This is a genomic window from Mucilaginibacter sp. GW821-FHT07H05 (assembly GCF_059418485.1).
In genome coordinates, this window is sequence record NZ_JBWKPY010000008.1 from 57672 (window position 1) to 173014 (window position 115343).

The window sequence follows — 115343 nt, forward strand, 5'->3', positions numbered from 1 at the left end:
ACTTTTTCTTGAAAAAAAGTAGCAAAATTCAAGACAGCAAAAATGCTTCCTTTGCCGCACATGGCTTTTGCGCTGCAAACCGGGCAGAACCACGGCTACGCTTATTTGCCCCGCTTCGCCCGCACCTATCCCTCCTTCTGCAAAACGCTGATGCCCTCCTACCGCACAGGCCACCATTGTTCTGCCCGCTTTCACCCGGAAGCTCCTTTGCTGTCGGAAAACTAAAAAATGCGCCAGGGGTAGCTTGTCGAACCATGGCGGGCAAACCCGCGCACGCAATCAGCATAACAAGCTATTAAAGCAATTTGATTTTACATAAAAGCCCCGCAGCAAATAGCTGCGGGGCTTTTTATTATCGGGTTACAGTGTATTAGAAGCTGTAGCGTACACCAAACTGCATTTGGTAACGCGATGCAAACTGATCTACCGCGTAAGGTACACCCGGGTTAACAAATTTATAAGTTGGATACGTTGTTGCCGCGTTAGCAAACGATGGCGTTACGTTTTTGGTTAAACCGATGCTTGATGTTGAGTTGAAGGTGTTTGGCGAATAGTAATAATGTCCCCAGGCCCTGTTCAATAAGTTAGTCAGGTTAATAATATCAAACGTAAAGGTTAGCATTTGCTTGTGCTTATCGGTACCCACGTTAATATCCTGCGTAAAGCGGAAATCGGCGTTGGTATTCCATGGGGTACGGGCACCGTTACGCTCGGTAAATTTACCGCGACGGGTGCTCAGGTACTGATCGGCATTGATGTACTGGTCGAAAGCGTTTGCCTGCGCCTGTTCGGCCGCTGTTGGGGTGCTTGGCGTTGTGCTAAAGAACTTAATGGTTTCACCAACAGCCGGTATATAGGCCAAACTAACCTGTTGCCCGGTTCCGTCGATTGAGCTTGGCAGGAAGCCGAAGCTGTAAGGCGTACCCGAAGTAGCGCTAAAGAAGATAGCGAAGTTAGATGAATACTTTTTACCCGGCCCGTAAGACAGTTTATAGTTCAGGTTGGTGATAATACGGTGGCGCACATCAAAGTTTGAATACGCTACCGTTGGCGTGTTAGGGTTTAAAGCCTGGTTTAACTGCCAGTTTGATTCCATCGAGTTGCGGATACCGTTGGTTACGTCTTTAGATTCGCCATAGGTATAAGCAGCATCAACATTTAAACCAAATGGCAGGGTTTTACCAATCTGGCCGGTAATGCTGTAACGATGACCGCCGCTGGTGTTTGATAGCAGGTAAGCATTAGTGAAATTGGCCGATGGCTTGGTGTTCACAAATATGGGCTGCTGGCGCTGGGTATCGTACGGATAATAGGTAACGTTATCGGTAGTGTTGGTTTGCTGGAATTTTAAATCGTGGATAACCTTGGTGTAAATCCCTTCTAAAGTAAACCTCCATTGGTTTTGGGTTTTCCAGTCTATCGCTAAACTGCTGCGCCATACCTGCGGCATTTTAAAGTTGTTATCAATCATATCAACCTGTGTAGGGCCGCTTGCGCTGGTATTTGGCACTGGGTTATTTTGCTGATTAACAAAACCTAAACCACCGTTAACAGGGGCTTGTGTTGGGTTGGTACCAGGGGTAATAGCGTTTGTAGTAGTGTTAATGTTGTTTTTATCGTAAGCGCCATAAGTATCGCCATTATTATAAAACGCGTAACCAAACCACGCAAATGGAACGCGGCCGGTAAAGGTACCGCTACCACCGCGTAATACCACGCTTTGGTCGCCGTTAAAATCGTAGTTAAAAGATACCCTTGGGTTAATCTCGATATTATTTAAATAATGGTTTTGGATATCCTTTGGCTGGGTATAAGTAAAGGTTGAACCGTAGTACGGATCGACAACTGCTCCGCTTGTTTTAGTGCTTAATGGCTGTTTGTTAGGTACACCGGCATAATCTAAACGCACACCGTAGGTTAGTTTAAAATTATCGGCCGCCTGCAATTCGTCCTGTGCATAAGCGCTTAGCAAATTAACTTTAAACTTTGCCGATGGGTTAGCCAAAATATAATCGCGGGTGTTATTGGTATAGTTAAAGTTGGCCCTTACACGCGATGGTGTAAACGTTACCGGGGTTGAAGTGGTGTTATAAGTACCGGTAAAAGCATCGATACTGCTGTATGCATCGCGGCCGTTCCATGCGTTCACAAAATTATAAGTGATATTATAAAGCTCGTTATGGGTACCAAAAGTAAACGTGTGCTTACCTGTATTTAAGGTAAAGTTATCGGTTATCTCGGTAGTTTTTTGGTGCATATCAAATATAGCGGTCTCGCGGTCGGTACCTAAAAATATGGTGGTACCCGGGGTGCGGCCGGTTATTTCAATTTGCGGCAGGGCCGGGTTCGAGTTAGGATCGCGGTAATCGTGCACGTTAGAATAGCCTATTAAAAAGCTGTTACTGGCCGAATTACTGAACCTTGATTTTAACTCGGCAACGGTTGATGTTGAGTTATTATGCGATGTATAATCGATACCGCTGAAACGGAAGTTCTGCTGATCGCGCTCCAGGTTGGTAGCGGTAGAACTGATGGTATTATTACGCAAGGTCAGCTGGTTTTTTTCGTTGATGTTCCAGTCTAAACGGTTAAAGTATTTGTTTGAGTTAGAGAAGATAGTGGCATCGCCTGCTGTACCCGGACTTAAACCACCGGTATAAGCGGTAAATGCTTTGGTAATATCTGCAGCATCTTGTGCAGAAAGGATAGGGTTAGCGCCCGCGCTGCCTGCCGGGAAGATCACCGGATCTTTACGGCGGGCAATCTCTTCGTTAGTAAAGAAGAATAATTTATCCTTAATAATAGGCAAACCTAAACGGCCGCCAAATTGAAAATCGTGAAAAGCAGATGGTTCCTTAGCATTATCGCCACCCACGTTGGCCGGGATACGGTTGGGGCCGATCAGGAAAGCGCCGCGGCCAAACCCGTAAACCGAGCCTGATACCGTGTTGGTACCGCTGCGGGTAACCGCGTTGATACTACCGCCTAATACGTTACCGATTTTAATATCGTAAGGAGCTACATAAACTTGTATATCCTGTATAGCATCAAGCGATACGGGGCTGGTACGTGTGCTGGCGCCCACCTGGCCCGATACGTTGTTTTGCCCGCCTAATGATGGACTAAAGCCTATCGCGTCGTTATTAATAGCGCCATCCAGCGTTACGTTGTTGTAACGGTAGTTAGTCCCCTGGAACGAGTTATTGCTGCTTTGCGGGGTAAGCCTGGTCAGGTCCTGCAAACTACGGCTAAGCGTAGGCATGGTTTTGATCAGGTTTTGACCGATACGGGTACCGGCGCCTGTTTTTGTACCACCGGCGGTTGATTTAACCACTACTTCCTTTAAGTTAGTCGTTTCATCTTCCATCCTGAAGTTGTAGGTAACGTTACCCAGGTTTACGGTAACGCCAGTCAGTTCCTGTTTTTTATAACCAATAAAGCTGGCAGTAATAATATAAGGGCCGCCCGGGTTAACGTTGGCAATAGTAAAGCGGCCATCGTTATTGGTTTGGTTGCCGTAGCGGGTGCCGGTGCTGGTATTAACCACGCTGATGGTTACGCCCGGCAAAGTAATGCCTTTGGTGTCGGTCACTTTACCGCTGATAATGCCGGTAGTGATCTGCGCGCTGGCCACATTGGCCATGCCCGTAATGAGTACAGAAAGGATGATAAAGTATAGCTTCTTCATTTGTGTTTTTCTTTATTGCACAAAAGTTCAGCTATAATGTTAACCGAATGTTAACACTGGATTATCTTATTAAATGATTATTTAACAATAATTACACTTTAGTTTTCAAGTGCTTGCCATCGCTTATTTTTTATTTGTTTAGGATTTCGGAGAGTTTCGTTTTAAAATACGAGGGAAATTGCAATCCTAATTACTTATATAGTCAGAAGGGTAACCCCTGCCGGGGCATTTAGGAATGCTATAACTTTTTCTACAAACATGTAGTCCCCGCTGGGGACATAGAACTAAGTCAATACCTGCATTTTTAAATTATACTTATCATACTGGTATAGCTTTACACTAATACTTTATCTTAAACCGCAGCAATATAAAATGCAGCAGCCATATAGGGCCGATGAGCAGGAACTTGATATCATCCAGAAATGAAGGCTTTTTCCCTTCTATTTTATGGCCGATGAACTGGCCTACCCACGATAGCACAAATATCACCAGGCAGGATTGCCATAACATCGGTCCGCCGGCGGTATGCCACTGAGCCAGCAAAGTGATGAGGTAACAAAAGCCCATCACTATGATCAGCATAAAGTACGACAGGACAGGCGACAGCTTATAATAATAGTAAATAGAAAAAGCGATGAGGAACGACGCCCAGTTGAACATGCCATTATAGCTGCCCAAAAACTTGATATAGGGGAATGGAATAGCCCAAACCAACCCCACCAAACTAAACACAATCAGCGGCACGCAAATCCAGTGGATCAACTCATTGGTCGGGTTCTGATGGCTTTCGGCGTATTTGTCGAAAAGGATATCTACTTGTTTTTTATTGGGGGCGGTGGTGGATGTTTTCACGGTGCTATTCATTAGTTAGCAAATATAACAAACTTGTCATTGCGAGCGATAGCGTGGCAATCACATAGGACAAGCAACGAGGATTCGCCTATGAGATTGCCGCGTCGCCCCACCGGACATTGCCTGGCCGCTCCTCGCAATGACAAACTGCAATAAAAAACCCCGATGTTTTACAACATCGGGGTTCTAAAGCCTTCCCCTTCGGGGAGGGTATGGGAGGGGTCTACTTCGCAAACGCTACCGAGCGGGTTTCCCTGATCACGGTAACTTTGATCTGGCCCGGATAGGTCATTTCGGTTTGGATGCGGTTAGATATATCGGCAGCCAGTACTTCCGACTGGGCATCGCTGATCTTTTCGCTCTCTACCACTACACGCAGCTCGCGGCCGGCCTGTATGGCAAACGTTTTCTCTACACCGGGGTAGCTCATGGCCAGTTCTTCCAGTTCCTTCAAGCGCTTAATATAGCTCTCTACCACCTCGCGGCGTGCACCAGGGCGCGCGCCAGAAATAGCATCACAAGCCTGGATGATGGGCGATATCATGCTGGTCATCTCAATCTCGTCGTGGTGGGCGCCAATAGCGTTGCAAACTTCGGGATGTTCCTTATATTTTTCGGCTAATTGCATACCTAAAATTGCGTGTGGCAATTCCGGGTTATCATCAGGCACTTTACCAATATCATGCAGTAAGCCGGCGCGTTTGGCCATCTTCACGTTCAGACCTAATTCGGCTGCCATGGTGGCGCAGAAGTTGGCTACCTCGCGCGAGTGCTGCAGCAGGTTTTGCCCGTATGATGAGCGGTAACGCATACGCCCCACCATCCTGATCAGTTCGGGGTGCAGGCCGTGGATCCCTAAGTCGATCACGGTACGCTCGCCTATTTCAACAATTTCTTCCTCAATCTGCTTTTTGGTTTTGGCAACAATCTCTTCGATACGTGCCGGGTGGATGCGGCCGTCGGTTACCAAACGGTGCATGGCCAGGCGGGCAATCTCGCGCCTAACCGGGTCAAATCCCGAAAGGATGATGGCCTCGGGGGTATCATCCACAATAATTTCGATACCGGTAGCCGCTTCCAGCGCGCGGATATTACGGCCTTCGCGACCGATGATACGGCCTTTAATTTCGTCGTTCTCAATATTGAAGATCGATACCGTATTCTCAATAGCGCTTTCGGTAGCGGTACGCTGGATGGTTTGAATAACGATCTTTTTAGCTTCCTTGGTGGCCGTTAGCTTGGCTTCGTCTACAATGTCCTTGATCTGCATCATGGCTTTGGTACGGGCCTCTTCGCGCAGGTTATCTACCAATTGGTTTTTAGCCTCTTCGGCCGACAGGCCGGCGATGGTTTCCAGTTGCTGCACATGCTGGTTTTTAAGCGCGTCAACTTCTTCCTGCTTTTTTAACGCTATTTCGGTTTGTTTTTCCAGATTTTTGCGCACATTATCCAGTTCGGTTTCTTTGCGGTTAAAGTTTTCCATGCGCTGGTTTACGGATTGCTCCTTTTGCTTCATGGCATTCTCGCGCTGGTTGATGTTGTTGTTTTTAGCATTGATCTCCTGCTCGTGGTCGGCCTTCATTTGCAGGAATTTCTCTTTAGCTTCCAGCAGGCGGTTCTTTTTTAGGATCTCGGCATCGTTCTCGGCTTCTTTCAGGATCTTTTTTACCTTATTCTGGGCCGATACTTCCTGGTCTTTAAATAACTTCCTGAGCAGGAAGCGCCCGATGACGATCCCCGTAGGGATACCTGCCAGCAGGCCAATTATAATATATAGTACAGTAGTCATAAATTGGTTTGGTATATATAATGGTATGGTTATGTTAAATAAAAAAACCGCAACTAAATTTTAAGCATCATTATTGAAAAACCTCTTTCTCAGATTTATTGGACCCGGGTTATCATCAGATCCTTGGAAATGACGTATACCCTTTTTCTTGTCCGCTGATATTGAAGCGTTAAGTTTTTAATAGTGAAACCTAAAAATTTAACTGCGGTTAAATCTTTATTGCTCTTGGCAGCTGAAAGCGGAAAGACTAAAGCAGAAAGCTTTCTCAGGGCTTTTTGCTTTCAGCTTTACGCTTTTAGCTTATTTTAAAGAACGATTATACTACTTTGAGAAAAACTCGGTCAGCAAATTATCCAACTGGTAAACTTTTTCGGTTACGGCCGAATCCTCAACCGTTACACGTTTCTCGGCCTTGATGGTTGATGTTGCATAATGCAGCACACACATCGATAGCAGATCCTGTTTATCCCTTACCGCGTAATTTTCCTGGTATTCTTTTATGCGGTCGTTTATTAATTTAGCTGCCCTGCGTATTATTTCTTCCTCTTCCATGTTCACCTTTAAAGGGTAAACTCTGTCAGCAATATTTATTTTTATAGAGATTTCTCCCATTTGAGCTTGTTCACTTATGCGTTATTTTTTCAATAACACAATGCACTTATCTATTTCCCGGACAAATTCGTTAATTTTTTGCTTTATGTCAAGGTTTTTTTCATTTGTTTCTGAAAATGATTTAGCCAGCTTCAATACACGAAGCTTTTCTTCCAGCTCTTTACTCTTATCCTTACTGGCATTAAGGGCTGCCATCAGCGACTGGTTCTCCAGTTTCAGCAAGTCACTCTCCTCCTGCAAAGCGTTGCAGATCTGTATCAAACGCTCTGTTTTATCGATAACCTGGTTGAGTTGCTCTGCTGTAGTCATGGGTAGTGATTAGTGATTAGTTAATTAGTGATTAGTTAATTTGAAGCTGGCGAATTAGCCTTTGCGGCTACTGCCTGATTTCGTAAATAACTAATATACCCGTTTATCATTTTTAAACATTCTTCGCAATCTGCTTTAAACTTTTGGAAAACTTCATCATTTATATAGCGTTCATCTAAAGCAATAATTAAGTGATCTATGGTTTCAGCTGCCGAGCCTCTTGCATTAAGAAAAAACTTTGCCTCATCCGCGTAATGAAATCTACCGTGTCCCTCTGCAATATTATTTCCTATAGATCTTGATGAGCGTAGTATTTGGTCTGTCAATCTATATCGTTCTTCAGGCGGGAAAGATTTTGTTAGTGTAGAAATACTATTCCGTAACAAACGCGATTTCTTCCAAACATCTAAATCTGTAAATGACCTCATTGCTAAGACTAATCTCTAATCACTAATTAACTAATCACTATTTCCTTATCTCCGCTCCGGTTTCTTTCCCTAAGTTATAAATTAATTTTTGCATAATACTATCAATGGCTTTATCGGTCAGGGTTTTCTCGTCGTCCTGGATGATGAAGCTCAGGGCGTACGATTTTTTGCCGGCCGGTAATTTGTCGCCTTCATACACGTCAAAAACATTTACTTCTTTGATCAACTTACGCTCGGTTTTTTGCGAGATCTGTTTCAGTTGGTTAAAGGTAACGGCTTTATCTACCAGCATCGACAAATCGCGCCGAACGGACGGAAACTTCGGGATCTCCTGATTAACCACCACATTCTTTTTCACCAGTTGCAATATCAGATCGAAATTAAAATCGGCATGAAACACTGCCTGGTCTACCCCTGCCTTTTTCAAAGCATCTCCTTTTACCGCGCCAAATTTTACAATGCGTTTTGGGCCGCGGTTATATTGCAGACCGTAGGCCAATTTACCGCAGGTAGGCTCATCTACCGTAAAATCCTTAATGCTCAATCGCTCCAGCAAACCATCAACAGCGGCTTTCAAGTTGTAGAATGATACCGGTTTTACCTGGTGGTTCCACTGCTCGCCCAAATTGTTACCGGTTAGGTACAACGTGAAGTGCTGGTCTTCCTTGTACTTATCCTCGGCAACATGATAGGTTTTACCAAACTCGTATAGCTTTAAATTACCATTACGGCGGTTAGCGTTATAAGCAATCGCTTCCAATCCCGAATACAGCATGGTTGCCCGCATTACGTCCAGGTCGCTGCTTAAGGGGTTCAGTATTTTCACTACGTTATCCAAATTATCATAGTACGATGATTTGGTGAGCGAGTTGCACATGATCTCGTTAAAACCATTGGCCGACAACCAATCGGATATGGCATTTTGTACCGTATCCTTTTCGGGGCGCGAAGCGTTGTTTAATGACGCGCGAATCTGCGTTGGGATTTCGATATTGTTATAGCCGTAAATGCGCAGGATCTCTTCAATCACATCTACATCGCGGGTTACATCCACACGGTAGGGCGGCACTTTCAGCGACAGGCCTTCTTCGGTTTCGTTTACGATCTGGATATCCAGCGCGGTGATGATATTCCTGATCTCATCATGCGGAATAGCTTTTCCAATCAGACGGTGGATATTATAATAGGTCACCTCCACATCAAACGGTGCGACAGGTGCAGGATAGTTATCAAAAATTTCGGACGATACCGTTCCGCCGGCTACCTGCTGAATTAACAGGGCGGCACGCTTTAAAGCAAACACCGTCATATCCGGATCGGTACCCCGCTCAAACCTGAACGAAGCATCGGTTTTCAGCCCGAACCGTTTGGAGGTTTTGCGTACCGCAACCGAATTGAAATAGGCGCTCTCTAAAAATATTTTGGTGGTAGATGCCTTTACGCCCGATTTTGTCCCGCCGAAAACGCCGGCAATACACATCGGCTCGTCGGCATTACAGATCATCAGATCATCGGCACTCAGTTTGCGCTCTATCTCATCCAGTGTGGTGAATGAGGTACCCTCGGGGCAATTCTTCACCACTACTTTATTACCGGCAATAGCATCGGCATCAAAGGCATGCAGGGGCTGGCCCAATTCGTGCAGCACATAGTTGGTTACGTCAACCACGTTATTAATGCTGCGCACTCCTATCACCGCCAGGCGCTCTTTAAGCCATTGTGGCGACTCTTTCACCTCAAGCCCTGCCATGGTCAGGCCCGAGTATCTTGGAGCAGCAGCGGTGTTCTCTACCACTACAGCTATGTCCAGGTTGTGGTTATCCACCTTAAAGGCCGATACATCCGGTTTGTTAATGGCGATCTTCAGGAACGCGGCCACATCACGGGCGGTGCCCAGATGCGATGCGGCATCGGCACGGTTAGGCGTAAGGCCTATCTCGTACATGTAATCGTCGTTCAGCTTAAAATAGTCTTTGGCTAAGGTACCTACGGGAGTGTCCGCATCCAATACCATAATGCCGTCGTGGTCGGTACCCAGACCTATCTCGTCCTCGGCGCAGATCATCCCTTCGGATACCTCGCCACGTATTTTTGATTTGTTGATCTTAAACGGTTCACCGCTGATGGGGTGCACGGTTGTACCTACAGTAGCCACCACCACCTTTTGCCCGGCAGCCACATTATGCGCGCCGCAAACAATCGACAGATCTTCGGTACCGCCAACATCCACCTTGGTCAGATGCAAATGACCGGAGTTTGGATGATCGATACATTCCTTCACGTAGCCAATTACCAGGCCTTCCAGTCCGCCGGGAACGGCCTGCACTTTCTCCAGGCTTTCCACCTCTAAACCGGTGCCTGTTAGTATAGTAGATATCTCGGCCGGGGTTTTATCGGTATCAATAAATTCTTTAAGCCAGTTATATGATATTTTCATTTAACTGCAAAGATACAATTTAGGGTGAAAGGTTAAAGGCGAAAGGTAAAAGGTGATTTGATATTAAATTCACTATTTAGTGGGGGACTCCGTATATAGCTTCTTATTTCACAACATTTTCTTTTTTACTAAAGAAATCGCGATTGATATCATGCGCAATTTCGATCGCTAAATTTTCATGCTGATCTACATGCAAAATCCAATTTAGTCCGCCTAATCCAAAAAACACGATGAGCGCAACCCACCAGGTTTGAAATATAATAGCTATAGCAATAGATACAATTAACATTATAAGAAAGAATTGACTCATTCTAAATTCATAAACCAAATACGATCCACCATCGCTATCAATTAAACTGAATTTGCCGCCATCTAAGCCCCTGAACAGGGAGCCTCTTAAATTTGAAGTAGACCCTTTGTAACTAACTGTGTTGCTTTCGACAATGATGTTACCGGCTTTTTTCTTCTCGATGGTTGTACGGATATACTGCAGGATAGCTTCTTGATTTTGGGGAGTAATAAGGCTATTTAGCTTTTCTTTATATGTTTGAGCGAACGGGAAGACCATAATACTTTTAATTAGAATCTTAATCTAAATATAAAGATAATGAGGCATTGCATAATTTGCATATTTGCACATCCCCGCATTTGCACATTTACAAAAGCCCTTCATCCGCAAAGCTCAAATACCCATCATCGGTGATAATCAAATGATCTACCACATTTATGTCCAGGATCTTCCCGGCGTTATACAGCTTTTTTGTCAGGTCGATATCCTGCTGACTGGGTTTACGGTTGTTTGATGGATGGTTATGCGCCAGTATCACGCTTGAGGCCTGATGCTGCAGGGCAATATGGAAAATGATCTTTGGGTCGGCAATGGTGCCGGATAACCCGCCTTTACTGATCAGTTCTTTTGCGATGAGTTTACTGGAGCGGCTCAGCAACAGCAGCCAAAATTCCTCGTGCGGCAGGTCAACTAAATGCCTGCGTAGTATTTGATACGCGCTTTTGCTCCCTTGTATCGTTTCAGGCGTTTTGGTTTCGGTATCGCCACGGCGGCGGCCCAGTTCAAGCGCGGCGATGATGGAAATAGCTTTGGCTTCGCCGATGCCTTTAAATTTAGATAATTCGGCAATGCTGGCTTTACCTAATTTGTTCAGATCGTTATCGTAATGGTGCAGAATGCGTTTGCTCAGCTCAACCGCGCTTTCGTTACGGCTGCCTGAACCGATGAGGATGGCGATCAGTTCGGCATCGCTTAGCGCGCGGCGGCCCTGGGCGTTCAGCTTTTCGCGCGGACGGTCTTCCTCGGCCCAGGATTTGATGCTTAGGTTGTTTTCGTATGCTTCCACGATGTTAAAGTATCAATTTTTGCGGGAAACAAAAAGTGGGGGTGCAGATTTAACCACAAAGGGCACAAAGAAACAGCAAACTGATTAACACAAAGGGCACAAAGATTTTATTATTTATAAAGAAGATAAAAATCACCACTATGCCTTTGTGATCTTTGTGCAAAAACCTTCGCCCTTTGTGGTTAAATTTTTCAAACAAAAAAGGGATCGTGCAAACGCACAATCCCCTTTTAATATGATTGTAGAAAAAAACCTTATTTAAGGTTGTTTACAAACTTAGTCAGTTTTGATTTATTGTTTGAAGCTTTGTTTTTGTGGATAACATTCTTCTTAGCCAAACGGTCAATCATAGAAATAACCTTTGATAAAAGCGGTGTTGCTTCAGCTTTATCAGTAGTACCTCTTAACCTTTTGATCGCGTTCCTGGTGGTTTTAGCCTGATACCTGTTACGTAAGCGCTTCGCAGCGTTTGACCTGATCCTTTTTAATGATGATTTATGATTTGCCATTTTAGCTAATATTCTTTCTTATTTTTTCGGACTGCAAATATAAGGCGATATTATTTAATTAACAAATGCAAAATCAAAAAAAGTTAAGGCTAAATAAACTGGGTTTTAGATTATTGCATTAATCAGCTGCGCCAATCACCTTAACAGCCAGGGCGGTGGCACCTGTTGTACCGCTGATACCACTGGTGTAAACCGTATAGCTTTGGCCGGCTTGCAAAGCAATTGAAGTGCTGGTTGCCAGTATGCTTCCACTGGTTGCGTTGGTAACGGTGAACACATAAGTGCCCGCTGTTACCTCGCTGTAACTGCTTGCCCCTTTATAACCCTGCGCCGTAAACAGCGCAACGCCATTTCCTGATAAGTTGGCCGAGCTAAGACTTTGCGAAGCCTGTACAAACCTTACCTTAGCTTTCCCCGAAGATGCCACTGGCGTATTATCACTTAATGCAATTAATGAATAACTGCCTGTTGTGCCGGTTAAAAAGAAGGTATAAGTACCATTAGCATCAAGCGATGTATTGGTGGTGGCCAAAACAGTGCCGGCCGATGATTGAACAGACGCATCCGTTTGGCCGGTATAGGTTAAATTATAACCCGATGCGTTGCCATAGCTTACCGCGCTGGTGGTACGCAATACGTCGGATATGTATAGTTTAGAGGGGCCGGCATCGGTACTGGTATTAACCAGTTGTACTTTAGCGGTAACGGTTGCTGTAAAATCGTAGTCATCGTGCTTGCTGCAGGATGTAACCAAAATAGAGCTTATTAAAATTAACAGGAACAGCGAATTTTTTACAGAAGTTGTTTTTAAAATGTTTTTCATGGAAACGGATTAAGTGAAACAATAGGCCTGCCGGTTAATTCCGGCAAACAAAATATTTACGTAAACAATATTTTTTAATCTTTAGTTTACAAAAATTTCATTTTTATGATTTTCGCAATTGATTTGCCTTGTTTTTAATCACCGTAAATACTTAAAAAACAATTATTTTAGGCCCGCGCCAGTCACCCCAAAATGAAATTAATTTTTAGAACTTTTGCAGGCTTATTGCTATTATTCACCTGCTCTTCGTGGGGGTTTTTCGCGCATCATCGTATTAACCGGCTGGCCGTGTTTACCCTGCCTAAAGGGATGGCTAATTTTTACCAGGCCAATATAGATTACCTGACCGAACACGCCGTCGATCCGGATAAACGCCGTTATGTTGACTCGCTGGAAGCCCCCCGCCATTTTCTGGATGCCGACCAGTACGGCAAACAGCCTTTTGCCCGCATCCCAAAAAACTGGTACGATGCCGTGAAGAAATACTCGGCCGATACGCTGAATAAATACGGCACCGTGCCCTGGGTTATCCAGTACCATTACTATTGGCTGGTAAAGGCCTTTAAGGCGCATGATACCACCGCCATCCTTAAAACATCGGCCAACATTGGCCATTACATTGCCGACGCGCACGTGCCGCTACATCTCACTATTAATTATGATGGGCAGCTCACTCATCAGGAGGGCATCCACGCGCTGTGGGAAAGCCGGCTGCCCGAATTGTTCAGCAATAATTACAACCTGTATATGGGTAAAGCCCGGTATATTGATAACCCGCTTATAGAAGCTTTTAAAATATGCAATGCCTCCTACAAATGCGTGGATTCGGTGATTGTATTCGAGCGTAAACTGAACGCCAGCTTCCCGCCGGCTAAAAAGTACGAGATGACGCTGCGTGGTAAACGGAAAGTGAAAGATTACTCGGTAGCCTATAGCATGGCTTATCATAAAATGCTGAACGGCATGGTAAAGCGCAGGATGCGTTCGGCAATCATTGAAGTGGGCAGCTTTTGGTATTCGGCCTGGGTAGATGCCGGGCAGCCAGATCTGGGCAAGCTCATTGCCGCGCCACTAACAAACGCGCAAAAGCAAAAGCTGGCCCGGGAGGAGGCTTTGTATAAAGCGGGAAAAGTATTAGCTTTAAGCTACCAGTAATCACCGTATGAAATATGCTACAACTGCCTTAATGATGATATTTATTACTAAAGGCATTATAGCACAGGGCAATCCGAAACCATATCAAACAAAAAAAGAAAAACTTGAAACTATTGTTCTGGATAAGGTATATGCACTTTGGGAGGTAAAATCGTTTTTATTAAAAACACCAAAATCTTATAAACCCACATTAATGATTGCAGCTGAACCCAACCCGGCTTCTAAATATTACTGGGTAAAAGTTGGCATCAGCAATTTTGATATATTTCGTACCAATTACAACTTTTATGTTAATCCAAAAACATTTGAAATTTTTTATTGGGATCAATTATGTGATTCTGAAAATTGCAACATCACCCTGCAACAATGGCGTCATTGGCGCAACGCTCCCGGATTTAACAAAATGCATACTTACAAACACGGAAAATTAGTAGTTTTAACTAATCAATAAATATGGTTCGTAAACAACCTGCCCACAAAAAACATCAGATCGCCTGGCGCAGTCATGAACCATCGCGCCTGGAAACTTTTAGCGATGCCGCTTTTGCCTTTGCTATTACGCTCATCATCGTATCGCTTGAGGTGCCTAAATCGTTTGATGAATTGTATGAGACCATGAAGGGCGCGGTTAGTTTTGCAGTTTGCTTTGCGCTGATATTCCAAATATGGAACAGCCAAAACTTGTTTTTCAGAAAGTATGGGTTGAAGGACGGTTTAACCACTACGCTTAATGACATGCTGCTGTTTGTGGTGCTGATGTATGCATACCCACTAAAGTTCCTGTCCGTATTATTATTCGGAGCGGGTACCTATATGCACAATGGTGCAGTGCATCGTATGATAGAACCCGGACAAACAAGCACACTGATGGTGATCTACGGCGCCGGTTATACCATTATATACGGCTTGTTCTTTTTAATGCACCTGAATGCCCTTAAACATGCCGAACAAATTAAATTAACCCCACAGGAGCTGTTTCAAACTAAAACGGAAACCTATATTAACCTTTTTAGCATGTTGATAGGCTTGCTGGCCATCACTTTAGCGCTGGTTTTGCCTTCACCGCTTTCGGGCCTTTCGGGTTTTACTTATTGCCTGATAGCAATTGTTTATTCTATTTGGTATGGCCTGCGGGGTAAAAAAGCCCGGCAATTATTCCCTGCTTAAGCTACTTGTTTTTTAGCCTTGCTTTTAATTACCGCAATAATGGCCGGTATAACCGACACCAAAATAATGGCAATACCCACCAGCGAGAAATGCTCCTTAAAGAAAGGAATAGTACCCAGCCAGTAACCGGCAAACAAGAAGATAATGATCCATAAAGCGCCGCCAACAATATTATAAATACTGTAACGCAAAAATGGCATACGGCCTACACCCGCCACAAAAGGCGCAATGGTACGTATAATAGGTACAAACCTGCTAAAGATAACCGCCTTGCCACCGTGCTTATCAAAAAAAGCCTTGGTTTGCAGGTAATAATCCAGCTTTAATACTTTATTGTTCTCTTTAAAAACCTTTGGGCCCAGGTAACTGCCCAGCATATAGTTTACGGTATTACCCACAAACGCGGCTATAATTAATATCAGCGCAAGCAAATATATATTCAGGCCGGTATCGCCGGCGGCAATTAGGGCGCCCGCGGCAAACAGTAACGAATCGCCGGGAAGGAAGGGGGTAACCACAAAACCAGTCTCGGCAAAAATAATGACGAACAGGATGAGGTAGGTTAGGGTATGATATTGACTGATGATCTCTGCCAGGTGTTTATCAATGTGCAGGATAAAATCGATGATGTGTTTAATGATCTCCAATGGGGTGCGTTTTGGAACAAAAATAGAATAATAAGGCGAAAGCGGAAAGGCATTTTAAGGTTAAAGCTAAAAGGCCAAAACGTAAAGCTAAAGCCATATCAACACTGAATGATAACTATCGAAAAAAGCTTTTAGCGGCTACCTGTTCGTTATCATAGCGGCAGCAAAAGACGCGCTATCCGTGCGGCCTACTACGCCACGGGTATACAGGGTATACAAGCGGCCATCCTGTATGGTGGTGTTAGGCAGATCGTATAATACAGTAGTGGTATTGGCTGCATATACTTTCAGATCGTAGATGCCGGCGGGCAGTTCTAAAAACTTGGTAATGGCCTTAAAACCCTGGTTTTTAAAAGCAGCCGTTCCGTTAGCATAAACATCTACGTTTACACTGCGGGCGGCGGCATTAATAAACCTTACTTTGCCCCTGCCCAGGGTTGGCGCCGCATCGGTATCGGCAACAAAAATAGCGCTGCGCGTATTATCAGATAACAGGCCGGTAATAAATACCGAATACCGGGTATTAACGCTTAAGGCCGTATCTTTCTGCAGGATGATGATGTTTTCGCCAGCCGCGGTTTGGCGTGTAGCCCTGATCTGTAACGGCGTAGCCAGCGAACTCAGGTAAATATATCCCGAAGGTACCGCATATACATACGATTTGGCGTTCTGGATACGCTGGTTAATATACAGGTCTACCGGATATACGTCCGGGCCTATATTGATAATATTGAGCTGTGTATTTAAACCTGTTGCAGATGCCGCGCTTTCCTTACCGCATGACGAAAACAGAGGGGTTATAATTACCGCCGCTATCATCAAAAACAGCGCGGTTACCGTATGATTATTTATACCCTTATTGCTCATCTGCTTAAAATTACACTTATACCAAAAGCATTATTCCCCGATCCGTTTATTGCACCCTGTGTTAACAGGGTATAATAACTGCCGGCTTGCAGGGTTACCGAGCCCGTAAATATAGGCGTAGTAGTTCCTGCTGCCATTACTTTTACCGTTTTTTTACCTGCGCCCACGCCCTGGAAACCTGTAAAAGCCTTAAATGCCTTATTTTTAAAAGATAATGTATCGCCCACAAATACATCGTACGATTGCGTGCCTGGCGATGCCTGTACATAGCGCACCTGGGCGTTTGTAGTCGTGCTATTAGTTACAAAGTAATCGCTTAAAAATATGGTGGCCAGGTTACTTTTACCTTGCTGACCGGCCACAACCAATGTATAGCTGGAGTCTTTTTTAGCCGGGTTTAATTTAATATCGGCCAGCACGGTGCGGTCGGTATCGCTTTTAAACTGGTATTGCTGCTCGCCCGTAAGCACGCTCAGGTAGCCCGAGGCATTAAAAAGATAAATGGCCGAATTAATATTTTGCCGGGTGCCGTTCAGATAAAAATCAATAGCCCTGATATCGGTAACCGCGTTAATCACATTTAATTTTGATGTGGGGCTCACTACCGGGATATCATCCCCGCTTTTATTGCATGACCATACGGCCAAAGCAACAGCACAAATGATAATTGGGTAATAGTATCTTTTAATTTCCATTATATTTTGCCGGGACACCAGCATTATATGGCTTCCGGTGCAGGTAATAAACGCAAAAATAATTCTATTATTCCTATTTACTAATTACTTTTATCAGCTACACGATATTTTATGGCATTATACTTCCGAAAACTGTTGATCATAACCCTGTTAATTTCAGGCGCGCAAACCCTGGTTGCACAAGTCAGCTTAACAAAACCTGTAAACATTAGCAAGGCTTACCAAAAGGGCACACGGAACGATAACGGCAAGCCCGGGCCCAAATACTGGCAAAATACGGCTACTTATAGCATCAAAATTAACTTCGACCCTAAAACACGTTTAATAAAAGGCACTGTTGATATTGATTATGTGAACAACAGCCCCGATACACTTAACCAGCTGATATTTAAGCTCTATCCAAACCTTTATAAAAAAGGGGTGCCGCATGATAATAACATATCACCCGATGATCAGACCGACGGTGTTGAGATCAGTAAATTTCAAATCAACAATAAAACCATCGATGTAAAAAAGCTGCGTATTGCCGGTACTAATTTACCCGTCCGTACCGATTCTATTTTCCCGGGTAAAACAACGCATTGCAGCATCAGCTATAGCTATCCGCTTAATAAAACATCGCATACACGTACCGGACAGGTTGATGAAGGCTCGTATTTTGTTGCCTACTTTTTCCCGCGTATAGCCGTTTATGATGATATTGATGGCTGGAATAAATATCCTTACTTAGGTTCGCAGGAGTTTTATAACGATTTCTGCCATTTTAAAGCCGAGATTACCCTGCCGGCAGATTATGTGGTTTGGGCTACGGGCACCCTGCAAAACCCCGGTGATGTTTTAAACCGCAAGTTTGTAACGCTGATGGACGAGGCCGTCAGGCGCGACAGCGTAACAGATATTATTACCGAAGCCGATGTAAAGGCGGGTAACATTACCACCGCTGGCACTATCCACACCTGGAAGTTTGATGCCGACAGCGTAACTGATTTTGTTTTTGCTACCAGCAACCATTATATATGGAAAGCCGCCAGCCTGGTTGTAGACCCTAAAACCGGGCGCCGCACCCGTGTGGACGCGGTGTTTAACCCTAAACATAAAGACTATTTTGCCGTGGTAAACTACGCCCGCAAAACCGTGGAAGCCATGAGCTATAAATTTCCGAAATGGCCTTTCCCCTATCCGCACGAAACCGTTTTTGACGGCCTTGACCAAATGGAATACCCCATGATGGTGAATGATAACCCGGTAGAAAACAGCGCCGATGCCATTGAACTGACCGACCATGAGATATTCCATACCATGTTCCCTTTTTATATGGGCATAAACGAAACCAAATATGCCTGGATGGACGAAGGCTGGGCTACCATTGGCGAATGGCTGCTATCGCCCATGATAGACCCTAAAATTGTAGATCTTTACGGTATACAGGGTGTAGAAATGTCGGCCGGTACAGAAGAAGACCAGCCGGTGATTACCTTAACTACCCAGTTAAGCGGTGTATCGGGGTTTACAGATTCGTACCCTAAACCGGCTATGGGTTACCTGTTTGTAAAAGATATGCTGGGCGATGAACTGTTTACCAAAGCCCTGCATTATTATATAGCCAACTGGCATGGCAAACATCCCGGCCCTTTCGATTTTTTTAATGGTATGAATGCCGGCGCCGGCCGCAATATGAACTGGTTTTGGAAGCGCTGGTTTTTTGATGGCGGCGTGCCCGACCTGGCTATCGGCAAAGTAAATAATACAGGCGTTAAGTACGAAGTACAGATTAGGTCCATCGGCACCAAACCGGTACCTGTTGACCTGGCCGTTGAGTACACCGATGGCAGCAGTAAAACCATTCACCGCGATATTTCCTGCTGGGAAAAAGGCAACAGATCTATTATCTTAAGTTTTGATGCTGCCAAAACTGTTAAACAGTTAAAATTGGGCAGTACCTATACACCCGATGTAGATAAAGCAAATAATGTGTACCTGGTTAAGTAAACCATCGCCGTCGGATAAAGTCTAAATCATTATTATACGTTAACTATATTATCTCTTATTTTTAAAAATGAAATCTATCAACCTAACCCTCTTATTCTTTTTTGCTGCATTAACATCTGCGCTTGCGCAATCATCAGGCGGTGTTTCCCCATATGTTTTCCCCCAGTTTGTAAAGGCAAGCGTACTGCAAAAAGGCGGTGGCGTAACCGATGCCACCATGAACTACAATACGCTTACGCAGGAAATGCTTTTTATGCAGGATGGCGTAAAAACGGTACTGGATCAATCAAATGCAGATACCATATTTTTACAGGATAAGAAATTCATACCTGTAGGCACGGTCTATTATCAAAAGCTTACAAATACCAAAATAGCCTTGTATATTCAGCACGTTAATAAAATGCTGCTGCATGGCAGAAATCCTAATTTGGAAGATCAGGCCAATAACACCATCACCGCATCACAGGGAATTAAAAACGCCGCTACCTCATCATCCAAGTATGATGAAAAGCTTGGCGAAGGCTACACATTAGAGCCCCGCAGCGTATTTTGGTTGCAAAAAGGCAAAAGCTTTAACAAGGTTTCTGATTTAAAGAGTATTTTAAAAGTTTTTCCTCCTGATAAGGAACAGGCAGTAACGGCTTTTATCAAAGATAAAAACCTGGATATCACTAAAGCCGACGATCTGGCCCAACTGATCGTTTTCTGTAACTTACAATAAGCAGGACGAAGTATTTCTATATAGGGTGATCAATTCTCCTATATAGAACTTATTTTTTTAGTGCATCCTCAATTCGCTTTTCCATCACTTTTTTGTCCTGTTCATCCAGGCGGTATTGGTGCGCATCTCCATGCAGCACTTGGCGCACCATTTGCCCGATCAGGATACTTTGCTTTTGATATGTGCGGCATACCGAACAGCCAGCCAAATGTATACGCAGCTCCAGTTGTTCAAACAGGGTCAGCTTCTTCATACTGCGCTTTTCTATTAAAAAGGTGGCCTTGTGGCAGTTGTATTGTATCTTTTTAAACTTGTTCATGGCAGTGATGTTTAAATCCAGTTTTTTTGAAGGCAAGCCCGAAGATTTAGTTTAGCCCGGTGAATGATCACCCAAAAATTGTTCGGGCTTATTTTTAGTTCGGAACAGATATTTTCTGACGCAGCATCATCCATATGCTTCATGGTAAAAACGGACAGCCATAGAGCAGGCAGTTTTTGCATGCACAGTTGCAATACCTGGTTAAACTCCTTATTGTGCAGCGGGTCATACTCTTCTACACCAAAAGGCTGGGGCCAATGCTCCCTTTTCCAATGCCCGTCATCTGTATTAAAAAAATCTTCCTGCGGTGCGCTGCCGGTTATTTCCATCGGCTTTAAACCCGATGACTTTTTACGATAAACATCAATGATCTTGTTTTTCAGTATGGCTGTCAGCCAGGTACGCTCGGAGCTTTTGCCTTCAAAAGCGGCAGTACGCTGCAGTGCCGCCAAAAAGGTTTCCTGCACCAGGTCCTTAGCTAATTCCTCGTCGTTAACGCGTACAATGGCAAAAGCATACAGGTAATCGGCATAGGTTTTTACCCATTTATGCGGGTTTAAGGTGATAGACTGATCGTTCATTTGTTAAGGTAATATATAAAAGTAACAATTAGCTATCGCCTTAGTCGGTGGCCAGACAAATTCCTTACAAAAAGGATGTAATACCGGGTACATGGTTTTGGGACAACCGGCAAAATCCTATATTCACTTCCTGAATTTTTAAATAAAAAGCGACAGGCTTTTGACCTATCGCTGTACTATCATTATATTAAGTTATTAAGCACACCCTCTTTTTCGGGCAGGGTTTAGAAGGGGCTATTACTGTATCTTATACACCAGTACCGAAAAGGTACCCGGAATTGCTTTACGGGTACCTTTTTCCATATCAGCAACACTCAGGTATATTTTGTGGGTTTTGGCATCTAACGCTAATGTTTTAGCGCGCACCTGGGTATCCAGCGTTTGCACCACGGCATATTCATCAGCTGATTTTTGTTTGATAATGGTAGTGGTACCATCGCCGTTTGAGCAGAAGATGAGTTTGGTTTCAGCATCGTAGGCAACCGCGTCAACACCGGCACCAATGGCTACAGTGGTTACTACCTTACCGCTGGTAATATCCACAACACTCATGCCCTTATTTTCGCGGCAAACGCTAAAAGCGCGGTTGTTCTTTAAATCGAGCGCAACACCGGTCGGGCCGCCACAAGGGGCTAACGTAAAGTTTTTGATCACCTTCATCATTTTGGTATCGATGATGTTCATGCTGCTTTTATCTTCCAGGTTGTTATACATTTTGCCTTTACCATCGGGTACGGCAAATTCGGGCGCACCGCCTAAATCAACAGTGCCTATTTGCTTCATGGTTTTGGGGTCAACTACCGATGAGTTATTGCTCTCGCCGTTAAAGCTGAATACCCGATCGGAAAAGGGATCATAAATAATCGCGTCAGGCCCTTTGGCTTGCAGCGGAATCGTAGCCAATATCTTCAACGTTTTCAGGTCAAAAGCCACCATGGCATTGGCCTTACCATCGCTAATAAAGCCCTTATCCCATTTATTTACAATGGCAATACCATGCACGCCCTTCATACCTTCAATTACGCCTACTTGTTTTTCGGTAGCCAGGTCAACTACGTTAACCATAGTGCCGTGCGATACATACAGGCGATTGTTTACCTTATCTATCGATACATAATCGTATCCCCCATCGCCTGTAAGCGCTATTTTTTTATCCAATACATAGGTTTGTGCATGTAACAGCACAGGGGTGGCGCTTACTATCACAACTGCTAAAAGCCCTTTAATCATCTTTTTCATCAGAATGTTTTTGTTTTAAAATTCAGGATAAATTCTGTAGAAAAGCTGTATAAAAATATTTTTAGTTTTTATATACAAATACCGTGAAAACACGGTGCCATATAGGTGAAAACACGGGTGTATTTCCGGCAGGTTTTTAGGTTATTTGAATACACTAAACCTTGTCCCAAGAAATTTTCTGCCGGATGACAGATACAACAAAAAAACGCCACCGATAAATACCGGTGGCGTTTTTTTTAATTAAACTTTTTCGGGAGGAAACTACTTTTTCTCCGGGTACGATATCAGTTTAATCAGGTTTGCACCGCTTAAATATTTGTTAGCGGCATCTTTGGTGGTTTGCACGGTAATCTTATCCAGATCGGCAGTATGTTGCAGCACCAGGTCGGGGTTTTCACCGTTTTGTGCCGAGCGGATCAGCACACCGGCCCAATAACCATTCTCGCGCATTTGCACTTCGGTCGATCGTTTTTCTTCGGCCTGATACTTTTTAATGTCGGTTAATTCGGCACCGTTTTGTTTAATCTTGGCTATCTCTTCCATCGTAGCGTTGATCAGTTTATCTACATTGCCCGGGGCGCAGGTAAAATAAACGGTAATGCTGTAACGACTGGCCGGTATTTTAGAAAACCCTGCCCTTACGCCGGGCGAGTATACACCACCTTCTTTTTCGCGCAGGCGCTCCAGCAGTTTAATGTTCAGCACTTCTTCCAGTGCGTCCATTTGTAATTTGTTATCCTCGGTATAATCAAAATCGCCGCTGAATACAATTTGCACACTGCTTTTATCGCCAATGCCTTTGTAAACAGTTTTAGTCAGCTGACCGGCCGGGGCATGGATGCCCAGGTTTTTAAAGTTCTCTTTATGGCCTGCAGCAGGTAAACCACCCAGGTATTTCTCTAACAATGGTTTTATTTTCTCGATATCAAAGCTACCTACCAGGGTAAAGGTAAAACCGCTGGCGTCGGCAAAACGGGCTTTGTAAAACTCGTAGGCCTTATCCAGGCTGGCGGTGTTCAGCTTCTCTAAGGTAAGCGGCATGCGGCGGTAATGGTGGTTACCCAACACAGCCGATACCGTATCCTGAAAAACACTGGCAGGGTCCAGGCTGCGGTTAGGCAGCAGGGCCTTTGTTTGGGCGATGTTAGATTGCCAGATGTCGTTATCCTTACGCGGCTGGGTAAAATACAGGTAAACCAATTGCAAAGCCGTCTCAAAATCCTTTGGCGAGCTGCTGGCCGAAATTCCCTGCGTGGTTTCGCTGATGTATGGCGATACGGATACATTTTTACCGCTCATCATTTTACCTAATTGTATCTCGGTCATATCGGCAAGGCCGCTGCTGCCAATAATGCCGGCTGATAAGTTAGCCGATACATAATCAGCATCGCTGGCCAGTGATGTGCCGCCAAAGCTAAACGCGTTGATGAGGATCTGGTCGTTTTTAAAATCGGTTGGTTTTAATATTACCTTAACGCCGTTGGCTAAAGTAAGGGTAGTGGTACCAATGGCTGCATCCTTTGTTTCGGCAGTTATTTTGCTGCCAGCCGGTTCTTTATCCAGCAATGGTTTATTGCTTACATTATCTACATAGGCCGTAATATCCTTACCAGTGGCGTTTATCCAGCTTAACAGGGTTTGCTCGTTAGGCAATTTGGCTTTTTCCTTATCTGGCGCTTCTACAATTACAACGCGGTTTTGGTTGCTGATAAACTTACCGGCAAGGGCGTTTATTTCGGCAAGTGTAATATTACCGATGTTGTTCTTGTAAAAATTATATTCAAACTCGATACCGGGGATGGCTTCGTCCTGCAAAAAGTTTTGCTGGTATTCCTGCACATAAGCGGCCGATTTGGTTTTGTCTCGTTCTTTATAAACGTTTTCGTACTGCGTTAAGCTGTTTTGCTTGGCGCGATCCAGTTCGGTTTGGGTGAAACCGAATTTGCGGGCACGCTCAACCTCGTCCAGCGTGGCTTTAATGGCGCCCTGCAGCTGATCTGTCGACTTGGCTACCGCTACGGTAGTAAAGGCGTCCAGGTTGCCTAAAAAGCCTGCATAGCTGGCCTGCGCAAACAGGAACGGCGGGTTTGGCTTTTGCAGCAATTCGCTTAAACGGGCGCTCATCATTTGGTTAAACAAATTAACACGTACGCTTTGCAGGTAATCTGTTTCGGTACGAACAGTAGTTTGCGGGTGCTTTACTACAATCTGCGCCAGGGTGTAAGGGAATTCCTTATCGGTAACAATTTTTACAGCCGTGCCTGGTGTAGGCGGAACGGTGTATTTGGTACGCGGCTTTTCGTTAACCGGATTTTTTAGGCCCGAAAAGTTTTCTTTGATCAGTTGTTCCACACGTTTCGGGTCAAAATCGCCTACGGCAATAACCGCCTGCAAATCCGGGCGATACCAATCGTGGAAAAAGCTTTTGATGGTTTCGGGCTTAAAGTTCTTTAAGATCTCTTCTTTGCCGATAGGCAAACGCGAAGCGTATCTTGAATTATTTAACAGCACCGGGATAGTTTGCTGCTGCATCCGTTGCGACGCGTTTTTACCACGCAGGCGCTCTTCTTCCAGTATTACACCGCGTTCGCTGTCAATTTCTTTAGTATCGAAAGTAAGCTGGCTGGCCCAGTTAGACAGGATAGTGAAGCCTTTTTCAAACAGCTTAACGCTATCGGTAGGTAAAGGCAACTGGTAAACGGTTTCATCAAATGAGGTATAGGCATTTAAATCGGCGCCAAATTTTACGCCCGATTTTTGCAGATAGTTTACCAGCTCGTTCTTTGGGAAATCCTTAGTGCCGTTAAAAGCCATGTGCTCGGTAAAGTGTGCCAGTCCCTGCTGGGCATCGGTTTCCAGTATCGATCCGGCTTTGTTAACCAGGTAAAGTTCGGCCCGGTTTTTTGGCTCAACGTTTTTACGGATATAATAGGTTAAGCCGTTAGGCAGCTTGCCAATAATCACGTTCGGATCAACCGGCAGCAGATCGCCGCGCAACTGGTGGACCGGGTTCAGCGGCCTGTCGGGAGCCGGGGTTGGCTTGCGTTTAACCTGGGCAAAAACGCCGCTTGCCGCTATTAACAGGGTTAACGCGGCTACAGAAACTTTTCTGTTTAAATTCATATGTTTAGTTAAAGAGATTTATCACTAAGATGCAAAACTGACGTGTTAGTTACAACGACAGGAGGTAGATTATTATTTTGCTGGCAATGCCTCCGGCCCGCGCTTTACATTCCAAGTCCTCGCCAGGCCCCTCAGTACCCTGCCGGCTGTGGGCTTTCCATTACAATCGCTATCGCGGAGAATACATTTTATGTTACTTCATCACATCCGCTATCATTTGCTGTAATTCATCCTGATGGGCCATCACCGCTTGCTGGCCAATGTTCATACCGGTTTGCATTAGTATAGGTTGCTTTTCGTTTAGTTTGATACCGAGCGGGGTTTTATAGAATACCGTCAGCTGCTTTAACTCGGCTTCGGTAAACTCACGGGCATACATTACAAACAGGTCCTGCTTTAAAACATTCCAGCTACAGTATTTATTTAAAAACGTGGTCATCACCGTTACAAATTTCTCGCGTTTATCCGCCGGCATCTGCGCACTGTATTGGTTAATAATGGTACTGATATTTTTATCGAATAGCGTACTGGTACCCGATGCGATCAGCATTTCTTCAGCAGCTTTTAAAGCGCCGGCCGATGGTGGCGTACCCGTTTGCGCCTTAATATCCGTAAGGCAAAAGGTTAGGATCCCTGCAAGCAGGATGATGGTTGATTTGATTTTCATAAGTTTATTGTTTAAATGCCTCAGCAAGCTCTTGTTTATGTTCACCAATAGTTTGGCTGACTAAAATTACGATCTGTTGCCCCATTTCAATTTGATTATTAGCCATTTTTTGCCCTAATGGGGTTTTGTAAAAAACAGTCATTTGTTCCAATTCGTCAATTGTATAATTCTCGGCATACATTTGGATTATCTTGCCCTTAAAGGCATCCCATTTAGCATATTTTTCAATAAACGTTTTAGCAACATTAATATATTTATCTTTTTTATCAGCAGGTACACTCGCCCTGGCCATATTAAAAACCTGGTTAAAAATGGAAACAATTTGCATGTCCATATGCTGAGCTGCCAACATCCGTTCAGCCGCTTTTAAACTTTCAGGGGTTGTCGTCTGCGCAACTGATGGTGGATCACCTAACTGCCCATAGGACTTAATGAAAAAGCATGAAAATAAGATTATGGTAATGGTTAGTTTGATTTTCATAAGAGTAGCATTATACTTTAATATAGATTTTCTTTTTATACAGCCAGTACATAGGCAGCCAGGTTAAAAACACATAAATAACAGCCCGCACCAGCGATGCGTTAAACGGCGCGAAGTAAGGCTTAATGCCATGCGCATATAACCACGTTGCAGCCGGTGTGCCGCCAATATGTACAAAATTAATAATGCCCTGCAATATCCCGCTCAGCACGTAGCCGGTAATGGCATTCATGCCAAATACTACAAATATCCACATGCCTTTTTTGTGGCCCTGTATATCAACCAGCCAATAGGTAAAGGCCAGGGCAATGGTGGCCAGTCCGCCGGTATATAGCACAAAGCTGCTGGTCCATAAAGCCTTGTTAATGGGGAAAAACAAATCCCATATCAGTGCTACCACTACCGCCGCTATGCCGTAAACAAACAACCAGGTTACCTTTACGCTGCTTTCGCGATCGGGGCGTTTTAGCCAGGTACCCACCCGGATGCCGAACAGACCTGTACCAATGGCAGGCAGGGTACCCAGTATCCCCTCGGGGTCCCAGGTTTTTGATTCGCGCCATAGGTGGTTACTGCCAAATACCAGCCTGTCCAGCCAGGCGCCCATATTGGTTTCGGGGTTCAGGTTGGCCGCGTTGCCATCCGGAACAGGGATAAAACACATGATAACATAATAGCCAACCAGCGAAAACACCAGCAGCCAGTCGCGGGTTTTTTGCGAGCATTTAATGTATAGCACACTGCATATAAAAAACACCAGGCCAATGCGCGGCAGTACGCCCGGGAAGCGCAGGTTGGCAAAACCCCTATCGTAATGATAAAACAACTGGATGCCCCAACTGATCAAAATCAGCAAAGCCATACGTTTCAAGGCAATCAGGATCATTTTACCGTGATTACGCGGATCGGCCTTTTTGGTTTCCATGGCAAACACAATGGATACGCCTACCATAAACAGAAAGAACGGGAAGATCAGATCGGTTGGGGTACAGCCGTTCCATTCCGAATGTTCTAACGGGGCATAAATATGGCCCCAATCGCCGGGGTTGTTAACCAAAGTCATGGCGGCTACGGTAGCCCCGCGCATTACATCGAGCGAAAGCAGGCGTTGTTTAGCAGAAACGTCGTCCATTTATAAAGGGTTGTTTGATGATATGTTACGATGAAACAGGTAGCAATTTAGGAATTTTATTGGGATTTATATGGTGTGTTATGTATACCAAAATGTCATTTCTAAGCCGTTTCAAGCGTCCACGCTTGAAACTTATCCCGGGCAAGCGTCCACGCTTGCGAAACAAATTAAGCGTGGACGCTTAATTAGAATTGCAGTCAAGCGCGGACGCTTGACTGGGCGGAGATATTGAACAGTTCCCTCCCACGGGGAGGGGTGCGAAAGGCTTTGTGGTGGCAGGGAGGGGTTTAGGTAATTGCATCGTGGCTAAACCCCTCCCTACACCCTCCCCGTGGGAGGGAATCGCACAGGCCCTTTTGGCGCACCATGTCGATAATTCCAAGCCGCACATCCTGCTTTAAGCCTTGTTCATCGCTATTTTTATTTTGATATTTATTTATAACTATATTTATATCAGGGATTAAAACCTTTTCCTACCCCATTCTTTATTTATGCAGGTATGTTAAAAACCAATGCCATGAAAAAAGCCTTACTGCTCCTCACCATTACCCTGTCCGCAGGCAGTGTATTCGGACAAAGCAGTCCTCAGACTGCACGGAGGGCCCCGGTATCCATCACCTTAAAACAAGATACCATTGTTTATCGTATCGACCACAAAAAGGTTAATTATGGTCGGGTAGAACAATTACTGCGAACGATGCCGGCTTTTGAAATTAGCACAGATGGTTCGGTTAAACACGATGGTGAAATTGTAAAGAAAGTCACCATCAATGGGGAAACTTATGCGGGTTTAACAGCGCTAAAGATTATTCAGAGATTACCGATTGGTGCAGTGGATAATATTGAAATGATTGATGATTATGGAGATCGGCCGATTATTCACTACAAAACCCTCCCTGACAAACATCTGAACATCACCATCCGTACCGATGCCATAGCCGATATTAACTATTACTTATCCAACCGCCCATCAAGGCCAATTAATGGCCAACGCGGAAGATATGATGACCCGGCCTTATACGGCGATATCAACTATATTAACGAACGTAACCCTTTAGACCGTCAGGTGAACCGCGCAGTTCGCAATATGCTGGCCATAAGCGATCAAATGAACGAAGTTGACCAATACGGCGATCAGATACCGCATTTCCTGATCCCTACACCCTACCCGGTACGGGATGTTTATTTAAAAAGGGATAAAGCAGTCGTTAATAATCCCACCCCAAAAGCGCTTCAGGTAATTCCATAAAAAGCAGGCAATGAAAAAAAGCATTTTACTTTTAATGACCATCGTATTTGCTGGATCCGTGTTCGCGCAAAGGTCTATCGCTATAAACAAAGATCCAATCATTTATAAAGGGGATACTACAATATACCTGGCTGACAAATTTAAATTGGCTAAAAATAGCACTGTATATAAGCTATTAAAGGGATTAAATGATTTTAATTTTGGCAGCAACAATTTGCTTAGTTATAAAGGCCGACCTGTTAAAAGAATTGCCATAAACGGAGAAAGCTACAGCGACCTGGATATTGATAAGGTGATAAAAACATTACCTGTCGATATGGTAGAAACTATAGAGATAAGTGATGGGTACAATGGTTTATTACTTTGCGGTTTTATGCAAAATGATTTGGATAAACTCCTTAACATCACTGTAAAAAAAGATGCGATATACGTGGTTAATAACCTATTAGGCCTAAAACAGTCCAATAGTAAGACACGGACTTTAGATGACCTTCTTAAACAAATGGAGGGCATAGATGTGGATGCTGCGGGGAACCTTACCTATAAAGGCAAACCTGTAATTAAAATGCAACTCCACGATGGTGACTCTGATAGCGACACATCAAAATCAACAAAACACACCCTTACTATACCAAAGATCACAAAAATTGTGCTGAATTGCAGGGATATTATTGCCGAAGAAATAGCGCAACTACCGATAATTAAAGACATGGCATCCACTCCTGATATTGACGATTACGGCGACCAGGTACCGCATTTCATCATCAAACCCCTACCCGGAACCTGGATAAGCAAGGCTACCAGCTATTAAACTAATATAAAAGCAAAAGGCCCCGATAAAATCAGGGCCTTTACTTTTTATGTAGACTTAAGACTTTCGACTCAAGACTTAGTACTTATACAAGTAATCTAACCGGTTCTTCCAGCAACGCTTTCAGTGTTTGCAGGAAGGCAGCGGCCAGGGCGCCGTCAACCACACGGTGGTCGGCGCTTAGGGTTACCTTCATGATGTTACCCGGAACAACCGCGCCATTTTTAACAACCGGTACCGCTTGTATGCCGCTTACCGCAAGGATACAGGCGTTTGGTGTATTAATAATAGCGGTAAACTCGTCAACACCAAACATCCCTAAGTTTGATATGGTGAAAGTTGAGCCTTCCATTTCGGCAGGTTGTAATTTTTTAGATTTTGCTTTGCCGGCAAAGTCTTTCACCTCTAACGAGATATGGCTTAACGATTTGCCATCGGCAAATTTAATAACCGGTACCAGCAAACCTTCGTCAACCGCTACGGCTACGCCAATGTGCACATGCTCGTTGGTGCGGATCTTATCGCCCAGGAAAGATGAGTTAATGGCCGGGTGCGCTTTTAAAGCAACCGCGCAGGCTTTAACCACTAAATCGTTAAACGAAATTTTAACCGGCGCGTACTCATTCATTTTAACGCGTGCCGCCATGGCCGAATCCATATCGATAGACATGGTTACGTAGAAATGCGGGGCAGTGAATAAACTTTCGGACAAACGGCGACTGATCGCTTTACGCATTTGTGTAACCGGGCGCTCGCTGAATTTCTCTTCGCCGGTATAAGTTGGCAAAGTAACGGCAGGTTTTGCCGGTGCGCCTGCAGCAGGTGCTTCGGCAGCCTTAGCTTCCTGTACCTGCTGGGTTGAAGGTGTAAAGCCTTCAATATCTTTTTTAACAATACGGCCACCATCGGCAGTACCTTTAACATCGTTCAGGTTAATGCCTTTTTCCTTAGCTATTTTACGGGCTAACGGCGATGCTTTTACGCGGCTGTCATCAGCTGATGAGGCAGCAGCAGGAGCAGCTTCGGCAGTTGCAGTTGGTGCAGCTTCGGTTTTAGCTTCGGCAGCAGGTGCGGCTTCAGCAGCCGGCGCGTCGCCGGTATCTTGTAATAAAGGAGTGATATCAGTACCCTCTTTACCAACTATCGCAATAATAGAATTTACCTGGGCGGCTTCACCTTCTTTAACACCTATGTATAATAGTGTACCGGCTTCGTACCCTACCACTTCCATGGTAGCTTTATCGGTAGCCACATCGGCTAAAGAATCGTCCGCTTTTACTTTATCACCTACCTTAAAGTTCCACTTTTCAATGGTGCCTTCAGTCATGGTATCGCTCAGTAAAGGCATACGGATAACAGCGGCCGGGATGCTCGAAAGGTCAACTTTTGGTTTAGCTTCGGGGGCTGGGGTTGCAGCAGGTGCGGCAGCTGCCTGCGCGGCTGGTGCAGCCTCTTTCTTTTCTTCGGCAGGGGCAGCAGCCGGGGCGCTTGCGCTTTCTAAAAGGGCTTTGTAATCTTCGCCATCTTTACCCAGTATCGCTATAACAGCATCAACCGGCACAGATGAACCTTCCTGTACGCCTACATAAAGCAGGGTACCATCCTGGTACGATTCAAAATCCATAGTGGCTTTGTCAGTTTCAATCTCGGCCAATACATCGCCCGATTTTACTTTGTCGCCTACTTTTTTATGCCATTTAGCAATCACACCTTCGGTCATGGTGTCGCTCATTTTAGGCATTTTAACTACTTCAGCCATATATTTTTGATGAATAGTTGGTGTTTATATTGATAGATAAGATAAATGGTTAGTCGCGAATGTATGGGTAATCCTGTTGTACATACACATCGGTATACAGTTCGGATGCTTCAGGCCATGGCGATTCTTCAGAAAACTGTACTGCTTCGTCAACAATGCCTTTTATTTTTGCATCCATATCTTCAAACCATTTCTCATCTGCATAACCTTCTTTTTCAATGGTTTGTTTTACCGATTCGATAGGGTCTTTTGCTTTATAGCTTTCCAGCTCTTCTTTAGTACGGTACTTCTGCGGGTCGGACATCGAGTGGCCCTTGTAGCGGTAAGTACGCATTTCTAAAAAGGTTGGGCCTTCGCCGGCACGTGCGCGCTGGGCAGCTTCGTCCATGGCGTTGTGTACCGCAACAGGGTCCATACCGTCAACAGCCGATGATGGGATACCGTAAGGCAGGCCTAATTTATAAATATCGGTTTGCACGGTGGTACGCTCAACAGATGTACCCATGGCGTAACCATTATTTTCGCAAATAAATATGCAAGGCAGTTTCCATAGAGCGGCCATGTTAAAGGTTTCGGTCAGCGCGCCCTGGCGTACTGCACCGTCGCCCATATAAGCAACGCTCAAAAAGTCGGTACCTTTATATTTTTCGGCAAAAGCGATACCGGCACCCAGGGGAACTTGTCCGCCTACAATACCGTGGCCACCGTAAAAATGGTTTTCTTTATCAAACATGTGCATCGATCCGCCTTTGCCTTTAGAGCAACCGGTGGCTTTGCCATACATTTCGGCCATTACGGCCCTTGGGGCGGTACCCATTGCAATGGCATGCGCGTGATCGCGGTAAGCGGTGATCATACTGTCACCTTTTTTCAATACAGACATGGCGCCGGCCAAAACAGCTTCCTGGCCTATGTACAGGTGGCAAAAGCCCCTGATCTTCTGTTGTCCGTATAATTGTCCTGTCTTTTCTTCGAACTTCCGCATTAGCAGCATCTGTTCATACCACATCAGGTAGGTATCTTTTGTAATAGCTATTGAACCCATTTGTTAATCGACCAATCTTTATTGAGAAAGCGCAAATCTAATTATATCCCGCAATATATCGAAACTGCAACGGCCTTGTTATAAATATTTATTTAACGCCAATTTAACCTGCGTTTCGCTCCGAAACCGCATGTTTAAACAAATGCAAAATAAGATTCTGAATAGCAGGGCTTAGTGTGTTGAATACAGTGGTGGTTTGTTTAAATTGCGTAATAATCTTTTATTGTTAAAGCTGGTAATATATGTCATAATAACATTCATTTATGCCATTTTTTGTGGTATTAAACCATGCCTGGCCATAATTTCGCCCGCCTTTACCGGGTCGGGCGGTAAGCCGGGCTGCATCAGGGCGGCTATCTCCCTAAAATAATCCGGGCCTATTGATGCCGGGCTTAGTACGCATAATGTTTTAGTAGTTTGGCCAGAGATATCATTATGATGATAATGCACCGCACCGCGGGGGATAAAAAGCCTGTCGCCCGGATGGGTTGCTATCGTTTTGCCATCGACAATAGATGTAAGGGTGCCTTCCAGGCCGTACAGCATTTCATCTACCTCTAAATGATAGTGCGGCACTGGTACTTTCGCGCCAGGTTGTATCAGCATTTCAAACATTACCATTTGGTCGTTAGTATCGTCGCTATCCAGTAAAAAGCGGAGTTCTATGCCGCCAATTTTTATAATTTCTTTAGGTGTTTGCATGTAAGTATGTAATGGTTTCTTAAATATATGCAGCGCTTATCCAAATACATACGGGTAGGTTAAATTTATCCTTTTTGATTAAGTTTTGAGAAACTTTATTAACAATAGTGCAAAACTTTATCGCATTTAACTATGGAAAAAGTTTTTTTCAGGATTTGGTAATTTGAAATATTTGTATAGTTTTGTGCTCATCAAACAATGATGGTGTATGAATTAACACACACATTGCGTAATTAACCCGAACAAACTAAGGATTAATGAAGAAATTTACTCTTGTTATTGCACTATTTTTCAGCATCTTAGCTGCACAGGCGCAAACAAAAACTGTTCCAACTCCCACCCCTGATAAGTCTGACGATCAGGAGAGTTTAGCAAAAGATTACATGTCGCAAATTATGGGCGTAGCGTTAAATGCTACCTCAAATGTTAAATTATTCCAATTTGTTTACGATTGGATCGGCACTCCTTACCGTTTTGGCGGTTCATCAAAAAAAGGGATTGATTGCTCGGCATTTACAAAAGAACTTTACGAAAAGGTTTTCGATCTGGATATCAAACGTAACTCGCGCGATATTTTCAGCATGGTTACCCCGGTAGCCAAGGATGACCTGAAACAAGGCGACCTGGTATTTTTTAAGATCCACAGCCGCAGCATATCGCACGTGGGTATTTATTTAGGCGATGGCCGTTTTGCCCACGCTTCATCACGCGGGGTTGCTATCAACAATATCAGCGATTCGTATTACAGCCGTTACTTTTACCGCGGCGGCCGTATGCTGGCCTCCTTTAAAGAGGAGCTGACGTCGGGCGCGCTGGATAATAAAGACAGCCAATAAAGGAAAAAAACACTATATTAATCCCTCCGCTGATACGGGGGGATTTTTTTTGAAATGAACATTCGTTTAACTATTTCCGGGATGCTGCTGCTACAGGTGTTATCCTCCTGTTTTTTAAACCCTGCCAACAGCCCTGCTTTAAAAACCGGAAAAATTAAATCGGTTAAGGTTGGCCCCCACCTGGTTAACAAGCCACACGATACCCTTTGCATTGCCGCGGTTGGCGATATTATGCTGGGCACATCCTATCCAAATACCAACACCTTAGCGCCCGACAGCGCCAGGCACAGCTTTGATGCCGCCCTGCCCTATCTGCAGCAAGCCGATGTAACTATGGGTAACCTGGAAGGCACCCTGTTAGACGGTGGCAGCCCGGCACATTATAAAACACATTTAAAAAGCACGGCCTACCTGTTCCGCATGCCATCGTACTATAGTGGTGTTTTAAAACAGGCCGGTTTTAGTGTACTGAGCCTGGCCAATAACCACACCGGCGATTTTGGCGAGAACGGCCGAGCCAGCACCATGCACATCCTCGATTCGGTAGGGATTGCCTATGGCGGGCAGGTATCACACCCTACGGCTATTTTTACGGTTAAGGGTGTAAAGTATGGCTTCTGCTCATTTGCGCCTAACAGCCAAACACTGCCCATACTGGAACTGCAGACTGTAAAACAAATAGTGGCCGATTTAAAAAGCCAGTGCGATATTGTTATTGTATCCTTCCATGGCGGCGGTGAAGGCCCCGCGTTTGAGCATGTAACACGCAGGATGGAATCGTACATGGGCGCTTTGCGGGGCAATGTGCATGCCTTTGCACATACGGCTGTTGATGCAGGCGCGGATATGGTTTTAGGCAACGGCCCCCATGTAAGCCGGGCCATAGAACTTTACAAAAGCCGCTTGATAGCCTACAGTTTGGGCAACTTTTGCACCTATAAAAGTGTAAGCGTAGAAGGCGTAAGCGGCCTGGCGCCATTGCTTAAAATATACGTTAACAAAAAGGGCGAGTTTTTAAACGGCCGGTTGCTGGCCTTTAAACAAACCCATGCTGATGGATTGGTACGCGATAGCAGTAATAAAGTAATTGTACGGATAAAGTATTTAACCGATATAGATTTCCCACAGTCGGGGTTAAATATTGCTGAAGATGGCGTAATTACCCCTTTGCCGCAAAATGTGGTGGTAGCAGCCGGGATGCAGTAGCAATTACTCTTCCGGATACAAATTGCATCCGGAAGAGGTATATGTAGATTTATTTGGCGGTATCCGCAGTGTTGCGTACCAAACTAATGCCCTGGAAAAAAAACAGGATCGAAATAATGCCAACTACAACAAGCATGGTAACCTGTCCGCTATGCTGTACAACACCAACCCCTGTATAGATCAGTCCGGCAATACCTAATACAGTAAGTATTAATCCAAATGTGCGTTTTAAGTTCATATATGTGGTTTTTTTGTTTATGTGAATTTAATAACGCAAATTGTACACCAATTAATTACCCCTATATTTATTTATTAAAATCAACCTCATTATGGAACCATCGCATATTTTTCTGTATATCATTATTTTCATTGTTGCTATTACCTTTTTAACCTCGTTTGTAACCATTAAACAAGGCACCGTGGGTGTGGTAACCGTATTTGGCAAATACCGCCGGGTTTTAATGCCGGGCCTTAACTTTAAGCTGCCATTTATCGAGCAGATCTACGCCCGCATCTCTATCCAAAACCGTTCAGTTGAGCTGGAGTTTCAGGCGGTGACGGTTGATCAGGCTAACGTTTACTTTAAAGCCATGCTGCTTTACTCGGTACTGGACCAGCAGGAAGAGACCATTAAAAACGTAGCCTTTAAGTTTGTGGACGACCGCAACCTGATGCAGGCGCTCATCCGTACCGTTGAAGGCTCTATCCGCGCCTTTGTAGCCACCAAAAAACAAGCCGACGTACTGATACTGCGCCGCGATATTGTAGAACACGTAAAAGAACAGCTTGACCAGATCCTGGAAAGCTGGGGCTATCACCTGCAGGACTTGCAGCTGAACGATATTACGTTTGACGACGTGATTATGAAATCCATGAGCCAGGTGGTAGCATCGAACAACCTGAAAGCCGCTGCTGAAAACGAAGGCCAGGCCCTGCTGATCACCAAAACCAAAGGCGCCGAAGCTGAGGGCAACGCCATTAAAATTGCCGCCGAGGCCGAGCGCCAGGCCGCCCAGTTGCGCGGACAAGGTATTGCCTTATTCCGCGAGGAAGTGGCCAAGGGTATGACGGTTGCTGCCAAGGAAATGCAGGGCGCTAATATGGATACGTCAGTGATCCTGTTCACCATGTGGACTGAAGCTATCAAGCACTTCTCGGAAAACTCGCAGGGTAATGTGATCTTTTTAGATGGATCTACCGATAGTATGCAACGCACCATGAAGGAAATGATGAGTTTGGATCAATTGCATAAGGATACTTTGAAGAAGAAGTAGGATCCCCTCCTGTCAATTTTTGCGGCGACACCAATCGCTAATCATTCGTGGTTTTATTCCACAACCTGTGCCAGCCCAAATTAACAGCGATAATTAGGTGGTTAAACAACGTTGGCACAAGGCCGTAGTGCCGTTTCATAATGTCAAAACGTTCCTGTAAACTTTGGCGGTGTTTGGTTTTAGACATGCCCCCTACCAGGTACTTAGCCACATAGCCATCAACCTTAACTATTTTTTTAGCCTTTTTGGCCGCACGGATGATCCAGTCGATATCCGCGCTTAGCTGGTAGCGGCGATCGTAAGGTTCGGCTAAAGCGCGGCGGATATAAATGGCCTGGTGGCTTATGCTCATACCGTAATTAAAGCTGCGCCAGGTAAAGTTTTCGGGCGCTTTATGGCGGCGCCGGCCAAGGCTTTGCAGCTCATGGTTAAGCATTTCGGTTTCGCCGTAATAAATATCCGCATCGGGCGCGGTGGTAAATACTTTTGCAACGGTATTATTATCATAAAACTCATCGCCGCTGTTCATATAGATCACGTAATCGCCGGTAGCAACGGCAAGGCCCTTGTTCATGGCATCGTAAATACCCTCGTCCTTTTCGCTGATGAGTTTGCCGACACGATCTTTGTACTTCGCTATTACATCCAGCGTACCATCGGCAGACAGGCCATCCACCACAATATATTCGATATGGGGATAGGTTTGACCGGTAACCGAAAGTATAGTGCGCTCAATATCCCGCACATTATTGTACACAATGGTAATTACAGACAGGGTTGGGTTAAACTGCGCCATTGGTTAATAAAGATTGGTAAAGGGCGATGTATTTATCGGCTACAATTTGGTTGGTAAAATTTTGCAGCACCTTGTCGCGGGCATTTTGGGCTAATATTCCGGCAGCACTGTTATTCAGTACAAAGCTAATCCCCGCTGCAAAATCAACCGCCGATTTAAACTCGGCCAGGTACCCGTTTTGCAAATGGTCTATCATATCAGGTATCCCGCCGGTATTAAACGCTACCACAGGCGTGCCGCAGGCCAGGGCTTCCATTACCGTATTGGGCAAGTTATCTTCAATAGCCGGGGTTACAAAAACATCGGCCAGGCTATACAGTTCGGCCATACTTTCCTGCTGGGTAATAACATCCATTTCATACACCTTAAACGGCAGCATGGTCATATCAAAAGCTTTGTTCTTGCCAAAAACAACTATCTCTACCTCATCGGTATAGGTCTTTTTTAATTCTTCCAGCGCCTTTACCAGGTAAATAATCCCCTTACGGCGATCCATTACGTTAGCCGCGCCAAACAAAATGATCTTTTTATCAGGAGCTATCCCCCATTTTGCACGCCCGGCCAGCTTGTCACCAGGCAAAAAAATAGCGGTATCAATTGGATTAGGGATCGTTTCAATACGATAGCCCTGCAGCAGCGAACTTTGCCGGGCCACATCCGCCAGCCAGTTGCTACAGGTTACAAATACAATACTTTCAGGATCCGAAAACAAGTGCATTTTGCGCAGCCAGCCTTTGTTGGAGATATCTTTGGCATCGGGATCAATCAGCATCCAGCAATGGCCGCACTGGTGCATAAAGTGGTTACAATCGCCTGCATAATGGCAGCCGCCTGTAAAAGCCCACATATCGTGCAATGTCCACACCACGGGTTTACCCAGCCGGGTTAACCTGATGAGGTTGTTGATGGATAGAAAGCCCTGGTTAGTCCAGTGCAGGTGCAGCAGATCGGCCCCCCGGACGATAGGTTGCTCCGAAACATCGGCACCCGTAACGGCGGTTGAGAACGCGAACCGCAACGCTTTGGTATCCGAGTTAAAAATAATGAAAGGGATCCGCTCACGATAAAACCTGTACATGGCCCTCAATTTCCCCATCAAGCCCGATGCGATTGACCGTACCCGCTCATCACCTGTTTTTTTGTCCTGTACCAGCAAATGGGCATCGGTTTGCCTAAGTTGCAGCGCCTTTAACAGGCGCATACAAGCTGCAGGAGCCCCGCCGCCGGCATCAGAAGTATTAATGAGCGTAACTTTCATGCAGATAGGTGTATATTACGGACAATTATAATAATTATAAAAATGAAAATTTTACTTTTGATGCCAGGCATCATCAACTATCAAAATAATAACCACAACGAGTAAATGAATTTCTTCAGCTATTTGTTCCAGGACTGGAAGGCAAACCGCGGTAATCCTAAAGGTAAGCTGGTGTTGCTGATGTTTCGCCTGGTGCAGTATGTTAATCAATATACTATTCTGAAGATCATCTTTATCCCGTATTTAATATGGTACCGTTTTTTTGTAGAATGGGTGCTATGTATTGAATTGCCACGAAAACTAACTATAGGCAAAGGGTTGATATTATATCATGGCCAGGCATTGGTAGTAAATTTTAAGGTAGTGATGGGCGATAACTGCGTGCTGCGCAATTCGGTAACCATTGGCCACAAAAAACTGCCCGACGGTACCATGAGCGGCTGCCCGCGCATTGGTAATAATGTTGATATAGGCGCCAACGTGTGTATTATAGGCGATGTAACTATAGGCGATAATGTAGTGATAGGCGCGGGATCGGTGGTGGTGAAGGATATACCGGCCAATAGCGTGGCAGTGGGGAACCCGGCGAGGGTGTTGGGGTAAGGCCTTGTGGCGATTAACTCACCCAGTCTGCGCTGCGCTGGACCACCCTCTCTTCGCCTTTGGCGGAAAGAGGGGTATACGGTAATAGACTTAAGAGGTTTAAAAACCTCGTAAGTCTTAAAGTACTTCCGCCCTCTTTCCGCCAAAGGCGAAGAGAGGGTCGACGAGTGAAACGATGTCGGGGTGAGTGGATAGAGCGATAAGTATTAAAATTAATGGAGCAAAATTTAACAGACCGTAACTTCTGGAAGGCTTTTTGGGAATCGAAAAAAGACCTGATATTTCATATCAAACCCGATTATTATTTTGGCAGCATTATGGCCAAACTGATAGCCGATAAGGGCGTAAAAAACGCTGTAGAACTGGGCGGCTTTCCCGGCTATTATTCTACCTATTTGAAGAAATACCAGCATTTAGATACTACGCTGTTTGATTATTATATTGATGAGGATATCATTAACCGCCTGCTGGAAAAGAACGGCCTGAAGCCGGGCGATATCCATATCATTGAATCGGACCTGTTTACTTACCAGCCCGAAAAACTGTATGATATGGTATGCTCCTTTGGTTTAATAGAACACTTTAACGATACCAAGGATATCCTGAAGCGTCACCTGCAGTTTTTAAAACCCGGTGGTGTGCTGTTTGTCACCCTTCCTAATTTTAAAGGTGTTAACGGCTGGGTACAACGCCAGTTCGATCGCAGTAATTACGATAAGCACTATATTGAAAGCATGAACCTGCAATTGTTAGCCGATTGCTGCCGCGACCTGGGCTTAAAAGAAGTAGAATCTTATTACCACGGCAAATTCTCGGTATGGCTGGAAAACCGGGCCGAGCAGAACACAATTGTAAAATCGCTCGTAAAAGGGATTTGGCTGGCTGGTAAGATCTTCACAAAAATTGTCCCTATCGAAACAAAGGTGTTTTCGCCATATATTGTATTGAAGGCAATTAAGTAAATTGCAAGGGGCAGGTGCGGGCTGTGCAGGCGCAGTTCGCGGGGATTAGTCTGATGCGCGTATCGTCCCCATCCGTACATTATTATTATTTGAAATTATATACATCATATTTATTCAGCTTATGAGAAAATTGTACCCTTTCTTGTGCGCCTTGCTGTTGCCTGCCTTTATGCAGGCCCAAAGCCGCGAAGTTTACTTCACATCTAACCCAACCTTAACGCCCGACGGCAAAACGGTGATCTTCAGTTTTGAAGGCGACCTTTGGAAAGCCGACGTAAGCAACCCCGTAGCAACCCGTATTACCGGCATGCAGGGCGAAGAAACCAGTCCGCGGGTATCCCCCGACGGGCAGTGGCTGGCCTTTTCATCTAATCAGTACGGCAGTAACGATGTTTATGTAATGCCGATGGCCGGCGGCGATATCAAACAACTCACCTTTCACGATGCCAGCGACGAGGTAGATTCCTGGAGTTGGGACTCAAAATCCATTTACTTTACATCCGGTAGGTATAACAGCTTTTCGGAATATAAGGTAAGTCGCGACGGCGGTACGCCATCCCGGTTATTCGCCAATTATTTCAATACTATACACGGCGTTGTAGAGCACCCCCAAACCGGCGAACTGTTTTTTAGCGATACCTGGGAAAGCTATCGTTTCCCGCAGCGTAAATATTATAAAGGCGCTTATAATCCTGACATCAAATCGTACAATCCCAAAACCAAAGCTTATAAGCAATACACCGATTGGGCGGGTAAGGATTTCTGGACTACGGTAGATCAAAAAGGCAATGTTTATTTCGTATCCGACGAGGGCAATAAGGAGTATAACCTTTACACTTTTATCAATGGCAAAAAAACGGCTTTAACGGAGTTTAAAACATCTATTAAACGCCCCTTTGTAAGTGCTAACGGCGCAACGGTGGTATTTGAAAAGGATTACCAGCTATATACTTACGATGTAGCATCTAAAAAAACTCAAAAGTTAAGCTTTAATATCTTCCGCAATAATGTATTGCCTAAGGAACAGGAATTTGAGATAGCCGGGCATATTGAAGCAATGGATTTATCGCCCGATGGCAAAAAAATGGCTTTTGTATCGCGCGGGGAGTTATTTGTGAGCGATGCCGAAGGTAAATTCATCAAGCAGATCCAGCGTGGCAACAGCGAACGGGTAACCGAAGTAAAATGGATGCCCGATAACAAATCGCTGATCTACTGCCGCACTTTTGGCGGCTACCCTAACCTGTTCACCATAGCGGCTAACGGTTTAGGTACCGAAAAACAACTGACAACCGATAAAGGCAGCGACCGCCTGATGACCGTGAATAAGGACCATAGCCAGGTGGTTTACCTGAGCGGCCGTAACGAAGTGAGGCTGATCAACCTGAAAACACTGGAGAATAAAACCCTGGTAAAGGATGAGCTTTGGGGTTTTCAAAACTCGCAGCCGGGATTTTCTCCCAACGGCGAATACGTGATCTATACCGCCATCCGTAATTTTGAGCAGGATATTTTTGTGTATAAGATCAGCACCGGGAAAGCCATTAACCTAACCAATACCGGCGTAACAGAGAGCGAGCCGGTATGGTCGCCGGATGGCAAGTATATTTTCTTTGCTTCATCAATTACCCGTCCGCAATACCCTTATGGCGCAAGCGATTCACATATTTACCGGATGCCGCTGCAAAAGTTTGATGAATACTTCAGGCTGAATAAGTTTAACGATCTGTTTACCGAAGCTAAAAAAGACAGTACCCCGGTTGAAAAGAAACTGGCCGCTACTAAGCCCGAAGACAAAAAACCATCGATGCTGCCTACACCCAAGCCACCTGCAGATATTGTGATCGATACCGACGATCTGATGAAACGCATTGAGCGTATTAGTCCGGCGTTTGGCATGCAGCGCTCGCTGGATGTGATCCAGAAGGGCGAGAAAACCTTTGTGTACTACGGATCGAACCATTCGGAAGGGCGCGGCGCTATCTATCGTACTACTATCGAGCCTTTTGAAGCTAACAAAACCGAAAAGGTAATGGGCGCCGACTTTTTTGGGTATGATATTATCAGGGCCGCCGATAAGTATTATATGCTGGCTAACGGCACGGTTTATAAGCTAAACCTCGACCAGAATAAGGTGGATAAAATTGACATGAATATCCATTTTGACCGTAACCTTGCCGGCGAATTTAGCCAGATGTTTGATGAGGCCTGGGCCGGACTGGACGAGAATTATTACGATGGCGATTTCCACGGCGCCAACTGGGCTAAAGTGCACGATGATTATAAAACCTTTGTGCCTTATGTAAACAACCGTGCCGATCTGCGCCTGCTGCTGAACGATATGCTGGGCGAATTAAATTCATCGCACCAGGGCTTTAACTCGGGTGGCGCTGAGGAGCGGGCGTACCTGCGCTACCGCACCATGGAAACCGGGATAGTTTTTGAAAACGATGATCCGTACAAAGTGGCAGGCGTACTGAAACTAAGCAACGCCGATAAAAAAGGCATAGACGTACAGGCGGGCGACCGCCTGAAAGCGGTGAATGGTGTTAGCGTTAATGAAAAAATGGACCGTAACTACTACTTCACCAAACCATCGCTTGATCCTGAACTGGAACTAACCTTTGACCGGGCCGGCAAAAGCGTGAATGTAAAGATCCACCCCGAAGCATCCGGGCAGTTTAGGGGCGACCTGTATGATGACTGGATAGACCATAACAAAAAAGAGGTGGAGCAAAAAAGCAAGAACCGCATTGCCTACGTTTATATGAAAGATATGTCGGGCCAGTCGCTGGAGAAATTTATGCTGAATATGGTAGACGACGCGTACAAAAAAGACGCGCTGATATTGGACCTGCGCTATAATACCGGCGGTAACGTGCACGATGGTGTGCTGCAATTCCTGTCGCAGCGCCCTTACCTGCAATGGCAATACCGCGGCGGCGCTAAAACTTCGCAGCCAAACTTTGGCCCGGCCGCCAAGCCCATCATCCTGCTGGTGAACGAACAAACCCTAAGCGACGGCGAAATGACCGCGCAGGGCTTTAAAGCATTAGGCCTTGGGAAGATCATTGGTACCGAAACCTACCGCTGGATCATTTTCACCAGCGCCAAAGGATTGGTTGACGGTTCCAGCTACCGTGTACCCGCCTGGGGCTGCTTTACGCTGGACGGACAGGATATCGAGAAGAATGGCGTAAAACCCGATATCAACATCAAAACCGGCTTTACCGACAGGCTAACCGGGAACGACCCGCAACTGGATAAGGCGATCAGTGAAATTATGGGACAATTGAAATAAGTTAAACAAAGAAGGGGCGTTAAGCCCCTTCTTTGTTTTTCACCGCGCCGTTATTGCGAGTTATCAAATCCTGGCGGGACTTTAAGGGTGTGGATGACGTCAAAACCACGATGTCATTTCGATAGAGCAAGGGCAGGGCTTGCGGGGAGGGCGAAAGAGAAATCTTATACGAGCGATGACTACGCCGTATAAGATTTCTCCTCACTCACTTCACCACCCATCCCTTGTTCGTTCGAAATGACATTGGGTTTAAAAGAAATCTATCATGGGTAGCCCGTCGAAGGGTGCGCGCGGGCCTGCCCTCCATGGTTCTACAGGTCTGCCTGCAGGCAAAACAGGCCCACCAGGGCACCCTGCGCCTACCTGTAAAGGGGGTTAACACGACTTAACACAATTCAATTTTATAATTTATTAAGTAATTAATAATCAGTAACTTAACTACTTTTCGGGGTTAACATAAAATGACTTAAATGTCAGCATCTTGTAAACGAACGTTCAGCATTTCATGGCAGCCGGTAGCCCCGCTTTCTGTCCAAGTTTTGCCCCTCCGCGCCGGCTACCGCAAGCAAAAGCTTTCCCGTCAATCGGGTTTAGGGGTGTGGGGTTGGGTGTGTTAAGGGTACATGGCTGCAGGCGTGCGCCCCATTAGGGTTTCAATTTTTTTTTAATAAACGCTAACCCAATATCTTCGTTATATTGAATTGCAGACTCCACAGCTGTTTTCGCTATTTCTAATAATTGCTCACTTTCAATCTTCAATTTAAAACTTTCTTTTATTGATTGAGAAATTTCGTTTTGCGCTTGAATAGCTATAATGGGAACTGGTATTTTGATAAAATCGCTTTTGTTAACAGCCGTCAAAATAGTTCCTGAACTGTGCTGTTTAAGAATGTTTTGCATAGGTTCCGACTTAAATAAAACTAAAAGTGTTTCTGAGTTTATCTTATCGGATTTAATAACATAAAAGCCTGTTGAACATAATGCATTATCATAGTCAGATGTCACCAAAGCACAACTTGGCAAGGACCCTTCGATTGAAGATATGATTACATCGTTAATATTTACCTTTCGTCTTGCTCTTGTAGGTAAATTTTCGCCGAAAGCTACGGTACAACCGGTTACTTCGCCCATTATTCCAATATTTGATAGCTCGATATACTTGTACTCGACTTCCTTAACAGGTGAAAAGTTATTGTCTTTTAAATCACAAACTACCTTTAATAAATCGTATCCATTTATATACTCAGTAATCAAATCGGAATAGCTTTCGTATTTTTTTTGATAATATTCCGCATCTAAGCGCTCCGTATTTAAATAAGAATCCTTAAAAGATTTTATGTTTACAGCATCGTTGTTCAACTGTAAATTTTTTATGCCAATTTCATCTAATAATCTATTTTCTGCTTTAGTATAAAGTACAGTGGATTCTGATAAATACTGATATGCTCTATCAAATAGGGATTTGAGCATATTCTGGAAATCCATAGAGAATATAGGAATTTGAATCGCCTTTACCTCTTCTGGATTTACGTTAGTTTGATTGATTGAATGCCTGGCTCTTCTCTTAATATCCCAAATACCATATTTCGTATTTAGAAATGTAGTTAAATACTCAGGGAGTATTTGCGTTTCATCGGGCACAAATCGGACCAAATATGATGCGAACGTAAATTTTTTATTTTTTTGTTGCCTGTATAATCCAGTCCTTCCCACCCATTCAAATGAATTTGTACGGTTAAATAATACATCCCTGTCTTTTAATTCAAATTTTTTGAATTCATCAAATGATATGTTAGCGGACTTACTAACTTCGAAGTCACAGAACATATGATGTATTTCGTTCATTCTATAAATCGGATAGCCATTACCATCTTCATTCATTTCTATAGAAATACCATATTGTGAATCTTTCAGTATAGAGCCGATAGGTCGATATTTAAGTATTGGGTTTATTTTGGGTGCTTTAGTGTAAAAGTCGCTATCGATTCTAAAGTCTTTATTTTCATAAGTTGTAGATAAATTTATTTCAGTTATTTCGAGCCCTTTTAATAACACCGAGTATTTGGTTTCATTAAAAGGGCTATTTAAAAAAAACTTAATTTCTCTTTTTTAGCAAATTCTTTAAAAGCCTCAGCAATTCCATCCTTCGTCAAACCATCATGATTAAACAAATCATGTTTAACAATTAAATGACCATGAGTGTCTAATAAATATTCTTCTAAATCTTGCGGAGGAGCATCATAGTGATCTATTGGTTCGGCAACAGCATTGACATGAATCTCTTGTATAGCAGATTTTGGAAAATCCTTTTTCCTGACAAATATTTTCTCACCGCTATTATCTTTGCTGGGCTCTCTCATGGTGGCAAAAAATATGGGGTAATCATCAACTTTCGGGCATAAAGCAGGATCCCATTTTTGCACAATTAATACACTTGTTTTGGTGCCAGTATGGGGCTTGAATACATTACCATGTAAGCCAACAACAGCAAGTATTCTACAATGCTCAGCAACAAATTCACGGATTTGCTTATCACTACTGTTATTGAAACGGCCCTGTGGTAAAACAACTGCCATACGACCACCGGGTTTTAAAAAATCAAGGTTTCTCTCAATAAATAAAATATCTCTTCCAACTGTATTTTGATATTTTCCGTCCGCCCTTTTTCCTAATTCATATTTAGCTAATATCCTGCTTTCTTTTATGTCCCCAGCAAAAGGGGGATTAGCCATTAAAATATCAAATTTAAAATCCCTATTACTACTTTTGTCAGCACGTAATTTCTTTAATTTTTTCCAGCCCTCATTATAAATATCTATCCAATCTTCATCATCAGTCTTTTCGTCCCATCTTTCATAATCTAATGTATTTAAATGTAAAACATTAGTTTGCCCATCACCAGCTATCAAGTTTAATGTACGTCCAACCCGTACAGCCTTTTCATCAAAATCAATCGCAAAAACTTTATTAACAACGTAATCTTCATATCGTCCTCCTTTTTTATCAGTTGTGAAGAGTTCATTGATTTTCTTACCTTCAGATGTGGAAATGTCTTTCCAAACTTTAAATATGCTGTGTACTGGAAATCCACAACTTCCAGCGGCGGTATCAATAATAGTTTCACTCTCCTGGGGATTTAGCATCTTTACACACATGTCTATCACATAGCGTGGTGTAAAGTATTGTCCTTTTTCGCCCTTGCTGCTTTTATTTATTAAATACTCGAATGCCTCATCAACAACATCTAAATTAGAGTTGAACAATTTGACATCCTGTAATGATGAAACACACACAGACAGATGTGAGGGAGTAAGCATTAATTTGGCATCATCTGTGAATACGCCTCCCCACTCATTTTTAGCTAAATCAAACAATCGCTGTATTTTAGTTTTCAATTCGCTTTCTGTATCTCCATAGTTCCTAAATTCGAGATATCTTAACTTATCTCTGCCGCTTTTCATTTCATCATACAGCTTGGCGAAAATTAGTTTAAATAATTCCTCGAAAACATCCACCCCGGCGTTCGCTAAAACTTCATCTTCCATTTCCAAGATTAAATCTTTAAGAGACTTCCGTTCATTGAACAATTTGTCTTTTAGCATTAACTCATCAATAGTCCAGCGCTCTTTAAGAATTTCTGATAACTTTTGATCCGCACGTGGGATGGCAGGTATATCTTCAAAATAATTGGGATCCTTTCGATGGTAAAATGATATAGAATCACCATTACTCCAAATACCAATAGGCGCGCCTGTAGCGTTGCAATAAGATTTAAGTTGTTCTTTACCATCTTTAAGTTTTGGTTTTTTCAACTCAATCATTAAATACGGCGATGTTACTATGTCTTTATCAAATACTACAATGTCTGCACGTTTTTTTTCCCTTCCAAATGTCACAGCGTATTCCAACTCCATGCGGTCTGTTGGGTAGCCAAGGTCTTCTTTCAGTACCATAACGTATAGTTGCCTGATCACTTCTTCCGGCGTAAGCCGTACTTCTTTTTTCCTTACTAAGCAGTTTACATAGGGTATTTGATTTTCTTTTACTGTTCTTAATGTGATGCTAGCTTCAAGGGCTTTGATTTTAGCCCTGTCATCGTGTTCAAATTGAGTAAGTTTATAATTGGAGTCTTTTAAAATATCTGAAAGTTTCATGGGTATAGGTTGTAAGAATATGTAAAACCTGTCTGCAAATTAAAAGTAATTATTCTGAAAAATATTTCATTTATGAAGTATTTTTCAGAGAAGTTATGATTAGCTAAACCCCTCCCTGCCGCCGCACAGCCCACCGCACCCCTCCCCGTGGGAGGGAACTTTAAAAGCAATAAAGCGCGGGCCTGTCAAAAAAGCGGGGTGGCGTTGGCGGGAATGCCCTTGGCAACCGCCTCCGGCGTGGAGTTGCCAAGGCAGGGAGCGTGGAAGCATTTTTTTGACTTGGGTTTTTGTTACTTTTGGGCCCAAGCCAAAAGTAATAGGCCCCTGCGGCTATGAGCAGACTGCCGATGAATGACTAACTGCCCTGCTTAATTCGCGATTGCTTCGTACCTCGCAATGACAAGGTGGTTAGGATTAGGGCTAAACCCCTCCCTGCCGCCGCACAGGCAGCCGCACCCCTCCCAAGGGAGGGAACTTATTAGCTGCTCTGCTTGTGGGGTGCCGAAATAAGTTCGGCATGATGTGGTGGTGGTTTGGGTGGCAGTAAAACAAGAAACCCCGGCTGTGTTACAACCGGGGTTTCTTGTTTTGCAGATCTGCGGACTTATCTTACTCCGCCGCCCAGGCTGCCTACATAAGTTTTATACTGGCTGCTGATCTTTTTATTCAGCTCGTCCTGGTGGAAATCCTTGGTCAGTGTTTCCAATCCATTCAATACCGACATGCTCAGCTGGATATCGCGGTTATTCAGATCACCTGATCCGTTTTGCGAAGCCTTGATGGTATAATCCATCAGGTTGGTAATATAATCATCCATTTGGTTTACCCATTTGTTAGCCAATTGGGTCGAGCCCAGTTTATAGGCAAATTCAACCAGGTAATATTTACGGGCTATTACATCGCTGTAAGGCACCAGGTCGGGCATTACATCATCATACCTTTGCAACACCTTGCGGGCCAGTTCGGGTTTACCTTCCTTCATTAAATGATCGGTCAGTAACGAGAACTGCTTTAAGATGATCGGATAAAACATGGTTTGCGATTCATGATCCAGATACTTAGCATTTTTCATGTTACCCCATTTAAACTTGTTCATCATGTTATTATACATGATCATGGTATTTGATGCTTCCAGTTGCTGATTGGCCACCGTATCGGGCTTTAAGGGCAGCAGGCGGTACGCAAAACCTTCGTTGTAAAGGTATTTATCCATACCCATCATATTCTCGGTACCAACGGTAATGGTAAAGTATACCGGGCGTTTCCAGTTGTTATGGGCCAGGATATCCATCATAGCCAGGTTATCCTTGGTTACATAGTTTGATGGATATTTCCATTCCATAGATGTCAGGATCTTGTCTTTATCGGCAGCAGGTACCGTACCTTCCTTCACCAGTTGATCCGGGTTAACGGCCATTTTCAGGTCTTTGGTAGGCAGGTAGTTCATGGTCGGGCTGTTTTCAAACAGTTGCGCTTTAGCAGCTTCATCGTCCGATGTAATAAAGTCGAACAGTTCCTTCAATTCGGTAGCGCCTGCAATTTTACGTTCGCTGTAGTAGATTACATCACGCACACCGGCCTCAAATTTCTCGTCGGGCATGGTGATAGGCAGCGGTGCCGATTCATTCATCTTTTGCTTCATCTGGCGGATATACCAATCGGTACCCAGCAGGCTCAGGTTAACAATACGCACATCCGGACGGATGCCTTCCACTTCCTGCGCATACCATAGCGGGTAAGTATCATTATCGCCATAGCTGAATAAAATAGCATTAGGCGCGCACGATTCCAGGTAATTGGTAGCCATATCGCGCGGGGTAGTTTTGGTAGAACGGTCATGATCGTCCCATTCCTGGCTGGCCATCAGTACCGGCGCAGCTAATAAACAAACTACGGTAGCTATAACAGCGCCCAGCTTAGGGCTCATTTTTTTGCTCAGCAATTCGGCCAGGGCAAGTACCCCCAGGCCTATCCATATCGCAAAAGCGTAGAACGATCCGGCGTAAGCATAATCACGCTCACGTGGCTGCAGCGGGTCCTGGTTAAGGTATAATACAATAGCCAAACCGGTAAAAAAGAATAGTAAGCCTACAATGCCCGCATCCTTTTGCCTGCGGATAAAGTGGAATACGGCGCCTAATAAACCAATGATGAGCGGCAGGCCATACATGCGGTTATAAGCCTTGCTTTTGGTTACCGCGTAGGGATAAGCTTTGTTAGGTTTAAACGGATTAGTCCAGTTGCCATCAATACCGCTGCTGTTGTTTTGGCCATCCATTTCGTTGGTACGGCCAACAAAGTTCCATAAAAAGTAACGGGTATACATTTGGTTTACCTGCCAGCTTAAAAAGAAACCCAGGTTGGTAACCAGGTTAGGGCTTTGATCGGGCGCCATTTGCATCCAGTCTTTATAAAACTGTACGGCATCCTGTTTTTCGCCTTTATACATCCGCGGGAAAATGGTATTATGATCATAAATAGTTACCTGTTTATGGCCGGCAACCTCGTATTGCGTTTTGCCGCGGCGGTAAATATTGGCGCCATCTTTTTGGTCGATAGCCTTAGCGTCAAAATACTGGCCATATAATAATGGGGTATCGCCGTATTGGTCGCGGTTAAGATAGCTGTTCAGGGTAAAGGCATCCTGCGGATCGCTGTTATTCAGGTTAGTGCCCGCTTTAGCACGGATCACCAGCATTACGAACGAGCTGTACCCGAATAAAATAAACAACACGCTGATGAGCGCCATGTTAAGCACATACCGCTTGCGGCGTACTTTAACCACATATTCAAGCAGGGCCAGCACAGCGCCGCCCACTATAAAACCAACCACACCGCCGCTAATGGTACACAGTATCATTAGTATAACAGCGGCTGCAATAATGTAAGCCGTAACCGGCTTTATGGTATAATAAATACCTAAAACAATGGCGGTAATCAGCAATACAAAGAAAACCACCGCACCGCTGCCAAAGCCAAATTTAAGCGTATTAACAAAGAACAGATCGAAATAGGCAGCGCCTTTTACCGAGTACTGGATAACGCCCCAAAGTACCGAGCCCAAAGTAATAATGCCTAACAAAAATGCCCAGATAGTACCCGAAGCAGTAGCTTGTTTTGCACGACGGAAATAAACCAGCACCGCAATAGCCGGGATAACCAGCAAGTTTAACAAGTGGATCCCGATAGAAAGGCCCATAATATAGGCGATAAATATCAGCCACCTGTCGGCATAAGGCTCATCGGCATGGGCATCCCATTTTAAAATGGCCCAGAAAACGATAGCCGTACACAACGATGATTGCGCGTAAACTTCCGACTCGACAGCCGAGAACCAGAAGGTATCAGACCAGGTATAAGCCAGCGCGCCAACCATACCGGCACCCATAATTAATATGGTGTTAGTGAGGTTATAGTCGCCTTCTTTTTTGATCAGGATTTTTTTAGCCAGCATGGTAATACTCCAGAAAAGGAATAAAATGGTAGCGCCGCTGGATAGGGCCGATGCAACGTTGGTCCAGTAGGCCACTTTATGCACATCGCCCATGGATAACAGGGAGAAGGCCTTACCTATCATGGTAAACAGTGGGGCGCCAGGCTGGTGGGCTACCTGCAGGCGGTATATACAGGCAATAAATTCGCCGCAATCCCAAAAACTGGCCGATGGTTCCAGTGTTAAAATATAGGTAGCCGACGCTATGAAAAAGGCCAGCCAGCCGAAAATGTTATTGGTCTTAGTATAATTCATGTCGAAGTATTACAATATGGTGCTGATTTAGTTGGACGAAAGTAGTAAAAACTTAAAGCAATCGGTATAGTTTAACATATTTTAACGATGGGTTGCAGCGCCTGTAATAACAAATGTTTGTTATAAAACTTATCTTTACTTAGTATCTATCAGCCAATCATATGAAGTTTTACATAACCCTTATTTTTATCATCCTAATATTTGGTTGTGCATCGCCTTCGAAAACTCCAGCCTACGACTCATTTAAAAATATAAATGGGTTCATTTATTTTTCTTATCCGGAAACAGGAGGTACAATTACAGGAGTGTTTGTACCCTATAACAAGCAAGCAAATCATAGTATCGATGATATTTTCACTTCAAAATATTCGCCTGGGATAAAGTTTTCGACAAACCGACCGAGTGTTTTTAACCTGTTAGCCCATTCCATGAATAATTATGGCTACGTGACAAATGATAGCTCACGCAAAGTATACATTGTTCCTAATGTGGGGATCGGGTATCATTTAAGTAATGCTAATAAAAACAGCTGGTTTAAAACAACATTAAATTTTGATACATTGCTGTTAAAAAAACGCTCCCTGGCAATATTATATTACTTTTCTTATGTTGAAATAGACACTATCATTAAGCAGTAAGTCTGTAACCAGGCAAATATGGGTGTATCTTTATCCTTCTGTTTATATATAACTTATTATAAAAGAGCCAATAAATGGCGGAAACGCACTTTTTAAGTATAAATTAAGCCCCCAAACATTTTTTTAAATTAAGTTTTCGATTTAAAATTATCGTCTTATATTTGCAATCCGTTTCAAAAGGTATCTTTTGTAGGGTGAATTGCCTGATAGTATAATGGTAGTACGACGGTTTTTGGTACCGTTTGTCTAGGTTCGAATCCTGGTCGGGCAACAAAAGTGATTTCGGATTTCGGATTTTCAATTTCGGATTTGTCTTGAATTGAAAGTTTGAAATCCGAAGTCGTTTATTAAGGTTTTGAATTATTAACGCTACGGAGCAATCCGCAATCGAACATCCGAATTCCGAAATAAATTAAAAAATGCCTTTACAGTTTAACACGGTCAAATTATTTGCAGGCTCGGGCACAACGGCGCTCGCTGCCAAAATTGCTGAAAAATATGGCCATGCACTGGGCGACGTTGTTCTTTCACGTTTTAGCGATGGCGAGTTTCAGCCGCACTTTAATGAATCGGTACGCGGTTGCGATGTGTTTTTGATACAAAGCACTAACCCGCCGGCCGATAATTTACTGGAACTGTTAATGATGACCGATGCCGCACGCCGTGCGTCAGCCCATTATGTTACCGCTGTTATCCCTTACTTTGGGCTGGCAAGGCAGGACAGGAAAGATAAGCCACGTGTGGCTATCGGATCGAAACTGGTGGCTAACATTTTGGTGGCAGCAGGTATTAACCGCATTATGACCATGGACCTGCACGCTGCACAGATCCAGGGCTTTTTTGATATCCCGGTAGATCACCTGGATGCCGCGGTAATATTTGTACCGTATATTAAAAGCCTGGGGTTGAAAAACCTGACCATCGCATCGCCGGATATGGGCGGTTCGTACAGGGCGCGTACCTTCGCCAAGTTTTTTAACGCCGAGGTTGTGATTTGCGATAAGCGCCGTAAACGCGCCAACGAAATAGAATCGATGACGGTAATTGGTGATGTAACCGGGCAGGATATTGTGCTGATAGACGATATTTGCGATACAGCCGGTACACTGGCTAAAGCGGCAGGACTGATTATGGAGAAAGGTGCAGCGAGTGTTCGCGCGGTATGTACACACGCGGTACTATCGGGCAAGGCTTACGAAACGATACAGAACTCGGTTTTATCTGAATTGATTGTTACCGATACCATCCCGCTGAAAGATCAGGAAGTATGCGACAAAATAAGGGTACTCTCAACAGCCAGCCTGTTTGCCAGTGCCATTATGAATGTGAACGAGCATGGGTCGATCAGCCAGTTGTTTAAGGTAGATTAAAAACAAGTCAATAGTCCATGGTCGATAGTCCATAGACTTTGTAAAAAAGAGAATTAAAATACTGTGGCATTTAGCCACGGACTAACAATAAATAACAAAAATGAAATCAATTGCTATTAGCGGTTCTCCAAGAGAGAACGTAGGGAAAAGAGACGCTAAAGAGCTGCGTTACCAGGGTTTAATCCCGGCAGTTCTTTATGGTGGGGCTACACAAACCCACTTTTCAGTGTCTGCAGCTGATTTGAAACCGGCGGTTTATACCCCCGAAGTTCATTTCATCGATTTAGACATAGCCGGTACAAAATCTCAGGCTATTATTAAGGACATGCAGTTCCACCCGTTAACCGAGCAGATGCTGCACGTTGACTTTTTATTACTGGACGCTGCAAAACCTGTTACTATGGAAATTCCAATCCGCTTAACCGGTACTTCGCCAGGTGTTAAAATGGGTGGTAAATTAGTGCAAAAGCTGCGCAAACTGCGTGTTAAAGCTTTACCTAAAGATCACCTGGATAACATTGAAGTAAGCATCGAAGGTTTAGAAGTAGGTAAATCAGTACGTGTAGGCGAAGTTAGCGTACCTAACTTAACCATTACTAACGCTCCTGAAGATACTATCCTTTCTATCACCACTTCACGTGCATTACGCCAGGCAGAACAAGAAGCGGCAAGCGGTAAAAAATAATTGTTATGATTTCACCGATTTGGTGAATGATTACACCGATTTTTGGAAAAGCGATGAGTTTAGGCTCATCGCTTTTTTTGTATAATTGCAAAAAATAAAATAGCTCCCCCTTTAGGGGGCTGGGGGGTTTATGAAATACTTAATAGTAGGTTTAGGAAACATAGGCAGTGAATATGCCGATACACGCCATAACGCCGGCTTTATGGTGCTGGATCAGCTGGCTAAAGAAGAAAGCCTGCAATTTTATAATATGCGCCTGGCCTACTATACCGAAATGAAGTATAAAGGCCGCATGCTGCACCTCATCAAACCCACCACCTACATGAACCTGAGCGGCAAAGCCGTTAATCACTGGATGAAGGAACTAAAGATCCCTATCGAAAATGTATTGATAGTAGTAGATGAGATAGCTTTGCCATTAGGTACCTTACGCCTTAAACCCAAAGGCAGCGCCGCTGGCCACAATGGCTTAAAAAATATTGAACTGGCCCTGGGTACCGATCAGTACGCCCGCCTGCGTTTTGGCGTTGGCGACAACTTCCCTAAAGGCCGGCAGGTTGATTATGTGCTGAGCGGCTTTGATGACGATGAACTACCCGAAATCCCCGCGCTGATAGACCGTTCTATCGAGATCATCAAAAGTTTTGCTACCATTGGTACCGAGTTAACGATGACCAAATTCAACAACAAGTAATAATTCTATTACCATCCCGGTAATATAAAACTAAATTCTTAGTTTCGCTGCCTGAAATTATTTAAACCAAGGCTTGCTGCTTACTACTACAAATTATATATGACTAAATTTTGGCTGGCAGCGTTATGCTGCTGCTTTTACGCTTTTGCACGGGCACAAAATACGCCGGCTAAACCTATCGTAATAAAAGGAACTACTATCGATTCATTAACCGGTAAACCGCTGGGCTTTGTAACCATTGCCCTGGCCGATGCCGTTACTAAACTGCCCGCTAAAAGCACACTCACCAAAGATGACGGCAGCTTTACGTTGAGTGGCATTCCATCCAAAAAGTATACGCTTTCTTTAATTTATGTGGGTTATAGAACTAAAACAGTTGCCATTAGCGGTGCCGACGCGGTGACCAACATTGGGTCGGTGAATATGTCGGCATCAAGCAAGCAGTTGAAGGAAGTTGCTATTTTGGCGGCCAAGCCGTTGGTGAAACAGGAGATAGACCGCCTGAGTTACGATATACAGGCCGACCCGGAAAGCAAAGCCCTGAACGTATTGGAAATGATGCGTAAAATACCACTGCTATCTTTAGATGGTGATGATAATGTATTGCTGAAGGGTAACTCTAACTACAAGATCTTTATTAATGGCAAACCATCAAGCCTGATGGCGCGCAGTCCAAAGGATGTAATGCGGGCCATGCCGGCATCCAGTATCCAACGGATCGAGGTGATCACTACCCCGCCGGCCAAGTACGACAGTGAAGGTTTGGACGGGATCATCAACATCATCACCAATAAAAGGGTTGATAATGGCTACAATGGCAGTCTTACTTTAAACGAACGTTTTCCGGTTGGCGGACCCTACCAGGGTGGTTCGTTGACGGTTAAGCAAGGCCAGTTGGGTGTATCATCGTATTTCGGCAATAGCTATTCCAGGCAGCCCGATCAGTTTAATAACCAAACCCGGGTAACTACCGGCGCCAACCCATCGCGCTTAACGCAGGATGCCTTTAATCATTCTAAAAGCCATTTTAGTTATGCCGGCATTGAATTAAGTTTTGAGGTAGACTCGCTGAATTTATTAACGGCAGAGTTTAACCCAAATGGTGGTAACTCTACCTCGTTCAATCAAAATACATCGCTTAATATTTTACAACCCCAAAACATAGGCTATACCTTAAGCAATAATGGCGATAACCGGAACGGCGGTTTTGATGCGGGTTTAAACTACCAGCTGGGTTTTAAAAAAAGCAAGGACAGGCTGCTTACCCTCTCCTACCGTTACAGCCGTTTCCATAATAATAGCTTTAACGATATTGATGTTTTAAACCCTCAGAATTATACCACGCCCGATTATAATCAAACCAACAAGGCTAACTCCAGCGAGCAAACCATACAGACCGATTACGTGCACCCCTTAAAAAAACTAACCATCGAGGGCGGCTTAAAAGCCATCTTACGCGATAATTTTAGTGATTTCCGTTACGATTCGTTAAGCGCGGTTACCCACCAGTTTGCCGAGAACCCTTTACGCACTAATACTTATCACAACAACCAGTACATTATAGGCGCTTACAACGCCTATACTATTAACCTGCAAACCTGGGGCTTTAAATTCGGCGGTCGTTTAGAGCAAACCATTGTCAAAGCCGATTTTTTGAGCACGCTATCGGCCGTTAACCGCAATTACCTTAACCTGGTGCCATCGGTTAGTATTAATAAGCGCTTTAAAAACATGAGCAATATTAACTTTGGTTATACCCAGCGTATCCAGCGGCCCGATATTAACCAGCTTAATCCTTACGTTGACAGGTCTAACCCCAACTTTATCTCAACCGGTAACCCCGATCTTAAACCGGTAGTGGCCAACAACTTTCAATTAAGTTATAGCAAATACAAAAAAGGTTCCATTACCATCGGCATCTATTATGGGTTTGCAGATAATAACGTACAAACCATAGCGGTTTACGACCCGGCGACTAAAATTACCAGTACTACCTTTAGCAATATTGGTAAAACCCGCGCGGTTGGCAACAACATCAGCTTTAGCTATCCTTTTATTAAAAACATGAACTTCAACATTAATACTAACGTCATGCATTATTCAATAGAAGGCGTAGTTGGTGGGGTCACTACTAAAAATAACGCCTGGCAAGCCATGTTTTTAACCGGTTTAGGCTATAAGTTTAAAGATGGTTTAAGGATTAACAGTAACGTAAGTTATAGCAGTCCCACTATAACATTGCAGGCTAAATCAAATTCATTTGTTAGTTCGGGCTTTAGCGTGAGCCGGGATCTGATCAAAGACAAGCTATCCCTTGCAACCAATATCACTAACCCATTTACCAAATACCGCCATATAGAACGCGAAACATCCGGAACCAATTTTGTACAATCAAACTTCGCGCAAAACTACTTCCGGTCGTTTAGCTTTAGTCTCAATTACCGCTTTGGCAAACTACAACAGGAAATTAAAAAGAACAAACGGACTATCAGTAATGATGATAAAAACAGCAGTACCGGCAGTAATTAACCGATAGCAAGTATGGCGTTAAACAATGTTAAATATTTTCGAATTATTGTAACGCTTTGGTAGGTTTAAGCGTCTTTAAGGGATATATATGAAGAAACTAATCCTCACCGCACTTTGCTGTACCCTTTTTATATTTTTATTTGCACAAACACCTGCCAAAACCATTGCTATTGAAGGTACGGTGATTGATTCGGCCACCAGCAAACCTTTGGGTTTTGTAACCATTGCCATAATTGATGCCGCTACCAAAAAGCCGGTTAAAAGCACGCTGACCAAAGACGACGGCAAATTTGAAGTTAAAGGTTTATCCCCAAAACCCTATCTGCTTTCGTTGATATACGTCGGCTATCAATCAAAAACGATGCCCGTTGAAGGGTCGGATGATTTCCATTCGGGCCCTGTTGTGCTGGCGCCATCTAACAGTCATTTGAAAGAGGTGGCCGTTACCGCTTTAAAGCCGCTGATGAAACAGGAAGTTGACCGCCTGAGCTATGATGTACAGGCCGATCCCGAGAGTAAGGCCATCACCGCGCTGGATATGATGCGCAAGGTGCCCCTGATATCTGTAGATGGATCAGACGAGATCAAACTGCGGGGCAGCGGGAGTTATAAAATACTGTTGAATGGTAAAGAATCGGCTTTGATGGCCCGTAACCCATCGGATATATTAAAAGCCATGCCGGCCAGCAACATTGTAAAAATAGAAGTGATCACATCGCCGCCGGCCAAATACGAGGCCGAAGGTTTGGCGGGCATCATCAATATCATCACCGTAAAAAATGGCGCCCAGGGCTATAACGGATCAGTCAACAGCAATTATAATACGGTAAACGGTTACCGCTTCAATTTAAACTCAACGGTTAAGCAGGGCAAATTTGGTTTGAATTTCTTTACAGGATATCAAAAGCGCCCCGAAATGGCTAACCCTTTTGATAACGCCACCAGCTTCACCCAATCTAAAACATCTCTTTACCAGTATGGCGATAGGGTAAACGGCAACCGCAACAATTACGGAAGCGCCGAGTTAAGTTATGAATTAGATACGCTTAACCTGATAACTGGTACAATTAATTTTTTTGGTAACAAAGGCACCCAGGGAGCCGATCAGTACACGCAATTGTATGATGCTAATCGCCTGCCCACCACATTTTACAGCGCTATTAGTAATGGTTATGCAAACGGAAATGGATCAGATGTAGGTATCAATTACCAGTTGGGTTTTAGAAACAATAAAAACCAGTTACTAACGGCATCGTACAAATACAGCAATAACAATAGCACCCAGTTTAATGATGTGGTGACCACCCAGCCGGGCCTGGCTAACTACCGCCAGTATAACAACTCGGGGGCTAAGGAGTATACCACCCAGTTAGATTACATCCACCCATTAAAAGTATTAACGTTTGAGGCCGGCGGTAAAATGATATTGCGCAACAACTTCAGTAATTTTAATAGCGATACGCTAAGCAGTACCGGTTACCATACCAACCCCAGGCAAACCAACAATTTCACTTATCACCAAAATGTATATGCGCTGTACAACTCGTACACGTTTAAACTAACCAAGTGGGTATTTAAGGGTGGCCTGCGTTTCGAACGGACCAATATCGATGCTAATTTTGCCACATCCGGCGGTGGGGTGTTTAACCAGTTTTATACCAATGTAGTCCCTTCGTTTTCGATGCAGCGCGTGTTAAACAACGCCAGTATTAACTTTGGCTTTACCCAGCGCATCCAGCGCCCCAATATTAACCAGCTTAACCCTTTTGTAAATCAGTCTAACCCGCTTTATGTAAATGTAGGTAACCCCAATTTAAGGCCGGCGGTCAATAATAATTTCGAGTTAAGTTATGGCTCATCCAGTAAAGGCTCGGTTAACCTGAGCGCCAGCTACTCGTTCGCTAATAATACCATCGAAAATGTGAGCAGTGTTAATGGCAACGTAACTACCCAAACATTTGCCAACATTGGTAAAAAGAAACAACTGGGGCTGGATTTGAATATGAATTATCCCCTAAGCAAAAAATTAAACATCAACGTTAATGGCGAGTTATTGCACATTTGGCTGGAAGGGGCCTATAACGGGCAGCTCTATAAAAATAATGGTTTCCAGGGGCACATGTTTGCCAATATGGGCTATAAGTTTGATAGCGGGTACCGTGTAGGTTTTAATCTTGATTTTGATAGCCGGTATGTATTGCTGCAGGGGATTGATAACTACTGGCTGGGCGGCGGCGCCAATGTATCAAAAGATATATTTAAGGGCAAAGGCAGTATTGGAGTAGCAGTGAGGAATCCGTTTAAAAGGTTTATCCAGCTCGACTTTTTAACCCGCACCAACGATTTTGAGACTATGGCCAACAACTACATGTTATTCCGCATGGTTGGCGTTGGTTTTAACTATAAGTTTGGTAAGTTAAATAGCGAGATCAAAAAAAATCAGCGCGGAATTAATAACGATGATGCTAACGGTGGCGGCCGGAATTAGTAATTTAGCCGCATGAAAGTTTACGGAATTACCAATTGCAATACAGTAAAAAAAGCACTCGACTGGTTTAAGGCCAACCAGGTACCTTACGAGTTTCACGACTTTAAAAAGCTGGGCGTAAGCGCCGAAAAACTGGCCGAATGGGAACAGGCTGCAGGCTACGAAACGGTAATGAACAAAAAAGGCACCACCTACCGGGATCTTGAACCTGAAGTGAAGGCAAGCATTACCGGAGCCACACCCGCTCTGAAAATATTACAGGAGAAAACCAGCATGATCAAACGCCCGGTTATTGAGGATAACGGTTTCTTATTTTTTGGGTTTGATGAAGCTGTTTATAAACAACATTTCCTATTAAATCGATAGACTATTGTATTAGTAACAATCGTTTTACTGTATTAACACTTTGGCAATTTTAATATATACTTGTGTTTACATTAAACATAAACTATACATTAAAATGAAACTTACCCTGGTTGCCGGTTTATCGCTGGCTTTACTGGCAGGTAGCTATGCCGCGGAAGCACAAACCACACCGCCGCAAACACCGCCAACAACCCCTCCGGCTAACGGCGCCGGGCGACGCGGAAATTTAGCCCCCGTTGTTGACCCTAACGCTCCGGCAACAAATTACAGTTATAACGAGCTTTGGAAACCTTTCTTTTATACCAAGAATGGCAACGAATTCCGCGCGGCTGATGGACAACCAGGCCCTAAATACTGGCAAAACCGGGTTGATTATAAAATCAACGCCAAAATAGACACCATTAAAAATGAGATCACCGGTTCGGAGATTATCAATTATACCAACAACAGTCCGCAGAAATTAGACTTTGTTTGGATGATGCTGGATCAAAACTTGTTTAAGTTAGATTCGCGCGGGAACAAACAGGTAGTTTTAAACTCGCAGGATGTAGCTACCAGCCGTAACTGGGGCCGTGGCCAGGCATTTGATGCAGGCGATAAAATTAAATCGGTTAAAATATTATCTACCGTAAAAGGCAAAACCACCGAGGTTGAAGCTAAATTCCTGATCAACGATACCCGTATGCAGGTGTTTATACCTGAAGGTATTGCAGCCGCGGGCGGCAAGATCCAGTTTAAAATAGATTGGTCGTTCATCTCTCCTGATTATGGGTCGGACCGTATGGGGATCTCTTATACCAAGGATGGAAAGGTTTATTCGGTAGCGCAATGGTACCCGCGCCTATGCGTGTATGACGACCTGCAAGGCTGGAACACCCTGCCTTATACCGGCGAGAGCGAGTTTTATTGCGAGTATGGTGATTTTGATCTGTACATCACCGTTCCTTCAAAAAACATCGTAGTGGCATCAGGCGAGTTATTGAACCCTACTGAAGTATACACACCCGAGCAAATAAAAAGATGGGCACAGGCCGCTGCCAGCGATAAAACAGTAATGATCCGCAAAGCCGACGAGGTATATAAAGCCACTTCGCGCCCGGCAGGTAAATCTGAATTAACCTGGCACTTCCAGATCAAGAATGCACGCGATGCATCATGGTCAACTTCTTCGGCTTTTGTTATCGAAGCTGCTAAAATGAATTTGCCAAGCGGTAAAAAATCAATCGCTATTGGCGCTTACTCGGTATCAGTTGCGGCACGTAATACACGCGCGGCCGAGTTTACTAAAGCCTCTATCGAGTACAACTCTAAAAAATGGTTCGAATATCCTTACCCTGCTGCTACCACCGCTGTGGGTGCTGCCGGCGGTATGGAATATCCGGGTATTGTGTTTGTTGGTTCAGCTAACTGGGGTGTAACCGACCACGAGTTTGGCCACACTTGGTTCCCGATGATCGTTGGATCAAACGAGCGTTTATACGGCTGGATGGACGAAGGCTTCAACACTTTCATTAACACGCTTTCAACCGCGTACTCATTAAACGGCGAGTTTTATCGTCCTGCCGGTCAGCCAAACGCGTTAGCGTTTACCCGCCCAAGCCTGGAGCCAATGATGAGCAACCCGGATAACCTGAAAGAGAACAACAATGGCACCCTATTATACAGCAAACCAAGCGCCGGATTAGTTATGCTGCGCGAGCAGATCTTAGGCCCTGAGCGTTTCGACTTCGCGTTTAAAACCTATATCCACCGCTGGGCCTTTAAGCACCCCGCTCCCGATGATTTCTTCCGCACCATGGAAGCTGCTGCCGGCGAAAGTCTGCAATGGTTCTGGAGAGGCTGGTTTGTTAACAACTGGCAGTTAGATCAATCGGTACGTGGTGTACGTTATGCAGGCGGCGATGCTACAAAGGGCGCTATTATTACCCTGGATAACTTAGAGAAAATGGCTATGCCGGTTACCGTTGAAATTAAAACCGTTAGCGGCAAAACCGACCGTGTAAGCTACACTGCCGAAATATGGGAACGCAACGTAAGCTTCTCGTTCAAGTATCCATCTACCGAAGAAATACAATCGGTAACTTTAGATCCCGACCATAAATTACCTGATGCTAACCAGGCCAACAACGTTTGGACAAAACCTGCTCAATAATATATACCCCCTAAAGGGGGAATAGTAAAAACATCAGTTAAATGCGTAAGGCCCCGGAAATCCGGGGCCTTACGCATTTAAATTTCTTTCCATTTGCACATCTGCATATCTATGCATTTGCACATTTATTCCCCCTTCAGGGGGTTAGGGGTTAACTATCCCCTCCCCATCAGCTCATCATTCTTATTCCGCTCGGTTTGCAGTTCGCGGGCCAGTTTCTTTTCCTTATCGTTGGCTTTGGCTTTATAAGCGGTAAACTCTTCGCTCAGTTCTTCATATAGCTTAGTGCGGTATTTAGCTTCGCGGCTGTTGCTCGATGTTTTAAGGATCACAATCAGCAGTACCAGCGACAGTCCTATCACCAGCCCCCACATCAGCAGGTTATAGGCGGTTTTAGACATGTAGATCCCCATCAGGCTGATAGCATCCTGGCGCGAATTGGTTTCGGTAATCGTTTGGTCCTTGGTTTTCACATCATTTTGCAGGCTGCTGATCGATTGGTTTTGCGCGGCTAATTTACTTTGCGCATCCCTTAAGGCCCTTTTAGTTACGTTAAGCGAATCGTTAATATTTTTCCATAAGGCCGCAATCATAGGTTGCTGATAGTGGTAAGTTTTGCTTAATACATATTGATACTGGCCGTTCAGGCTTTTATCGGTACTGGCCGGGGTTGGTGCGGATGGGTTTTGTTGTGCCGGTGTTTGGGTTACCGGAGTTGTGCCGGCCGCCTGGGCATTTACAGGTTTGGCCTGATAGGGCTTACCCGCATATGATTGCCCCTTGTATTTTACCGCGCCGGGTTTAACGGGCAGCGGCGCTACTATAGGTTTTGTAGTTTTTGCTTTTATACTGTCTTGCGCGTAAATCATAGTCCCGCTGCCTAAAATGCATAGCGTAAGGAGGGATTTTACTAAAAATAGCTTCTTCATCATGTTTGTAGCGTTATAATTTAACAAAAGATAGCATCAACAGTTTGTGTATTATTGATATAACTATTGCGAATATAAGGTTTCATAGCAGATTTTTGGCAGGCATACTTATATTAGCACCATGAATATCGGATTTATTGGACTGGGCGATATGGGTAAGCTGTATGCCAAAGCATTTGCCAAAGCTGGCTATACCGTTTGCGGCGCCGACCTGCCCGCCAACCGCGAAATGCTGGAAGCTGAACTAACCCCGCTGGGTATTACGGTAAAAGACAATGGCCGCGATGTATCCCGCATCAGCGATCTGATCATCTATTCTGTCGAGGCCGATAGTATGGAGAAAGTTGTGGCCGAGTGCGCGGTAGCTACCAAAGCCGGGGCTATTGTGGCCGGGCAAACATCGGTAAAGCACCCCGAAATAGCTCTGTTTGAAAAATATCTTCCGGATGATGCGCAGATCATTACTTTCCATGCCATGCACGGCCCGGGCTTTGAGCCTAAAGGCCAAAAACTGATCCTGATCCCCCACCGCAGCACACCCGATGCCTACCAGCGCATGTACGACCTGTTTACAGCCGTTGAGACCGATATTGTAGAGATAGCCGACTATCACGAGCATGATAAGATTGTGGCCGATACGCAGGCTGTAACGCACGTTGGTTTCGAAAGTATGGGGACTGCCTGGAAGGCTGCCGGTTTTTTCCCCTGGGAAAATGCCTCATATATTGGGGGCATTGATAACGTAAAGATACTGACCACCTTAAGGATCTTCAGCTATAAGGCGCACGTATATGCCGGACTGGCTATTTTAAACCCTTATGCCAGGCAGCAGGTAAGGCAGTACGCCGTATCCGAATCGGAATTGTTTAAGCTGATGATCAAGGAAGAAGCGGCCGCGTTTAGGGACAGGCTCTACAAGGCACGTGATTTTGTTTTTCACGAGAGCCGTAAACCCATTATGCTGAATGATAGTGTAATGCGGGAGTTTTCGCTATCTGATAACGAGCATTTGCGCAAGCCCAACTCGCACCTGAGTATATTAAGTATGGTTGATGCCTGGTACCATTTAGGTGTAAACCCCTACGATAACCTGATCTGCCAAACGCCGCCCTTCCGTTTGCGTTTGGGGATTGCCGAATACCTGTTTAAAAACGACGAACTGTTAGAAGAATCGATAGAAACCGCGCTGTATGATAAAACCATCCGCGGCGACGATCTGGAATTTCACTCTGCTGTGCGGGAATGGTCGGCTATTATTGGCTATGGCGATATGGAAGGCTATAAAAAGCATTTTAACGAGGTACAGGCCTTTTTTGCCGACCGGCTGGAAGAAGGCAAAGCCCAAAGCGCGGAACTGATCAGGCGGTTAATGGAGTAAGCTACGTGACTATATAAACAAAAGAAGCCGTTGTTTAGCAACGGCTTCTTTTGTTTATGATATTTTTTATCTAAAATTAATCGTTTTCTTCTACCACACCCATGCTGCAGAATTTTTCGATACGCTCGTTCACTACGGTAGCAATATCCATTTCTTTAAGTGTTTTCAGTTCCTTCAGCAATTGCTTTTTAAGGGTTGACGCCATAGCAACCGGATCCTGGTGGGCGCCGCCAAGTGGCTCTTTAATCACACCGTCAATCAGCTTGTTCTTCAGCATCTCGGTCGATGTTAGTTTCAGCGCTTCCGCCGCGCGCTCTTTATAGTCCCAGGTTTTCCATAAAATAGTCGAGCAATTTTCGGGTGATATAACCGAATACCAGGAGTGTTCCAGCATCAAAACCCTATCGCCTATCCCTATGCCCAATGCACCACCCGATGCGCCTTCACCAATAATTACACATATTACCGGCACTTTCAGTACCGACATTTCCAGCAGGTTGCGGGCTATCGCTTCGCCCTGTCCGCGCTCTTCAGCTTCCAGGCCGGGGAATGCGCCGGGGGTATCTATCAGGGTAACTACGGGTTTATTAAATTTTTCGGCCAGTTTCATCAGGCGCAAGGCCTTGCGGTAACCTTCGGGGTTAGCCATCCCAAAATTGCGGTATTGGCGTTCTTTGGTATTTCTCCCTTTTTGGTGGCCGATAAACATCACCGTTTGGCCGTTAAGCGACCCAAAGCCGCCCACTATCGCTTTATCATCGCCTACGGTACGGTCGCCGTGCATTTCAATAAAATCATCGCACATCAGCTCCAGGTACTGTAAGGTATACGGGCGTTCGGGATGGCGGGAGATCTGAACCTTTTGCCAGCCGTTCAGATTGGTGTAAACCTCCTTTTTAACAAGTTCCAGTTTATCCTCCAGTTCGGTTAACGTGGCAGACATATCTACCTGTGTTTTATCTTCAACCTGCTTCACCTTATCAATCTGCGATTGCAGGTCGGCCAGCGGTTTTTCAAAATCAAACGTAATTTTCATACAATTTTTAACGGGCTGCTAAATTACATAAATCAAACGGCAAATTGTGGCAATTTAACCACAAAGCCCACAAAGAAATAATTGTAATGGCTAACACAAAGATCACAAAGCCTTTCTATATACTATTTTAGCTCTGTGCTCTTTGTACAAAATCTTTGTGGCCTTTGTGGTTAATTTAAAATATCCTACTTAATATCTAAAGCTTGTTTCCCTGCTTTTGCAAAGCTTCAAACTTCTTTATCTGCCGCTCGGTTAGTAGTTTTTGGGTTTTAAAACAGGCGGTTAAAACGGCCGCACGGTATTCCCCTTCGTATAAGCCATAGCGGTTACCATAAAATATAATAATGCCTTCGTCTATCTTTTTGGTACGGAACAGGCTATCCAGCAGCCGCTCGTTACGGATAACCGACGCGCCAATTTCCAGCCGTTTCATTTGCAATTGCTTTAGTATAATACCTATACCGTTCATCTGCGCGGGGCTCAGGTCAAGCTCCTTTTTGTATTGCAGTAATTTGTCGGGCAGGGGATAATGGTTCAGTTCGGCTACATAGGCTTTGTTGCCTACATCCATACCTTTTATATAAGCGTTGTATTGCTGATCGGTTAACGTCCGTACCGGCGATTTTTGTAAAGTACTGTCGGCAACCTGTTGTGCACGTGTGTTGAAAGCAAAAAGTAGAGCAGGTAAAAAAAGTAATGTTTTCTTCATGTTTTAAGTATCGGCAAAAAAATCCAATTACATAAATAACCCATAAATGGACTGGATGTTTAGCCGAAAAATTGAAAATAAAAACACCGGCAGCTTTTGCTATTTTTTTGCAAGAGTATATTCACCCCAAAAATCAGTTGTGGAATCTAAATCCTGATCAACATCAATGGCTTGGCGATCCAGATATATAAACCTTGTCACCAATCCGCTTTTGGGTGCGGTCAACCTGCTTTCCAGTCTCACATTGTAAGTGAATTTTTTAAACTCGCTAACCAAAAGCCCTAAATATTTAAGCGGAATGGCCAACTCATACGTGTAAACACCGTTGTTATTAAATGTGGCTACTGCTTTTATGCCCTCTTCGTTGTAAATAGAAATGGCAGGGTCGGTAATATCTTTAATGCCTTTTACATTTATTGATTTGGCATTAACAGCAAAAAGGCTATTAGCTATCGCGACTAATGAATCGGTATGCACTTCAGAATATTTAGTAGTATCAGCGATTATAGGAGAACTATATGCAGGTTTTGCCTTTGCGCCCGCATACCAAAGCAGCCGCTGGCCCGCGCGATGGTCAATTACCGGATAGGTGATCAATACATTACCTTCATCGTTAATGTTTTTTTTACCGTTGGGATTAATGATAAGGGTAAGCCCTACTGAAATTATTTTCTCAATAGTGCGGGGCTTGCTGGCTTGCACCAACAGGTAAAAATTTTCCGCATCATTAGCTATTGTATAAGAAACATCGGTAGCTTTATTGTAGGCCTGCAATTGGGCCCCCCATTCCGCAGCCTTACCGTTAATCTTTATGCCTGCAGGGGCAAATAAGGGCGATTCCTGCACATTGGGTAATTTTTGAGCCGTGGCTATAAACGCGGCAAAGCAAAACATCAATGCGGTTAAACATTTTTTCATAATATGGATAGGTTAGGTAAAATATGAATTACAACCAGCAGGTGGCTACCCCTACCAGCACCGCATCGCTGTTCAATTTGGATATGCAAACCGGTATCTCTATATCCAGCTTGGTCAGTTGGGCTTTATAAGCCGGTAAAAAACAATCGGATGCTTTGGCGGCTATATCACCGCTCAGCACAATGATCTGGGTATTGGTCCCCTTTACAAAGTTGGCCGTAAACAAAGCCAGGTTACAGGCAAATTCTTTAAATACATGTTTAACCGTGTTAGAGGTATTGTAGAACGACGACAGCTCCTTTACATCCACCACGTTAATTCCCGAAAGCTCGTAATAGCGTTTCAGGAACCATCTTTCCGACAGGTAATCCTCGGCAATGCTATCTAAAAATGGCGACTCCCACAGGCCGGCGTCCTCTGCCAAACCATCGCTCAACCTGGCTGTACCCAGGCCGGTGCCCAAAATCAGGCCCACCACATCATGGTATCCCTGCGCTGCCCCGGCAAAAACTTCGCCTTTTAAAAAGCCGGCGGCATCGTTAAGCATACAAATGCTGCCTACCGGCACATTCAGCCCTGCGGCAATCATTTCTTTTACATTTAAACCGTAAAGGGCTTCGTGTTTTTTGTTGTTATGAATGTAGGATATCCCTTTGTCATAGTCGAACGGACCAGGCATGGCAATACCGATGCGGGTTAATTCTACATCATTTGATGTTAGCGCCTGTTGGATCACGGCACAGCACGAGTCGATAATTTCCTCCGCAGTACCCCTGGAATTAATAGGTTTCCGCTGGTATGATGATTTTAATACGGCGCGTGTGCGCAAATTTACAACCAATGTGGTGATATGATAACCACTGATATATACGCCCAGTACGCTCTCGTCGCCGGAAAAATCTGTATTCATGAAAAAAAGTTGAAATCAAATTTAACAATTGATTTTAAAAAAACGGGTATGTTGATAAAATAGGGCTTAGATAGTTTTCAAAACGAAGAAACCCAGCTTTGGGCCGGGTTTCTTCGTTTTATCATACTCCCCCTTTAGGGGGCCGGGGGGTTAAACCCCTAACAATAATCTTGCAGGATCTTCCAGCAGTTGCTTAACGCGTACCAGGAAGCTAACCGATTCGCGGCCATCAATGATACGGTGATCATACGACAGGGCCAGGTACATCATCGGGCGGATCACTACTTGTCCGTTTACGGCAACCGGGCGCTCAATAATATTGTGCATACCCAAAATTGCCGATTGCGGCGAGTTGATGATCGGGGTCGACATCATCGATCCGAACACACCACCGTTGGTGATAGTGAAGGTGCCGCCGGTCATTTCCTCTAAGGTCAGTTTGTTTTCGCGGGCTTTGCCGGCTAAAACAACAATGGCTTTTTCAATTTCGGCCAGGCTCATGCTATCCGCGTTGCGGATCACCGGAACCACCAAACCTTTAGGGGCCGATACCGCGATGGAGATATCGGCAAAATTGCTGTACACCACCTCCTCGTTCTCTATACGGGCGCCAACAGCCGGCCATTCTTTCAAAGCCTCGGTAACCGCTTTGGTGAAGAACGACATAAAGCCCAGGCCAACGCCGTGTTTTTCCTTGAATTTATCTTTGTATTTACCGCGCAGTTCCATAATCGGCGACATATCCACCTCGTTAAAGGTAGTTAGCATGGCGGTTTCATTTTTAACAGCTACTAAACGGCGGGCTACGGTTTTACGCAGGTTCGACATTTTTTCGCGTCGCTCGCCACGGGCATCCGGTTTAGATGGCGCAGCGGTAGCGGCCGGTGTTGCAGGCGGAACAGCGATTTTAGTAGGTGCCGGCGACGGCGTAGTTTGCGGGTTCTCGTTTACTTTATCAGCAACTATGGCATCACCTTTGGTAATACGGCCACCTACTCCTGTACCATTTACTGATGCAGGGTCGACACCTTTTTCGGCTAATATTTTACCGGCAGCTGGTGATGGGGTACCGGCAGCATAACCGGCAGCAGTTGCAGTTGGCGCAGCAGATGCTACAGCGGCAGCCTCGGCTTTTGGAGCAGCAACAGCAGCGCCTTCGCCCGCAGTGATTGAACATACTACAGCGCCAATGGCTAAAACATCGCCTTCTTTAGCAATGGTTTTCAGCGTACCGGCCTGTTCGGCGGTGAGTTCAAAAGTTGCTTTGTCCGATTCCAGTTCGGCAATAGCTTCATCCATCGCTACCTGGTCGCCGTCTTTTTTGATCCAGCGGGACAGGGTAACTTCGGTTATAGATTCGCCAACGGCGGGTACTTTAATATCAAGTGTTTTGCCGGCGGCTGGTGCTGTTGGTGCAGCGGCGGCGGGAGCAGCAACCGGTGCCGGTGCAGCCGAAGCCGCAACAGGTTGCGTGGCCGGAGCCGGGGCAGCGGCGACAGGTGCGGCGGCGCCTTCGTCAATTTTAGCTACGGGGGTACCGATAGCTATGGTATCGCCCTCGGCTACTAAAGTGGTTAATGTACCTGCTTTTTCGGCGGTTAATTCAAAAGTGGCTTTGTCTGATTCCAGCTCGGCAATCACTTCGTCCATTGCCACCACATCGCCGGTCTTTTTTTTCCAGCTTGACAGGGTTACTTCGGTAATGGATTCGCCTACCGGCGGAACTTTGATCTCTAAACTCATGTTTTTCGGTTTTGTATTTAAACAGAATGTGATGACTGGATGTTAAGGCAAACTAATCTCTAATCACCAATCACTATGCTCTAATTAATCGGCAATTGCTTTAGCCATTTTTGCCGTTGTTCTCTTTATCTTTTTTTCGCTTTCGTCGGCCACAGGCGCTTCAAACGCTTTGCCGATGATATAAACCTGTTGCGATGTATGTTGTTTTGCATAACCGGTGGCGGTGCTGCTGCTTTCCTTACGGGATATTACATCCAGGTTCAGATCGCTGTTGCGGAACTTGCGCAGCATATATGGCCAGGCGCCCATGTTCTCGGGTTCTTCCTGTATCCATATAAAATCGATAGCGTTGCTGTATTTGGCTTTTATTTTTTGCATTTGTGTAACAGGCGTAGGGTACAACTGTTCTACACGTACAATAGCTACATCCTTGCGCTTGTCTAATTGCTGTTTTTCCAGCAATTCGTAATACAGCTTGCCCGATACAAATAATACGCGTTTCACTTTTTTAGCCTCGGCGTAAGTATCATCAATCACTTCCTGGAATTTGCCTTCGGTAAAATCCATTAAAGGCGATACGCAGGCCGGATGGCGCAGCAAGCTTTTTGGCGAGAAGATGACCAGCGGTTTACGGAAATCGCGTTTCAGCTGGCGGCGCATAATATGGAAGAAGTTGGCCGGGGTAGTACAATTGGCTACCTGGATGTTGTTATCCGCGCAAAGCTCCATAAAGCGCTCTATACGGGCCGATGAATGTTCGGGGCCCTGGCCTTCAAAGCCGTGCGGCAGTAACATCACCAAACCGTTACCGCGCTGCCATTTAGTTTCGGAACTGGCAATGTATTGATCAACAATAATCTGCGCGCCGTTCAGGAAGTCGCCAAACTGGGCTTCCCAAATGGTTAAGGCATTAGGGTTTGCCAAAGCGTAACCATATTCAAAACCCAATACACCGTATTCGGATAGTAAAGAGTTGTAAATGCTGAATTTGGCCTCGGTACCCAAAGTATCCAGCGGCGTATATTCTTCTTCCGAATCAACCAGGGTCAGCACCGCGTGGCGGTGCGAGAATGTGCCGCGTTTTACGTCTTCGCCGCTTAAGCGTACCGGGTGTCCTTCTTTTAATAAAGTACCGTAGGCTAATAACTCGCCCATGGCCCAGTCAAAAACTTTAGTCTGGTCAACCATTTTACGGCGGTCTTCAAACAGTTTTTCTATCTTTTTAAAGAAAGCTTTATCCTTAGGCAACTCGGTTATTTTACGGCCTATTTCTACCAGCTCTTTTTCTGCAACAGCGGTATCCTGCGTGGCAATCACCTCTTTTTCGGTAGGTAAATGCAGGCCCTGCCATGCACCAAGGAACATGGGCTTGCTTTCTATAAACTTATCTTCCGATTTACTTTCGTCCAGATCTTTTTGCAGCACCGCGCGGAAATCAGTTTCCACCTTTTTGGCGGCGGCATCATCCATTACCTGTTCGGCAATCAGTTTTTGCTTGTATATTTCCAGCGTGTTAGGGTGCGCGTCAATAGCCTTATATAATACCGGCTGGGTAAACTTAGGCTCGTCCGACTCATTATGACCGAACCTGCGGTAGCACAAAATATCAATAAATACATCGCCGTTAAATGTTTGGCGATATTCCATAGCCAGGTTAATTACGTAAGCCAGGGCTTCCACATCGTCACCATTTACGTGAAAAACGGGTGCTAAAACTGTTTTGGCTACATCGGTACAATAGGTACTGCTTCGGGCATCTTTATAATTGGTGGTAAAACCTATCTGGTTATTGATCACCAGGTGAATGGTGCCGCCGGTACGGTAACCGTCCAGCTTTTCCATTTGCAATACTTCGTAAACAATACCCTGGCCGGCAACAGACGCGTCGCCGTGGATCAGTATCGGCGCTATTTTATTATAGTTGCCTTTGTATTTAAAGTCGATTTTAGAGCGGGTCAGGCCTTCTACAATCGGGTCAACTGTTTCCAGGTGCGATGGGTTGGGGCAAAGGCTAAGGTGTACCTTTTTACCGCCGGCGGTTTCAATATCTGTTGAGTAACCCAGGTGATACTTCACATCGCCCCCATGGGTCGAATCCTCATCATAGTTTTTACCCTGAAACTCGGAGAAGATCTCTTTGTACGATTTCTCCATGATATTGGCCAGCACATTCAGCCTGCCGCGGTGGGCCATGCCGATGGTAAATTCTTCGATACCCAGTTCGGATCCTTTTACAATAACCGAATTAAGGGCGGGGATCAGCGCTTCGGCACCTTCCAGCGAGAAGCGTTTCTGGCCCAAAAACTTGGTACCCAAAAAGCTTTCAAATATTACAGCCTGGTTAAGCTTATTTAATATCTCCTTTTTTTCGTCGGATGTAAAGTTTGGGGTATTGCGCTTCAGCTCCATACGCTCCTGGAACCATTTTACCTTAATAGGGTTGCGCATGTATTTATACTCGGCACCTATGGTTTCGCAATAGGTTTCTTCCAGCATCTGGCGTATAACGCTCAATTTTGCCGGGCCCATACCCAGTTCAACACCGGCGTTAAACACAGTGTCCATATCGGCGTCGCTCAGGCCAAAAGTTTCCAGTTCTTTACCCGGGAAATACTGGCGGCGCTCGCGCACCGGGTTAGTTTTAGTGAACAGGTGGCCGCGCGAACGGTAGCCATCTATCATGTTCAGCACGTTAATTTCTTTCAGCACATGCTCGGGAGTTGATCCCGCTGCTCCTGCTGCCGCACCTTCGGCACTTTGGCCAAATTCAAACCCTTCAAAAAATTTCTGCCAACCAAAATCAACCGACTCAGGGTCCTGTTGATACGCTTCGTATAATCCGTTGATGTAGGCTGCGTTCCCGCTATTGATATAATTTAGACGATCCATGTAGAAACTGATCTTTAAACCCTGCAAAACTAAAACATTTAACCCAAACCCTGAAAAGAATTATTGTATAAATGACGGAAATAAATGGCAAATGCACCTGTTTTTCAATATTTAACAGAGTAATATACCGATCGGTTTATTTTAAGCCGGTACACTAAGCTAAATTATCAGACACGATGACTGTAATCTATCAGGCAGGAAGCCTGCTTGCATAACTAAAGGGTTTCAGATTATAGACAAACGCCGCCGGGCAGAACGCCGGAACGACTTACAACACTTCAAAACGATAGCCCTTTTCACTCCAGTACTCCAAAGCCCGGGGCAAGGCATACTCCAGCCGTTCAAAAGCTTTTAAACTATCGTGAAAAACAACTATAGATCCGTTGCCGGTATGTTTCAGCACATTCTTCAGGCAGCCTTCGGGCGATAGCTGCTGGTCAAAGTCGCCACTTAGTATATCCCACATGATGATCTCCAAATCGGGGTTAATATTCTTTAGGCGCTTCACCTGCGAGTTTTTAATACGCCCGTAAGGCGGGCGAAACAAGGTGCTATGCAGCAGGTCATCGCATTTTAAAAAGTTAGCGGTATAGGTATCATCGTCGGTTTTCCAGCCTTTCAGGTGGTTATAGGTATGATTACCGATGCGGTGGCCATCGGCCAATATGGCCTTGTATATATCAGGATGCTTGTTTACATTGTCGCCAATACAGAAGAACGTGGCACGGGCATTAAACTGTTTTAAAATATTTAAAACAAACGGTGTAACAATCGGTATAGGTCCGTCGTCAAAGGTGAGATAAATGCAATGGCTACCGCGGTTTTTGTGCCAGGTTAGGGCAGGATACAGCTTTTTAAGCAGCCAGGGAGTTTTAGCCAGGTACATTTTGCAAATTAAGTTAAAAATGTGTCATCGCAACTAAACAAATATCACAACAAATAACGTAGCCTAATCAGTAGCGTTGTGCAATAAATAACATGAAACAACTATTATTAATATTTAAAAAAACCGGTATTTGCGCGCTGCTTGTTTGCGCCATAACTGTTACAGCCAATGCCCAGGAAGTAATTACCCTGCAAAAGGCGGTTGATCTGGCATTATCGCGCAACCTGACTATCAAACAGGCACAGTTTACCGAAGCTATTGATAACGAAACTTTAGAGCAATCTAAACATAACCGCTTGCCTAATTTAACTGCCAGCACATCGCCTACGGTAAATTTTGGCCGTAATATTGATTTTACCACCAACCAGTTTGTTAACCAGCGCGTGTTTGGTTTTAATGCTACTATGAGCTCGCAGGTAGTGCTTTTCCAGGGCTCGCAGTTAAAAAATCTGATCATCCAAAACAAAATTTTACTTGATGCCGATAAAAGCAATACGGCCAAAGTAAAAAACGACCTGGTGTTAAACGTGGTTACTACATTTTTACAGGTATTAAGCAACCAGGATTTGGTAACTGCGGCCAACCAGCAAATAGAGATTGCTAAAATAACACTGGACAGAACCGAAAAAGGTTATAAAGTTGGTAATTTAACCAAAGCCGATATGGCCCAGTCTACCGCCCAGCTGTCAACAGCCGAACTTAACCAGGTGAATGCCGCCAACCAGTTGGAATCGTCTATATTAACGTTAAAACAATATATGGAGATGAACCCGGCTACGCCTATTAAGGTAGACCGTCCGGATATCAGTCAGTTAACAAACATTAAAACTTCATATAATCCGCAGGAAGTATTTAATTCGGCCATGGCGGTTAACCCCGATGTGCTGTTAGCCGATATCCGTAAAAATGCCAGCGCTCAGGCCATCAAGGTAGCTAAAGGCGCTTATGCACCAACGGTTGTATTATTTGGCCAGTTAGGTTCAAATTACTCGGATGCTTCACGTAATTTACGGGGCGAATTTTACCCCCTGTTTTCGCAAATCAATGATAACTTTAACCAGGCCGTTGGTATAAGCTTACAGATCCCTATTTTTACAAGGTTTAATACCCGTACCAACGTACGTAAAGCGCAAATAAACTTCCAGAATGCCGAAGTTACCGCGCAACTGGCTAAAAACAACTTAAATAAAATTATCTATCAGGCCGTTTGGGATTTGCAGGCTTCACAAAAACAATATCAATCGTCGCTGCAAACGTACGAGGCCAATAAAGAGGCCTTTAATGTAACACAGCAGCGTTTTAACGTTGGTTTGGTAAACTCGCTTGATTATAATACATCGCTTACCAATTTAAACAAATCGCAGTTTGATATGATCCAGGCAAAATACATGGTGGTATTTCGCAGCAAAGTGATCGATTATTATCTGGGCAATCCTATCACATTATAATAGTATAAAAAACAAAATCAATCACACCCCATGGGAAAGACTACTAAATACATACTTTACGCTGTTGGCGGACTTATTGTTCTACTGATCATCGGCAAAATGACCGGGATCATCGGCAAACCCAAAACAACACAGGTAGCTACCGAAAAAGCCGAAACACGTGTTATTAACGAAACCGTATCGGCCAGCGGCAAGATCAAGCCTGAAGTTGAGGTAAAGATCAGCTCGGAAGTATCGGGCGAAATTGTTGAGCTGCCAATTAAAGAAGGCGACGTGGTTAAAAAAGGCCAGTTACTGGTACGTATCCGTCCCGATATTTTAAAATCGGGTTACGAACGTGCCGTGGCATCGTACAATACCCAAAAAGCCAGCGTGGGCAACTCTACCCAAATGCTTAACCAGGCTAAGGCTAACTTCGAAAACTCCGAAGCCAAATATAAACGTAGCAAGGAGTTGTTTGATCAGAAAGTATTAACCGCTGCCGAATTTGATGCCGCCAAAGCTGATTACGCCAGCGCAAGGGCAACTTTAGAAGCGGCCAAGCAAAACGTAACCGGCTCAAACTACGGCCTGGCACAATCTGCCGCATCGGTAAAAGAAGCATCAGATAACCTGGCTAAAACCAGCATTTTTGCCCCTGTTGATGGCGTAGTATCTAAACTATCGGTTGAACAAGGCGAGCGCGTACTGGGTACTGCACAATTTGCCGGTACCGAGATCATGACGATATCTGACCTGAGCCAGATGGATGTAAACGTAGATGTGAACGAGAATGATATTAACCGCGTGGTTTTAGGCGATTCGGCCAAAATTGAGGTCGACGCGTTCCTGGGTAAAAAATTCACAGGCGTGGTAACCGAGATAGGCAGTTCGGCCAATGTGGTAGGCACCAATGCCGACCAGGTTACCAACTTTACCGTTAAGGTACGGATCAATCCCGAATCGTATGCGAGCATGATCAATAAGGATGCTAAAAACCCTTCGCCTTTCCGTCCGGGTTTAACAGCTACTGTTGATATACAAACCAACCGCACTACCTCATTGTCGGTACCGATACAATCGGTAACCACCCGCGACGACAAGAAAGCTGCGGCCGCAGCCGATAAACCTAAACCGGCTGATGAGAAAAAAGTAAAAACCACCAATAACGAGGTTAAAACATACGTATTTATATACGAGGCCGGCAAGGTAAAACAAGTAGCGGTAACCACCGGCATACAGGATGATACCTACATACAGGTACTAAGCGGCCTGAAAAGCGGCGACGAAATAGTATCGGCCCCGTTTGAAGCGATCTCTAAAACACTGAAAGATAAAATGGAAGTAGAGAAAGTAGATAAATCGAAGCTGTTTAGCGGCGATGTGAAGAAATAAGCCCCCTAACCCCCTGAAGGGGGAATAAGAATTTTAAAAAGACTGTCTCAAAAAGATAGTCTTTTTTTGTTTAATTATTTTGCTCCCCCTTTAGGGGGTTGGGGGGCTTATTATTTTTATTAATTTTGTCCTCCTATCAAACTCCCCCTTTAGGGGGTTGGGGGCTTCATGCACGAGAAAAGAAACACGATAGCCGTTATAGGCGGGGGCAGCTGGGCCACCGCTAATATTAAAATGCTGGCCGATAACACATCGCCAAAAGATATTTTTTGGTGGATGCGCAGCCAGGAAGCGGTAGACCATTTAGTTAAGTTTAAACATAATCCCAAATACTTAAGCTCGGTTGAAATTAATGTGCCTGCGCAGCATATTGGTACCGATTTAAAGCACATCGTTAGCCAGGCCGAGTTTATATTACTGAACGTACCCGCCGCTTTTTTAAAGGATGCGCTTGACGGCATTACCCCGCAGGACCTGGAGGGCAAAAAAATTGTATCGGCTATTAAAGGCATTGTGCCTGATGAAAATCTGATCATCGGCGAATTTTTAAACCAGCGTTACAACATTCCTTTTAACAACCTGCTGGTATTAAGCGGCCCCTGCCACGCCGAAGAAGTGGCGCTTGAAAAACTATCCTACCTCACCATTGCATCGCCGGATACAGAACTGGCCGCGCGTTTTGCCGGGTTAATCAATACCCGCTATATTAAAACCATCGTGTCTGATGATATTTATGGCACAGAGTATGCTGCCGTGTTGAAAAATATTTACGCTATTGCCAGCGGCATTTGCCATGGCTTGGGGTATGGCGATAATTTCCAGGCGGTGCTGATATCAAACGCTATCCGCGAGATGGAGCGTTTTGTTGAGGTGATCCACCATATCGACCGGGATATTAAAGAATCGGCCTACCTGGGCGATCTGATGGTTACCGCCTACTCGCAGTTTAGCCGCAACCGTACATTTGGCAATATGATAGGCAAGGGCTATACCGTAACATCGGCCCAGTTAGAGATGAACATGATTGCCGAAGGCTACTACGCCGTAAATTGCCTGTACCAGATCAATAAACAGCACCATGTATTTATGCCTATTTGCGATGCTGTTTATGCTATCCTCTATCAAAAAAGGTCCCCTTTTTTGGAAATGAAACATTTGGCAGAAAATTTGAGTTAAACAAGCGTAAGAATATTTAACTCTAATTTATTTTGCCATGAAAATCATGTTTAAAACCGCATTGTTTGCTGCAAGTTTATTTGTAGCCGGTCAATCGCAAGCCCAAACCACGCATAAAGATTCTACTTTAGGCCATAAAATAAGCAAAACAGCCACAAAAGTAGGTAACACTACAGCTACAACCGCTAAAAAGGTGGGGAATAAAACATCAGAAGTAGCAGCCAAGGGCGCCGCTGCCGTAGTTGATAAAAAGTACGATGGGATGGTAGCACCGGGTGGACAAACTGTGTATATTAATAAGCACTCTCAGTATTACTACGTTAATAAAAAAGGCCACCGCGTTTATTTAAAAAAATCGCAGCTGGTTCATAAACCTTAATCAAATAATAACGTCAAAACAACCAAAGCCGCCCGTTACAGGGCGGCTATATTCCATATCACCATGAAAACGTTCTTCCTTATTTTTATCCACCTGGCATCGGCAATTGTTCTGTTTATCGGTTCATGCTCGCACTCGGCTAAAAATAAGCTGAAGGGCGAGTGGAAATCAAAAGACGGGAAGATCCGTTTAAGCATTACCGCCGATAAGTTTACCGAAGATACCGGATCGCCCGTTACCGAAGATTACTTTGTGAAAGGCGATACCATTTTCACCTCGTTTGAAGGTAACCAGCCCTATACCAAATTTGTAGTACAACAGGTTGACGACCATAACCTTAAACTGCTCTATCCCGATTCGGTATCGGTGGCTTTTGTAAAGTAAATTCAAATAAATCTGCTATTATTCTTCAATTACATGCCATTTTGCTTTTGATGTGGTAGCTTTGCGCGGCAGCCATATTAAGCTTGCCAAATCATCAAGCCAAATCTCATGTCATCCTACCACATCGTATCAACTATTGGTAACACTCCGCTGGTGCAATTACAAAAAATTGTTCCTGATGGCAGCGCCAATGTATTTGTAAAGCTGGAATATTTTAACCCTACCGGATCATACAAAGACCGTATGGCCTACGCCATGATAGATGAGGCGGAAAAGCGCGGCGACCTGAAGCCCGGTATGACGGTGGTGGAATATACCGGCGGCAGCACCGGCACATCCCTGGCCTGGGTTTGCAGTATTAAGGGTTACCAGTTTATAGCCGTATCATCCAACGCTTTCGCGAAGGAAAAGCTGCAATGCATTAAACTTTTTGGCGGCGAACTGGAACTGATCCACAGCCCTACAGGCGAGATCACGCCCGACCTGATCCCGCGTGCCATGGCCCGCGCGCAGGAGATCTGCCAGCAGCCAGGCACCTTTGCCACCCGCCAGTTTGAAAATGCCGACGCCGTTGTTGGCTATAGCCAAATAGGTAAAGAGATCCTGGAACAATTACCCGGCCCTATCTCCGCGTTCTGCGGCGCTGCGGGTACGGCCGGAATGATCAGCGGGGTATCACGCGCGTTAAAAGCCGCGGATATGAATACGAAGATCATTGTACTGGAGCCTGCATCGTCGGCAGTGATATCCACCGGGGTAAAAGGCAGTCACCGGGTAGAGGGTATTGGTTCGGGTTTTGTGCCGCCTTTATTAAAATTAAAAACAACCCTATACGATGAGGTACGCGCTATCGACGAGTTGGAAGCCCGCGCGATGGCCCGCCTGCTGGCTACAAAAGAAGGTATATTTGCCGGCACATCTTCGGGATTGAACGTAGTTGCGGCTTTGCAACTGGCAAAGGAGCTTGGCCCGGGCCATAATGTGGTTACCGTAGCCTGCGATTCGGGGATGAAGTATTTAGCGGGCGATCTGTACGCCTAATATCTTCAAAGCTGAAGCGTCCTTACACCGCCATCTGGTAAGCATGGGTTACCCCTATTTTGCTTAACTTATTTTTTAGTATGGTGCGTGCGCGGCAAAGCGTTGTGCGCGATAATAGTTCGGTCATGCCCAGCGCACTGCCAATTTCCTGGTGCGAGTAGCCTTCAATGGCGTACATATTAAATACACTGCGGTAAGTATCAGGCAACTGGCGGATGATCTTCATCAGGTCCTGCGCCTCCAGCTGATCGTTATTGTAAGTGCCGCTAAAGGTTTCGGTATACATATCATCGCACAATACAATTGGCCTGGCTTTACGATAACGGGATATGGCCGAGTGCACCATAATGCGGCGCATCCATCCTTCCAGGCTGCCTTCGCCGCGGTAGTTGTGGCGGTTTTTAAAAGCTTTTATAAATCCTTCCTGCAAAATATCCTGCGCCTCATCGCGGTCGTGAGCGTAGCGCATGCATACGGCCATCATGCGTGGTGCCAGTGTTTTATAGAACAGTTCCTCTTGTTTGCGTTCATTTTTTAAGCAGCCCGCCCATATCCTCTGCAATGTATCTTCTGTTGCCATGGTATTGTTGTATTGATTTGATACCACTATGCCAAAATTGGCACCACTTATATAACACGCTAATTATCAAGTAAATAAATTTTAATTACTATTTAAAACCGTACGGTAACGTACAGTAGGCGTACAGGTGCAGACAATCCCCCCCAACCCCCTGAAGGGGGAGTTATAAAACAAAGTCTCCCCTTTAGGGGAGATTTAGAGGGGCTTCACTATCTTTGCCCTATCCGGGATAAAAACCCGGCAACATCATGATCAAAGAAACCGAAATAGTTTGCTCCCCCGAGGTGCATGAGAACGAGGCTGAGCTTATCAAAATAGCCGCGACGGACTTAAGGCTATCCCCCACCCGCATTACCGGGATTAAAATCCTGAAACGATCTATAGACGCGCGTGGCCGAAAGGTAGTTTACCGTATGCAGGTACGTGTTTTTGTAGATGAACCTATCCAAACCGAAAGTTATACCGTTAAATATCCAAATGTCAAGGACGCCAAACCGGTCATTATCGTAGGTGCCGGTCCGGCGGGATTGTTTGCCGCCTTGCAGTGTATCGAACTGGGCTTTAAGCCGATAGTGATTGAGCGTGGCAAGGATGTAAAGCAACGCCGTCGCGATCTGGCCGATATTAACAAGCAAGGCATCGTAAACCCCGAATCTAACTATTGCTTTGGCGAGGGCGGGGCGGGAACTTACTCCGACGGTAAACTCTACACCCGGTCGACCAAACGGGGCGACGTAAATGCGGTGCTAAAAGTATTTGTAGCCCACGGCGCCTCCGAAGATATTTTGGTGGATGCCCGCCCGCATATCGGAACCAATAAGCTGCCGCAGATCATCACCACCATGCGCGAAACCATTATGGAAGCCGGCGGCGAGGTATTGTTTGACACCAAGGTAGTGGGATTGATTGTAGAATTTGATAAAATAAAGGGCGTAAAAACTTTAGCGGGCGATACCATTAAATCAGATGCCGTGATACTGGCCACCGGCCACTCGGCGCGGGATATATTTGAGATGCTGCACCGGCAAAATATACTGATAGAGGCCAAGCCCTTTGCCCTGGGTGTGCGCATAGAACATCCGCAGGAGATCATCGACCGTGCGCAATACCATTGCGATACCCGCGGCGAATACCTGCCGCCCAGCTATTACAGCTTGGTAGAGCAGGTGGAAGGCCGGGGTGTGTTCTCGTTTTGCATGTGTCCCGGCGGTATCATCGCCCCCTGCTCAACCGAGCCGGGCGAAATAGTAGTAAACGGCTGGAGCCCGTCTAAACGGAATAACCCTTATGCTAATTCGGGTACGGTGGTGCAAATTAATTTAGAGGATGTGGTTGGTGATAACGCCGATCCTTTTAAGCTGCTGAATTTTCAAAAGCAGGTAGAGCAGGCAGCATTTGTGGCGGGCGGCGGCAGCTTGGTAGCCCCCGGCCAGCGCATGGTTGATTTTGTGGAGGGCCGTTTATCTGCCGATCTACCTAAAAACTCGTACCTGCCCGGCACCAAAAGTGTGGAGTTGAAAGAGGTACTACCCGGCTGGATCAACGAGCGATTGCGCAAAGCCCTGCCGGTATTCGGTAAAAAAATGAAAGGGTATTATACCAACGAGGCGATATTGGTGGGTGTGGAATCGCGCACATCATCACCCGTAAAAATACCGCGGGATAAAGAAACATTGCAACATCCGCAAATTACGGGGCTGTATCCCTGCGGCGAAGGAGCTGGTTACGCGGGTGGCATTATTTCTGCTGCGATAGATGGCATTAACTGCGCTGTAGCGGCTGTAAAACTGTTATAAACACCTGTCATTTCGAACGTAGAGAGAAATCTTATGCTTGCGATGAGTATTGCCGTAGAAGATTTCTCCTCGTACCTCGTTCGAAATGACAAATTCAAAAAATATAAAAGCGATGACAACAGGAGAAAAATTAGTACAGGAATTTGAAGAAGTATTTTCGGGCCACCCATGGTATGGCGATCCGATATATGACATTTTTGGCCGGATCACTTTTGAATCGGCTTACGAAAAACCATCGCCCGCGGCACATAACGTGGCCGAGATATTGCTCCACATGCTAAGCTGGACCGAAGAAGTAATGGATCGGATGAACGGCATGACCGCCAGCGTTCCATCCAGCGGCGACTGGCCCCCAACCGGCGCTCCCGATGAAAAAAAATGGGCCGATTGGATAGATGATATCAAACTGGCCAATGTTAACCTGGTGAAGATCATCCGCGATTTCCCGGAAGAACAATGGGATGAAAAGATAGATGATAAACGTGGTTACGAGCCTGTTGCCACCTATAAAGAACTGGTACGCGGATTCATCCAGCATCAAATTTATCATGCCGGGCAGATCGCTATTTTAGTGAAGTAGTACCCCTCCCAACCCTCCCCGAAGGGGAGGACTACAAAATTGTCATTGCGAGCGATAGCGCGGCAATCCCATAGGACAAGCAAGTAGGACCTGCCTATGGGATTGCCACGTCGCTATCGCTCCTCGCAATGACAAAATGGAATATCAATACTCCAACTCCTCGCATCCAATACCTACACCGCGCAAAACCGTTTCTACATTACGGGGCGACAGGCCATTGGCTACTATCCGCAAAATTTTATCGCAATCTTCCAGGTCAAAGTTCCATTGCTGTATGGTGGGGAAGGATGTAAGTAAGGTGCTCACTTTACTTGCTTTCCGTTTACTGGTTACGTCGGTTTTAAAAATTAATACGTCCATTGTGCTGTTGTTTATAGGTATATCGATTAAGCCTGCCCAAATTGGACAGGCTTAGGTATATTTTTTATTCTGCTTGCTTAGGCTCATCTTTAGGCTGGTCCCAATCAAACCGGCCGAAGCGGCCCCCGCGCGGACCGCACATGCGGTCACCCAGTTTTTGTTTGAAATGCTCGCGTTCCTCGGGGCTCATATTGCGGAACTTTTCTTCCATTTTGCGGCGCATCCAGGGATTTCCGTCGTGGCCACCAAAACCACGGCCGCCTTTACCAAACCCAAACAGGATCTTGCTTAGGATAAATATGCCCATGGCCTGCCAAAAATTAATGGTGCCAACGTGTAATATTTCGGGCAGCAGGTGGTTCCAAAGCTGCATCACCACAAAGCTTACAGCTGATAAGCAGGCGGCTACCGCTATCGGGATAAATATAAACCGCCCTTTATAAAATACTTGTTTCATTTTTTATGTCTTTAATATTGTGTAATTTCTAAATACAATTGTCGCAGCCGGGTGCGCAGGTGCAGTACCGCGTAGCGTTTGCGCGATACCAATGTTTGTATAGGCACGCCGGTGTTCTCGGCCATTTCGGCAAAGGTCATGTCCTCCATTTCCTGCCAAAGCCAAACCTGCTTTTGCTCTTCGGGCAATTCATCCAGCGCGCTGAATAGCTGCTCCCAAAAAAGATTGCGCAGGTATTCGGTTTCGGGCGTAGTGGCTTCGGTCATCAAAATGGCGCGGAAGTTGTCGCCTTCGTCCTCGTCATCATCATCCAGGAACAGGTCGTCCAGTAAGGTTTCCGATTTTTTCCGGTATTTATCGGTTATCTTATTGGTAGCTACCTTGTACAACCAGGCCCCTGTTTGCTCAATCGGCTCGGCATTCACCACGGCGCTTAACTGGTACCAAACATCCTGCAGGATGTCTTCGGCATCGGCATCGCTCTTTACCCTGCGGCGAATAAACGACAGCAGGTTTTTCCCATAAGCCTTTATGGCTTGCAGGGTTCGGCTGTGGTTTTCATCTGGCATCAGGGCTGTTATCAATGTATTATTTTATGTTATATTAAGGTAGACGATTGTGCTGAGAAAACATTTTAAATTATTTGAAAATATTTTCGATAGTGGTGATTTAACCACAAAGGGCACAAAGAGGGAAATCACAAAGGGCACAAAGTTCTTTTTAGATAAAATATTTAGGCTGATGTTACATGGTAATAAGCAATGGCTTTGTGTTCTTTGTGGCAAAACTCCCTCATAAATCTTTGTGAACTTTGTGGTTAAATCATCACCAATCGTTAATTTTACTTATGAAAATAGCCTTAGCTTCTCCCCCCTTTCCAAAATCGCTCGATGATGCTTTACTACAGGTAGAAAAACTGGCCAAAGATGCTGCAAGCCAACAAGCCAAAATCATTTGTTTCCCTGAATCGTATCTGCCCGGTTATCCTTTAATTGAATACGAAGTTGAAAAGTATACAGCCGCCGACTTACAAGCAGCGCTGGATAAAATGTGTAAAGTTGCCGCCGATAATTCTATAGCTGTCATTATCCCCATGGACTGGTACCAGGGCGATGAGATCCTGAATATCGCTTACGTAATATCCGATAAAGGCGAACCCTTAGGCTATCAAACCAAAAACCAGTTAGACCCTACCGAAGATAACTTTTGGATCCCCGGTACAAAACGCCGGTTGTTTGAAGTAAACGGTTTGAAATTTGGCATCACCATTTGTCACGAGGGCTTCCGTTACCCCGAATCGGTACGGTGGGCAGCACGCAACGGGGCGCATATCGTATTTCATCCGCATTTGGCCGGCAGCGATGTAGAGGGTAAGGTACCGGTACAATGGGGCAGTATGGACAACCCTTATTACGAGAAGGCCATGATAATGCGGGCCGCCGAAAACACCATCTATTTTGCCAGCGTGAATTATGCCATGAAATATCCCGAATCGGTCACATCATTGATCGCGCCGGATGGTAAATTGCTTGCGCATCAGCCTTATGGCGAAGCAGGGGTTTTGGTTGTAGATATTGATCTGGATAAAGCAACGGGCTTATTAGCCAAAAGGTTTAAGCCTGAGTTGTATAGTTGGTAATTTAACCACAAAGTACACTAAGATTTTGCACAAAGGTCACTAAGGCATTGATGGGTAATATATTCGTCCAGTAAGAAAACTTTGTGCTCTTAGTGATTTCTCTCTTTGTGACCTTTGTGGTTAAATCTACACAACACCAACAATAGTCAAGATAATTGGCACACCTTTGGCTGTTAATACTACATGGCAAATAAAAAAACACTGGTTTTAGGCGCTACGCCCAACAGCAGCAGGTATGCTTACCTGGCTGCTAACCGTTTGGTACGCGCCGGTCACGATATTATTAATGTTGGCCTTAAAAAAGGCGAAGTAGCCGGCGTGCCTATTGAGCCGGCCGAAGATATCCATACCGATGTGGATACCATTACCTTATATGTTGGCCCGCAAAATCAGCCGCCACTGTATGATTATATCCTGAACACCCATCCCAAACGCATCATCTTTAACCCAGGGACCGAAAACAGCGAACTGCGTAAAATGGCCAACGAAAAAGGCATTGAAACCGAGTATGCCTGTACGCTGGTGCTGCTGAGTATTGGGCAATATTAAATAAAAGCATGTCATTTATTAAGAGAATTGTCATTGCGAGCGTAGCGCGGCAATCTCGTAGTACGTAGAGCAAGCTACGAGATTGCCACGTCGCCCCATTTCACAAACCTTCCCCGCTCCTCGCAATGACATGGTGTTTTGTTTAAGAAAACGAGATGGGAAATTACTTAAAAAAACAAAGACCCCTCAATTTTCATTGATAGGGCCTTGTTAAACTAAACTAAAAACTGTCTTTATGTCTGGTGATTAGAGATTAGTTAATTAGAGATTAGTCATGTAGTATGGCCTAATCTCCAGTCTCTGATCACCAATCAACTAAAATCTACGTCTGCGTTCGCCGCTGTTGCCTTCTTTGCGTTTGCCTGAGAAATCGCGGAAACCGCCGCCTTCGCGACGTTCGCCGCCACCGGCTGGCCTTTCCCTGCGTTCGCCACCGCCGCTATTACCGCCACGGTAACCACCGCCACCACCATAGCTCCTGCGTTCGCCACGCGGGGCGCCACCTTCACGGCGTTCGCTGCTGCCTTCGCCCGATACCTCGATACGTACATCTCGGCCCTGGAAATCGGCACCTTTAAAGCCAGCGTTCACTTTCTCCACATCCTCGTTTGGTACTTCAAAGAAAGAGAATACACCCTTCACATCAATTTTACCAACGGTACGGCCGCTAATTTTAGCCGTGTTGCAAATATAACCTAACAGGTCGCCGCGGCTAAAGCCGTCAACCGAACCCAGGTTGATAAACAAGCGGGTAAACTCGCCACCGCCGCCATTACTGCGGAAACCACGCTCGCCATCGGCACGATTACCGCGTTCGCCACGCTCACCATCACGGGCGAAACGGTCGTCAGCAGGCGCGTTCAAATCAGGCGCGTTCTTGTAATACTCCAGGAAGCTGTTAAACTCCAGGGAAGCAAAACGTTTGATGATATCTTCTTTGCTTAAATCGGCAAACTCGTTCATAATACGTGGCAGGTACTGCTCAATCTGTTGCTCGTTCACCGATACGTTGTGTACCTTGTGAATTAAAGCAAACAGTTGTTTTTCGCAAACATCAAAACCGGTTGGAATCTCTGCTTTAACGAATTTTTTACCAATCACACGCTCAATCTGGCGGATTTTACCTAACTCCTTAGAGTTGATGATAGCGATAGATACACCAGATTTACCGGCACGGGCTGTACGGCCGCTACGGTGGGTGTAGTTCTCAATCTCGTCAGGCAAGCTGTAGTTAATAACGTGTGTAACGTCGTTAACGTCGATACCACGGGCTGCTACGTCGGTTGCTATTAACAACTGCAGGCTGCGCTCGCGGTAGCGCTTCATTACCTTATCGCGTTGTTGTTGCGAAAGATCACCGTGTAAGCTATCGGCATTGTAGCCGTCTTTCATCAGCGCTTCGGCAATTTCCTGGGTTTCAATTTTGGTACGGCAAAATACAATACCGAAAATTTCAGGATTAAAATCAACAATGCGTTTAAAGGCAGCATATTTATCGCGGGCACGCACTACATAGTACTCGTGTTCGATATTTACGTTGCCGGTATTTTTTTCGCCCATGGTTAACTCAAAAGGGTTATCCATGTATTTTTTGGCGATACGACGAACTTCGGAAGGCATTGTGGCCGAGAACAGCCAGGTCTTCTTCTCGTCGGGGGTAGTGGACAAAATACTGTCAATATCTTCCTGAAAGCCCATATTGAGCATTTCATCAGCTTCATCCAATACTACAAACTGCACCGCCGAAAAATCAATAGCCTTGCGGTTAATGATATCTAACATACGGCCGGGTGTAGCCACAACAATTTGTACGCCACGTTTAATGGTGCGTAATTGATCTGAAATACTGGCGCCACCATACACTGCTACAACATGTACGTTGTGCATATTTTTGGCGTAATTTTTCAGGTCGTTAGTGATTTGCAAACAAAGTTCGCGCGTAGGGCACAGTATTAGCGCCTGTGGATGATTTTCTTCGAAATCAAGCAATTCCAACAATGGCAGGCCAAAGGCAGCAGTTTTACCGGTCCCGGTTTGGGCTAATCCGACAAAATCGTTGCTGCCTGTTAACAATACCGGAATTGACTGTTCCTGGATTGGCGTAGGGTTTTCGAACCCTAACTCAGAGATGGCATTAACAATATCATGACGGATTCCCAGATTACTAAATGGGTTCATGAATTAAAATAACGGACTTGGCAACATCGCCAAATCGGCCGCAAAGGTAAGGTTAAAAGTTTGATTTTACAAACAAGGGACTGACAATTGCTAAAGTGGTGGTATAATGACAGTTGAATGATGGGTAATTGAACATCGATTTGGGGCTAAAGCCCTTGTCTTGTTGACTTTATCCGTTGGCTAAAGCCAACGGCAATGATATTGTGTTCAATTCATTGCCGTCCCATTTATGGGGTGGAGAATAAAGTACTATTAGTGGCTTTAGCCAAACCCCATATTTCAAATCATTTTTCTATTTTCACCCTCATGCAAAACCCCGAAGAAAATCCCTGGAAAATCGTATCGCAAAAAGAGATATATAACAACCCGTGGATACAGCTAACCGAGTACCAGGTGATTAACCCATCGGGCAATCCGGGCATTTATGGCAAGGTGCACTTTAATACGGTAGCCATTGGCATCGTTCCGCTTGATGAAGATATGAATACTTACCTGGTAGGCCAGTACCGCTTTGCCCCTGATGAATATAGCTGGGAAATCCCCGAAGGGGGCGGTGCGCTAAACATTGAACCACTGGAATCGGCCAAGCGGGAACTGCTGGAAGAAACCGGTTTAAAGGCATCGCATTGGCAAGAGGTACAGCGTATGCACCTTTCCAACTCGGTTAGCGATGAGTTATGCATTATTTACATAGCCCGCGGACTGGAACAACATGAAGCCGAACCGGAGGATACCGAACAGTTAATTGTGAAGAAACTACCTTTTCGGCAGGTATACGAAATGGTTTGCCGTGGCGAGATATTGGATTCGGTAACCGTTGGCGCGGTTTTGAAAGTGCAATTGATGATAACCGAAGGGAAGATTTAGCCCCCCGCCCCCCTAAAGGGGGAGTAGGATACTCCTACGAACAAAACTTATTATTATTTTTGCATCAAAATAAATCACTCCCCCTTTAGGGGGCTGGGGGGCTTCATGAGAAAACTATTAGGCTACATACTTACACCGTTTCATTACATGGCCTTTGCGCTTGCGCTGGTCATCTTTCATCCCATACAATGGATCAGTTTTAACTGGTTTGGCTATACGGCCCATAAGCGTGTGGTTGATATCATGAACTGGTTTTTAATGGCCAGTTATTACTGGCTGGGCAATACGGTCACCTTTGTTAATAAGCAGCACTTGCCCGTTGGCCGGCCCATTATTTTTATGGCCAACCATCAAAGCACTTATGATATCCCGCCTATGATATGGTACCTGCGTAAATATCACGCCAAGTTTATATCTAAAATAGAGCTGGCTAAGGGCATACCATCCATATCTTTCAACTTACAGCATGGCGGCGGCGCCAATATCGATCGTAAGGACTCGCGCCAGGCCATCAGCGAGCTGGTTAAACTGGGTACACGTATGAAGGAGAATAACTGGTCGGTAGTAATTTTCCCAGAAGGTACACGCAGTAAGGACGGATCGGTTAAGATGTTCCAGGGTGGCGGGATTGGCGCGCTGCTAAAAAAATGCCCTAACGCGCTGATCGTACCCATAGCCATCAGTAACTCGTGGAAAGTTATCCGCTACGGTAATTACCCTTTAAACACCTTTATACCCATGCATTGGGAGGTGTTGGAACCAATTGAGCCCGGCGATATGCCGGCCAATGATTTGGCGCTGATGGTGGAGGAGCGGATAAAAGCAACGATACCCCCCAGCCCCCTGAAGGGGGAGCAGGAATGAAGCTCCTTAAAAGAAACAAAAACGGCATCCCGAAATTCAGGATGCCGTTTTTGTTTCAATTCTATTCCCCCTTCAGGGGGTTAGGGGGTTTTTACTTCACCAAAGTCCCAATCGCCTCGCCTTCGGCTATCTTCATGAAGTTGCCGGGTTTGTTCATATCAAATACGATGATAGGCAGTTTGTTTTCCTGGCAAAGGGTAATGGCGGTCATGTCCATTACATTTAAGCCCTTATCGTATACTTCCTGGAAGCTGATCTCATCATAACGGGTAGCCGAGGGATCTTTCTCCGGATCGGCGGTGTAGATGCCATCCACACGGGTACCTTTTAACACTACATCGGCTTTAATCTCGATAGCGCGCAACGAGGCGGCTGTATCGGTAGTGAAATAGGGGTTACCGGTACCGGCGCCGAAGATCACAATTTTACCCATCTCTAAATGGTGCATAGCGCGGCGGCGGATATAAGGCTCACAGATCTGCTCCATTTTAATGGCCGATTGCAGGCGGGTTTCTACCCCAATAGTTTCCAGCGCGTTTTGCATGGCCATACAGTTAATTACGGTGGCCAGCATGCCCATATAGTCGGCCTGGGCGCGTTCCATGCCCGATTTCTCGGCGCTTAAGCCGCGGAAGATATTACCGCCACCAACTACAACGGCTATTTCAATGCCTTTATCGTGCACATTTTTTATATCGTGGGCATATTGCAATACCTGGTTGTTATCAATACCATACTGGCGTTCGCCCATTAAGGATTCGCCGCTTAATTTTAATAATATCCGTTTGTATTTCATCAGGTAGGATTTTGTCAAAAATATAGAAATATAATTACTGTTAAAATTTTATGTCGACATTGTTAAATGCATGTTCAAACTTGTCATTGCGAGCGTAGCGCAGCAATCTCGTAGTTCGTTTACAAGCGACGGGATTGCCACGTCGCGCCTCGCTACAACCCTCCCCGGCTCCTCGCAATGACATGCTCTATTTTTTCTTAAACAGACATTGTTAAATGCCCGTTCAAGCTTGTCATTGCGAGCGTAGCGCGGCAATCTCGTAGTTCGTTTACAAGCGACGGGATTGCCACGTCGCGCTCCGCTCTAACCCTCCCCGGCTCCTCGCAATGACATACTGTGTTTTTTCTTAAACAGACATTGTTAAATGCCCGTTAAGCATTACGTCTTGCACTTCAAAAGCACTGTTAAACACCAATATATCCGCATCATAACCTGCCTCAATTTTCCCTTTAGTTGTTAAGCCTGCCAGTTGCGCCGGGTATAGCGATGCCATGTTAACGCTTTCGGCCAGCGAAATGTTAGCATGAGTAACACAATTTTGTACCGCCTTCAACATCGTCAGGCACGATCCTGATAGTGTACCATCGGGCATAACAAACCTGTCGCCGGTAAAATGATGCTGGTAGGTCCCTTCACTGGCTTCGGCAACGGCATCGGTAATAAGAAAGAGCTTATCGCCTAATTCGCGCTTGGCCAGACTGATCATGGTAAAATTGACATGGATGCCATCGGCCACTACGCTGGTATAAGGCCTTTCTTCAAATATTGCCGGGATAATACCCGGTTCGCGGTGGTGCATTTGGGGCATGGCATTGTATAAATGCGTTATTGCCTTTACGGGATGATGGATAAAGCCCTTTGCCTGCGCATAAGTAGCATCACTATGGCCGGATGACAGGATAATGCCCTGCTCATCCAGGTAAGTCAGCACTTCGGTATCCTGCAATTCGGGGGCAATGGTCATGATCCTGATCTCACCTTCGGCCATTTCTACCCAGGTTTTTACTTCAGCAAGGGTGGCTTTTTTAATATATTTTTCGGGATGAGCGCCGCGGCGTTTGGGGTTAAGGTACGGACCTTCCAGGTGCAAGCCTAAAAAGTTACCCTTAGCCTGCGGGCGATAAGCCTTTGCAGCCGCTATGCCGGCTTCTACCACATCATTACTGTTGGTGGCAATGGTGGCCATAAAGCCGGTGCAGCCCTGGCTTAGCAGGTCTGCTTCCATCCCGGCAAGATTAACTACCGATGGTTGCCCGCCAAAGAAATATTGACCGGTGCCATAAATTTGCAGGTCGATGAAACCGGGACTGAGATAAGCGTTGTTGAGGTTGATGCGGTTAGCGTCAGCCGGAATTGCGTCCTCGTCAACAATAACCTTTATTTTACCATTTTCAATTAATACCGCTTTTCCGGAGATAGTTTCTCCATTGGTGATGATTTGAGCGTTATGTAAGGCTGTTATCATAATTCTTTGTCATGCCGAATTTATTTCGGCATCTCATCAAACAGGTTATGTACGCGTTGCCTTTCGTATGGGGTGCTGAAACAAGTTCAGCATGACATGCTTTAAAAACAAAAGGTCAAAAAAAATCCCTCCCGAAATTCGGGAGGGATTTAAATATTAAGCTCCTAAAGCTACCCGCTTAAATGCGGTTACTGTAAGGCCTTTTTCAACAGTGGCCAAAAACTGGGCAACTGTTTTAGAAGAATCTTTTACAAACTCCTGGTTTAACAGGGTGCTGTCTTTGTAAAACTTGTTCAGTTTACCTGCAGCAATCTTTTCAACCATTTCTTCAGGTTTGCCTTCCTGGCGGATCACGTCTTTAGCAATCTCTAACTCACGCTCAATAACTGATGAATCAACACCGTCTTTATCAACAGCGATAGGGTTCATCGCAGCAATTTGCATGGCTACGTCTTTACCAGCTTCGTCAATACCTGCAGGTGCTGCAGTTAAAGCTACCAATACACCTAAACGGTAGTTACCGTGTATGTAAGCAACAACTTTCTCGCCGGTGATCACTTCGTATTTAGATACGCCGATCTTCTCGCCGATGGTACCTGTTTTTTCGATAGTGGCATCAGCAATAGTTTGGCCATCAATAGTTAAAGCGTTTAACGCTGCTAAGTCGGCAGGGTTTTTCTCAACTGCTGTGTTTGCAATGCTGTTAGCAAAAGCAATAAAGTCGGCATTTTTAGCTACGAAATCTGTTTCGCAATTCAGCTCAATAATAACACCGGTTTTGCCATCGGCGCTGGTGCGTGCAATCACAACGCCTTCGTTGCTTTCACGATCCTGACGGCTTGCAGCTACTTTAGCTCCTTTTTTTCTTAAAAAATCAACTGCAGCTTCAAAGTCACCATTGGTTTCGGTTAAAGCTTTTTTGCAATCCATCATGCCTGCTCCAGTTTGCTGGCGCAGTTTATTTACATCCGATGCAGAAATTTGTACTGTGGACATTTTGTTTTTGTGTTATAAGTTAAAAGTCGTAAGTCTAAAGTCCGAAGTCATCAAGACTTACGGCTCAAGACTTACGACTATAAAAATTTATTCTTCTGTTGATTCAGCAGCGGTATCGGCAGCAGCAGGTGTTGCAGCAGCTTCAGCCTCGGCAGTTACGCGCTTGCGTTTACCTTCAACCGGCGCAGCTGGAGCCGCAGCTTCAGGAGCATCAATTTTGGTTTTAGCAGCAACTGCTTCTTTTTCAGCTTCATCTTCTTTTTCGCGCTTGCGCTCGTCTAAACCTTCCTGTATAGCCTGGATGATGATACCGGTAACCAATGAGATTGATTTGGTAGCGTCGTCATTTGCAGGTATAGGGAAATCGATGTTTGAAGGGTCTGAGTTGGTATCCACCATAGCAAAGGTTGGGATATTCAATTTCATAGCTTCAGCTACAGCGATGTGCTCTTTCTTAACGTCAATTAAAAATAATGCAGCAGGTAAACGGTTCAGATCAGAGATACCACCTAACAGGGTTTCTAATTTGATACGCTCGCGCTGGATCATCAGACGCTCTTTTTTAGAAAGGTTACCGTAAGTACCGTCTTTAGTCAGTTTATCGATGTTAGACATCTTTTTGATCGACTTGCGTACGGTTGCAAAGTTGGTTAACATACCACCTAACCAACGTTCGGTTACGAAAGGCATATTTACGTTTTTTGCATAATCGGCTACAATATCCTTAGCTTGTTTTTTGGTAGCTACGAATAATACCTTGCGGCCCGATTTTACTATTTGTTTGATAGCTGTAGCAGCTTCTTCAACCTTTACTAAGGTTTTATTTAAATCGATAATGTGGATACCGTTGCGCTCCATAAAAATGTACTGAGACATTTTTGGATCCCATTTGCGGGTAAGGTGGCCAAAGTGTACACCTGCATCCAGTAAATCCTGATATGTTGTTCTTGCCATTGTTGTTGTCCTCCTAAAATTTTAACGTTTACTGAATTGGAATCTCTTACGTGCTTTCTTGCGGCCTGGTTTCTTACGCTCAACCATACGGTCATCGCGGGTCATGATACCTTTAGCACGCAGCGCTGGTTTCTTTTCAGCATCCAGTTCAACAATAGCTTTAGCAATAGCTAAACGAACGGCTTCTGCCTGTCCTTTTACGCCACCGCCTGCAACGTTTACCACTACATCATACTGTCCGGCTGTGCCCGATACTTCAGGTGCCTGGGTAATAATGTATTGCAATGGCAATGTTGGGAAGTACTCTTTGTAATCTTTACCGTTAACGGTAACAATCCCGCTTCCTGCAGTCAGGTAAATGCGGGCAACGGCTGTTTTTCTTCTGCCTGAAGTGTTAGTTGTTGGCATTTTCTTTCTCCTTTAAAAATTAAATGGTTGTTGGATTTTGTGCGGCATGTGGGTGTTCTGCACCTGCGTAAACATGCAGGTTACCAAATAATGCACGGCCCAAACGATTTTTAGGTAACATACCACGTACAGCTTTTTCAACTACACGGGTAGGATGCTTTGCCATTAACTCCTTAGGAGAAATGAAACGCTGACCACCTGGATAACCAGTGTAAGAAACATATTGCTTTTCGGCAAATTTGTTTCCGGTCAGTTTTACCTTGTCTGCATTGATAACAATAACGTTATCGCCGCAGTCTACGTTCGGGGTGAACTCTGGCTTGTGTTTTCCACGGATCATCATTGCGATCTTAGAAGACAAGCGCCCCAAAATCTCGCCTTGTGCGTCAACAACAACCCATTGTTTGTTAACGGTTTTTTTGTTGGCTGAGACAGTTTTGTAACTTAACGTATTCACTTGCTTTGAATTAAATTAATTAAACTTTATTAATACCCCGTATTTTCGGGACTGCAAAGATACGCCTATTTGTTTAATTTACAAGTGGGTGTGGCGGAAATTGTTAAAAAAGTTAGATGAGTAGGTGATGGCGATTTAACCACAGAGTTCACGGAGAGAGAAATCACAGAGGACACAGAGGCATAATCGGTGAAATCATTACCAAATCGGTGAAATCATAAAAAAGCTTTCCGCCAATCCGGGTTTAGGTTGAGAAGCCGGTTTAAATAAAAAGGGGCTGTACTCAAATATGAGACAGCCCCTTTTGCTATTTTATCGCTTAACTTATTTCGCTTTCGCGTAAAGTTCGGCTACGTGGTTCCAGTTAATTACGTTCCAGATAGCGGCCAGGTAATCCGGGCGGCGGTTCTGGTATTTCAGGTAGTAAGCATGCTCCCAAACGTCGATACCCAGTATAGGGGTACCTTTGGTTACTTCGGGCAGGTCCATTAACGGGTTATCCTGGTTAGGGGTTGATGTTACGGCCAGTTTTTTGTCGGCAGTAACAATTAACCATGCCCAGCCCGATCCGAAACGGGTTGCACCGGCTTCAGATATTTTGGTTTTTAATTCACCAAACGAGCCGAATGTACTTTTAATAGCTTCAGCCAGTTCGCCGGTTGGCTCGCCGCCGCCATTAGGCGATAACAAGGTCCAAAACAGCGAGTGGTTATAGTGGCCGCCACCATTATTGCGCACCGCAGGCGGGAATTTTGAAATGTTTTTAATAATGTCCTCAATTTTGGCTGTTGCCTCGGGTTTGCCTTCTAAAGCCTTATTTAAGTTGGTAACATAAGCCTGGTGGTGTTTACCATGGTGAATTTCCATAGTCATTTTATCAATGTGTGGTTCCAGGGCGTCGGTAGCGTAAGGTAACGCCGGTAATTCAAATGCCATAATGGTTATTTTTTAAGGTTAAATATCAATGTATTGCTGCAAATATAAGCGATGAGGATTAGTTTTGTTCTAAATTAATGTCAGAATTTGACCATGATTTTTAGAACGCTATGATGATTTAACCACAAAGGGCACAAAGAGGGGAACCACAAAGGACACAAAGTTGTATTATCGGGAAATCATAATCTCATCGGTGAAATCCCAAAATAACTACTTCTTCTTAACCAACAACAATCCGTTAGCTGTAGCCACGTAAATACCCCCTTTAGAATCCTGCGACAACTGAAGAATATCGTGTCCCGGAACGGTAGAATTATTGTTATGATAGTTTTCCCAGCCATTTTTTAAATCGAACCTTACCAGGCCCGATTTATCAGTGCCCAGCCACAAAACATGTTCAAACTTATCATATAACAGGGTGCTGACATGGTTAGCCGGCATACCCGAATTTTCATCGTTATAGTGCGTCCATTTGCCATCGGCGCTCAATACGGCAAGGCCCTCCTCGTCATTATTACCGGTTTGCTTTTTAACGGCATTCATAGAGAAGTACAGATTGCCTTGTTCATCTTCCGTCATATTGGTGATACACACATTGTCAAGCGGCGTTTTTGAGCCGTTAAACATGGTTGTTTTTTGTTTTTTATTGATCATGATACTCCCCTTATCAGTACCTATCCATAAGCGGCCCCGGCTATCATAATAAGCATAATACACGTTGTTTGATGGCAGCTCTAAAATAACCTGGTTATCAATCAGCCTGAACTTGCCGTTGCGTAATATCAGCAGGCCTTTACTGTTGGGTAAAAAAAGCTCGCCCGTGGCTGTGGTAATAATGCGATAGGGTTTTGAGATGCCAAACTGCGCCGGGTTAAATAACTGCCAGCCTGTATTATTATACATATATACATTGCGGTCGGCATACAGCCATTTATTATTATCCTTATCGGTAGCCATAGATGATACTTCGGGCGTTAAGGCAAATGGCGAGTTGCCCCCGTTAACGGGATAAAAATACTTGCCATCAAACTTGATGATCCCCTTTGCTGTAGCATACCACAGGGTATCGGCCTTATCTACAAGCGAGGCCTGGCTCATGTTATCGGGCAGGGGCGAATTGTATTTAGTCAGCACCGTAAAGTTATAGGTGCTTAACGATGGATTGCTGTATTTATATTGCTTATTGTAAACCGTAGCGCTGTCCGGGGCTTTCAGTTCATCCAGGTCCATCCGCAGCATTTGGCCCGAGATCCTGCCGTTAGCAATAGTAAACATTACATTAACCGACGCGTTTACCGGCTTGCCATCAACCATAGCCGGTTTCCAGATACAGGTATTTAAACTAACGATCAGTTCGGATGTGAGCGGACTGTTCGAAGCATCATCATGGCTTAGCACACAGCTGTTGCCGGCAGGGTCAACCAATACCTGGAAGGTGATACTGCCCGAGCCGCCTCTGAAATTATACCGGTGGTTGATCCTGTCGCAAATGGTGGCCAGTACAAACGGATCGCAGGTGGCTTTTGGTGTACCGCAATCCATGCAGAATTTCACATTGCTGCATATATCCAGTTTTTCCTGGAAAAGATTTTGCCCGAAAAGTACGGCGGATGACAGAATATTAAAAAGGGAAACAAGCAACAGGCGGCGGAAGTTCATAGGGTGTATTTAGCGCTAATATGGCAATCTGTTTTAATTATATAAAGGTCCCCTATAAACATAAAAAGCAAACGGCTAATTTATTTAATAATTGCATGAAAACATTTAATGAAATGTTAAAGTTACATGCCGATATGTTAAATAATATTTTCGCCGCTAATTAGGTTCCCTCCCATGGGGAGGGGTGCGGTGGGCAGTGTAGTGGCGGGGAGGGGTTTACACGATTTGCAAATCTATTTAGGCGCCCGCCGGGTTAAACCCCTCCCTCCACCCTCCCTATGGGGGGGGGAATCGCGCAACGCCGCCGCTTCTCATGGTTAGCCACCTACCCCTTCAACCGCTTCTTCCTGAAAAACTCCTTTACCAGTTCCGAGCATTCGTTTTCCCTGATCCCCCCGGTAATAACGGTTTTAGGATGGGTGATCTTTTGATTTAAACGCCCGAAACCCAGGCGGGCATCATAAGCGCCGAACACTATTTTACCTATCTGGAACCAATAGCTTGCGCCGGCGCACATTACACAAGGTTCCATGGTTACATACAGGGTACAATCCTTCAGGTATTTGCCGCCTATATAATTGGCCGCGGCGGTAAGCGCCTGCATTTCGGCATGGGCAGATACATCGGTTAACCGCTCGGTGAGGTTATGCCCGCGGCCTATGATCTTCCCCTGGCAAACTACTATAGCGCCGATAGGGATCTCATCTTCGGCTAAAGCCAGGCGGGCTTCACGCAGGGCCTCGGCCATAAAAAAATCATCGGGCGATACAGTATCCTCACCCTCAAAATTGATATATCTCATTACTATCTGGCGTCAAAAGTTTTTTCCAGGTGGCGTTCTGTCGCGCTCATCATGCTGATAGCGCTACCCATAGCCGATGCTAAAATCAACACGAAAGATGTAATCGACCTGATCTTTTCGGGCATTGGGATTGTTTTCACCAGTAAGGTAACCAGCACGCCGGCAACTAATAATATGGCGCCGGTTTTGATCATCCTTATGGCCGAATAGCGGTTAGCCTCGTCCCAAGTCTCCTGGTTTTTTTGGGCGGCCGGGCTGCGGTAGCCATAATAGTTATTGATTTTTTTTGGCGGGGATACTTTTTGAATATAGCCGAAAAGCAAAAACACCAAACCAATAATCTGCGGGCCAACTATCCATTCTACTGCTTCCTTCATACTATATCAGTTTACTGCCATCGGGCACGGGTTTATCAATAGCCGAAAGCACAATATCACCGTTCTCATCGGCAAAGCCGGTCACCAAAAACTCCGACATAAAGTTGGCGATCTGTTTTTTAGGGAAGTTCACCACGCCGATGATCTGCCGGCCAGGCAGTTCTTCTTTGGTATAATGCTTAGTGATCTGCGCGCTTGACCAGCGGATGCCGAAATCGCCAAAATCAACCTTTAGCTTATAAGCAGGTTTCCGTGCTTCGGGGAAATCCAGCACTTCTAAAACCGTACCGGTCCGCAGTTCTACCCTTTCAAAATCATGCCAGGTGATGGTATCCATTTATTAATTTATTTATTAGGTTATGCTGATTTGCTTGTTTTTCATTTTCCCTCTTGAGCGCGTAATAACACACAAATAAGCAAGGTGGCAAATTTCACCAGACGTTCCTATGGAACGCAATGGCTTTTGTTGCTTTTTTCTACCAACCAAACATCCCTACGGGATGAACTATGCATTGCGTTCCGTAGGAACGACTGGTTGGTAGCATATCACATAGGCAAATCTTTCGTTCCATAGGAACGTCTGGTGCAAGCTACCTATTGGTGGGCTATTACTTTGGAGAGGGGAGTCGCACAAACCCTCCGCTTCCTGTGTTATTTAACCTTTAAAGTCCGCCAGGATTGAAACCAGGCATGACGGAGGTTATTTACATGTTTGCTATTACTTACGGTGCCGGTCTACGTAATCCTGCAGCATCTGCTTATGCGCCTCTACACCAAAAAGGTCCTGTATCCTATCGTATTTTTTAAAATCAGTAGTGTATTGAAAGGCATAAATAGCGGCTTCATATTTAGCATCTTCGTTCATCTGGTGCATCAGGGTAATTACCTGTTCAACCATAATGCCTTTATTTTTCAGGCTGTCTTTAAATACCACCAGCTTCTCGGCATCGGTAGCCTTGCTGCGTATACTATTCAGTATAACCGTCAGTTGCTCTTTGGTTATGGCTGTTTTGGGGTGTATAATTTTACCATCCTGCCAAACAGTATAATGGCTTGCCGCAGCTGCATTTACGGTAGCGATCAAACCCGATACCATCAGGAAAGATAACATGATATATTTTTTCATAACATTTTATTAGGGATTTAAAATTAGGAAATAATTATCATTTGTAGCCGAAAAGAACTTCGCTATTTGCTAAAACTAAATGAACATCCATTTGCACCAGGATTATTAAATAATTTTTTAATCACCTTTATGGAATACCATGCCTGCCGGCATCTTACCTGAAATGCCCGGATATATCTTATGAAAAAAACTTTCCTTTTAATGCTGTTTTCGGTTGTTACGGTTGGGGCGCTGGCGCAAAAGCCGCTGAGTAATAGCCGCATCAGTGGATTTTACACTTATATCTACCCGCTGGACGACGCGGCGGCAAGGCTGTTCTACGCCAATAAACCCCAGCTCATTAACGATCAGATCCTGCGCCTGCCGGTAGATTCGTTCCCGGCCGATAAGCCCAAAGCCCTGCACCTGCCCGCGGGCAATTACCTGAAGGTAACCGCTGTTGAAAACCGTTTGCAATACCAGTTGATAGAGCAGCGCACGGCCTGGTTTAAGCTGCTGGATAACCACCGCGATCTGCAATTTGTGCTATTGGACAGCGCCCATCAGGAGGTGGCTGACGCCTTGGTATACAGCGGCAATAAACAAATTATGTACGATACCGGGGCCCGCTTATATCATACCCCTAAAACAAAAAAGGATACCCTGTTGCGCATTAGCTACAGGGGCGTCAGCAATTTTTATAAGGTAAAGGAGCAGGTTTACCGCCCCTATCAGCGCAATGATAACCGGAGCTGGCTGGCTAAGTTTTGGGCAAAGATTACACAACCCTTCCGCAAACTGTTTAAAAAAGAAATACCTAACCGCTATGCCGACCCTAAAACAAACCCGGGCTACCTGGTATTTAACAAGCCAAAATACCGCCCCGGCGATACGGTTAAGCTGAAAGCATTTGTAGTGAGCAATGGCGGCAAGAAACCCATAGGCGATAGCAAGGTGATTGTTCGATTAAAGGATGACAGGTGGGCCGATGGCAAGATCATTGGCTATGCCACGCCCTACCGCAAGGGCGGTTACGAATACCGCTTTAAACTAACCGATAGTATGGATTTGCGGCTGGACAGGGATTACTACATCAGTTTGGAATCTTTATCGAGCAAAAAATATAACCTGGATAATTACGATGGCGATAACGAGGAAGCTTACCTGGCCAGGCGTACGGTATACCAGCAGGGCGTGTTCCGGTACGAGGATTATGAGCTGACCACCAATAAATTCACCGTCAGGGCCGATAAAGCGGAGCATTCGCCGGGGCTGCCGGTATCGTTGTATTTCCGCGCGACAGACGATAACGGGTTGGATGTACCCGATGGGCGGGTGGAAGTTGTGCTGCAGGCGCAAAACGCTTATGACTTTAAAGGCGCACATGTTTTTGTACCCGATACCCTGTGGAAACATACCATGCCGTTGGAGCAGGTAGGTGAAACTAAACTCACCCTTCCCGATTCGGTATTCCCCAATGCAAGGATATCCTACATGGCCCGCGTAACGCTGCTTAATAGCAATAACGAGCGCCGCGAGCAAACTAAATATCTCACATATATTAATCAGCCGGGCAAGATACTCAACAAGCTGGATGCTGATACTCTGAAACTGAACTACCAAATACTGGGGCGCGAACAAAAAGCCTTAGCCACCCTTTACACCCTTGGCGATCATAACGATACGCTCTCAAAAGCCGGCATTAATTTACCGGCCCGGTTAATCATTGATCCAGCGGTAAGTACCTATATAGTTAAAGCCGACAGCATAAGTACAACTATCAATGCATCGCAGTTTAACGCGGGGATCAACGCGTCGGGTTACCGCACTGCCGATTCCTTATTTATTAACGTTACTAATCCGCACCGGGCCAAGTTGTGGTATACTATATTTGCCGGCAACCGTGTAATGGAAAGGGGTTGGGGTACTACCCTTAATTATGCCAAACCTTTCCCCCACCGCGAAAGCGTATCCGTACTGATTAATTACCTGTGGGCTGGGCGCACCCAGTACCAGGAGATCAGGGTGCCTTATCAGGATAAATATTTATCCATAGGTGTAAAGCAGCCGGTCACCGTTTTTCCTGGTCAGCAGGCGGATATTACCATCAATATTAAGGACGACCAGGGCCGTCCTGTACAGGGCGCCGACGTAACGGCTTATGCCATCACCTCAAAATTTGAAAATTATCGCCTGCCAAATATCCCTTACCTGGGCAAAATATATCCCGACAGGAAATACGGCAACGCCTTAAATATGCTGCAGCCCGGCAGCAACGGCAGCTTAAAGCTAAACTGGCTGCGCTGGAGCAGGCAAATGGGATTGGATAGTATTGAGTATTACAAATTCACACACCCGCTTACCATATACCAGCAAGCCGAGGCCAACCCCGACGACTCTACCCAAATAGCGCCTTTTGTGATGAAGAATGGCGACATTATCCCGGTACATATTTTGTATATCGACGAGGTGCCGGTGTATTTCAGCAAAACAAGCGATGTGCAGCGGTATAGTTTCAATGTAAAACCGGGCGTACATACGCTGCGTTTCCGTACTGCCAATCAACAAATCCAGCTGCGGGATGTAAATGTGCCTGTGCATAAAAAACTGATCTTATCCTTAAATGCTGATACGCTAAAAAATAAAGCCGCCGGGTTTAAGACGATGCCGGATACGCTCACCACTTACGAGGCAGACCTGATCAGTAAATACCTGATTGGCATTGTGCCCAATTATGGCGATCGGATGGCAACAGTTAAGCAGGATAACCGCATCTTTTTGCTGAATGGTGAGAACATGGGTTACGCGTATTATAACAGATCAAGCCAGTCTAACCTGCTAACCATTGGCCCTGTTAGCGGTAACCTGGCAACATTTAGCCCAAAAGGCGGGGAAGCCTGGTATTTTACGGCCGAAAATGGCTACTCATACCAGTTTGAACCCGGGTTGATCAGGCAAAAATCACTCCCAACCAGGTATGGTTTCGGTAAAAACTTAAACACATCTAACCGGCTAACCGATTACAAGCAATACGCGCTAACCCAAAGGGCGGTGGATACCCTGTGGCAAAACTACCTCGATCTGCGCAGCAACACAACCGAACTTTTTCCTGTCAGCTATAATTATGGCAGCAATGGTGGCGAACTGAATATCACTGTTGGTAAGCTGGGTAATGGCAGCAGCCCCTTTGTAAAAAATGTGATCGTATATAAAAATAATGATCCGGATTTTATGAGCATTTTTTCGGGTAACCGCACCTATTTAGGCCGTTTTGCACCGGGCAGGTACCGCATCCTTTATTTGCTGAAAGGCAATACTTACTTTTTGCAGGAGGATGTGATGATTAAACCGTATGGTAAAAACTTCTACCATACAGGCACCATCAAACCGCATGAGGCCGATAGCATCAGCAGGAAGATTGCGGACATTATTGATAATTACCAGCGCTATGCCGGTAACAACGCACAGGTGGTGCAGCAAATAAAAGAAACTTTTAATGACAAATACCTGGATGTTAGCCAACTAAACGGCGAGATGGACGGCTACGTTTATGCGCAGGATGATAAAATGCCCCTGCCGGGCGTAACCATAAAAATAAAGGGTACATCAACCGGTACAAATACCGACCGCAATGGATATTTCCGGATCAAAGTACCTGAAAACGGTAAGCTGGTGATCAGTTACATCGGATACATAGTGGAAGAAACTCCTATCCGTAAAGGGCAGCGCGTTAAAGTATATTTAAAACCCAGCTCCCAATCACTACAGGAAGTTGCAGTGGTAGGTTATGGAGTGCAAATGAGGCGCGATGTTACAGGCTCCGTCTCCAGCATCAGCACCGCACTGGCGGGTAAAGCAGCAGGGGTAAATATTATGCTGCGAGGCAATAGCAGCATCCAGGGAGGAAGCGCGACGAAACCCGTTGTAGTGGTTGACGGAGTAGTTGTATCATTTGATATGAGCACAATGGACCCGGCGCTGATTGCCGATATCCAAATTTTAAGCGGAGCTTCGGCAACAGCCTTGTACGGAGCAAATGCTGCAGCGGGCGCTATCATTATCACCACCAAAAAAACAGCAGGCAAGGGTTTAGCTAACGATGCGGCCCAACCGCAAACATTGCGCAAAAACTTCTCAGATTACGCTTACTGGCAACCCAAACTCATCACTAATGAACAGGGCAACGCTACCTTTAAAACCACTTTCCCCGATGATATTACCAATTGGCGTACCGTGGTGGCTGGCATGACTGCTAACAGGCAATCGGGCGTAGCCGAGGGCAGCATTAAAGCATATAAGCCATTGAGCGCTAACTTTACCGCGCCGCTGTTTGCCATCAGGGGCGATGTGTTGAACCCTATAGGCAAGGTGCTGAACTATACCACCGATACCGTAAAGCTGCAACGCGTCTTTAAATACAACGGCGTATTACAAAGCGAAAAGGACATCACTATAAAAAATTCGCTGATAGATACCTTTACAGTAACTGCTACCGGAAAGGACAGCCTGAGTTTTGAATACACCGTAAAACGGGCCAATGGTTATTTTGATGGAGAGAAGCGGAATATCCCGCTATTTGAGCAGGGCACATTGGAAACCAAAGGCACCTTCGCGGCGCTGGATAAAGATACTACCCTCATCATTCAGCTGGATCCTAAGCTAAAAGAAGGCACTTTCCGGGCCGAAGCATCGGTACTGCCATCGCTGTTAGATGAAACGCAGCGCCTGCGCGATTACGAATACCTGTGTAACGAACAGCTGGCATCTAAACTAAAAGGACTATTAGCCGAAAAGAAGATCAAGGCTTATCTGAACGAACCTTTTAAGTACGATAAAAACATCAGCGAGATCATTAAAAAGCTACAGGAGAACCGCCGCGCGCAAGGCACCTGGGGCTGGTGGAAGGATACCGACGAAGAGCTGTGGATCAGCCTGCACGCGGCGGAGGCCCTGCTGGAAGCCGAAACGCAGGGCTTTAAAACGCTATTGGATAAGCAAAGGTTGATAGATTACCTGCTTTACCAATCGGCCGCTTATAAAGGGGAGGACAAGCTAACGGTAATGCTGTTGCTTAAAAAACTGGGCGCCAAAGCGGATTATGCAGGGATCATCGCCGCTTATCAAAAAGAACTTAGTCCAAAATACAAACCCAGCCTGTACGATAAGCTGCGCCTGATGCTAATAAAACAGCAGAACGGCCAGCCCTTACAGCAGGATAGTTTAATGAAATGGATGCACCAAACCATGTTTGGCAATGTATACTGGGGCAACGCTAACTACAGTTTTTTCAGCAACTCGATACACGAAAGCCTGTTAGCTTATCAACTATTAAAAACGGAAGGCAAACACCCCGATCTGTTAGCCCGGCTGCGCAATTACTTTTTAGAACAGCGCGGGGACGGTTACTGGCGCAATACTTATGAATCGGCACAGATACTGGAAACCATACTGCCTGATCTGCTGATTGGAGGTAAAAAGCCCGGGCCATCGGTAATTACCCTTAGCGGGAATAAGAACGAAACCGTTACCAAATTCCCCTATACTACAACCCTTAGCGGGGATGCGGCTTTGACGGTAAAAAAGACCGGCACTATGCCGGTATACATTACTGCTTACCAAAAGTTTTGGAACCCCAAGCCCGAAAAAGTGAGCAAGGATTTTACCGTTAATACCCGGTTTGTAAAAAACAGGGATACCATTACCACCGTAAAAGGCGGTGAGGCAATTACCCTAAGAGCCGAAGTTATTGCCCGGGCCGATGCCGACTATGTAATGGTAGAGATACCTATCCCGGCTGGCTGCAGTTACCAAAACAAGGAACAAGCCTATGGTAATAACGAAGTGCACCGCGAGTACTTTAAAAACAAGGTGAGTATTTTTTGCCGCAAGTTATACGCCGGTAAGCATGTTTTCACCCTTACGCTAACGCCACGTTATGGCGGCACCTACCAGGTAAATCCCGCCAAAGCGGAAATGATGTACTTCCCTGTATTTTATGGCCGGGAAGGAATGAAGATATTAAAGATAGACTAAACCTGAACCGATGCGCAAAACGCTGGGCGTAGCGGGGTCAAAATCCCCGCTTACGCACCAGCTTTGCCGAAAACTTTTGCTCGCCTTCGGCCTTAGGCTTAGCCTTTACCCCCTCGGCGCCGTAGCTGCGGGCCATTTTGGCTACCCGTTCTTCCAGCGTTTCGGTGGTTAGTTTTTCGCGGCCCAGGCTATCTACCATTATCGGGAAGGCAAAGGGCGTAGGCCGCTCAATTTGTTTGAGGATGACCGTTTGCTTGCTGATACGCTGTAAAGCTGCCCTTAGCCTAAACTCTTCTAACTGAAAGGCCAGCGCCTCGTTATAAGCCTGACGCACCAGCAGGTTATCCGGCTCGTACTCGCTAAACACCTCGAACAGTAAGGAAGTTGATGCCTGCAAATGCTTGTTCTTCATCGTTTGTCCCGGGTAACCGGTAAACACCAGGCCGCCAATATGCGCTATATCCCTAAAACGGCGCCGGGCCATTTCGTTGGCGTTCAGGCTGTGCTGGATATCTGCCAGCAGGTTGTTAATGCTAAACAGGTCGTCGGTCTCCAGGGCGGCTTCAATGGGGATATCCTCGTCGGTTAACAGCTCAAAACCATAATCATTCATGGCGATAGAATAGCTGGCGCTTTTAATTTTAGAGATGCGGTAAGCCAGCAGCGATGCCATCCCCTCGTGCACCAGCCTTCCCTCAAAAGGATAAAACAGTAAATGGTGCCCATCCGGCGAGTGGAACGATTCGATCAGAAATTCGTGACTTTGCGGCAGGTGCGATAAGCGTTTCTGCAACTCAAATAATGGTTTCAGGGCAATCACTTCTTCATCCTTTTCAACCCCATGCGCCACCTCATCCAGCTTATCCCTGAACACCGCCGAAAGCTGCGACGATAACGGCATCCTGCCCCCTGCCCAGCTGGGGATGAGCCCTTTTTTTGCGTTCGATTTTTTCACATAGGCCGTCATTTCCTTTACCTTAATAAACTCCACACTGCGCCCCGCGAACCAAAACACATTGCCGGGTTTTAATCGGGAGATAAAGCCCTCCTCTATCGTACCCAAACTGCCGCCGCTCAGCCAGCTTACCCGCAGGCTTAATTCGCTGGTAATGGTACCAATGCTTAAACGGTGCCGCATGGCCACCCGGCGGCTGTTCACTTTATACAGGCCGTCGGCCACCTCTACTTTCAAAAATTCATCATAAGCCGCCAGCGTTTTGCCGCCGTTGGTAATAAACTCCAGCAGTTTGCCAAACTCATCGCGCCGTAAATCCGCGAAAGCGAAGGTTGATTTTACCTCGGCATATAATTCCTCGGCCCGGAAACCATCCGACACAGCCAGCGTCACCATGTATTGGATCAGTACATCCATGGCCAGCAGCACCGGGTCGCGGCTTTCAAATATGCCTTGTTTTATCGCCTGTTTTAAGGCCGCTCCCTCCAGCAATTCCAGCGAGTGGGTCGGCACAAAATAAGCCAGCGATGTATCACCCGGGCGGTGGCCGCTACGGCCGGCCCTTTGCATAAAACGGGCCACCCCTTTGGGACTGCCCACCTGCACAATGGTATCCACCGGGCGAAAATCGACCCCCAGATCCAGGCTCGATGTACATACCACCACCTTCAGGGCCTCGGCATGCAGGGCCTGCTCTACCCAGTTACGCAACTCGTTATCCAGCGACCCATGGTGCATGGCCATAATGCCGGCGTATTCGGGGTAATTATCTAAAATAGCGTGGTACCAGATCTCCGACTGCGACCGGGTATTGCAAAATATCAGCGTGGTTTTACTGCGGGCCACTATTTCCATTACCTGCGGCAACAGCTTGATCCCGATATGCCCCGTCCACGAATAACTCTCCACATCATCGGGAATAACCGATTTAATCACCAGTTTTTTATTTACAAAAGCACGCACCATTTTCACCCGGTCGGGTGGGAAGGTATTACCTAAAAGCACCTCGGCGGCTTGTTCTAAATTACCGATGGTGGCGGAGATCCCCCAGATTTTAAGTCTGAAGTCGGGAGTCGGGAGTTCTAAGTCATCTTTTTTAACTTTCGAGTTCGGGCTCCCTACTTCAGACTTTAAAGGAACTTCAGACTCAGAACTTAAGACTTTTAACTTGGAAAAGGCCAACTCCACCTGTACCCCGCGCTTGGTGCCCAGCAACTCATGCCACTCATCGCACACTACTACTTCCAGGCTTTGGAACAGTTTAGGATATTCTTTTTGGGCCAGCATCAGGTGCAGGCTTTCGGGGGTGGTGAGCAGCACTTCGGGCAATTTGGTTTTCAGGGCGGCTTTTTGCGCGGCGGATGTATCGCCGGTACGGGTCATAATTTGCCAGGGCAGGCCAAGGTCGTTACATACCTCCTGCATGGCTTTGCGGATATCGTTGGTGAGCGCCCGCAACGGGGTAATCCACAACATCATTAAGCCGTTATTTTTTCGGGTAAGATAAGTTTCGGGATAGCGGTTAATATAAGCCGCCAAAAAGGGCAGGAACAGCGCGAAGGTTTTACCGCTGCCTGTCGGCGCGTTCAGCAGGCCCGAAAAGCCCGAAAGATAAGCCTGCTCCATCTCTTTTTGAAACGGAAACTGCTCCCAGTTCTTTTTAAGATACCATTCGCGGATGACCTGCTGACCAATACTATCCATGCTGCAAGTAACAAAATTAGGTTGATTTGGTTAGAATGTTCTGGTTTTACTCTCCCGACTAATAATCTAATAAAAAAACGGGAGAACCCTTCTTTCTGCAGAAGACTTCTCCCGTTCGTTCGAACTGACATCGTGTTTTAAATGATATTACGCGTAAGTCACGTTCATAGTAATCGGTACGCTTAGTGCTTTGGAGATAATGCAATTGGCTTTAGCGCCTTCGGCAATCTCTTTAAATTTGGCTTCGTCAACACCTGCAATAACACTGCCTTTTAGTTCCAGGTGAATATTGGTGATGCTGAGCGCCTGCATATCCAGGTCGAGGATGGCGTCGGTGGTCAGGTCGCCGGGAGTAAAGCCTGCCTGTGTAATGGCCGCGCCAACCGCCATGGTAAAGCAGCCTGCATGAGCGGCGGCAATCAGTTCTTCGGGGTTGGTGCCAATACCATCGGCAAAACGGGTTTTAAACGAGTATTGGGTTTTGTTAAGCACAGTGCTTTGTGTGCTGATCTCGCCCTGGCCGGCCTGTAAAGTACCGTTCCAATGTGCATTTGCTGTACGTTTCATGGTTTTTGTATGTATGGTTTTATTTTCGAATTTAGTATTTATTTATGCCATTTGGCACGCTCATATTGTACGGGCCATTTTATATCATAACCTAACTGGTGCGCAGCCCTTAACGGGAAGTTTGGATCGCGCAGCATTTCGCGGGCCAGTATCACCAAATCGGCCTGGCCTGCTTGTAAAATGGCTTCGGCCTGCTCTGCTTCGGTAATTAAACCAACAGCCCCGGTGGGGATACCGGCTTCCTTGCGAATCTGTGCGGCAAACTCAACCTGGTAGCCCGGCCCAACCGGAATTTTTGCACCGGCAACATTACCGCCTGTTGAGGTATCTATCAAATCAACGCCTTTTTCTTTCAGCAATTTAGCTAATTGTACCGAATCATCAATACTCCAGCCGTCTTCGGTCCACTCGGTGGCCGATAAGCGGACAAGCAATGGCAGTTCATCGGGCCAAACCTGTTTTACCCCGTCAATAATTTCCAGCAGCAAGCGCACGCGGTTATCAAATGCTCCGCCATACTCGTCGGTACGCCGGTTACTCACCGGCGATAAAAACTGATGGATCAAATATCCGTGCGCACCGTGCAGTTCAATCACTTTAAATCCGGCTTTCAGCGCACGGGCGGCGGCGGCCTTAAAATCGCCCTTTACTTTTTCAATGCCAGCCTTGTCTAATTCATCCGGCGCTTCTTCATTTTCGGCAAAGGGGATAGCGCTTGGGGCTACAGCCTTCCAGCCGTTCGGCTCATCGGATGGGATCTGTTTGCCGCCGTTCCAGGGTTCAACATGGCTGGCTTTACGCCCTGCATGTGCCAGCTGTATGCCGGCTATGGCGCCATGCTGATGAATAAAACCGGTAATCTCCTGCAGTTTTTCGATATGTTCATCTTTGTAAATACCCAGGTCGGCAAAAGTAATGCGGCCCTCGGGCGATACGGCCGCGGCTTCGGTAATGATGAGGCCTGCGCCGCCTACAGCACGACTGCCCAAATGCACCAGGTGCCAGTTGTTAGCAAAACCGTCGGTACTGCTATACTCGCACATGGGCGATACAACAATACGGTTACGCAGTGCTACAGATTTGATTTTAAATGGAGTGAATAGTTGCGGTATCATGCGTCAAATGTATCGTTGTAATCTTGCATTTGAGGTTATGGTTTTGTCAAAATATCATGAATGATAGATTATGATATTGAGCGGACAATTTGTGGTGACGAATTAACCACAGAGGAGACAGAGAAGGGAATCACAAAGAGCACTAAGCTCTAATCAGTCATCATGATAATACTTTTAACTTTGTGCTCTTTGTGCAAACCTTTGTGAACTTTGTGGTTAAATCGCCACCTGCAATACTAATGACTGATGACCAGGGCTGATGACTATTCCTCATGTTTCATAGGCACTACCAGTACCGGTATTTCCGAATGGCGCACTACATGCTCGGCTACGCTGCCCATTAAAAAGCGGTCTATACCGCTGCGGCTATGCGTACCTATAACGATCAGATCAGCCTTAAAATCCTTACTGCAATTAATAATGCCATCGGCAGTATCGCCATATTCGGTAAAGTTGGTGATCTTCATATCCTCACCGTATTTTTTTATAGTCGCGGCTATCATATTGCGTGCACGTTCGTCCTGTATATGCATTAATTCCAAAGCCATCACCTCCGATCCGCTATCAACGGGCATAGCCATGCCAGGGTCTACCGCTGTATTGGTTATTGGGGTAACAACCGGTTCAATAATATGCACCAGGCCTACTTCAGCTTTTAGCTGATGCGCCAGGTTGAAACCATATTCGGTGGCATACTCGGCAAATTTGTTGTCATCCAGGCCGATTAATATCTTTTTCATTTTCAGGCAGATTTATTTTGTGATAATGTTACTTATTAATAACGCTATTAAAGATAGATATGTTTTACTTATAATTAACGTCGCTGCGCACTATAAATCCCCACTTTGCCGCTGCACAAATAAGCTACAAAACAAGCCACCGCGTAAAACACCACAAAGCCGCCGCCAAAAAGCTCCATCCCCATAATGGTGCAGGCCAGGGGTGTTTTAGTCGCCCCCGAAAAAACAGCAATAAATCCCAGTGCCGCAAACAGGCTAACCGGCGCGTTTAAGATCCCCGCCAGGGTATTGCCTAAAGTAGCACCGATATAAAATAGTGGCGTCACCTCTCCCCCTTTAAAACCTGTGCCTAAGGTTATCACGGTAAAAATCAGTTTCCACAGCCAGCTAAAAACATCGGCGCCGCCTTGCTGAAAGGCCGATACAATGGTTACCGCGCCGGGATATTCGGGGTTAACCCCCAGGCTTAAATAATCGGGCTTGCCTATAAGGTAAGTTAAACCAATGATGATCAATCCGCCACAGATGGGTATCATCCAGCTGATTTTGATCCATTTATTAAACAGGTTTTTAACCCCATGTGCCGCTTTGGCAAAAGCGTAACTTGCCAAACCGAAGATGGCTGCCGCCGGGATAGTTTTTAAGATGAGCCAAATATCAAAATGGAATTGCCTACCGTAAAACAGGTATCCGCCGGGGATGTTGTTGATATGATAAGGTGTATGTGCCACGTGCCAGGCCGCAACGGTATAATCGCCAACAAAACCGGCTATTAAACAGGGGATCAGGGTATCATATTTCAGGCGGCCGACAGTCAGTACCTCCAGCGCGAAAATGCAGCCGGTAAACGGCGTACCAAACACCGCCCCGAAGCCGGCGGCAATACCGGCGGTTAATACCATTTGCTTATCGGCTTCGTTCAGCTTAAACCAGCGCGAAAGCAGGTTGGCCAAACTGCCGCCAATTTGTACGGCCGTACCCTCGCGCCCTGCCGAGCCGCCAAACAGATGGGTAATTACCGTGGTGACCAGTATCAGCGGGGCCATGCGTTTGGGCACACCCGCTCCGGGTTGATGGATCTCGTCAATAATGAGGTTGTTGCCTTTTTCGGATGAACCACCGTACCATTTATACAGCAGATGAATCACCACGCCCGCCAACGGCAGCAAATACAGCAGCCACGCATGCTGAAAGCGGAAATGGATAGCCCAATTGAGCAGCACTAAAAACAGCGCCACCATACTGCCAATAGCTACAGCAACAGGTACCGCAACAAGCGCGGGCCGGATAACAGATGTTGAAATAATTTTTTTAAGCATAACCTACAGGCAAATAAATATATATTATTTGGGTAGGCGTCATCAGCTTTGCAGCGGTTCAATTAGGTGGTACACCATCACCTTTGTTAGGCAAATATAGTTAAAAGTCTGAAGCCGCAAGTCCAAAGTCGTTTTTGTGATTATCAAGATAATTGCCTTAACTTCGGACTTTCGACTTACAACTTCAGACTTATAATGAGCATCTCCCCCGAAATAGAAAAAAGAATTGCCCAGCTACAGGAAAAATATGAGGCCATGGGCCAGGATATGTCGTCGTACCTGGATGGTTTGTTGTACGCTGATTTTTTAACTTATTGGGATTATATCCACCTGGATACATTGCTGAGCCTGCAAAGCCCTAAAACGCCATTCCCCGACGAGGAGATCTTTATCATCTATCATCAGATCACCGAATTATATTTTAAGTTGGCCCTGCACGAGTGTAAACAAATTGCAGAGGCACAACCCTTAACCGCCGATTTCTTCACCGCGCGTTTAAAACGCGTTAACCGCTATTTTGAAGCGCTGACGCAATCGTTCGAAATTATGGTGGACGGGATGGAGAAAGAGCAGTTCCTGAAGTTCCGCATGTCGCTGCTGCCGGCCAGCGGGTTCCAGTCGGGCCAGTACCGCATGATAGAGATCTACGCTACCGATTTTATTAACCTGGTAGCTAAGGATAAGCGCGAAGAACTGCGCGGGGCTACTATCGAACAACAATTTGAACACATCTACTGGAAATTTGGCGCGACCGAATTAGCCACCGGAAAGCAAACCCTTACGCTGAAACAATTTGAAAAAAAATACGCCAAAACCTTTACCGAACTGGCACAAGCTACCACTACGCTAAACTTTAACGCGCTATATAACCAGCTTAAAAGCGCCGGGCAAGCCACCCCGCAAATGGAGCAGGAACTGCGCAACCTGGATGTAAACGTAAATGTGAACTGGCCGCTATCGCACTATAAATCGGCCGTGCGCTACCTGCACCGCGAGCCCGAAGAAATTAAAGCCACCGGCGGTACCAACTGGCAAAAGTACCTGCCTCCGCGTTTCCAGAAGCGGATATTCTATGCACAACTGTGGAGTGTTAATGAGTTGGAGGATTGGGGCAAGGCTTGGGTGGAATTGGCGTTAAAAGGCTAACAACCACCATCGCCAATTACATTTTTCTGCCATATAATTTTATTACCTTGTTTTAAGGTTATTAGGGCACGTAATAAATAATACTCATCCCCCGCTTGTTTGTAATAGGTGTTTTTAATACTTAGGCTGAGATCTTTGTATTTATAGGTCCCTAATTTTTTGTTACCTCCCCTTATTTGCTTAAATTTTACAGGTTGGTTATTCAGGTATAATAATATGTCCTGAGAATTGTCTAAAATCAAAAAAAGGCCGGCTTTCATGTCTGCTTTAGATAGGTAATAAGAATCACCACATCCCATCATATCATCAGGAATATTCTTAAAGGTCGTTAATGTAACACCCTTGACCCATGGTTTATTCTGAGCATGTAGATTAACACTAAAACATGCGGCTATCACCATTAATAGTATAAAAATGCGTCTCATAATAAGCTAACCTATTATAAATATATGTTTTAATTAATGAATTTCCTAACTTGCCACTTTTCGAATTATATATCTATACGCCATGACTGAGACGCTGGACATTAAGATCACCAAAACACAAAATTCGCGTTTATCGCAAACGGATTTTAGCAATTTACCTTTCGGACACATTTTTACCGATCACATGTTTGTGGCCGATTACGCCGATGGCGAATGGAAGAATTTTGAGATCGTCCCTTACGGCGAAATTGGGTTAAGTCCCGCTATTTCGTCTATCCATTATGGACAGGCATTTTTTGAAGGGTTAAAAGCCTACAAACACGCGGATGGCACCGTTACGGTGTTCCGCCCCGAAAAAAACGCGGCACGTGCTAACAAATCGGCCGAACGCCTTTGTATGCCAACTATCCCCGAAGACCTGTTTGTAAACAGTATTGCGGCACTGGTTGACCTGGAGCGCGACTGGATCCCTACCCAGCCTATGCACTCGCTGTATATCCGCCCGGTAATGTTTGCTACCGATCCATTTTTGGGGGTTAGTCCGTCAAAAACCTATAAATTTATTGTGTTAACCTGCCCGGTTGGCCCTTATTTTTCTAAACCGCTGCGTGTGAAATTTGAAACGCATTACACCCGTGCGGCCGAAGGTGGTTTTGGTTATGCCAAAGCAGCAGGTAACTATGGCGGCAGCATGCTGCCATTTAAAAAAGCGGCCGAAGAAGGTTTTGATCAGATTATCTGGACTGACGCTAAGGAACATTTATATGCCGAGGAAATGGGCGCCGCCAATGTAATGTTTGTGCTGGATGGCAAACTGATCACCCCTTCAACCCGTGATACCATTTTAGATGGTGTAACCCGCGATACCGTTTTAACATTGGCCCGCCATTGGGGTATGCCGGTTGAAGAACGCCGCGTATCTATTGCCGAAATTGTTGAAGGTGCTAAATCGGGTAAACTAACCGATGCTTTTGGCGCCGGTACCGCCGCTACAATTGCCCCTGTGGGCGCATTCCATTACGATGGTGTGGAATATAAGCTGAGCGATCCCTTAACCCGTGAATTTTCACAAAAGGTGTTAAAAACGCTGGATGCCATCCGTTACGGTAACGCGCCGGATGAATTTGGCTGGAATTATATTGTGGCTTAAGGGAGATTTAACCACAAAGGCCACAAAGAAAAGAAACCACAAAGGGCACAAAGTTGATATAACTTTGTGCCCTTTGTGCAAAAACTTAGTGTACTTAGTGGTTAAATAACCCCTTACTTCACCTCTTTCAAATACTTCACCATATCATCACCCAAACCAATATTCAATTTGGTAAGCTTGGCTATGTAAAACGCCCGCAAGGCCGGCCACGTATAGTATGGGAAAGTGGATGCGGGCAAACCGCTTAGCTTAACTTCCTGTTCGTTCAGCAATATCTTTACCAGCAAGTCGTTACTGCCGCTTTTACGATAAAATACCCATTGGATATTAGCGCTTAGCGGAATAATTTCCGACGACCACCAGGCCGCGCCCAAATTGGTAATATCAGTGCCTACTTTATCAGCCTTTGCTATCCCCAGCAAGGTGGCAAACGGCGATATGGTTTCGGCATGGGCAAAGCGCAGCTGGGCGTTTACCGGCGCGCCTTTAATAAACTCGTCGGTAGTATTTATAAAATCTACCAGCAGGGGTGCGGCAATACGTACCTGCAGGCCGTTATTATCAGCGCCCGGGCCTTTTTTCAGGTAATCATCGGCCATGTCAATCCTGCTTAAGGTTATTAATTCCGAACAGCTGAACAAATCGTCAAAGTCCACCTCAGCCGGCTTAATACCAGCCTTTGGCAATTCAGCTTTTAAGGATGGCACAATGGTGGCAAAACCAAACACATCGCTCACCAGCTTATCCCTATCTTCGGGTTTAAGCGTTTTAGCAAAATCCGGTTTTAGCCATTTTTGGGCAAGTTTGCGGTTAAGCTCGCTTATCTTCAGCTTTTGCTGCAGTTGTGTCATGGCGGTTTGCCAGCTGCCGTTTTCTTCAAACGCCAGGTAGGCCGGCGATGCATCATAAAACCGCAGGCCGGTATCATCTGTGTATCGTTTAATGCCGGCGCT

The 115343-nt window shown here is 45.3% G+C and carries 100 protein-coding genes, 1 tRNA gene and 1 riboswitch (1 of these 102 only partly in view); of the genes, 39 read left to right on the forward strand and 62 right to left on the reverse strand.

Annotated elements, in window-relative coordinates:
- Positions 1 to 60 precede the first annotated feature (60 nt).
- Positions 61 to 225: a hypothetical protein gene (locus tag AC07M6_RS20455; protein ID WP_494892675.1), complete on the forward strand. Its 165-nt coding sequence runs from the start codon at positions 61 to 63 to the stop codon at positions 223 to 225.
- A 145-nt stretch (positions 226 to 370) separates the two neighbouring features.
- Here AC07M6_RS20455 and AC07M6_RS20460 read toward each other — a convergent pair whose 3' ends face one another.
- The 11 genes from AC07M6_RS20460 to AC07M6_RS20510 form a co-directional block, all read right to left on the reverse strand.
- Positions 371 to 3688, reverse strand: a complete 3318-nt coding sequence (locus AC07M6_RS20460; RefSeq protein WP_494892677.1) for a TonB-dependent receptor — start codon at positions 3686 to 3688, stop codon at positions 371 to 373.
- Positions 3689 to 4027: 339 nt separating this feature from the next.
- On the reverse strand, positions 4028 to 4552 hold the full coding sequence (locus AC07M6_RS20465) for an Mpo1 family 2-hydroxy fatty acid dioxygenase (protein WP_494892679.1): 525 nt from the start codon (positions 4550 to 4552) through the stop codon (positions 4028 to 4030).
- A 211-nt stretch (positions 4553 to 4763) separates the two neighbouring features.
- Positions 4764 to 6329, reverse strand: a complete 1566-nt coding sequence (gene rny, locus AC07M6_RS20470; protein ID WP_494892681.1) for a ribonuclease Y — start codon at positions 6327 to 6329, stop codon at positions 4764 to 4766.
- Positions 6330 to 6650: 321 nt separating this feature from the next.
- Positions 6651 to 6941, reverse strand: a complete 291-nt coding sequence (locus tag AC07M6_RS20475; RefSeq protein ID WP_494892683.1) for a cell division protein ZapA — start codon at positions 6939 to 6941, stop codon at positions 6651 to 6653.
- Between the two features lie 21 nt (positions 6942 to 6962).
- Entirely contained in the window at positions 6963 to 7250 is a 288-nt protein-coding gene (locus AC07M6_RS20480) for a hypothetical protein (RefSeq protein WP_494892685.1), read from the reverse strand.
- 35 nt (positions 7251 to 7285) lie between these two features.
- On the reverse strand, positions 7286 to 7678 hold the full coding sequence (locus AC07M6_RS20485) for a four helix bundle protein (protein ID WP_494892687.1): 393 nt from the start codon (positions 7676 to 7678) through the stop codon (positions 7286 to 7288).
- A gap of 37 nt (positions 7679 to 7715) precedes the next feature.
- Entirely contained in the window at positions 7716 to 10115 is a 2400-nt protein-coding gene (gene pheT, locus AC07M6_RS20490; protein WP_494892689.1) for a phenylalanine--tRNA ligase subunit beta, read from the reverse strand.
- 103 nt (positions 10116 to 10218) lie between these two features.
- A complete protein-coding gene (locus AC07M6_RS20495) occupies positions 10219 to 10683 on the reverse strand; it encodes a hypothetical protein (protein WP_494892691.1) in 465 nt (154 codons plus the stop codon).
- Between the two features lie 88 nt (positions 10684 to 10771).
- Positions 10772 to 11470, reverse strand: coding sequence for a RadC family protein (radC, locus tag AC07M6_RS20500; protein ID WP_494892692.1), 699 nt, complete (start codon positions 11468 to 11470; stop codon positions 10772 to 10774).
- Positions 11471 to 11724: 254 nt separating this feature from the next.
- Positions 11725 to 11979: a 30S ribosomal protein S20 gene (gene rpsT / locus AC07M6_RS20505; protein WP_494892694.1), complete on the reverse strand. Its 255-nt coding sequence runs from the start codon at positions 11977 to 11979 to the stop codon at positions 11725 to 11727.
- Between the two features lie 118 nt (positions 11980 to 12097).
- Complete coding sequence (locus tag AC07M6_RS20510) at positions 12098 to 12802, reverse strand: DUF4397 domain-containing protein (RefSeq protein ID WP_494892696.1); 705 nt, start codon at positions 12800 to 12802, stop codon at positions 12098 to 12100.
- 192 nt (positions 12803 to 12994) lie between these two features.
- On the opposite strand from AC07M6_RS20510, the gene AC07M6_RS20515 reads away from it, so the two are divergent.
- From AC07M6_RS20515 to AC07M6_RS20525, 3 genes are read left to right on the forward strand one after another with little or no spacing between them, the layout of a single operon-like run.
- Positions 12995 to 13957, forward strand: a complete 963-nt coding sequence (locus AC07M6_RS20515; protein ID WP_494892698.1) for a zinc dependent phospholipase C family protein — start codon at positions 12995 to 12997, stop codon at positions 13955 to 13957.
- Between the two features lie 7 nt (positions 13958 to 13964).
- Complete coding sequence (locus AC07M6_RS20520; RefSeq protein WP_494892700.1) at positions 13965 to 14408, forward strand: hypothetical protein; 444 nt, start codon at positions 13965 to 13967, stop codon at positions 14406 to 14408.
- 2 nt (positions 14409 to 14410) lie between these two features.
- Positions 14411 to 15124: a TMEM175 family protein gene (locus AC07M6_RS20525; protein ID WP_494892702.1), complete on the forward strand. Its 714-nt coding sequence runs from the start codon at positions 14411 to 14413 to the stop codon at positions 15122 to 15124.
- Here the strand turns inward: AC07M6_RS20525 and AC07M6_RS20530 are convergent.
- The 3 genes from AC07M6_RS20530 to AC07M6_RS20540 all read right to left on the reverse strand — a co-directional run bounded on the left by AC07M6_RS20530 (position 15121) and on the right by AC07M6_RS20540 (position 17333).
- Entirely contained in the window at positions 15121 to 15771 is a 651-nt protein-coding gene (locus tag AC07M6_RS20530; protein WP_494892704.1) for a DedA family protein, read from the reverse strand. The two genes, AC07M6_RS20525 and AC07M6_RS20530, sit on opposite strands and share 4 nt — an antisense overlap.
- 138 nt (positions 15772 to 15909) lie before the next feature.
- Complete coding sequence (locus AC07M6_RS20535) at positions 15910 to 16638, reverse strand: DUF4397 domain-containing protein (RefSeq protein WP_494892706.1); 729 nt, start codon at positions 16636 to 16638, stop codon at positions 15910 to 15912.
- The gene (locus AC07M6_RS20540; RefSeq protein ID WP_494892708.1) at positions 16635 to 17333 is read right to left on the reverse strand and encodes a DUF4397 domain-containing protein; all 699 of its coding nucleotides are present in this window, start codon (positions 17331 to 17333) and stop codon (positions 16635 to 16637) included. Before AC07M6_RS20540 ends, AC07M6_RS20535 begins: the two co-directional genes overlap by 4 nt.
- 111 nt (positions 17334 to 17444) lie before the next feature.
- On the opposite strand from AC07M6_RS20540, the gene AC07M6_RS20545 reads away from it, so the two are divergent.
- Together AC07M6_RS20545 and AC07M6_RS20550 are read left to right on the forward strand one after the other, a co-directional pair.
- A complete protein-coding gene (locus tag AC07M6_RS20545; protein ID WP_494892710.1) occupies positions 17445 to 19322 on the forward strand; it encodes a M1 family metallopeptidase in 1878 nt (625 codons plus the stop codon).
- A gap of 67 nt (positions 19323 to 19389) precedes the next feature.
- Positions 19390 to 20043, forward strand: coding sequence for a hypothetical protein (locus tag AC07M6_RS20550; protein ID WP_494892712.1), 654 nt, complete (start codon positions 19390 to 19392; stop codon positions 20041 to 20043).
- A gap of 49 nt (positions 20044 to 20092) precedes the next feature.
- Here AC07M6_RS20550 and AC07M6_RS20555 read toward each other — a convergent pair whose 3' ends face one another.
- The 7 genes from AC07M6_RS20555 to AC07M6_RS20585 form a co-directional block, all read right to left on the reverse strand.
- On the reverse strand, positions 20093 to 20362 hold the full coding sequence (locus tag AC07M6_RS20555) for a hypothetical protein (protein WP_494892713.1): 270 nt from the start codon (positions 20360 to 20362) through the stop codon (positions 20093 to 20095).
- 11 nt (positions 20363 to 20373) lie between these two features.
- Positions 20374 to 20943 carry a sigma-70 family RNA polymerase sigma factor gene (locus tag AC07M6_RS20560; protein WP_494892714.1) on the reverse strand — a complete coding sequence of 190 codons (570 nt, stop codon included), beginning with the start codon at positions 20941 to 20943 and terminating at the stop codon, positions 20374 to 20376.
- Positions 20944 to 21180: 237 nt separating this feature from the next.
- Entirely contained in the window at positions 21181 to 22182 is a 1002-nt protein-coding gene (locus AC07M6_RS20565; RefSeq protein ID WP_494892715.1) for a YncE family protein, read from the reverse strand.
- A 261-nt stretch (positions 22183 to 22443) separates the two neighbouring features.
- Entirely contained in the window at positions 22444 to 25305 is a 2862-nt protein-coding gene (locus AC07M6_RS20570; protein WP_494892717.1) for a M16 family metallopeptidase, read from the reverse strand.
- Positions 25306 to 25498: 193 nt separating this feature from the next.
- Positions 25499 to 25972, reverse strand: a complete 474-nt coding sequence (locus AC07M6_RS20575; RefSeq protein WP_494892718.1) for a DUF2059 domain-containing protein — start codon at positions 25970 to 25972, stop codon at positions 25499 to 25501.
- 4 nt (positions 25973 to 25976) lie between these two features.
- On the reverse strand, positions 25977 to 26453 hold the full coding sequence (locus AC07M6_RS20580; protein WP_494892719.1) for a DUF2059 domain-containing protein: 477 nt from the start codon (positions 26451 to 26453) through the stop codon (positions 25977 to 25979).
- Positions 26454 to 26463: 10 nt separating this feature from the next.
- On the reverse strand, positions 26464 to 27585 hold the full coding sequence (locus tag AC07M6_RS20585) for an acyltransferase family protein (protein ID WP_494892720.1): 1122 nt from the start codon (positions 27583 to 27585) through the stop codon (positions 26464 to 26466).
- Positions 27586 to 28102: 517 nt separating this feature from the next.
- Here AC07M6_RS20585 and AC07M6_RS20590 point away from each other — a divergent pair.
- Together AC07M6_RS20590 and AC07M6_RS20595 are read left to right on the forward strand one after the other, a co-directional pair.
- Positions 28103 to 28834 (forward strand): hypothetical protein, encoded by a 732-nt coding sequence (locus AC07M6_RS20590; protein ID WP_494892722.1) that lies wholly within the window; start codon positions 28103 to 28105, stop codon positions 28832 to 28834.
- Positions 28835 to 28844: 10 nt separating this feature from the next.
- On the forward strand, positions 28845 to 29645 hold the full coding sequence (locus AC07M6_RS20595; protein ID WP_494892724.1) for a hypothetical protein: 801 nt from the start codon (positions 28845 to 28847) through the stop codon (positions 29643 to 29645).
- A gap of 85 nt (positions 29646 to 29730) precedes the next feature.
- Here the strand turns inward: AC07M6_RS20595 and AC07M6_RS20600 are convergent, their stop codons facing one another.
- The 3 genes from AC07M6_RS20600 to AC07M6_RS20610 all read right to left on the reverse strand — a co-directional run bounded on the left by AC07M6_RS20600 (position 29731) and on the right by AC07M6_RS20610 (position 33151).
- Entirely contained in the window at positions 29731 to 31404 is a 1674-nt protein-coding gene (locus AC07M6_RS20600) for a dihydrolipoyl dehydrogenase family protein (protein ID WP_494892726.1), read from the reverse strand.
- Positions 31405 to 31453: 49 nt separating this feature from the next.
- The gene (gene pdhA / locus AC07M6_RS20605) at positions 31454 to 32449 is read right to left on the reverse strand and encodes a pyruvate dehydrogenase (acetyl-transferring) E1 component subunit alpha (RefSeq protein ID WP_494892727.1); all 996 of its coding nucleotides are present in this window, start codon (positions 32447 to 32449) and stop codon (positions 31454 to 31456) included.
- A gap of 261 nt (positions 32450 to 32710) precedes the next feature.
- Positions 32711 to 33151, reverse strand: coding sequence for a cupin domain-containing protein (locus AC07M6_RS20610; protein WP_494892729.1), 441 nt, complete (start codon positions 33149 to 33151; stop codon positions 32711 to 32713).
- A 257-nt stretch (positions 33152 to 33408) separates the two neighbouring features.
- On the opposite strand from AC07M6_RS20610, the gene AC07M6_RS20615 reads away from it, so the two are divergent.
- On the forward strand, positions 33409 to 33987 hold the full coding sequence (locus AC07M6_RS20615; protein WP_494892731.1) for a C40 family peptidase: 579 nt from the start codon (positions 33409 to 33411) through the stop codon (positions 33985 to 33987).
- 54 nt (positions 33988 to 34041) lie between these two features.
- A complete protein-coding gene (locus AC07M6_RS20620; protein ID WP_494892733.1) occupies positions 34042 to 35193 on the forward strand; it encodes a CapA family protein in 1152 nt (383 codons plus the stop codon).
- Between the two features lie 49 nt (positions 35194 to 35242).
- Here AC07M6_RS20620 and AC07M6_RS20625 read toward each other — a convergent pair whose 3' ends face one another.
- Positions 35243 to 35431 carry a hypothetical protein gene (locus AC07M6_RS20625; protein WP_494892735.1) on the reverse strand — a complete coding sequence of 63 codons (189 nt, stop codon included), beginning with the start codon at positions 35429 to 35431 and terminating at the stop codon, positions 35243 to 35245.
- Between the two features lie 91 nt (positions 35432 to 35522).
- Here AC07M6_RS20625 and AC07M6_RS20630 point away from each other — a divergent pair, with 91 nt between their 5' ends.
- On the forward strand, positions 35523 to 36467 hold the full coding sequence (locus tag AC07M6_RS20630; protein WP_494892737.1) for an SPFH domain-containing protein: 945 nt from the start codon (positions 35523 to 35525) through the stop codon (positions 36465 to 36467).
- Between the two features lie 37 nt (positions 36468 to 36504).
- Here the strand turns inward: AC07M6_RS20630 and AC07M6_RS20635 are convergent, their stop codons facing one another.
- The gene (locus tag AC07M6_RS20635) at positions 36505 to 37263 is read right to left on the reverse strand and encodes a glycosyltransferase family 2 protein (protein WP_494892739.1); all 759 of its coding nucleotides are present in this window, start codon (positions 37261 to 37263) and stop codon (positions 36505 to 36507) included.
- Positions 37250 to 38521: a glycosyltransferase family 4 protein gene (locus tag AC07M6_RS20640; RefSeq protein WP_494892741.1), complete on the reverse strand. Its 1272-nt coding sequence runs from the start codon at positions 38519 to 38521 to the stop codon at positions 37250 to 37252. Before AC07M6_RS20640 ends, AC07M6_RS20635 begins: the two co-directional genes overlap by 14 nt.
- 105 nt (positions 38522 to 38626) lie before the next feature.
- On the opposite strand from AC07M6_RS20640, the gene AC07M6_RS20645 reads away from it, so the two are divergent.
- From AC07M6_RS20645 to AC07M6_RS20655, 3 genes are all read left to right on the forward strand, one after another.
- Positions 38627 to 39124, forward strand: coding sequence for a serine acetyltransferase (locus tag AC07M6_RS20645; RefSeq protein ID WP_494892742.1), 498 nt, complete (start codon positions 38627 to 38629; stop codon positions 39122 to 39124).
- 215 nt (positions 39125 to 39339) lie between these two features.
- Positions 39340 to 40086 carry a class I SAM-dependent methyltransferase gene (locus tag AC07M6_RS20650; protein WP_494892743.1) on the forward strand — a complete coding sequence of 249 codons (747 nt, stop codon included), beginning with the start codon at positions 39340 to 39342 and terminating at the stop codon, positions 40084 to 40086.
- 121 nt (positions 40087 to 40207) lie between these two features.
- Positions 40208 to 43387 carry a S41 family peptidase gene (locus AC07M6_RS20655; RefSeq protein WP_494892744.1) on the forward strand — a complete coding sequence of 1060 codons (3180 nt, stop codon included), beginning with the start codon at positions 40208 to 40210 and terminating at the stop codon, positions 43385 to 43387.
- A gap of 645 nt (positions 43388 to 44032) precedes the next feature.
- On the opposite strand, the gene AC07M6_RS20660 is transcribed toward AC07M6_RS20655, so the two are convergent.
- The 3 genes from AC07M6_RS20660 to AC07M6_RS20670 form a co-directional block, all read right to left on the reverse strand.
- A complete protein-coding gene (locus AC07M6_RS20660; protein WP_494892746.1) occupies positions 44033 to 45442 on the reverse strand; it encodes a restriction endonuclease subunit S in 1410 nt (469 codons plus the stop codon).
- A gap of 29 nt (positions 45443 to 45471) precedes the next feature.
- Positions 45472 to 47541: a type I restriction-modification system subunit M gene (locus AC07M6_RS20665; RefSeq protein ID WP_494892747.1), complete on the reverse strand. Its 2070-nt coding sequence runs from the start codon at positions 47539 to 47541 to the stop codon at positions 45472 to 45474.
- A gap of 604 nt (positions 47542 to 48145) precedes the next feature.
- Positions 48146 to 51289, reverse strand: coding sequence for a glycosyltransferase family 117 protein (locus tag AC07M6_RS20670; RefSeq protein ID WP_494892748.1), 3144 nt, complete (start codon positions 51287 to 51289; stop codon positions 48146 to 48148).
- A 161-nt stretch (positions 51290 to 51450) separates the two neighbouring features.
- Here AC07M6_RS20670 and AC07M6_RS20675 point away from each other — a divergent pair, with 161 nt between their 5' ends.
- The 9 genes from AC07M6_RS20675 (at position 51451) to AC07M6_RS20715 (ending at position 62211) form a co-directional block, all read left to right on the forward strand.
- Complete coding sequence (locus AC07M6_RS20675) at positions 51451 to 51927, forward strand: hypothetical protein (RefSeq protein WP_494892749.1); 477 nt, start codon at positions 51451 to 51453, stop codon at positions 51925 to 51927.
- A gap of 200 nt (positions 51928 to 52127) precedes the next feature.
- A tRNA-Gln gene (locus tag AC07M6_RS20680) sits at positions 52128 to 52198 on the forward strand.
- Between the two features lie 148 nt (positions 52199 to 52346).
- A complete protein-coding gene (locus tag AC07M6_RS20685) occupies positions 52347 to 53297 on the forward strand; it encodes a ribose-phosphate pyrophosphokinase (protein WP_494892750.1) in 951 nt (316 codons plus the stop codon).
- A 100-nt stretch (positions 53298 to 53397) separates the two neighbouring features.
- Complete coding sequence (locus AC07M6_RS20690; RefSeq protein ID WP_494892752.1) at positions 53398 to 53982, forward strand: 50S ribosomal protein L25/general stress protein Ctc; 585 nt, start codon at positions 53398 to 53400, stop codon at positions 53980 to 53982.
- Between the two features lie 130 nt (positions 53983 to 54112).
- Positions 54113 to 54676: an aminoacyl-tRNA hydrolase gene (gene pth / locus AC07M6_RS20695; RefSeq protein WP_494892754.1), complete on the forward strand. Its 564-nt coding sequence runs from the start codon at positions 54113 to 54115 to the stop codon at positions 54674 to 54676.
- A 99-nt stretch (positions 54677 to 54775) separates the two neighbouring features.
- On the forward strand, positions 54776 to 57205 hold the full coding sequence (locus AC07M6_RS20700; protein WP_494892756.1) for a TonB-dependent receptor domain-containing protein: 2430 nt from the start codon (positions 54776 to 54778) through the stop codon (positions 57203 to 57205).
- An 88-nt stretch (positions 57206 to 57293) separates the two neighbouring features.
- Entirely contained in the window at positions 57294 to 59693 is a 2400-nt protein-coding gene (locus AC07M6_RS20705) for a TonB-dependent receptor (protein WP_494892758.1), read from the forward strand.
- 12 nt (positions 59694 to 59705) lie between these two features.
- Positions 59706 to 60059 carry a Spx/MgsR family RNA polymerase-binding regulatory protein gene (locus AC07M6_RS20710; protein ID WP_494892760.1) on the forward strand — a complete coding sequence of 118 codons (354 nt, stop codon included), beginning with the start codon at positions 59706 to 59708 and terminating at the stop codon, positions 60057 to 60059.
- Positions 60060 to 60153: 94 nt separating this feature from the next.
- A complete protein-coding gene (locus tag AC07M6_RS20715; protein WP_494892762.1) occupies positions 60154 to 62211 on the forward strand; it encodes a M1 family metallopeptidase in 2058 nt (685 codons plus the stop codon).
- 155 nt (positions 62212 to 62366) lie between these two features.
- Here AC07M6_RS20715 and AC07M6_RS20720 read toward each other — a convergent pair whose 3' ends face one another.
- Positions 62367 to 63143, reverse strand: coding sequence for a hypothetical protein (locus tag AC07M6_RS20720; protein ID WP_494892764.1), 777 nt, complete (start codon positions 63141 to 63143; stop codon positions 62367 to 62369).
- Positions 63144 to 63261: 118 nt separating this feature from the next.
- Between AC07M6_RS20720 and AC07M6_RS20725 the strand changes: the two genes are divergently transcribed.
- Complete coding sequence (locus AC07M6_RS20725) at positions 63262 to 64518, forward strand: NAD(P)-binding domain-containing protein (RefSeq protein WP_494892766.1); 1257 nt, start codon at positions 63262 to 63264, stop codon at positions 64516 to 64518.
- 76 nt (positions 64519 to 64594) lie between these two features.
- On the opposite strand, the gene AC07M6_RS20730 is transcribed toward AC07M6_RS20725, so the two are convergent.
- The 7 genes from AC07M6_RS20730 to AC07M6_RS20760 all read right to left on the reverse strand — a co-directional run bounded on the left by AC07M6_RS20730 (position 64595) and on the right by AC07M6_RS20760 (position 73609).
- Positions 64595 to 65554, reverse strand: a complete 960-nt coding sequence (locus AC07M6_RS20730; RefSeq protein WP_494892768.1) for an acetyl-CoA carboxylase carboxyltransferase subunit alpha — start codon at positions 65552 to 65554, stop codon at positions 64595 to 64597.
- Between the two features lie 196 nt (positions 65555 to 65750).
- On the reverse strand, positions 65751 to 66263 hold the full coding sequence (locus tag AC07M6_RS20735; RefSeq protein WP_494892770.1) for a hypothetical protein: 513 nt from the start codon (positions 66261 to 66263) through the stop codon (positions 65751 to 65753).
- Positions 66264 to 66362: 99 nt separating this feature from the next.
- Positions 66363 to 67181 carry a hypothetical protein gene (locus AC07M6_RS20740; protein WP_494892772.1) on the reverse strand — a complete coding sequence of 273 codons (819 nt, stop codon included), beginning with the start codon at positions 67179 to 67181 and terminating at the stop codon, positions 66363 to 66365.
- Between the two features lie 28 nt (positions 67182 to 67209).
- Positions 67210 to 68091, reverse strand: a complete 882-nt coding sequence (locus tag AC07M6_RS20745; protein WP_494892774.1) for an ROK family protein — start codon at positions 68089 to 68091, stop codon at positions 67210 to 67212.
- A gap of 150 nt (positions 68092 to 68241) precedes the next feature.
- Positions 68242 to 69834: a 2-oxoglutarate dehydrogenase complex dihydrolipoyllysine-residue succinyltransferase gene (gene odhB / locus AC07M6_RS20750; protein WP_494892776.1), complete on the reverse strand. Its 1593-nt coding sequence runs from the start codon at positions 69832 to 69834 to the stop codon at positions 68242 to 68244.
- An 84-nt stretch (positions 69835 to 69918) separates the two neighbouring features.
- The gene (locus AC07M6_RS20755) at positions 69919 to 72723 is read right to left on the reverse strand and encodes a 2-oxoglutarate dehydrogenase E1 component (protein WP_494892778.1); all 2805 of its coding nucleotides are present in this window, start codon (positions 72721 to 72723) and stop codon (positions 69919 to 69921) included.
- A 268-nt stretch (positions 72724 to 72991) separates the two neighbouring features.
- Complete coding sequence (locus AC07M6_RS20760; RefSeq protein WP_494892780.1) at positions 72992 to 73609, reverse strand: polysaccharide deacetylase family protein; 618 nt, start codon at positions 73607 to 73609, stop codon at positions 72992 to 72994.
- Between the two features lie 92 nt (positions 73610 to 73701).
- Between AC07M6_RS20760 and AC07M6_RS20765 the strand changes: the two genes are divergently transcribed.
- The 6 genes from AC07M6_RS20765 (at position 73702) to AC07M6_RS20790 (ending at position 79411) form a co-directional block, all read left to right on the forward strand.
- A complete protein-coding gene (locus AC07M6_RS20765) occupies positions 73702 to 75057 on the forward strand; it encodes a TolC family protein (protein ID WP_494892782.1) in 1356 nt (451 codons plus the stop codon).
- A gap of 30 nt (positions 75058 to 75087) precedes the next feature.
- On the forward strand, positions 75088 to 76431 hold the full coding sequence (locus tag AC07M6_RS20770) for an efflux RND transporter periplasmic adaptor subunit (protein ID WP_494892784.1): 1344 nt from the start codon (positions 75088 to 75090) through the stop codon (positions 76429 to 76431).
- A gap of 168 nt (positions 76432 to 76599) precedes the next feature.
- Positions 76600 to 77607, forward strand: a complete 1008-nt coding sequence (locus AC07M6_RS20775) for an NAD(P)H-dependent glycerol-3-phosphate dehydrogenase (protein ID WP_494892786.1) — start codon at positions 76600 to 76602, stop codon at positions 77605 to 77607.
- A gap of 37 nt (positions 77608 to 77644) precedes the next feature.
- Positions 77645 to 77986 (forward strand): hypothetical protein, encoded by a 342-nt coding sequence (locus tag AC07M6_RS20780; RefSeq protein ID WP_494892788.1) that lies wholly within the window; start codon positions 77645 to 77647, stop codon positions 77984 to 77986.
- 63 nt (positions 77987 to 78049) lie between these two features.
- The gene (locus tag AC07M6_RS20785) at positions 78050 to 78370 is read left to right on the forward strand and encodes a hypothetical protein (RefSeq protein ID WP_494892790.1); all 321 of its coding nucleotides are present in this window, start codon (positions 78050 to 78052) and stop codon (positions 78368 to 78370) included.
- Between the two features lie 108 nt (positions 78371 to 78478).
- On the forward strand, positions 78479 to 79411 hold the full coding sequence (locus AC07M6_RS20790) for a PLP-dependent cysteine synthase family protein (RefSeq protein ID WP_494892792.1): 933 nt from the start codon (positions 78479 to 78481) through the stop codon (positions 79409 to 79411).
- Positions 79412 to 79433: 22 nt separating this feature from the next.
- Here the strand turns inward: AC07M6_RS20790 and AC07M6_RS20795 are convergent, their stop codons facing one another.
- Entirely contained in the window at positions 79434 to 79991 is a 558-nt protein-coding gene (locus AC07M6_RS20795) for an RNA polymerase sigma factor (RefSeq protein ID WP_494892793.1), read from the reverse strand.
- 248 nt (positions 79992 to 80239) lie between these two features.
- Between AC07M6_RS20795 and AC07M6_RS20800 the strand changes: the two genes are divergently transcribed.
- Complete coding sequence (locus tag AC07M6_RS20800) at positions 80240 to 81787, forward strand: NAD(P)/FAD-dependent oxidoreductase (RefSeq protein WP_494892794.1); 1548 nt, start codon at positions 80240 to 80242, stop codon at positions 81785 to 81787.
- A gap of 112 nt (positions 81788 to 81899) precedes the next feature.
- Positions 81900 to 82367, forward strand: a complete 468-nt coding sequence (locus tag AC07M6_RS20805; RefSeq protein ID WP_494892795.1) for a DinB family protein — start codon at positions 81900 to 81902, stop codon at positions 82365 to 82367.
- A gap of 144 nt (positions 82368 to 82511) precedes the next feature.
- Here the strand turns inward: AC07M6_RS20805 and AC07M6_RS20810 are convergent, their stop codons facing one another.
- The 3 genes from AC07M6_RS20810 to AC07M6_RS20820 form a co-directional block, all read right to left on the reverse strand.
- Positions 82512 to 82727, reverse strand: a complete 216-nt coding sequence (locus AC07M6_RS20810) for a hypothetical protein (protein WP_494892797.1) — start codon at positions 82725 to 82727, stop codon at positions 82512 to 82514.
- Between the two features lie 64 nt (positions 82728 to 82791).
- Positions 82792 to 83184, reverse strand: a complete 393-nt coding sequence (locus AC07M6_RS20815; protein ID WP_494892798.1) for a hypothetical protein — start codon at positions 83182 to 83184, stop codon at positions 82792 to 82794.
- Between the two features lie 11 nt (positions 83185 to 83195).
- On the reverse strand, positions 83196 to 83753 hold the full coding sequence (locus AC07M6_RS20820) for an RNA polymerase sigma factor (RefSeq protein ID WP_494892799.1): 558 nt from the start codon (positions 83751 to 83753) through the stop codon (positions 83196 to 83198).
- Between the two features lie 278 nt (positions 83754 to 84031).
- Here AC07M6_RS20820 and AC07M6_RS20825 point away from each other — a divergent pair, with 278 nt between their 5' ends.
- The gene (locus AC07M6_RS20825; RefSeq protein ID WP_494892800.1) at positions 84032 to 84823 is read left to right on the forward strand and encodes a carbon-nitrogen hydrolase family protein; all 792 of its coding nucleotides are present in this window, start codon (positions 84032 to 84034) and stop codon (positions 84821 to 84823) included.
- Positions 84824 to 85006: 183 nt separating this feature from the next.
- The gene (locus tag AC07M6_RS20830) at positions 85007 to 85372 is read left to right on the forward strand and encodes a CoA-binding protein (RefSeq protein ID WP_494892802.1); all 366 of its coding nucleotides are present in this window, start codon (positions 85007 to 85009) and stop codon (positions 85370 to 85372) included.
- A 315-nt stretch (positions 85373 to 85687) separates the two neighbouring features.
- Here AC07M6_RS20830 and AC07M6_RS20835 read toward each other — a convergent pair whose 3' ends face one another.
- On the reverse strand, positions 85688 to 87550 hold the full coding sequence (locus tag AC07M6_RS20835) for a DEAD/DEAH box helicase (protein WP_494892804.1): 1863 nt from the start codon (positions 87548 to 87550) through the stop codon (positions 85688 to 85690).
- Between the two features lie 306 nt (positions 87551 to 87856).
- Between AC07M6_RS20835 and AC07M6_RS20840 the strand changes: the two genes are divergently transcribed.
- Together AC07M6_RS20840 and AC07M6_RS20845 are read left to right on the forward strand one after the other, a co-directional pair.
- Complete coding sequence (locus AC07M6_RS20840; RefSeq protein WP_494892806.1) at positions 87857 to 88417, forward strand: NUDIX domain-containing protein; 561 nt, start codon at positions 87857 to 87859, stop codon at positions 88415 to 88417.
- 105 nt (positions 88418 to 88522) lie between these two features.
- Positions 88523 to 89281, forward strand: coding sequence for a lysophospholipid acyltransferase family protein (locus AC07M6_RS20845; protein ID WP_494892808.1), 759 nt, complete (start codon positions 88523 to 88525; stop codon positions 89279 to 89281).
- Positions 89282 to 89372: 91 nt separating this feature from the next.
- Here AC07M6_RS20845 and pyrH read toward each other — a convergent pair whose 3' ends face one another.
- The 12 genes from pyrH to AC07M6_RS20905 form a co-directional block, all read right to left on the reverse strand.
- A complete protein-coding gene (gene pyrH, locus AC07M6_RS20850; protein WP_494893182.1) occupies positions 89373 to 90077 on the reverse strand; it encodes a UMP kinase in 705 nt (234 codons plus the stop codon).
- A 346-nt stretch (positions 90078 to 90423) separates the two neighbouring features.
- Positions 90424 to 91542: an N-acetylglucosamine-6-phosphate deacetylase gene (gene nagA / locus AC07M6_RS20855; protein ID WP_494892810.1), complete on the reverse strand. Its 1119-nt coding sequence runs from the start codon at positions 91540 to 91542 to the stop codon at positions 90424 to 90426.
- A 156-nt stretch (positions 91543 to 91698) separates the two neighbouring features.
- A complete protein-coding gene (tsf, locus tag AC07M6_RS20860) occupies positions 91699 to 92538 on the reverse strand; it encodes a translation elongation factor Ts (protein WP_494892812.1) in 840 nt (279 codons plus the stop codon).
- An 87-nt stretch (positions 92539 to 92625) separates the two neighbouring features.
- Positions 92626 to 93492: a 30S ribosomal protein S2 gene (gene rpsB / locus AC07M6_RS20865; protein WP_494892814.1), complete on the reverse strand. Its 867-nt coding sequence runs from the start codon at positions 93490 to 93492 to the stop codon at positions 92626 to 92628.
- Between the two features lie 21 nt (positions 93493 to 93513).
- Entirely contained in the window at positions 93514 to 93900 is a 387-nt protein-coding gene (gene rpsI, locus AC07M6_RS20870; protein WP_494892816.1) for a 30S ribosomal protein S9, read from the reverse strand.
- A 19-nt stretch (positions 93901 to 93919) separates the two neighbouring features.
- A complete protein-coding gene (gene rplM, locus AC07M6_RS20875; protein WP_494892818.1) occupies positions 93920 to 94357 on the reverse strand; it encodes a 50S ribosomal protein L13 in 438 nt (145 codons plus the stop codon).
- 324 nt (positions 94358 to 94681) lie between these two features.
- Entirely contained in the window at positions 94682 to 95293 is a 612-nt protein-coding gene (locus AC07M6_RS20880) for a superoxide dismutase (protein WP_494892820.1), read from the reverse strand.
- 210 nt (positions 95294 to 95503) lie between these two features.
- Entirely contained in the window at positions 95504 to 96952 is a 1449-nt protein-coding gene (locus AC07M6_RS20885) for a ligand-binding sensor domain-containing protein (RefSeq protein ID WP_494892822.1), read from the reverse strand.
- Positions 96953 to 97277: 325 nt separating this feature from the next.
- Positions 97278 to 97754 (reverse strand): nucleoside deaminase, encoded by a 477-nt coding sequence (locus AC07M6_RS20890; RefSeq protein WP_494892824.1) that lies wholly within the window; start codon positions 97752 to 97754, stop codon positions 97278 to 97280.
- Positions 97755 to 97756: 2 nt separating this feature from the next.
- Positions 97757 to 98131, reverse strand: a complete 375-nt coding sequence (locus AC07M6_RS20895; protein WP_494892826.1) for an SdpI family protein — start codon at positions 98129 to 98131, stop codon at positions 97757 to 97759.
- Between the two features lies 1 nt (position 98132).
- Positions 98133 to 98468, reverse strand: a complete 336-nt coding sequence (locus tag AC07M6_RS20900) for a tRNA-binding protein (RefSeq protein WP_494892828.1) — start codon at positions 98466 to 98468, stop codon at positions 98133 to 98135.
- A gap of 381 nt (positions 98469 to 98849) precedes the next feature.
- Positions 98850 to 99257 carry a DUF4476 domain-containing protein gene (locus AC07M6_RS20905; protein WP_494892829.1) on the reverse strand — a complete coding sequence of 136 codons (408 nt, stop codon included), beginning with the start codon at positions 99255 to 99257 and terminating at the stop codon, positions 98850 to 98852.
- 180 nt (positions 99258 to 99437) lie between these two features.
- On the opposite strand from AC07M6_RS20905, the gene AC07M6_RS20910 reads away from it, so the two are divergent.
- Entirely contained in the window at positions 99438 to 105269 is a 5832-nt protein-coding gene (locus tag AC07M6_RS20910; protein WP_494892831.1) for an alpha-2-macroglobulin family protein, read from the forward strand.
- Positions 105270 to 105306: 37 nt separating this feature from the next.
- On the opposite strand, the gene AC07M6_RS20915 is transcribed toward AC07M6_RS20910, so the two are convergent.
- The 5 genes from AC07M6_RS20915 to AC07M6_RS20935 all read right to left on the reverse strand — a co-directional run bounded on the left by AC07M6_RS20915 (position 105307) and on the right by AC07M6_RS20935 (position 111669).
- On the reverse strand, positions 105307 to 107928 hold the full coding sequence (locus AC07M6_RS20915) for a ligase-associated DNA damage response DEXH box helicase (RefSeq protein ID WP_494892832.1): 2622 nt from the start codon (positions 107926 to 107928) through the stop codon (positions 105307 to 105309).
- 147 nt (positions 107929 to 108075) lie between these two features.
- Positions 108076 to 108495 (reverse strand): OsmC family protein, encoded by a 420-nt coding sequence (locus tag AC07M6_RS20920; RefSeq protein ID WP_494892833.1) that lies wholly within the window; start codon positions 108493 to 108495, stop codon positions 108076 to 108078.
- 38 nt (positions 108496 to 108533) lie between these two features.
- On the reverse strand, positions 108534 to 109610 hold the full coding sequence (gene namA, locus AC07M6_RS20925; RefSeq protein ID WP_494892834.1) for an NADPH dehydrogenase NamA: 1077 nt from the start codon (positions 109608 to 109610) through the stop codon (positions 108534 to 108536).
- 263 nt (positions 109611 to 109873) lie between these two features.
- The gene (locus tag AC07M6_RS20930; RefSeq protein WP_494892835.1) at positions 109874 to 110350 is read right to left on the reverse strand and encodes a universal stress protein; all 477 of its coding nucleotides are present in this window, start codon (positions 110348 to 110350) and stop codon (positions 109874 to 109876) included.
- Positions 110351 to 110424: 74 nt separating this feature from the next.
- Entirely contained in the window at positions 110425 to 111669 is a 1245-nt protein-coding gene (locus AC07M6_RS20935; protein WP_494892837.1) for a voltage-gated chloride channel family protein, read from the reverse strand.
- A 26-nt stretch (positions 111670 to 111695) separates the two neighbouring features.
- A riboswitch (Fluoride riboswitch) is annotated at positions 111696 to 111760 on the reverse strand.
- Positions 111761 to 111864: 104 nt separating this feature from the next.
- On the opposite strand from AC07M6_RS20935, the gene AC07M6_RS20940 reads away from it, so the two are divergent.
- Positions 111865 to 112815, forward strand: coding sequence for a tryptophan 2,3-dioxygenase family protein (locus tag AC07M6_RS20940; RefSeq protein WP_494892838.1), 951 nt, complete (start codon positions 111865 to 111867; stop codon positions 112813 to 112815).
- Here the strand turns inward: AC07M6_RS20940 and AC07M6_RS20945 are convergent.
- On the reverse strand, positions 112812 to 113240 hold the full coding sequence (locus AC07M6_RS20945; RefSeq protein ID WP_494892840.1) for a hypothetical protein: 429 nt from the start codon (positions 113238 to 113240) through the stop codon (positions 112812 to 112814). The two genes, AC07M6_RS20940 and AC07M6_RS20945, sit on opposite strands and share 4 nt — an antisense overlap.
- A gap of 82 nt (positions 113241 to 113322) precedes the next feature.
- On the opposite strand from AC07M6_RS20945, the gene AC07M6_RS20950 reads away from it, so the two are divergent.
- Positions 113323 to 114390 (forward strand): branched-chain amino acid aminotransferase, encoded by a 1068-nt coding sequence (locus tag AC07M6_RS20950; RefSeq protein WP_494892842.1) that lies wholly within the window; start codon positions 113323 to 113325, stop codon positions 114388 to 114390.
- Between the two features lie 113 nt (positions 114391 to 114503).
- On the opposite strand, the gene AC07M6_RS20955 is transcribed toward AC07M6_RS20950, so the two are convergent.
- Positions 114504 to 115343 carry the 3' portion of a histidine-type phosphatase gene (locus AC07M6_RS20955; RefSeq protein ID WP_494892844.1) on the reverse strand. The gene runs 510 nt beyond the window's last position, so 840 of the gene's 1350 nt are visible here — the last part of the coding sequence; the start codon falls outside the window, past its right edge; its stop codon occupies positions 114504 to 114506.

Coding starts and splice junctions, on each gene's coding strand:
- AC07M6_RS20525 (WP_494892702.1), top strand. CDS start 14,411: ATGGTTCGTAAACAACCTGCCCACAAAAAACATCAGATCGCCTGGCGC.
- AC07M6_RS20720 (WP_494892764.1), bottom strand. CDS start 63,143: ATGATGAAGAAGCTATTTTTAGTAAAATCCCTCCTTACGCTATGCATT.
- AC07M6_RS20535 (WP_494892706.1), bottom strand. CDS start 16,638: ATGAGCAATAAGGGTATAAATAATCATACGGTAACCGCGCTGTTTTTG.
- AC07M6_RS20715 (WP_494892762.1), top strand. CDS start 60,154: ATGAAACTTACCCTGGTTGCCGGTTTATCGCTGGCTTTACTGGCAGGT.
- AC07M6_RS20825 (WP_494892800.1), top strand. CDS start 84,032: ATGAAAATAGCCTTAGCTTCTCCCCCCTTTCCAAAATCGCTCGATGAT.
- AC07M6_RS20485 (WP_494892687.1), bottom strand. CDS start 7,678: ATGAGGTCATTTACAGATTTAGATGTTTGGAAGAAATCGCGTTTGTTA.
- AC07M6_RS20570 (WP_494892717.1), bottom strand. CDS start 25,305: ATGAATTTAAACAGAAAAGTTTCTGTAGCCGCGTTAACCCTGTTAATA.
- namA (WP_494892834.1), bottom strand. CDS start 109,610: ATGATACCGCAACTATTCACTCCATTTAAAATCAAATCTGTAGCACTG.
- AC07M6_RS20515 (WP_494892698.1), top strand. CDS start 12,995: ATGAAATTAATTTTTAGAACTTTTGCAGGCTTATTGCTATTATTCACC.
- AC07M6_RS20545 (WP_494892710.1), top strand. CDS start 17,445: ATGGCATTATACTTCCGAAAACTGTTGATCATAACCCTGTTAATTTCA.
- AC07M6_RS20790 (WP_494892792.1), top strand. CDS start 78,479: ATGTCATCCTACCACATCGTATCAACTATTGGTAACACTCCGCTGGTG.
- AC07M6_RS20780 (WP_494892788.1), top strand. CDS start 77,645: ATGAAAATCATGTTTAAAACCGCATTGTTTGCTGCAAGTTTATTTGTA.
- AC07M6_RS20510 (WP_494892696.1), bottom strand. CDS start 12,802: ATGAAAAACATTTTAAAAACAACTTCTGTAAAAAATTCGCTGTTCCTG.
- AC07M6_RS20840 (WP_494892806.1), top strand. CDS start 87,857: ATGCAAAACCCCGAAGAAAATCCCTGGAAAATCGTATCGCAAAAAGAG.
- AC07M6_RS20905 (WP_494892829.1), bottom strand. CDS start 99,257: ATGAAAAAATATATCATGTTATCTTTCCTGATGGTATCGGGTTTGATC.
- AC07M6_RS20610 (WP_494892729.1), bottom strand. CDS start 33,151: ATGCAAACACCTAAAGAAATTATAAAAATTGGCGGCATAGAACTCCGC.
- AC07M6_RS20920 (WP_494892833.1), bottom strand. CDS start 108,495: ATGAAACGTACAGCAAATGCACATTGGAACGGTACTTTACAGGCCGGC.
- AC07M6_RS20455 (WP_494892675.1), top strand. CDS start 61: ATGGCTTTTGCGCTGCAAACCGGGCAGAACCACGGCTACGCTTATTTG.
- AC07M6_RS20465 (WP_494892679.1), bottom strand. CDS start 4,552: ATGAATAGCACCGTGAAAACATCCACCACCGCCCCCAATAAAAAACAA.
- AC07M6_RS20775 (WP_494892786.1), top strand. CDS start 76,600: ATGCACGAGAAAAGAAACACGATAGCCGTTATAGGCGGGGGCAGCTGG.
- AC07M6_RS20930 (WP_494892835.1), bottom strand. CDS start 110,350: ATGAAAAAGATATTAATCGGCCTGGATGACAACAAATTTGCCGAGTAT.
- nagA (WP_494892810.1), bottom strand. CDS start 91,542: ATGATAACAGCCTTACATAACGCTCAAATCATCACCAATGGAGAAACT.
- AC07M6_RS20640 (WP_494892741.1), bottom strand. CDS start 38,521: ATGAAAGTTACGCTCATTAATACTTCTGATGCCGGCGGCGGGGCTCCT.
- AC07M6_RS20880 (WP_494892820.1), bottom strand. CDS start 95,293: ATGGCATTTGAATTACCGGCGTTACCTTACGCTACCGACGCCCTGGAA.
- AC07M6_RS20480 (WP_494892685.1), bottom strand. CDS start 7,250: ATGACTACAGCAGAGCAACTCAACCAGGTTATCGATAAAACAGAGCGT.
- AC07M6_RS20600 (WP_494892726.1), bottom strand. CDS start 31,404: ATGGCTGAAGTAGTTAAAATGCCTAAAATGAGCGACACCATGACCGAA.
- AC07M6_RS20735 (WP_494892770.1), bottom strand. CDS start 66,263: ATGAAGAAAACATTACTTTTTTTACCTGCTCTACTTTTTGCTTTCAAC.
- AC07M6_RS20595 (WP_494892724.1), top strand. CDS start 28,845: ATGAAAAAAAGCATTTTACTTTTAATGACCATCGTATTTGCTGGATCC.
- AC07M6_RS20700 (WP_494892756.1), top strand. CDS start 54,776: ATGACTAAATTTTGGCTGGCAGCGTTATGCTGCTGCTTTTACGCTTTT.
- AC07M6_RS20655 (WP_494892744.1), top strand. CDS start 40,208: ATGAGAAAATTGTACCCTTTCTTGTGCGCCTTGCTGTTGCCTGCCTTT.
- AC07M6_RS20675 (WP_494892749.1), top strand. CDS start 51,451: ATGAAGTTTTACATAACCCTTATTTTTATCATCCTAATATTTGGTTGT.
- AC07M6_RS20845 (WP_494892808.1), top strand. CDS start 88,523: ATGAGAAAACTATTAGGCTACATACTTACACCGTTTCATTACATGGCC.
- AC07M6_RS20580 (WP_494892719.1), bottom strand. CDS start 26,453: ATGAAAATCAAACTAACCATTACCATAATCTTATTTTCATGCTTTTTC.
- AC07M6_RS20815 (WP_494892798.1), bottom strand. CDS start 83,184: ATGAAACAAGTATTTTATAAAGGGCGGTTTATATTTATCCCGATAGCG.
- AC07M6_RS20475 (WP_494892683.1), bottom strand. CDS start 6,941: ATGGGAGAAATCTCTATAAAAATAAATATTGCTGACAGAGTTTACCCT.
- AC07M6_RS20575 (WP_494892718.1), bottom strand. CDS start 25,972: ATGAAAATCAAATCAACCATCATCCTGCTTGCAGGGATCCTAACCTTT.
- AC07M6_RS20635 (WP_494892739.1), bottom strand. CDS start 37,263: ATGGCGCAGTTTAACCCAACCCTGTCTGTAATTACCATTGTGTACAAT.
- AC07M6_RS20810 (WP_494892797.1), bottom strand. CDS start 82,727: ATGGACGTATTAATTTTTAAAACCGACGTAACCAGTAAACGGAAAGCA.
- AC07M6_RS20745 (WP_494892774.1), bottom strand. CDS start 68,091: ATGAATACAGATTTTTCCGGCGACGAGAGCGTACTGGGCGTATATATC.
- AC07M6_RS20950 (WP_494892842.1), top strand. CDS start 113,323: ATGACTGAGACGCTGGACATTAAGATCACCAAAACACAAAATTCGCGT.
- AC07M6_RS20645 (WP_494892742.1), top strand. CDS start 38,627: ATGAATTTCTTCAGCTATTTGTTCCAGGACTGGAAGGCAAACCGCGGT.
- AC07M6_RS20765 (WP_494892782.1), top strand. CDS start 73,702: ATGAAACAACTATTATTAATATTTAAAAAAACCGGTATTTGCGCGCTG.
- rny (WP_494892681.1), bottom strand. CDS start 6,329: ATGACTACTGTACTATATATTATAATTGGCCTGCTGGCAGGTATCCCT.
- AC07M6_RS20560 (WP_494892714.1), bottom strand. CDS start 20,943: ATGAACGATCAGTCTATCACCTTAAACCCGCATAAATGGGTAAAAACC.
- AC07M6_RS20800 (WP_494892794.1), top strand. CDS start 80,240: ATGATCAAAGAAACCGAAATAGTTTGCTCCCCCGAGGTGCATGAGAAC.
- AC07M6_RS20540 (WP_494892708.1), bottom strand. CDS start 17,333: ATGGAAATTAAAAGATACTATTACCCAATTATCATTTGTGCTGTTGCT.
- AC07M6_RS20830 (WP_494892802.1), top strand. CDS start 85,007: ATGGCAAATAAAAAAACACTGGTTTTAGGCGCTACGCCCAACAGCAGC.
- tsf (WP_494892812.1), bottom strand. CDS start 92,538: ATGTCCACAGTACAAATTTCTGCATCGGATGTAAATAAACTGCGCCAG.
- AC07M6_RS20650 (WP_494892743.1), top strand. CDS start 39,340: ATGGAGCAAAATTTAACAGACCGTAACTTCTGGAAGGCTTTTTGGGAA.
- AC07M6_RS20770 (WP_494892784.1), top strand. CDS start 75,088: ATGGGAAAGACTACTAAATACATACTTTACGCTGTTGGCGGACTTATT.
- pdhA (WP_494892727.1), bottom strand. CDS start 32,449: ATGGGTTCAATAGCTATTACAAAAGATACCTACCTGATGTGGTATGAA.
- AC07M6_RS20730 (WP_494892768.1), bottom strand. CDS start 65,554: ATGAAAATTACGTTTGATTTTGAAAAACCGCTGGCCGACCTGCAATCG.
- AC07M6_RS20520 (WP_494892700.1), top strand. CDS start 13,965: ATGAAATATGCTACAACTGCCTTAATGATGATATTTATTACTAAAGGC.
- rpsT (WP_494892694.1), bottom strand. CDS start 11,979: ATGGCAAATCATAAATCATCATTAAAAAGGATCAGGTCAAACGCTGCG.
- AC07M6_RS20805 (WP_494892795.1), top strand. CDS start 81,900: ATGACAACAGGAGAAAAATTAGTACAGGAATTTGAAGAAGTATTTTCG.
- AC07M6_RS20460 (WP_494892677.1), bottom strand. CDS start 3,688: ATGAAGAAGCTATACTTTATCATCCTTTCTGTACTCATTACGGGCATG.
- AC07M6_RS20820 (WP_494892799.1), bottom strand. CDS start 83,753: ATGCCAGATGAAAACCACAGCCGAACCCTGCAAGCCATAAAGGCTTAT.
- AC07M6_RS20705 (WP_494892758.1), top strand. CDS start 57,294: ATGAAGAAACTAATCCTCACCGCACTTTGCTGTACCCTTTTTATATTT.
- rpsB (WP_494892814.1), bottom strand. CDS start 93,492: ATGGCAAGAACAACATATCAGGATTTACTGGATGCAGGTGTACACTTT.
- odhB (WP_494892776.1), bottom strand. CDS start 69,834: ATGAGTTTAGAGATCAAAGTTCCGCCGGTAGGCGAATCCATTACCGAA.
- AC07M6_RS20910 (WP_494892831.1), top strand. CDS start 99,438: ATGAAAAAAACTTTCCTTTTAATGCTGTTTTCGGTTGTTACGGTTGGG.
- AC07M6_RS20835 (WP_494892804.1), bottom strand. CDS start 87,550: ATGAACCCATTTAGTAATCTGGGAATCCGTCATGATATTGTTAATGCC.
- AC07M6_RS20550 (WP_494892712.1), top strand. CDS start 19,390: ATGAAATCTATCAACCTAACCCTCTTATTCTTTTTTGCTGCATTAACA.
- AC07M6_RS20620 (WP_494892733.1), top strand. CDS start 34,042: ATGAACATTCGTTTAACTATTTCCGGGATGCTGCTGCTACAGGTGTTA.
- AC07M6_RS20590 (WP_494892722.1), top strand. CDS start 28,103: ATGAAAAAAGCCTTACTGCTCCTCACCATTACCCTGTCCGCAGGCAGT.
- AC07M6_RS20755 (WP_494892778.1), bottom strand. CDS start 72,723: ATGGATCGTCTAAATTATATCAATAGCGGGAACGCAGCCTACATCAAC.
- AC07M6_RS20900 (WP_494892828.1), bottom strand. CDS start 98,468: ATGGATACCATCACCTGGCATGATTTTGAAAGGGTAGAACTGCGGACC.
- AC07M6_RS20890 (WP_494892824.1), bottom strand. CDS start 97,754: ATGAGATATATCAATTTTGAGGGTGAGGATACTGTATCGCCCGATGAT.
- AC07M6_RS20710 (WP_494892760.1), top strand. CDS start 59,706: ATGAAAGTTTACGGAATTACCAATTGCAATACAGTAAAAAAAGCACTC.
- AC07M6_RS20740 (WP_494892772.1), bottom strand. CDS start 67,181: ATGAAAAAATGTTTAACCGCATTGATGTTTTGCTTTGCCGCGTTTATA.
- AC07M6_RS20615 (WP_494892731.1), top strand. CDS start 33,409: ATGAAGAAATTTACTCTTGTTATTGCACTATTTTTCAGCATCTTAGCT.
- AC07M6_RS20670 (WP_494892748.1), bottom strand. CDS start 51,289: ATGAATTATACTAAGACCAATAACATTTTCGGCTGGCTGGCCTTTTTC.
- AC07M6_RS20895 (WP_494892826.1), bottom strand. CDS start 98,131: ATGAAGGAAGCAGTAGAATGGATAGTTGGCCCGCAGATTATTGGTTTG.
- AC07M6_RS20945 (WP_494892840.1), bottom strand. CDS start 113,240: ATGAGACGCATTTTTATACTATTAATGGTGATAGCCGCATGTTTTAGT.
- AC07M6_RS20725 (WP_494892766.1), top strand. CDS start 63,262: ATGAATATCGGATTTATTGGACTGGGCGATATGGGTAAGCTGTATGCC.
- AC07M6_RS20625 (WP_494892735.1), bottom strand. CDS start 35,431: ATGAACTTAAAACGCACATTTGGATTAATACTTACTGTATTAGGTATT.
- AC07M6_RS20630 (WP_494892737.1), top strand. CDS start 35,523: ATGGAACCATCGCATATTTTTCTGTATATCATTATTTTCATTGTTGCT.
- rpsI (WP_494892816.1), bottom strand. CDS start 93,900: ATGCCAACAACTAACACTTCAGGCAGAAGAAAAACAGCCGTTGCCCGC.
- AC07M6_RS20555 (WP_494892713.1), bottom strand. CDS start 20,362: ATGAACAAGTTTAAAAAGATACAATACAACTGCCACAAGGCCACCTTT.
- AC07M6_RS20935 (WP_494892837.1), bottom strand. CDS start 111,669: ATGCTTAAAAAAATTATTTCAACATCTGTTATCCGGCCCGCGCTTGTT.
- AC07M6_RS20885 (WP_494892822.1), bottom strand. CDS start 96,952: ATGAACTTCCGCCGCCTGTTGCTTGTTTCCCTTTTTAATATTCTGTCA.
- AC07M6_RS20795 (WP_494892793.1), bottom strand. CDS start 79,991: ATGGCAACAGAAGATACATTGCAGAGGATATGGGCGGGCTGCTTAAAA.
- AC07M6_RS20940 (WP_494892838.1), top strand. CDS start 111,865: ATGAGCATCTCCCCCGAAATAGAAAAAAGAATTGCCCAGCTACAGGAA.
- AC07M6_RS20690 (WP_494892752.1), top strand. CDS start 53,398: ATGAAATCAATTGCTATTAGCGGTTCTCCAAGAGAGAACGTAGGGAAA.
- AC07M6_RS20760 (WP_494892780.1), bottom strand. CDS start 73,609: ATGTACCTGGCTAAAACTCCCTGGCTGCTTAAAAAGCTGTATCCTGCC.
- pth (WP_494892754.1), top strand. CDS start 54,113: ATGAAATACTTAATAGTAGGTTTAGGAAACATAGGCAGTGAATATGCC.
- AC07M6_RS20685 (WP_494892750.1), top strand. CDS start 52,347: ATGCCTTTACAGTTTAACACGGTCAAATTATTTGCAGGCTCGGGCACA.
- AC07M6_RS20495 (WP_494892691.1), bottom strand. CDS start 10,683: ATGGTCTTCCCGTTCGCTCAAACATATAAAGAAAAGCTAAATAGCCTT.
- pyrH (WP_494893182.1), bottom strand. CDS start 90,077: ATGAAATACAAACGGATATTATTAAAATTAAGCGGCGAATCCTTAATG.
- AC07M6_RS20785 (WP_494892790.1), top strand. CDS start 78,050: ATGAAAACGTTCTTCCTTATTTTTATCCACCTGGCATCGGCAATTGTT.
- AC07M6_RS20915 (WP_494892832.1), bottom strand. CDS start 107,928: ATGGATAGTATTGGTCAGCAGGTCATCCGCGAATGGTATCTTAAAAAG.
- AC07M6_RS20585 (WP_494892720.1), bottom strand. CDS start 27,585: ATGGACGACGTTTCTGCTAAACAACGCCTGCTTTCGCTCGATGTAATG.
- pheT (WP_494892689.1), bottom strand. CDS start 10,115: ATGAAAATATCATATAACTGGCTTAAAGAATTTATTGATACCGATAAA.
- AC07M6_RS20565 (WP_494892715.1), bottom strand. CDS start 22,182: ATGAAAAAGATGATTAAAGGGCTTTTAGCAGTTGTGATAGTAAGCGCC.
- AC07M6_RS20665 (WP_494892747.1), bottom strand. CDS start 47,541: ATGAAACTTTCAGATATTTTAAAAGACTCCAATTATAAACTTACTCAA.